This window comes from Amycolatopsis sp. NPDC003865, from assembly GCF_053605345.1.
Genome location: NZ_JBSGJA010000010.1, coordinates 109,524 through 222,308, shown reverse-complemented (window position 1 = coordinate 222,308; position 112,785 = coordinate 109,524). Strand labels below are relative to the sequence as shown.

110 protein-coding genes and 1 pseudogene (2 of these 111 running past the window's edge) are annotated in these 112,785 nt (G+C 72.1%); 80 read left to right on the top strand and 31 right to left on the bottom strand.

The features are described 5' to 3' along the window. Positions 1 to 919 carry the 5' portion of a ferritin-like domain-containing protein gene (locus ACWEVP_RS24575; protein ID WP_452064897.1) on the bottom strand. Its footprint begins 14 nt before the window's first position, so only the first 919 of its 933 coding nucleotides appear in the window; the start codon lies at positions 917 to 919; its stop codon lies beyond the left edge, outside the window. 121 nt (positions 920 to 1,040) lie between these two features. Here ACWEVP_RS24575 and rimP point away from each other — a divergent pair, with 121 nt between their 5' ends. The 7 genes from rimP (at position 1,041) to ACWEVP_RS24540 (ending at position 7,746) form a co-directional block, all read left to right on the top strand. Further along, positions 1,041 to 1,574, top strand: a complete 534-nt coding sequence (gene rimP, locus ACWEVP_RS24570; protein ID WP_452064896.1) for a ribosome maturation factor RimP — start codon at positions 1,041 to 1,043, stop codon at positions 1,572 to 1,574. Then, positions 1,571 to 2,617, top strand: coding sequence for a transcription termination factor NusA (nusA, locus tag ACWEVP_RS24565; RefSeq protein WP_452064895.1), 1,047 nt, complete (start codon positions 1,571 to 1,573; stop codon positions 2,615 to 2,617). Before rimP ends, nusA begins: the two co-directional genes overlap by 4 nt. Before the next feature lie 77 nt (positions 2,618 to 2,694). Further along, complete coding sequence (locus ACWEVP_RS24560) at positions 2,695 to 3,012, top strand: YlxR family protein (protein WP_452064894.1); 318 nt, start codon at positions 2,695 to 2,697, stop codon at positions 3,010 to 3,012. Between the two features lie 78 nt (positions 3,013 to 3,090). Continuing rightward, entirely contained in the window at positions 3,091 to 6,057 is a 2,967-nt protein-coding gene (infB, locus tag ACWEVP_RS24555) for a translation initiation factor IF-2 (protein ID WP_452064893.1), read from the top strand. Positions 6,058 to 6,130: 73 nt separating this feature from the next. After that, on the top strand, positions 6,131 to 6,424 hold the full coding sequence (locus ACWEVP_RS24550; RefSeq protein WP_003083991.1) for a DUF503 domain-containing protein: 294 nt from the start codon (positions 6,131 to 6,133) through the stop codon (positions 6,422 to 6,424). A gap of 20 nt (positions 6,425 to 6,444) precedes the next feature. Then, positions 6,445 to 6,924, top strand: coding sequence for a 30S ribosome-binding factor RbfA (gene rbfA / locus ACWEVP_RS24545; protein WP_364461982.1), 480 nt, complete (start codon positions 6,445 to 6,447; stop codon positions 6,922 to 6,924). A gap of 3 nt (positions 6,925 to 6,927) precedes the next feature. Continuing rightward, entirely contained in the window at positions 6,928 to 7,746 is an 819-nt protein-coding gene (locus ACWEVP_RS24540; RefSeq protein ID WP_452064892.1) for an alpha/beta hydrolase, read from the top strand. Here the strand turns inward: ACWEVP_RS24540 and ACWEVP_RS24535 are convergent. Together ACWEVP_RS24535 and ACWEVP_RS24530 are read right to left on the bottom strand one after the other, a co-directional pair. After that, positions 7,738 to 8,361: a class I SAM-dependent methyltransferase gene (locus ACWEVP_RS24535; RefSeq protein WP_452064891.1), complete on the bottom strand. Its 624-nt coding sequence runs from the start codon at positions 8,359 to 8,361 to the stop codon at positions 7,738 to 7,740. The two genes, ACWEVP_RS24540 and ACWEVP_RS24535, sit on opposite strands and share 9 nt — an antisense overlap. Beyond that, entirely contained in the window at positions 8,358 to 8,900 is a 543-nt protein-coding gene (locus ACWEVP_RS24530; protein WP_452064890.1) for a TetR/AcrR family transcriptional regulator, read from the bottom strand. Before ACWEVP_RS24530 ends, ACWEVP_RS24535 begins: the two co-directional genes overlap by 4 nt. A 140-nt stretch (positions 8,901 to 9,040) precedes the next feature. Here ACWEVP_RS24530 and ACWEVP_RS24525 point away from each other — a divergent pair, with 140 nt between their 5' ends. Together ACWEVP_RS24525 and ACWEVP_RS24520 are read left to right on the top strand one after the other, a co-directional pair. Next, complete coding sequence (locus ACWEVP_RS24525; protein ID WP_452064889.1) at positions 9,041 to 9,268, top strand: hypothetical protein; 228 nt, start codon at positions 9,041 to 9,043, stop codon at positions 9,266 to 9,268. Positions 9,269 to 9,287: 19 nt separating this feature from the next. After that, positions 9,288 to 10,433: a flotillin family protein gene (locus ACWEVP_RS24520; protein ID WP_452064888.1), complete on the top strand. Its 1,146-nt coding sequence runs from the start codon at positions 9,288 to 9,290 to the stop codon at positions 10,431 to 10,433. Here the strand turns inward: ACWEVP_RS24520 and ACWEVP_RS24515 are convergent. Beyond that, a complete protein-coding gene (locus ACWEVP_RS24515) occupies positions 10,430 to 11,461 on the bottom strand; it encodes a TRM11 family SAM-dependent methyltransferase (RefSeq protein ID WP_452064887.1) in 1,032 nt (343 codons plus the stop codon). The two genes, ACWEVP_RS24520 and ACWEVP_RS24515, sit on opposite strands and share 4 nt — an antisense overlap. 25 nt (positions 11,462 to 11,486) lie before the next feature. Here ACWEVP_RS24515 and ACWEVP_RS24510 point away from each other — a divergent pair, with 25 nt between their 5' ends. Both ACWEVP_RS24510 and ACWEVP_RS24505 read left to right on the top strand, forming a co-directional pair. Next, entirely contained in the window at positions 11,487 to 12,476 is a 990-nt protein-coding gene (locus tag ACWEVP_RS24510; RefSeq protein ID WP_452064886.1) for a DHH family phosphoesterase, read from the top strand. A gap of 657 nt (positions 12,477 to 13,133) precedes the next feature. Further along, positions 13,134 to 14,453 carry an MATE family efflux transporter gene (locus tag ACWEVP_RS24505; RefSeq protein WP_452064981.1) on the top strand — a complete coding sequence of 440 codons (1,320 nt, stop codon included), beginning with the start codon at positions 13,134 to 13,136 and terminating at the stop codon, positions 14,451 to 14,453. 9 nt (positions 14,454 to 14,462) lie between these two features. Here ACWEVP_RS24505 and ACWEVP_RS24500 read toward each other — a convergent pair whose 3' ends face one another. Further along, positions 14,463 to 15,266 carry an SDR family oxidoreductase gene (locus tag ACWEVP_RS24500; protein WP_452064885.1) on the bottom strand — a complete coding sequence of 268 codons (804 nt, stop codon included), beginning with the start codon at positions 15,264 to 15,266 and terminating at the stop codon, positions 14,463 to 14,465. A gap of 156 nt (positions 15,267 to 15,422) precedes the next feature. On the opposite strand from ACWEVP_RS24500, the gene ACWEVP_RS24495 reads away from it, so the two are divergent. Beyond that, positions 15,423 to 16,748 (top strand): MFS transporter, encoded by a 1,326-nt coding sequence (locus ACWEVP_RS24495; protein ID WP_452064884.1) that lies wholly within the window; start codon positions 15,423 to 15,425, stop codon positions 16,746 to 16,748. Here ACWEVP_RS24495 and ACWEVP_RS24490 read toward each other — a convergent pair. Further along, positions 16,693 to 17,202, bottom strand: coding sequence for a GNAT family N-acetyltransferase (locus tag ACWEVP_RS24490; protein WP_452064883.1), 510 nt, complete (start codon positions 17,200 to 17,202; stop codon positions 16,693 to 16,695). The genes ACWEVP_RS24495 and ACWEVP_RS24490 overlap by 56 nt on opposite strands. A gap of 66 nt (positions 17,203 to 17,268) precedes the next feature. Here ACWEVP_RS24490 and truB point away from each other — a divergent pair, with 66 nt between their 5' ends. From truB to ACWEVP_RS24435, 11 genes are all read left to right on the top strand, one after another. Next, positions 17,269 to 18,174, top strand: a complete 906-nt coding sequence (gene truB, locus ACWEVP_RS24485; protein ID WP_452064882.1) for a tRNA pseudouridine(55) synthase TruB — start codon at positions 17,269 to 17,271, stop codon at positions 18,172 to 18,174. A gap of 28 nt (positions 18,175 to 18,202) precedes the next feature. Next, a complete protein-coding gene (locus ACWEVP_RS24480) occupies positions 18,203 to 19,186 on the top strand; it encodes a bifunctional riboflavin kinase/FAD synthetase (RefSeq protein ID WP_452064881.1) in 984 nt (327 codons plus the stop codon). Positions 19,187 to 19,269: 83 nt separating this feature from the next. Next, the gene (locus ACWEVP_RS24475) at positions 19,270 to 19,743 is read left to right on the top strand and encodes a helix-turn-helix domain-containing protein (RefSeq protein WP_086683272.1); all 474 of its coding nucleotides are present in this window, start codon (positions 19,270 to 19,272) and stop codon (positions 19,741 to 19,743) included. Continuing rightward, entirely contained in the window at positions 19,743 to 20,246 is a 504-nt protein-coding gene (gene thpR / locus ACWEVP_RS24470; protein WP_452064880.1) for an RNA 2',3'-cyclic phosphodiesterase, read from the top strand. Before ACWEVP_RS24475 ends, thpR begins: the two co-directional genes overlap by 1 nt. Positions 20,247 to 20,377: 131 nt before the next feature. Then, positions 20,378 to 20,647 carry a 30S ribosomal protein S15 gene (gene rpsO / locus ACWEVP_RS24465; RefSeq protein WP_003084034.1) on the top strand — a complete coding sequence of 90 codons (270 nt, stop codon included), beginning with the start codon at positions 20,378 to 20,380 and terminating at the stop codon, positions 20,645 to 20,647. Positions 20,648 to 20,869: 222 nt separating this feature from the next. Further along, a complete protein-coding gene (locus tag ACWEVP_RS24460) occupies positions 20,870 to 23,116 on the top strand; it encodes a polyribonucleotide nucleotidyltransferase (protein ID WP_452064879.1) in 2,247 nt (748 codons plus the stop codon). 92 nt (positions 23,117 to 23,208) lie between these two features. After that, complete coding sequence (locus ACWEVP_RS24455; RefSeq protein ID WP_452064878.1) at positions 23,209 to 24,573, top strand: M16 family metallopeptidase; 1,365 nt, start codon at positions 23,209 to 23,211, stop codon at positions 24,571 to 24,573. Continuing rightward, positions 24,570 to 25,310, top strand: a complete 741-nt coding sequence (gene dapB / locus ACWEVP_RS24450; RefSeq protein WP_452064877.1) for a 4-hydroxy-tetrahydrodipicolinate reductase — start codon at positions 24,570 to 24,572, stop codon at positions 25,308 to 25,310. Before ACWEVP_RS24455 ends, dapB begins: the two co-directional genes overlap by 4 nt. A 10-nt stretch (positions 25,311 to 25,320) precedes the next feature. Further along, the gene (locus ACWEVP_RS24445; protein ID WP_452064876.1) at positions 25,321 to 25,767 is read left to right on the top strand and encodes a tetratricopeptide repeat protein; all 447 of its coding nucleotides are present in this window, start codon (positions 25,321 to 25,323) and stop codon (positions 25,765 to 25,767) included. Between the two features lie 72 nt (positions 25,768 to 25,839). Continuing rightward, entirely contained in the window at positions 25,840 to 26,673 is an 834-nt protein-coding gene (locus ACWEVP_RS24440) for a Scr1 family TA system antitoxin-like transcriptional regulator (RefSeq protein ID WP_452064875.1), read from the top strand. Positions 26,674 to 26,681: 8 nt separating this feature from the next. Further along, a complete protein-coding gene (locus tag ACWEVP_RS24435) occupies positions 26,682 to 26,918 on the top strand; it encodes a DUF397 domain-containing protein (protein ID WP_452064874.1) in 237 nt (78 codons plus the stop codon). On the opposite strand, the gene ACWEVP_RS24430 is transcribed toward ACWEVP_RS24435, so the two are convergent. Further along, entirely contained in the window at positions 26,883 to 27,401 is a 519-nt protein-coding gene (locus ACWEVP_RS24430; RefSeq protein ID WP_452064873.1) for a hypothetical protein, read from the bottom strand. The two genes, ACWEVP_RS24435 and ACWEVP_RS24430, sit on opposite strands and share 36 nt — an antisense overlap. 86 nt (positions 27,402 to 27,487) lie before the next feature. Here ACWEVP_RS24430 and ACWEVP_RS24425 point away from each other — a divergent pair. Further along, positions 27,488 to 27,949: pseudogene (locus tag ACWEVP_RS24425) on the top strand (GtrA family protein); the annotation flags it as partial. A 66-nt stretch (positions 27,950 to 28,015) separates the two neighbouring features. Here ACWEVP_RS24425 and ACWEVP_RS24420 read toward each other — a convergent pair. After that, entirely contained in the window at positions 28,016 to 28,573 is a 558-nt protein-coding gene (locus ACWEVP_RS24420; protein ID WP_452064872.1) for an N-acetyltransferase family protein, read from the bottom strand. Between the two features lie 58 nt (positions 28,574 to 28,631). On the opposite strand from ACWEVP_RS24420, the gene ACWEVP_RS24415 reads away from it, so the two are divergent. The 3 genes from ACWEVP_RS24415 to ACWEVP_RS24405 all read left to right on the top strand — a co-directional run bounded on the left by ACWEVP_RS24415 (position 28,632) and on the right by ACWEVP_RS24405 (position 33,811). Then, the gene (locus ACWEVP_RS24415) at positions 28,632 to 29,846 is read left to right on the top strand and encodes a winged helix-turn-helix domain-containing protein (RefSeq protein ID WP_452064871.1); all 1,215 of its coding nucleotides are present in this window, start codon (positions 28,632 to 28,634) and stop codon (positions 29,844 to 29,846) included. A gap of 98 nt (positions 29,847 to 29,944) precedes the next feature. After that, the gene (locus ACWEVP_RS24410) at positions 29,945 to 31,837 is read left to right on the top strand and encodes a trypsin-like peptidase domain-containing protein (protein ID WP_452064870.1); all 1,893 of its coding nucleotides are present in this window, start codon (positions 29,945 to 29,947) and stop codon (positions 31,835 to 31,837) included. Between the two features lie 21 nt (positions 31,838 to 31,858). Further along, the gene (locus tag ACWEVP_RS24405; protein WP_452064869.1) at positions 31,859 to 33,811 is read left to right on the top strand and encodes a hypothetical protein; all 1,953 of its coding nucleotides are present in this window, start codon (positions 31,859 to 31,861) and stop codon (positions 33,809 to 33,811) included. 3 nt (positions 33,812 to 33,814) lie between these two features. Here ACWEVP_RS24405 and ACWEVP_RS24400 read toward each other — a convergent pair whose 3' ends face one another. From ACWEVP_RS24400 to ACWEVP_RS24390, 3 genes are all read right to left on the bottom strand, one after another. Continuing rightward, complete coding sequence (locus tag ACWEVP_RS24400) at positions 33,815 to 34,165, bottom strand: CU044_2847 family protein (RefSeq protein WP_452064868.1); 351 nt, start codon at positions 34,163 to 34,165, stop codon at positions 33,815 to 33,817. A 199-nt stretch (positions 34,166 to 34,364) separates the two neighbouring features. Next, a complete protein-coding gene (locus ACWEVP_RS24395) occupies positions 34,365 to 35,279 on the bottom strand; it encodes a DUF4097 family beta strand repeat-containing protein (protein WP_452064867.1) in 915 nt (304 codons plus the stop codon). A 12-nt stretch (positions 35,280 to 35,291) separates the two neighbouring features. Further along, entirely contained in the window at positions 35,292 to 35,807 is a 516-nt protein-coding gene (locus ACWEVP_RS24390; RefSeq protein ID WP_452064866.1) for a toxin-antitoxin system HicB family antitoxin, read from the bottom strand. 87 nt (positions 35,808 to 35,894) lie between these two features. Here ACWEVP_RS24390 and thyX point away from each other — a divergent pair, with 87 nt between their 5' ends. From thyX to ACWEVP_RS24350, 8 genes are all read left to right on the top strand, one after another. Beyond that, positions 35,895 to 36,635, top strand: coding sequence for an FAD-dependent thymidylate synthase (thyX, locus tag ACWEVP_RS24385; protein WP_452064980.1), 741 nt, complete (start codon positions 35,895 to 35,897; stop codon positions 36,633 to 36,635). Further along, positions 36,635 to 37,030 (top strand): ACT domain-containing protein, encoded by a 396-nt coding sequence (locus ACWEVP_RS24380; RefSeq protein ID WP_452064865.1) that lies wholly within the window; start codon positions 36,635 to 36,637, stop codon positions 37,028 to 37,030. Before thyX ends, ACWEVP_RS24380 begins: the two co-directional genes overlap by 1 nt. Before the next feature lie 129 nt (positions 37,031 to 37,159). Further along, positions 37,160 to 38,401, top strand: a complete 1,242-nt coding sequence (locus ACWEVP_RS24375) for an Nramp family divalent metal transporter (protein ID WP_452064864.1) — start codon at positions 37,160 to 37,162, stop codon at positions 38,399 to 38,401. 2 nt (positions 38,402 to 38,403) lie between these two features. Further along, positions 38,404 to 38,817 carry a hypothetical protein gene (locus ACWEVP_RS24370; RefSeq protein ID WP_452064863.1) on the top strand — a complete coding sequence of 138 codons (414 nt, stop codon included), beginning with the start codon at positions 38,404 to 38,406 and terminating at the stop codon, positions 38,815 to 38,817. A gap of 77 nt (positions 38,818 to 38,894) precedes the next feature. Then, the gene (locus tag ACWEVP_RS24365) at positions 38,895 to 40,388 is read left to right on the top strand and encodes a serine/threonine-protein kinase (RefSeq protein WP_452064862.1); all 1,494 of its coding nucleotides are present in this window, start codon (positions 38,895 to 38,897) and stop codon (positions 40,386 to 40,388) included. Between the two features lie 101 nt (positions 40,389 to 40,489). After that, positions 40,490 to 41,503, top strand: a complete 1,014-nt coding sequence (dapA, locus tag ACWEVP_RS24360; protein WP_452064861.1) for a 4-hydroxy-tetrahydrodipicolinate synthase — start codon at positions 40,490 to 40,492, stop codon at positions 41,501 to 41,503. Next, positions 41,500 to 43,197, top strand: a complete 1,698-nt coding sequence (locus tag ACWEVP_RS24355; protein ID WP_452064860.1) for a ribonuclease J — start codon at positions 41,500 to 41,502, stop codon at positions 43,195 to 43,197. Before dapA ends, ACWEVP_RS24355 begins: the two co-directional genes overlap by 4 nt. Before the next feature lie 344 nt (positions 43,198 to 43,541). Then, positions 43,542 to 45,185: a substrate-binding domain-containing protein gene (locus ACWEVP_RS24350; RefSeq protein ID WP_452064859.1), complete on the top strand. Its 1,644-nt coding sequence runs from the start codon at positions 43,542 to 43,544 to the stop codon at positions 45,183 to 45,185. Here ACWEVP_RS24350 and ACWEVP_RS24345 read toward each other — a convergent pair. The 4 genes from ACWEVP_RS24345 to ACWEVP_RS24330 are packed head-to-tail and all read right to left on the bottom strand — an operon-like array spanning position 45,139 to position 49,011. Then, positions 45,139 to 46,509 (bottom strand): amino acid permease, encoded by a 1,371-nt coding sequence (locus tag ACWEVP_RS24345; protein WP_452064858.1) that lies wholly within the window; start codon positions 46,507 to 46,509, stop codon positions 45,139 to 45,141. The genes ACWEVP_RS24350 and ACWEVP_RS24345 overlap by 47 nt on opposite strands. 41 nt (positions 46,510 to 46,550) lie before the next feature. Beyond that, a complete protein-coding gene (locus tag ACWEVP_RS24340) occupies positions 46,551 to 47,498 on the bottom strand; it encodes an EamA family transporter (protein WP_452064857.1) in 948 nt (315 codons plus the stop codon). A gap of 49 nt (positions 47,499 to 47,547) precedes the next feature. After that, positions 47,548 to 48,162 carry an NAD(P)H:quinone oxidoreductase gene (gene wrbA / locus ACWEVP_RS24335; protein ID WP_452064856.1) on the bottom strand — a complete coding sequence of 205 codons (615 nt, stop codon included), beginning with the start codon at positions 48,160 to 48,162 and terminating at the stop codon, positions 47,548 to 47,550. A 33-nt stretch (positions 48,163 to 48,195) separates the two neighbouring features. After that, positions 48,196 to 49,011: a lysophospholipid acyltransferase family protein gene (locus ACWEVP_RS24330; protein ID WP_452064855.1), complete on the bottom strand. Its 816-nt coding sequence runs from the start codon at positions 49,009 to 49,011 to the stop codon at positions 48,196 to 48,198. Between the two features lie 220 nt (positions 49,012 to 49,231). On the opposite strand from ACWEVP_RS24330, the gene ACWEVP_RS24325 reads away from it, so the two are divergent. Both ACWEVP_RS24325 and ACWEVP_RS24320 read left to right on the top strand, forming a co-directional pair. Then, on the top strand, positions 49,232 to 51,715 hold the full coding sequence (locus ACWEVP_RS24325) for a DNA translocase FtsK (protein WP_452064854.1): 2,484 nt from the start codon (positions 49,232 to 49,234) through the stop codon (positions 51,713 to 51,715). A 36-nt stretch (positions 51,716 to 51,751) separates the two neighbouring features. After that, positions 51,752 to 52,180 carry a hypothetical protein gene (locus tag ACWEVP_RS24320; RefSeq protein ID WP_452064853.1) on the top strand — a complete coding sequence of 143 codons (429 nt, stop codon included), beginning with the start codon at positions 51,752 to 51,754 and terminating at the stop codon, positions 52,178 to 52,180. A gap of 3 nt (positions 52,181 to 52,183) precedes the next feature. Here the strand turns inward: ACWEVP_RS24320 and ACWEVP_RS24315 are convergent, their stop codons facing one another. Both ACWEVP_RS24315 and ACWEVP_RS24310 read right to left on the bottom strand, forming a co-directional pair. Beyond that, positions 52,184 to 52,618: a phospholipase gene (locus ACWEVP_RS24315; protein ID WP_155545991.1), complete on the bottom strand. Its 435-nt coding sequence runs from the start codon at positions 52,616 to 52,618 to the stop codon at positions 52,184 to 52,186. Positions 52,619 to 52,724: 106 nt separating this feature from the next. Next, the gene (locus tag ACWEVP_RS24310) at positions 52,725 to 53,237 is read right to left on the bottom strand and encodes an amino-acid N-acetyltransferase (protein WP_452064979.1); all 513 of its coding nucleotides are present in this window, start codon (positions 53,235 to 53,237) and stop codon (positions 52,725 to 52,727) included. A 74-nt stretch (positions 53,238 to 53,311) separates the two neighbouring features. On the opposite strand from ACWEVP_RS24310, the gene rimO reads away from it, so the two are divergent. From rimO to ACWEVP_RS24275, 7 genes are all read left to right on the top strand, one after another. Continuing rightward, a complete protein-coding gene (gene rimO, locus ACWEVP_RS24305) occupies positions 53,312 to 54,748 on the top strand; it encodes a 30S ribosomal protein S12 methylthiotransferase RimO (protein ID WP_452064852.1) in 1,437 nt (478 codons plus the stop codon). Further along, a complete protein-coding gene (gene pgsA / locus ACWEVP_RS24300) occupies positions 54,745 to 55,386 on the top strand; it encodes a CDP-diacylglycerol--glycerol-3-phosphate 3-phosphatidyltransferase (RefSeq protein ID WP_452064851.1) in 642 nt (213 codons plus the stop codon). The genes rimO and pgsA overlap by 4 nt, the downstream gene beginning before the upstream one ends. A gap of 4 nt (positions 55,387 to 55,390) precedes the next feature. Then, positions 55,391 to 55,852, top strand: a complete 462-nt coding sequence (locus ACWEVP_RS24295) for a CinA family protein (protein ID WP_452064850.1) — start codon at positions 55,391 to 55,393, stop codon at positions 55,850 to 55,852. A 99-nt stretch (positions 55,853 to 55,951) separates the two neighbouring features. Beyond that, positions 55,952 to 56,410: a helix-turn-helix domain-containing protein gene (locus tag ACWEVP_RS24290; RefSeq protein WP_043785204.1), complete on the top strand. Its 459-nt coding sequence runs from the start codon at positions 55,952 to 55,954 to the stop codon at positions 56,408 to 56,410. A gap of 278 nt (positions 56,411 to 56,688) precedes the next feature. Next, positions 56,689 to 57,534: a PspA/IM30 family protein gene (locus ACWEVP_RS24285; protein ID WP_452064849.1), complete on the top strand. Its 846-nt coding sequence runs from the start codon at positions 56,689 to 56,691 to the stop codon at positions 57,532 to 57,534. A 25-nt stretch (positions 57,535 to 57,559) separates the two neighbouring features. Next, positions 57,560 to 58,552: a phage shock envelope stress response protein PspM gene (pspM, locus tag ACWEVP_RS24280; RefSeq protein ID WP_452064848.1), complete on the top strand. Its 993-nt coding sequence runs from the start codon at positions 57,560 to 57,562 to the stop codon at positions 58,550 to 58,552. Between the two features lie 342 nt (positions 58,553 to 58,894). Further along, complete coding sequence (locus tag ACWEVP_RS24275) at positions 58,895 to 60,325, top strand: allophanate hydrolase-related protein (RefSeq protein ID WP_452064847.1); 1,431 nt, start codon at positions 58,895 to 58,897, stop codon at positions 60,323 to 60,325. Here the strand turns inward: ACWEVP_RS24275 and ACWEVP_RS24270 are convergent. From ACWEVP_RS24270 to ACWEVP_RS24250, 5 genes are all read right to left on the bottom strand, one after another. Next, complete coding sequence (locus ACWEVP_RS24270; protein WP_452064846.1) at positions 60,291 to 61,334, bottom strand: quinone-dependent dihydroorotate dehydrogenase; 1,044 nt, start codon at positions 61,332 to 61,334, stop codon at positions 60,291 to 60,293. The genes ACWEVP_RS24275 and ACWEVP_RS24270 overlap by 35 nt on opposite strands. A gap of 65 nt (positions 61,335 to 61,399) precedes the next feature. Next, positions 61,400 to 61,960 carry a GNAT family N-acetyltransferase gene (locus ACWEVP_RS24265; protein ID WP_452064845.1) on the bottom strand — a complete coding sequence of 187 codons (561 nt, stop codon included), beginning with the start codon at positions 61,958 to 61,960 and terminating at the stop codon, positions 61,400 to 61,402. A 386-nt stretch (positions 61,961 to 62,346) separates the two neighbouring features. Next, positions 62,347 to 63,393, bottom strand: a complete 1,047-nt coding sequence (gene add / locus ACWEVP_RS24260) for an adenosine deaminase (RefSeq protein WP_452064844.1) — start codon at positions 63,391 to 63,393, stop codon at positions 62,347 to 62,349. A gap of 49 nt (positions 63,394 to 63,442) precedes the next feature. Then, positions 63,443 to 64,324: a DNA-formamidopyrimidine glycosylase family protein gene (locus tag ACWEVP_RS24255; RefSeq protein WP_452064843.1), complete on the bottom strand. Its 882-nt coding sequence runs from the start codon at positions 64,322 to 64,324 to the stop codon at positions 63,443 to 63,445. A 3-nt stretch (positions 64,325 to 64,327) separates the two neighbouring features. Then, the gene (locus tag ACWEVP_RS24250) at positions 64,328 to 65,221 is read right to left on the bottom strand and encodes a ParA family protein (protein WP_452064842.1); all 894 of its coding nucleotides are present in this window, start codon (positions 65,219 to 65,221) and stop codon (positions 64,328 to 64,330) included. A 106-nt stretch (positions 65,222 to 65,327) separates the two neighbouring features. Between ACWEVP_RS24250 and ACWEVP_RS24245 the strand changes: the two genes are divergently transcribed. The 3 genes from ACWEVP_RS24245 (at position 65,328) to ACWEVP_RS24235 (ending at position 68,378) form a co-directional block, all read left to right on the top strand. After that, positions 65,328 to 66,053: a methyltransferase domain-containing protein gene (locus tag ACWEVP_RS24245; protein ID WP_452064841.1), complete on the top strand. Its 726-nt coding sequence runs from the start codon at positions 65,328 to 65,330 to the stop codon at positions 66,051 to 66,053. Positions 66,054 to 66,137: 84 nt separating this feature from the next. Then, positions 66,138 to 67,352 carry a DNA polymerase IV gene (gene dinB, locus ACWEVP_RS24240; RefSeq protein WP_452064978.1) on the top strand — a complete coding sequence of 405 codons (1,215 nt, stop codon included), beginning with the start codon at positions 66,138 to 66,140 and terminating at the stop codon, positions 67,350 to 67,352. Positions 67,353 to 67,973: 621 nt separating this feature from the next. Beyond that, entirely contained in the window at positions 67,974 to 68,378 is a 405-nt protein-coding gene (locus ACWEVP_RS24235) for a DUF3040 domain-containing protein (protein WP_452064840.1), read from the top strand. Between the two features lie 171 nt (positions 68,379 to 68,549). Here ACWEVP_RS24235 and ACWEVP_RS24230 read toward each other — a convergent pair whose 3' ends face one another. From ACWEVP_RS24230 to ACWEVP_RS24220, 3 genes are all read right to left on the bottom strand, one after another. Beyond that, positions 68,550 to 71,048, bottom strand: coding sequence for a transglutaminase family protein (locus ACWEVP_RS24230; RefSeq protein ID WP_452064839.1), 2,499 nt, complete (start codon positions 71,046 to 71,048; stop codon positions 68,550 to 68,552). A gap of 316 nt (positions 71,049 to 71,364) precedes the next feature. Next, complete coding sequence (locus ACWEVP_RS24225; RefSeq protein WP_452064838.1) at positions 71,365 to 72,639, bottom strand: DUF58 domain-containing protein; 1,275 nt, start codon at positions 72,637 to 72,639, stop codon at positions 71,365 to 71,367. A gap of 28 nt (positions 72,640 to 72,667) precedes the next feature. After that, entirely contained in the window at positions 72,668 to 73,738 is a 1,071-nt protein-coding gene (locus ACWEVP_RS24220) for an AAA family ATPase (RefSeq protein WP_364459146.1), read from the bottom strand. Between the two features lie 306 nt (positions 73,739 to 74,044). Here ACWEVP_RS24220 and ACWEVP_RS24215 point away from each other — a divergent pair, with 306 nt between their 5' ends. The 17 genes from ACWEVP_RS24215 (at position 74,045) to ACWEVP_RS24135 (ending at position 92,371) form a co-directional block, all read left to right on the top strand. Then, on the top strand, positions 74,045 to 74,392 hold the full coding sequence (locus ACWEVP_RS24215; RefSeq protein WP_452064837.1) for a hypothetical protein: 348 nt from the start codon (positions 74,045 to 74,047) through the stop codon (positions 74,390 to 74,392). Further along, positions 74,385 to 74,972 carry a DUF3558 domain-containing protein gene (locus ACWEVP_RS24210; protein ID WP_452064836.1) on the top strand — a complete coding sequence of 196 codons (588 nt, stop codon included), beginning with the start codon at positions 74,385 to 74,387 and terminating at the stop codon, positions 74,970 to 74,972. Before ACWEVP_RS24215 ends, ACWEVP_RS24210 begins: the two co-directional genes overlap by 8 nt. 12 nt (positions 74,973 to 74,984) lie before the next feature. Beyond that, positions 74,985 to 75,542, top strand: a complete 558-nt coding sequence (locus ACWEVP_RS24205) for a PPE domain-containing protein (RefSeq protein WP_452064835.1) — start codon at positions 74,985 to 74,987, stop codon at positions 75,540 to 75,542. Beyond that, entirely contained in the window at positions 75,539 to 76,267 is a 729-nt protein-coding gene (locus ACWEVP_RS24200; protein WP_452064834.1) for an ESX secretion-associated protein EspG, read from the top strand. The genes ACWEVP_RS24205 and ACWEVP_RS24200 overlap by 4 nt, the downstream gene beginning before the upstream one ends. A gap of 372 nt (positions 76,268 to 76,639) precedes the next feature. Continuing rightward, complete coding sequence (gene mraZ, locus ACWEVP_RS24195; protein WP_086670270.1) at positions 76,640 to 77,071, top strand: division/cell wall cluster transcriptional repressor MraZ; 432 nt, start codon at positions 76,640 to 76,642, stop codon at positions 77,069 to 77,071. A gap of 213 nt (positions 77,072 to 77,284) precedes the next feature. Further along, positions 77,285 to 78,238: a 16S rRNA (cytosine(1402)-N(4))-methyltransferase RsmH gene (rsmH, locus tag ACWEVP_RS24190; RefSeq protein ID WP_452064833.1), complete on the top strand. Its 954-nt coding sequence runs from the start codon at positions 77,285 to 77,287 to the stop codon at positions 78,236 to 78,238. Then, entirely contained in the window at positions 78,235 to 78,957 is a 723-nt protein-coding gene (locus ACWEVP_RS24185) for a hypothetical protein (RefSeq protein ID WP_452064832.1), read from the top strand. Before rsmH ends, ACWEVP_RS24185 begins: the two co-directional genes overlap by 4 nt. Then, entirely contained in the window at positions 78,957 to 80,876 is a 1,920-nt protein-coding gene (locus ACWEVP_RS24180; RefSeq protein WP_452064831.1) for a peptidoglycan D,D-transpeptidase FtsI family protein, read from the top strand. Before ACWEVP_RS24185 ends, ACWEVP_RS24180 begins: the two co-directional genes overlap by 1 nt. Positions 80,877 to 81,102: 226 nt before the next feature. Then, a complete protein-coding gene (locus ACWEVP_RS24175; RefSeq protein WP_452064977.1) occupies positions 81,103 to 82,647 on the top strand; it encodes a UDP-N-acetylmuramoyl-L-alanyl-D-glutamate--2,6-diaminopimelate ligase in 1,545 nt (514 codons plus the stop codon). Beyond that, positions 82,644 to 84,146, top strand: coding sequence for a UDP-N-acetylmuramoyl-tripeptide--D-alanyl-D-alanine ligase (locus ACWEVP_RS24170; RefSeq protein ID WP_452064830.1), 1,503 nt, complete (start codon positions 82,644 to 82,646; stop codon positions 84,144 to 84,146). The genes ACWEVP_RS24175 and ACWEVP_RS24170 overlap by 4 nt, the downstream gene beginning before the upstream one ends. After that, the gene (gene mraY / locus ACWEVP_RS24165) at positions 84,143 to 85,225 is read left to right on the top strand and encodes a phospho-N-acetylmuramoyl-pentapeptide-transferase (protein WP_372666955.1); all 1,083 of its coding nucleotides are present in this window, start codon (positions 84,143 to 84,145) and stop codon (positions 85,223 to 85,225) included. Before ACWEVP_RS24170 ends, mraY begins: the two co-directional genes overlap by 4 nt. A 1-nt stretch (position 85,226) precedes the next feature. Then, a complete protein-coding gene (gene murD, locus ACWEVP_RS24160; protein ID WP_452064829.1) occupies positions 85,227 to 86,633 on the top strand; it encodes a UDP-N-acetylmuramoyl-L-alanine--D-glutamate ligase in 1,407 nt (468 codons plus the stop codon). Further along, positions 86,620 to 88,131, top strand: a complete 1,512-nt coding sequence (ftsW, locus tag ACWEVP_RS24155; protein ID WP_452064828.1) for a putative lipid II flippase FtsW — start codon at positions 86,620 to 86,622, stop codon at positions 88,129 to 88,131. The genes murD and ftsW overlap by 14 nt, the downstream gene beginning before the upstream one ends. Next, positions 88,128 to 89,252: an undecaprenyldiphospho-muramoylpentapeptide beta-N-acetylglucosaminyltransferase gene (murG, locus tag ACWEVP_RS24150; RefSeq protein WP_452064827.1), complete on the top strand. Its 1,125-nt coding sequence runs from the start codon at positions 88,128 to 88,130 to the stop codon at positions 89,250 to 89,252. The genes ftsW and murG overlap by 4 nt, the downstream gene beginning before the upstream one ends. Continuing rightward, positions 89,245 to 90,633: a UDP-N-acetylmuramate--L-alanine ligase gene (gene murC, locus ACWEVP_RS24145; protein WP_452064826.1), complete on the top strand. Its 1,389-nt coding sequence runs from the start codon at positions 89,245 to 89,247 to the stop codon at positions 90,631 to 90,633. Before murG ends, murC begins: the two co-directional genes overlap by 8 nt. Positions 90,634 to 90,637: 4 nt before the next feature. Then, complete coding sequence (locus ACWEVP_RS24140; RefSeq protein WP_452064825.1) at positions 90,638 to 91,471, top strand: cell division protein FtsQ/DivIB; 834 nt, start codon at positions 90,638 to 90,640, stop codon at positions 91,469 to 91,471. Positions 91,472 to 91,546: 75 nt separating this feature from the next. Continuing rightward, positions 91,547 to 92,371 carry an NAD(P)H-binding protein gene (locus ACWEVP_RS24135; protein WP_452064824.1) on the top strand — a complete coding sequence of 275 codons (825 nt, stop codon included), beginning with the start codon at positions 91,547 to 91,549 and terminating at the stop codon, positions 92,369 to 92,371. Here ACWEVP_RS24135 and ACWEVP_RS24130 read toward each other — a convergent pair. Then, complete coding sequence (locus ACWEVP_RS24130) at positions 92,368 to 93,537, bottom strand: MFS transporter (RefSeq protein ID WP_452064823.1); 1,170 nt, start codon at positions 93,535 to 93,537, stop codon at positions 92,368 to 92,370. The two genes, ACWEVP_RS24135 and ACWEVP_RS24130, sit on opposite strands and share 4 nt — an antisense overlap. An 80-nt stretch (positions 93,538 to 93,617) precedes the next feature. On the opposite strand from ACWEVP_RS24130, the gene ACWEVP_RS24125 reads away from it, so the two are divergent. Continuing rightward, positions 93,618 to 94,154 carry a CGNR zinc finger domain-containing protein gene (locus ACWEVP_RS24125; RefSeq protein WP_452064822.1) on the top strand — a complete coding sequence of 179 codons (537 nt, stop codon included), beginning with the start codon at positions 93,618 to 93,620 and terminating at the stop codon, positions 94,152 to 94,154. 50 nt (positions 94,155 to 94,204) lie between these two features. Here ACWEVP_RS24125 and ACWEVP_RS24120 read toward each other — a convergent pair whose 3' ends face one another. After that, positions 94,205 to 94,639 carry an OsmC family peroxiredoxin gene (locus tag ACWEVP_RS24120; RefSeq protein ID WP_247024743.1) on the bottom strand — a complete coding sequence of 145 codons (435 nt, stop codon included), beginning with the start codon at positions 94,637 to 94,639 and terminating at the stop codon, positions 94,205 to 94,207. Next, positions 94,626 to 95,090, bottom strand: coding sequence for a MarR family winged helix-turn-helix transcriptional regulator (locus ACWEVP_RS24115; protein ID WP_452064821.1), 465 nt, complete (start codon positions 95,088 to 95,090; stop codon positions 94,626 to 94,628). Before ACWEVP_RS24115 ends, ACWEVP_RS24120 begins: the two co-directional genes overlap by 14 nt. Positions 95,091 to 95,161: 71 nt before the next feature. On the opposite strand from ACWEVP_RS24115, the gene ACWEVP_RS24110 reads away from it, so the two are divergent. Beyond that, positions 95,162 to 95,665: a DinB family protein gene (locus ACWEVP_RS24110; RefSeq protein WP_452064820.1), complete on the top strand. Its 504-nt coding sequence runs from the start codon at positions 95,162 to 95,164 to the stop codon at positions 95,663 to 95,665. On the opposite strand, the gene ACWEVP_RS24105 is transcribed toward ACWEVP_RS24110, so the two are convergent. Both ACWEVP_RS24105 and ACWEVP_RS24100 read right to left on the bottom strand, forming a co-directional pair. Next, positions 95,652 to 96,413, bottom strand: coding sequence for a DUF1295 domain-containing protein (locus tag ACWEVP_RS24105; RefSeq protein WP_452064819.1), 762 nt, complete (start codon positions 96,411 to 96,413; stop codon positions 95,652 to 95,654). The two genes, ACWEVP_RS24110 and ACWEVP_RS24105, sit on opposite strands and share 14 nt — an antisense overlap. Beyond that, positions 96,413 to 97,678 carry a class I SAM-dependent methyltransferase gene (locus ACWEVP_RS24100; protein WP_452064818.1) on the bottom strand — a complete coding sequence of 422 codons (1,266 nt, stop codon included), beginning with the start codon at positions 97,676 to 97,678 and terminating at the stop codon, positions 96,413 to 96,415. The genes ACWEVP_RS24105 and ACWEVP_RS24100 overlap by 1 nt, the downstream gene beginning before the upstream one ends. Positions 97,679 to 97,760: 82 nt before the next feature. Between ACWEVP_RS24100 and ACWEVP_RS24095 the strand changes: the two genes are divergently transcribed. The 11 genes from ACWEVP_RS24095 (at position 97,761) to ACWEVP_RS24045 (ending at position 106,883) form a co-directional block, all read left to right on the top strand. Further along, complete coding sequence (locus ACWEVP_RS24095; protein ID WP_452064817.1) at positions 97,761 to 99,029, top strand: NAD(P)/FAD-dependent oxidoreductase; 1,269 nt, start codon at positions 97,761 to 97,763, stop codon at positions 99,027 to 99,029. Then, entirely contained in the window at positions 99,023 to 99,757 is a 735-nt protein-coding gene (locus tag ACWEVP_RS24090; protein ID WP_452064976.1) for a DUF1365 domain-containing protein, read from the top strand. The genes ACWEVP_RS24095 and ACWEVP_RS24090 overlap by 7 nt, the downstream gene beginning before the upstream one ends. Next, positions 99,750 to 100,355, top strand: coding sequence for an ECF RNA polymerase sigma factor SigK (sigK, locus tag ACWEVP_RS24085; RefSeq protein ID WP_452064816.1), 606 nt, complete (start codon positions 99,750 to 99,752; stop codon positions 100,353 to 100,355). Before ACWEVP_RS24090 ends, sigK begins: the two co-directional genes overlap by 8 nt. Beyond that, entirely contained in the window at positions 100,352 to 101,122 is a 771-nt protein-coding gene (locus ACWEVP_RS24080) for an anti-sigma factor (RefSeq protein WP_452064815.1), read from the top strand. Before sigK ends, ACWEVP_RS24080 begins: the two co-directional genes overlap by 4 nt. A gap of 244 nt (positions 101,123 to 101,366) precedes the next feature. Further along, positions 101,367 to 102,668, top strand: coding sequence for a cell division protein FtsZ (ftsZ, locus tag ACWEVP_RS24075; protein WP_452064814.1), 1,302 nt, complete (start codon positions 101,367 to 101,369; stop codon positions 102,666 to 102,668). A gap of 74 nt (positions 102,669 to 102,742) precedes the next feature. Further along, positions 102,743 to 103,447 carry a peptidoglycan editing factor PgeF gene (gene pgeF, locus ACWEVP_RS24070; RefSeq protein ID WP_452064813.1) on the top strand — a complete coding sequence of 235 codons (705 nt, stop codon included), beginning with the start codon at positions 102,743 to 102,745 and terminating at the stop codon, positions 103,445 to 103,447. Then, on the top strand, positions 103,444 to 104,154 hold the full coding sequence (locus tag ACWEVP_RS24065; RefSeq protein ID WP_452064812.1) for a YggS family pyridoxal phosphate-dependent enzyme: 711 nt from the start codon (positions 103,444 to 103,446) through the stop codon (positions 104,152 to 104,154). Before pgeF ends, ACWEVP_RS24065 begins: the two co-directional genes overlap by 4 nt. A gap of 98 nt (positions 104,155 to 104,252) precedes the next feature. Continuing rightward, a complete protein-coding gene (locus ACWEVP_RS24060) occupies positions 104,253 to 104,849 on the top strand; it encodes a cell division protein SepF (protein WP_452064811.1) in 597 nt (198 codons plus the stop codon). 116 nt (positions 104,850 to 104,965) lie between these two features. Beyond that, positions 104,966 to 105,241, top strand: a complete 276-nt coding sequence (locus ACWEVP_RS24055) for a YggT family protein (protein ID WP_072477845.1) — start codon at positions 104,966 to 104,968, stop codon at positions 105,239 to 105,241. 53 nt (positions 105,242 to 105,294) lie between these two features. After that, positions 105,295 to 106,149, top strand: coding sequence for a DivIVA-like cell division protein Wag31 (wag31, locus tag ACWEVP_RS24050; RefSeq protein WP_372666975.1), 855 nt, complete (start codon positions 105,295 to 105,297; stop codon positions 106,147 to 106,149). Positions 106,150 to 106,271: 122 nt separating this feature from the next. Beyond that, positions 106,272 to 106,883, top strand: coding sequence for a hypothetical protein (locus ACWEVP_RS24045; protein ID WP_452064810.1), 612 nt, complete (start codon positions 106,272 to 106,274; stop codon positions 106,881 to 106,883). Here the strand turns inward: ACWEVP_RS24045 and ACWEVP_RS24040 are convergent. After that, a complete protein-coding gene (locus tag ACWEVP_RS24040; protein WP_452064809.1) occupies positions 106,880 to 107,626 on the bottom strand; it encodes an ArsR/SmtB family transcription factor in 747 nt (248 codons plus the stop codon). The genes ACWEVP_RS24045 and ACWEVP_RS24040 overlap by 4 nt on opposite strands. A gap of 64 nt (positions 107,627 to 107,690) precedes the next feature. Between ACWEVP_RS24040 and ACWEVP_RS24035 the strand changes: the two genes are divergently transcribed. From ACWEVP_RS24035 to ACWEVP_RS24025, 3 genes are all read left to right on the top strand, one after another. Beyond that, a complete protein-coding gene (locus tag ACWEVP_RS24035) occupies positions 107,691 to 108,980 on the top strand; it encodes an MFS transporter (RefSeq protein ID WP_452064808.1) in 1,290 nt (429 codons plus the stop codon). Between the two features lie 233 nt (positions 108,981 to 109,213). Beyond that, positions 109,214 to 112,381 carry an isoleucine--tRNA ligase gene (gene ileS, locus ACWEVP_RS24030; protein ID WP_452064807.1) on the top strand — a complete coding sequence of 1,056 codons (3,168 nt, stop codon included), beginning with the start codon at positions 109,214 to 109,216 and terminating at the stop codon, positions 112,379 to 112,381. Positions 112,382 to 112,468: 87 nt separating this feature from the next. Further along, positions 112,469 to 112,785: the 5' portion of a penicillin-binding transpeptidase domain-containing protein gene (locus tag ACWEVP_RS24025; RefSeq protein ID WP_452064806.1), read on the top strand. It continues 1,300 nt past the right edge of the window; the window shows 317 of its 1,617 coding nt (coding positions 1–317); the start codon lies at positions 112,469 to 112,471; its stop codon lies off the right edge, out of view.

The window sequence follows — 112,785 nt, the reverse complement described above, 5'->3', positions numbered from 1 at the left end:
CGGGCATGGCGATCGCCGTCGGCTTCTCGCCCGCTTCCGAACGCCACGGCGTCCCGCGCCGCGAAGCCGCCACCAGCGCGTGCAACGCCGTGGTCCGCAGACCGGCGTCGTCGGTGTGGTTGACCACCGCCAGCCACGCGTTCGCGCAGTCGGCCTCGGCCGTCGCGACCACCAGCGACGCCGACTTCGCGTCCGTCACCGGCTTCTTCGGCACGTACGCCGCTTCGGGCGACACCGGGGTCGCCCCGGACGCCGAAAGCATCGTCTGCAGCAGGTCGCGGCGCACCGCGTGCTCCGCGGCGCCGGCCTTCTCGGCGTCGCCGAAGTCGCCCGGCAGGAACGCGCTGACCAGTCCGTACACCCAGACGGCGGCGTGCTCGGCGGCGAGCGCGGTCTGCAGCGGGTCCACCGCCTCCGCGGGCACGGCGCCGCCCGACGGCGCGGGTGCCGGCGCGTCTTCGCCGGGGCCCAGCGCCGGGGCCGTGCGCTGCAGCGCCGCGCAGCCCGCCGCCACCGCCGCGACCAGCCCGGCCCGGTAGCGCGGCAGCCCGCCGACGAGGTCTTCGGCCTGCTTGCGCGCGGTCGCCAGCCGCTCCTTCAGGTCACTCAGCGCGGCCGGGGCCGGTGGTGTCGCGGACGGCGACGGTTTCGGCCGGTTGAGCCGGTCCACTTCGGACTTCAGCGCGGCCGCGTGCGCCGCGCGCGCGTCGGCGAGCTGGCCGGCGGCGTCGGCGTCCTCGCCCTTGGCCAGCGCCCGCGCGGCGGCGGCGTCGGCCTCGGCGGCGGCCAGCAGGGGCTGCAGCGGGTCGGGGCTCTCGTCGTAGCCGGGCCCGCAGGCGGCCAGGGGAACGGCCAGCGCGGCCAGCGCCCCCGCGCGGAGGGCGGCACGACGGGTCAGGTCGGTCGGTCTTCCGGTCACGTCGGCCCATCCTGCCAGGCCCCGGGGCGGGCCCGCCGCTCGCGCGGAGGGAACGGGGGACCGGATAAGCTGGTCCACCACCGACCCGCGCAACTCCAGCCCGAAACAAGGAGAGCCCCACGTGCCAGGAGAACTCGCCAGCCGGCTTCAGCCGATAGTGGCCGAAGCCGTCACCGCCGCGGGTTTCGACCTCGACTCGTTCGAGGTGCAGCAGGCCGGCCGGCGGCAGCTGGTCAAGGTCGTCGTCGACGCCGACGACGGGGTCGGGCTGGACGAGGTCGCCGAGGTCAGCCGCAAGGTCTCGGCGGCGCTCGACGAGAACGAGCACGTGCTCGCGAGCGCCTACACGCTGGAGGTCACCTCGCCGGGCCTCGACCGCCCGCTCACCCAGCCGCGGCACTGGCGGCGCGCGCGGTTCCGCCTGGTGAAGATCACCCCGGCCGAGGGCGCGGCCTTCGTCGGCCGGGTCGGTCACGCGGGCGAACACGCCGCCCGCGTCCTCGAAGGCGGCAAGGTCCGCGACGTCCGCTACGCCGACGTGGCGAAGGCGGTCGTGGAGATCGAGTTCAAGCAGCCGCCCGCCGAGGACCTGAAACTGCTCGAAGACGACGCGTCCGGCATGATCGCGGCCGAGACGGAGAAGGGGTCGAAGTGAACGTCGACATCGCCGCGCTGCGGGCGATCGAACGGGACAAGGACATCCCCTTCGAAACGGTGATCGAGGCCATCGAGACGGCCTTGCTCACCGCGTACAAGCACACCGAGGGCCACCAGCCGCACGCCCGCATCGACATCGACCGCAAGACGGGCCTGGTGCGCGTGCTCGCGCACACGCTGACCCACGACGGCCAGGTCGACGAGGAGTGGGACGACACCCCCGAGGGTTTCGGCCGGATCGCCGCCACCACCGCCCGCCAGGTCATCCTGCAGCGGCTGCGCGACGCCGAGCACGAGAAGACCTTCGGCGAGTTCTCCACCAAGGAGGGCGAGATCGTCGCCGGCGTGATCCAGCGCGACGCGCGCGCGAACGCCCGCGGCATGGTCGTGGTCCAGGTGGGTGACACCGAGGGCGTGCTGCCGTCCGGCGAACAGGTGGCCGGGGAGTCCTACGAGCACGGCAGCCGGATCAAGGCGTACGTGCTGACGGTGTCGCGCAGCAACCGCGGCCCGCAGATCACGCTCTCGCGCTCGCACCCGAACCTGGTGCGCAAGCTGTTCGCGCTCGAGGTGCCGGAGATCGCCGACGGGACGGTCGAAATCGCCGCCGTCGCGCGCGAGCCGGGGCACCGCACGAAGATCGCCGTGAAGTCCACCGTGCCGGGCGTCAACGCCAAGGGCGCCTGCATCGGCCCGGTCGGCGCGCGCGTGCGCAACGTGATGAGCGAGCTGGCCGGCGAGAAGATCGACATCATCGACTACTCCGACGACCCGGCCCGCTTCGTCGGGAATGCGCTGTCGCCCGCGAAGGTTGTTTCGGTACGAGTCGTGGACGAGCGGGCGAAGACCGCCCGCGTCGTGGTGCCGGACTTCCAGCTGTCGCTGGCGATCGGCAAGGAGGGCCAGAACGCCCGCCTCGCCGCCCGCCTGACCGGCTGGCGGATCGACATCCGCAGCGACGCCGCGCCCGCGGACGACGAGGGTGATCAAGACCACGCCAGTCCGTCGCGGCCCGCCGCGACAACCGGTTCGGCTGAGTGAAGGTCGAAGCGCTAGACTCAGGAGTGGTTCAACGCCCGCGGCGGGTAGCCGAGCACCAGCCCCACCGGAATCTTCCGGTGCGGACTTGTGTCGGCTGCAAGCGGCGGGCATTGATCGGTGAGCTGCTGCGCGTGGTCGCGGTGGCCGGGCGGGTGGTCGTCGACGAGCGTCGGCGGCTGCCGGGCCGGGGGGCTTGGCTGCACCCCGACCCGGACTGCCTGGCCAAGGCCGAACGGCGGCGGGCCTTCCCCAGAGCCCTGCGGGCTCCGGGGGCGCTCGACGCCCGGGAGGTCCGCGAGCACGTCGAGCGCACCGCCCCGCACCACGACCCCGGGACGTCCCCGGGGCCGCGAGGAATCAAGGAAGCAGGTCGACCCGTCATGAGTCAGCCGTGAAGCTGAAGCCATGAGCGTCAGACAATAAGGACGAGGTCAGCGGGTTTTCCGCCTGGCCTCCCCTAGATGAGGAGAGTTGTGCCAGGCAAGGCCCGCGTACACGAGCTCGCGAAGGAGCTCGGCATCACCAGCAAGGACGTTCTCGCGAAGTTGAAGGAACAGGGCGAGTTCGTCAAGTCCGCGTCGTCCACGGTCGAGGCGCCCGTCGCCCGCCGTCTCCGCGACGCGTATGCGCCCAAGGGCGCCAAGAAGCCCACCCCCGGCCCGTCGGCGCGCCCCGGCCCGCCGGCCGCCAAGCCCGCCGCCCCGAAGCCCCCCGCGCCCGCTCAGCAGGCGCCGGCGGCCAAGGCGGCTCCCGCGCCGGCTCCGGCCGCGCCCCAGCAGCAGGCGCCCGCGGCGGCGAAGCCGGCCACCCCGGGGCAGCGCCCCGGCCCCCGGCCCGGCCCGCGTCCCGCGACGCCCGCACCCCAGCAGCAGGTCCCGGCCGCCAAAGCCGAGGCTCCGGCCGCGCCCAAGCAGGACACCCCGGCCGCGCCCGCCCAGGGCGGCACCGGCTCGGTCGTCCCGCCGAAGCCGCAGGGTCCCAAGCCCGGCGGTCCCAAGCCCGGTCCGCGCACCCCGCGGGTCGGCAACAACCCGTTCGGCGTCGGTTCCGGCGCCCCGGCTCCGCGTCCGCAGGCCCCGCGCCCCGGTGGCGGTCAGGGCGGCGACAACCGCCCGCCGCGTCCCGGTGGCGGTCAGGGCGGCGGTGACCGCCCGGCCCCGCGGCCCGGCGGCGGCGCCGGTGGCAACCGGCCGAGCCCGGGCAACATGCCCCCGCGGCCGAACCCCGGCATGATGCCGGGCCGCACGCAGCGTCCCGCCGGTCCCGGTGGCGGCGCCCGCGGTGGTCCCGGCGGCGGCGCCCGTGGCGGCCCCGGTGGCGGTGGCCGTCCCGGTGGCGGCGGCGGTTTCCGCGGCGGTCCCGGTGGCGGTGGCGGCGGCGGTGGCTTCCGCGGCGGTCCCGGTGGCGGTGGCGGTGGCGGCGGTTTCCGCCCGGGTGGCGGCACCGGTGCCCCGGCCGGCGGTGGCGGCTTCCGCGGTGGCGGCGGCGGTCGTGGCGGCCCCGGTGGCCGTGGCGGCACGGCGGGTGCCTTCGGGCGCCCGGGTGGTCCCTCGCGCAAGGGCCGCAAGTCGAAGCGGCAGAAGCGCCAGGAGTACATGGACAACATGCAGGCGCCCAGCGTCGGCGGCGTCCGCCTGCCCAAGGGGCAGGGCGAGACGATCCGGCTGCCGCGGGGTGCTTCGCTGACCGACTTCGCCGAGAAGATCGACGCCAACCCGGCTTCGCTGGTGCAGGTGCTCTTCCACCTCGGCGAGATGGTCACCGCGACGCAGTCCGTGTCGGACGACATCCTCGAGCTGCTCGGCGGCGAAATGAACTACACGGTTCAGGTCGTCAGCCCCGAGGAAGAAGACCGTGAGCTGCTGGAGACCTTCGACATCACCTACGGCGAAGACGCGGGTGAGGAAGAGGACCTCCAGGTCCGGCCGCCGGTCGTGACCATCATGGGTCACGTCGACCACGGTAAGACCCGCCTGCTCGACACGATCCGGAAGACGAAGGTCCGCGAGAGCGAGGCCGGCGGCATCACGCAGCACATCGGTGCGTACCAGATCGAGACCGAGCTCGAGGGCAACCCGCGCCTGATCACCTTCATCGACACCCCGGGTCACGAGGCGTTCACCGCCATGCGTGCCCGTGGTGCGAACTCGACCGACATCGCGGTGATCGTGGTGGCGGCCGACGACGGTGTGATGCCGCAGACGGTCGAGGCGATCAACCACGCGCAGGCCGCCAAGGCCCCGATCGTGGTCGCGATCAACAAGATCGACAAGGAAGGCGCGAACCCGGACAAGATCCGGCAGCAGCTGACCGAGTACGGCCTGGTCGCCGAGGAGTACGGCGGCGACACGATGTTCGTCGAGATCTCCGCGCGGCAGAACATCAACATCGACGGCCTGCTCGAAGCGATCCTGCTGACCGCCGACGCCGCTCTGGACCTCCGGGCCAACCCGGACATGGAGGCCCAGGGTGTCGCGATCGAGGCGCACCTCGACCGCGGCCGCGGCCCGGTGGCCACCGTCCTGGTCCAGCGCGGCACGCTGCGCGTCGGTGACTCGGTCGTGGCGGGTGACGCCTACGGCCGCGTCCGCCGGATGGTCGACGAGCACAACGTCGACGTCACCGAGGCGCTGCCGTCGCGGCCCGTCCAGGTCATCGGCTTCACGTCGGTGCCGGGTGCGGGTGACACCTTCCTGGTGGTCGACGAGGACCGCGTCGCCCGGCAGATCGCCGAGCGCCGGTCGGCTCGCACGCGCAACGCGCTCAACGCGTCGCGCCGCAAGCGGGTCAGCCTCGAGGACCTCGACTCCGCCTTGAAGGAGACGAACAGCCTCAACCTGATCATCAAGGGTGACAACTCGGGTACGGTCGAGGCCCTCGAAGCCTCGCTGCTCCAGCTGGACGTCGGCGACGAGGTCGAGCTGAACGTGGTCCACCGCGGTGTCGGTGGCGTGACCGAGTCGGACATCGACCTGGCGACCGCGTCCGACGCGATCGTCCTCGGGTTCAACGTCCGCGCCCAGGGCAAGGCGACCGAGCGGGCCACCCGCGAGGGCGTCGACGTCCGGTACTACACGGTCATCTATCAGGCGATCGACGAGATCGAGCAGGCCCTCAAGGGCATGCTCAAGCCGGAGTACGAAGAGGTCGAGCTGGGCCGCGCGGAGGTCCGCGAGGTCTTCAAGTCCTCCAAGATCGGCACGATCGCGGGTTGCCTGGTCATGTCCGGCGAGATCCGGCGCAACGCCCGGGCGCGTCTGCTGCGCGACGGCACCGTCGTGGCGGAGAACCTGCCGATCAGCTCGCTGCGGCGGTTCAAGGACGACGTGGTCGAGGTCCGCGAGGGCTACGAGTGCGGTCTGACGCTCGGTTCGTACGGCGACATCAAGGTCGACGACGTGATCGAGACGTACGAGCAGCGCGAGAAGCCGCGTTCCTGATGTTCGGGGCCGGGTGCGTGCGGGAAGTCCCGCACGCACCCGGCGCTTCCCTACTACACCACCACAACTGCCTATGTTCGTCGGAGCTCTCGAGCTCGACATCCTGCTCGGCGACGTCCATTCGCTGAAGCAGAAGCGATCCGTGGTCCGTCCCGTGCTGGCCGAGGTGCGCAAGCGCTTCGCCGTGTCGGTGGCCGAAGCCGGGCACACCGACCTGCACCGCCGGACCCTCATCGGGGTGGCCGTGGTCGCCGAAGGTGGCGAGCACGTCCGGGACGTGCTCGACTCGTGTGAGCGCTACGTGGCGAGCCGGCCGGAGTTCGAACTGCTCTCCGCCCGTCGCCGGCTACTCGGTCCAGACGATTAGACCTTTTCTAGGAGCAAGACATGGCTGATCCGGCTCGGGCTCGCAAGCTCGCGAAGCGGATCTCGCAGATCGTGGCGTCCGCGATCGAGCACGAGGTCAAGGACCCCCGGCTGAACTACGTGACGATCACGGACACGAAGGTCACCGGCGACCTGCACGACGCCACGGTGTACTACACGGTGCTCGGCGAGAAGCTGGACTCCGTCCCGGACTTCGCCGGTGCCGCGGCCGCGCTCGAGTCGGCGCGCGGCGTGCTGCGCACGAAGGTCGGCCAGGGCACCGGGGTCCGCTACACGCCGACGCTGACGTTCGTCGCGGACACCATCCCCGAGGAGTCGAAGCGGATCGAGGACCTCCTCGCCAAGGCCCGCGAGGCCGACGCGGAGGTCGCGCGCCGCGCGACCGGCGCCCAGCACGCGGGCGACGTCGACCCGTACAAGGCGCCGCGCGAAGACACCGAAGACGACGACGAGTTCGCGGAGGAGGAGAGCCGGGGCTGACCCGTGCTCTCCCGCCGCGGCCTGCTCGCCGGCGGCGCACTCGCGCTGCTGGCGGGCTGCTCGTCGCCCGAACCGGCTCCCGGCCCGCCCCCCGTGCCGGCGCCGGCCCGTCCGTCGGCGCCGCGTGACCCGGTGACGGTCCAGCGCATGCGCTCGGCCGCCCGCGGCACGGACGTCGACCTGGTTCTCATCACGCCCGAAGGCGTCCCGGCCTCGGGCCTGCCGGTGTGCCTGGCCCTGCACGGCCGCGGCGCCCGCGCGCGGACGTTCCTCGACCTGGGCGTCCCCGCGGCGTTGACGCAAGCCGTGCGCGCGGGCGTCCCGCCGTTCGCGGTGGCCGCGCTCGACGGCGACCACTACTGGGTCGACGTCGGCGGGGACGACGACCCGCAGCGCATGCTCAGCGACGAAGTCCCGGGCTGGCTGACGGCCCGCGACCTGCGTCCGGCCTCGGCGGTGTTCGGCATTTCCATGGGCGGCTTCGGCGCGTTGCGCTTCGCCCGCGCGCACCCGGACCTGAAGGCGGTCGCGACGGCGAGCGCGGCCCTGTTCGTCAGCTGGCCGGCTGCCCGCGGCCGCGAGGTGTTCTCCGGCGAAGCCGACTGGCGGGCCGAGGAACCGTTGCTGCACACGGGAGAACTGCGCCCGGACGCCCTCGGCGTCTGGTGCGGCGAGTCGGACCCGTTCCTGGCCGCGGACCGCAAGCTGGTGAAGGCGGTTTCGCCTGCCGTGTCGGTGTTTTCCCCGGGTGGCCACCAGGACGAGTACTGGCGCGGGATCCTGCCGGACGTCCTGAAGTTCGTGGGACAGCGGCTACGCTGACGCGCGCGCGAACAGGATTGCCTGCGACACTTCGTTCCCCGGGTCGAGCGCCCACTCCGCCTCGATCGTGAACCCGGCCGCGCGCACCCGTTTGGCCAGCCACCACGGCTGCCGCAGGTGGACGTTCACCCGCATCGGGTGCCCGCCGTAGCCCTGGGTCTTCAGGCGTGTTCCCACGCCGACGTGGTAGCCGATCACCAGCAGGCCGTCCGGCCGCAGCACGCGCCGGAAGTGGGCCAGCGCGACCGGCACCGACTCGTCCGGGATGTGGATCAGCGACCAGAACGCCAGCACCCCCGCCATCGACGCGTCCGGCAACGCCAGGTCCGTCATCGAACCCACGTCGAACCGCAGGTGCGGGTACTGCCGCCGGGCCACGTCGATCATCGCCGGGGAGAGGTCGATGCCGGAGGCGTCGACGCCGAGCGAAGCCAGGTACGCCGTGAACTGCCCGGGGCCGCACCCGATGTCGACCGCCGGGCCGTCGACCTCCGCCGCGAACAACGTCAGCGCCGCGCGCATGTGCGCGTGCTTCTCCAGGGCGTCGGAAACGAACTCGGCGTAGCTCGACGCCACCGTGTCGTACGACGTGCGGGTGTCCGCGAGCCAGGTCATCGCGCCCGCAGCCCGTCGAGGACCATGCCGAGCGCGCGCCGCCAGTCGGGGGTCGCCGTCGCCGCGGCGAACACGATCGCCAGGTCTTCCGCGCGGAAGTCCTTCCGCAACGCGCCGGCCTCCTGGGCCCGTGTGATGATCCGGTTCATCCGGGAAGCGTTGGCGTGCTTGGCTTTCTCCAGTCCCGACGCGGGATCGAAGGCCCGCGCGCACACCTCGGTGAAGCCGCGGTCGGAGACCTGCATCAGCACCGAACGTTCGAGGAAGTGCACGAAACCGGCCCAGGGGTCGGCCACGGCGAGGGCTTCTTCGGTGACGGCCTTGGCTTCTTCCAGCGTCGGCAGGAACGCGGCCTCGACCAGGTCGGCCCGGGTGGGGAACCGGTTGTAGAGCGTCCCGATCGCGACTTCGGCGCGGCGCGCGACCTCGTCCAGCGGCGCGTCGACACCCTTGGTGCCGAACACCTCCCGCGCGGCCGCCACCAGCGCTTCCCGGTTGCGGCGGGCGTCCGCGCGCAGAGGGCGTTGCTCGACAGTCACGGTCTGCGAGTATAGCCGCGGAGGTTGCCTTCTGATCGGAACCTCACAGTGCCCGCCGCCCGCGTCCGCCGGGAGCACAATGGGGGACAGCGGGGGTCATCCCCGCGTCGAGGCGGCCACCGAGGGAGGTCAGCGCCATCGTGCACTCCGATCTCTCCCCGGCCGGGCGCACCGGAGTCCTCCTGGTCGGCACCCGCGGGGAGCGGGGCCCCGGGGAGGTGCTGATCAGGATCAGGGGCGGTCTGGAAACCTTCCTTGCCTGGTCCGACGCGGAGCTGCCGAAGGGCACGACCGTCCTGGTCGTCGAAGCCCGGGGACGGCGCGCGGTCGACGTCGTGGCGTGGGACGCCTCGGAACCCGCTTCCTAGTGTGTGAAGAAGGACAGCCATGTTCGGGTACCGCGTTCCCGCGCCCAACGAGGCGATGCTGATCTCGGGGGGAAAGAACAGCAAAGGCACGTCACCGTTCCGGGTCGTCACCGGCCATGGCGCGTTCGTCATGCCGGTCTTCCGGAAGGTCCGGTTCCTCACGCTTTCCATGTGCGAGGCCGAAGTGACCGAAGTGTGCGTCACGAAACAGGCCATCGCCCTGACGGTCCGGGCGGTGATCGCGTTCAAGGTCGGCAACGACACCGAGAGCATCGTCAACGCCGGCCAGCGGTTCCTCTCCGACCAGGACCAGATGTCCGTGCTGACCGGCCGCATCTTCGCCGGGCACCTGCGGTCGATCATCGGGTCGATGACCGTCGAGGAGATCATCACCGAGCGGCAGAAGCTCGCGACCGAGGTGCTGGACGGTTCGGCGGTCGAGATGGCGAAGATCGGGCTCACCGTCGACGCGCTGCAGATCCAGTCGATCGACGACATGAAGCTCGGCTACATCGCCGCGATGGCCGCGCCGCACAACGCCGCCATCCAGCGGGACGCCCAGATCGCGCAGGCCGTGGCGAACCAGACCGCGGCCGAAGCCGAGCAGAAGTCCCAGCGGACGCAGGCCGAGTACGCCCGGCAGACCTCGATCGTGCAGGCGCAGTACCGCGCCGAGGTCGAGGCGGCGCAGGCCGAAGCCGCCCAGGCCGGGCCGCTCGCGCAGGCCAAGGCGCAGCAGGAGGTCATCGACGCGCGCACCGAGCTGGCCCAGCGCGAGGCCGAGCTGCGGCAGCAGCAGCTGGTGGCCGAGGTGATCAAACCGGCGGACGCGGAGGCCGAGCGGATCCGCATCCTCGCGCTGGCCGAGGCGGAGCGGATGCGCGTGCAGGCCGAGGCCGCCGCGTCGAACAACCGGGTGGCGCTCGACCGGATGCTGATCGACCAGCTGCCGCAGATCGTCAAGGAGGCCGGGCGCGGCCTGTCCGGGGCGAACGTGAACATCCTCAACGGCGCCGACGGCCTCGGTGAGATGGCCGCGGGGCTCGTGGGGCAGGGATTGTCCATTTTGGACTCGGTGAAGCGCGGCCTGAGCACGCCGCCCGCTGCCGCCTCCGCGCCGGAGGAGAACGGGCAGGTGACCAAGCCCGAGCTGACGCAGTCCTAGGACGCCGGCTTCACCGCGACGACCAGGTCACGCAGGATGGCCTGGTCGACCCGGTGGGTGAACTCCTCCCACGGCCCGCCTTCGCGGACGTCGAGCCCGGCCTTGCGCAGCACCTCGACGAGTTCTTCGCGCGGCAGCACGGTCGTGTTCCACGAGATGCCGAGCGCCCCGCCGGGCCGCAGCACCCGCGTCCACACCGGGACGGCCGCCGCGAGCAGGTCGCGGGGGCTCCGCTGCAGGCCCGCCTCGCGGTGGCTGCCGTGCTGGACGCCGTACGGCGCGTCGGTGACGATCACGTCGGTGGAGTTCGCCCGCAGCACCTCGTCGGTGGTCAGCGTGTCGGCCTGGAAGTAGGTGAGCTTGCGGGTGTCGCCCGCTTTGTAGGCTTCCTTGTCCAGCGCGTACTCGATGTCGAGGCGCCGGCCGAGCCGGACCTTGTTGCGCCGCAGCTGCCCCGAGTCGGCCGTGTGCTTGACGCGCTTGTTCCGCAGCCACGTCTTGATGAACGCCTCGTAGGCCTCGAAGTCCTTGGCGTCGACGTCGAGGCCGGTGGCGTGCAGGCCGTACATCATCGCCTGGTTCAGCGTCGTGCCGCGGCCGCACAGCGGGTCGAGCAGGTACTTCGGCCGGTCGGAGAACGGGTCCGCGGTGGCCAGCAGCGTGACGTTCAGCAGCAGCTTCGTGAACGACTCGTTCGTCTTGCCGGGGTACTTCTGGATGGTCAGCAGGTCCGAGTCCGCCTTCGCCAGCGGCGTCACGGTGACCGGGCGCAGAACGCCGTCGCCCAGTTCGAACAGCGCGTAGAGCGACGAAAGGTTCGACAGCAGCGCGAGATCGCGCTCGCCGAGGGGCGCCGAGCTGGTGAAGCGCACGTACCCGACGCCGCCGAGCTCGACCTCCTCGATCCCGGACAGCTCGGCCGGCAGCGCCGCGCCGAACACCGCCAGCTCGGCGCGCAGCAGCGCGGGGGAGGAGGCGGCGTAGACCCGGTTGGCTGACGGGTGGACCAGGATCACGTACTCAGGCATCCCGCAGAGCGTAGCGTGACGCACCGTGACCCCTACTTTGGCGCAGGACATCCGGGACGCGGCCGCGCTGCTCTCCTCGGCCACCGACGTGACGGTGCTCGGCCACGTCCGCCCGGACGCGGACGCCCTCGGCAGCGCGCTCGCCCTCGGCCGGGCGCTGGTGCAGCGCGGCGCCCGCGTCCGCGTCTCGTTCGGCGAGCCCGACGAGGCCCCGGAGACGCTGCGGTGGCTGGACGAGGACGGCCTGCTCACCCACCCGGACGACCTGCCGGAGAGCGAGGCGCTGCTGGTCTGCGTCGACACGCCGGTGCCGAAGCGGCTGGGCCGCCTCGCCGGGCGCGTCGGGCTCGCCGGCTCGGTGCTGGTGATCGACCACCACGCGACCAACACCTTCTACGGCAGTTGCCACGTCGTCGACGAGACCGCCGAGGCCAGCGCGATCCTCGTGTTCCGGATCCTGGACGCGATGGGTGTCGAGCTCGACGAGCCGATCGCGCGGGGGATCTACGCCGGGATCGTCACCGACACGAGCGGGTTCCGCCGGGCGAGCCCGGAGACGCACCGGATGGCCGCGCGGCTGCTGGAGGCGGGCGTCGACCCGGAGAAGGTGGTGCGGCGGATCGTCGACGAGCGGCCGTTCACGTGGCTGCCGATGCTGTCTTCGGTGCTGCGCGAGGCTTCGCTGGAGCCGGATGCGGCGCAGGGGCGGGGTTTCGTGCACGCGGTGGTGCGCATCGACGAGGCGCTGACGGTCCGCGGCGAAGAGGTCGAGTCGGTGATCGACGTCGTCCGGTCGGTGCGCGAGGCGGCCGTGGCGGCGGTGCTCAAGCAGGACGTGACGAACCCGGCCCAGTGGCAGATTTCGCTGCGGTCGGTGGGAATCGACGTTTCGGCGGTGGCGGCGGAGTTCGGCGGCGGCGGGCACCGGCAGGCCGCGGGCTGCACGATCGCCGGGACCGCGCCGGAGGTCCTCGCGGGGCTGCGGGCGGCGCTGGAGCGGGCGCCGCTGCTGTAGACACCCGGAGCGGCTCGAGCCGGCTGGCGGTTCCGCGCGGTTCAGCGCAGCCCGGCTCGCCTGGCCCGGCCCCGGCCTGGTGCGGCGCCGCGCGCGCGGCCCGGCCCACCCCGGCGCTGCTCGGTCCAGCGCAGCCCAGCGCGGCGAGGCGCGGCCCGGCCCACCCCGGCGCTCTCGGTCCAGCACGGCCCAGCGCGGCGGGGCCCACCCCGGCCCAGTGCAGCCCAGCGCGGCGGGGCGCGGCCCGGCCCACCCCGGCGCTGCCCAGCCCAGCACAGCCCAGCACGGCCCGGCCCACCCCGGCCCAGCGCAGCCCAGCGCGGTCCACCCCGGCCAGCGCAGCCCAGCGCGGCGCGCCCGGCCCAGCGCGGCCCGCCCGGCCCAGCGCGGCGGGGGCGGGGCGCGGCCCGGCCCACTCCGTCGCTGCTCGGTCCAGCGCGGCCCGGCGCGGCGGGGCCCACCCCTGCCCCGCCCCGGCGCTGCCCGGCCCGGCCCACCCCACCCCGCCCCAGCCCGGCGCGACCCGCGCTGCCCGGCTTGCCTCACCCCGCCGCCCGCGCCGGCCCACCCGCCCCCGCGTCGGACGGCGGGCCCGGAAAGTTCCCGCGTTCCCGCCGGTCAGAACTGTCGGTGGGGCCGGTTAGAGTCCGGTTCGTGGTGAACGTGGAGGAGACGGAGCGGATCCCGGCGAAGCGCGTGCTCGGCCTGGCCGTGCCCGCGCTGGGGGTGCTGGCCGCCGAGCCGTTGTACGTGCTGGTCGACACCGCTGTCGTCGGCCACCTGGGCGCGCTGCCGCTGGCCGGCCTCGCGCTCGGTGGCGTCGTGCTGGCCCAGGTGTCGAGCCAGCTGACGTTCCTGTCCTACGGCACGACGTCCCGCACGGCCCGGCTGCACGGGGCGGGCCGCCGGGCCGACGCGGTCCGCGAAGGCGTCCAAGCGACGTGGCTCGCGGTGCTCGTCGGGCTCGTGGTGCTGGTGGCCGGGCAGCTGCTGGCGTGGCCGATCGCGCGGGCGCTGTCGGGCAGCGACGAGGTCGCCGGCGCGGCCGTGTCGTGGGTGCGGATCGCGCTGTTCGGGGCGCCGCTGATCCTCGTCACGATGGCGGGCAACGGCTGGATGCGCGGGGTGCAGGACGCGGCGAAGCCGTTGCGGTACGTGCTTGCGGGCAACGGGATTTCGGCGGTGCTGTGCCCGGTGCTCGTCTACGGCGCGGACCTCGGGCTGGAGGGCTCGGCGATCGCGAACGTCGTGGCGCAGGTGATCTCGGCGGCGCTGTTCATCGTGGCGCTGGTGCGCGAGAAGGCGGGGCTGCGTCCGGACTTCAAGGTGATGCGCGCGCAGCTCGGCCTCGGCCGCGACCTGGTGCTGCGCAGCCTGGCGTTCCAGGCGTGCTTCATCTCGGCGGCGGCGGTGGCGGCCCGGACGTCGACGGAGGCGGTGGGCGCGCACCAGGTGGTGCTTCAGCTGTGGACGTTCCTGGCGCTGGTGCTGGACTCGGTGGCGATCGCGGCGCAGTCCCTGGTGGGGGCGGCGCTGGGCGCGAACTCGGCGCGGCAGGCGCGGGGAGTGGCGGCGCAGATCACCGGGTACGGGCTGCTGTTGGGGTGTTTCCTGTGCGTGCTGTTCGCGGCGCTGTCGTGGGTGCTGCCGCACGCGTTCACCTCCGACCCGGGGGTGCTGGCCGAGATCCCGCACGCATGGTGGTTCTTCGTGGCCCTGCAGCCGATCGCGGGCGTGGTGTTCGCGCTGGACGGCGTGCTGCTCGGCGCGGGAGACGCGGCCTTCCTGCGCAACGCGACCTTGGGGAGCGCCGCGCTGGGGTTCCTGCCGTTGATCTGGGCTTCGCTGGGGTTCGGGTGGGGGCTGACCGGGATCTGGACGGGGCTGTCGCTGTTCATGGTGCTGCGGCTGGTCTTCGTGGTGGTCCGCTGGCGGGGCGGCAACTGGGCGGTGACGGGCGCGATCCGCCCGGCCTGACCGGACCTCTCAAGCCCGGGCCCGCCGGATCCGCCGGTCCACCAGCCGCCTCAAGAACGGCGCCGCCAGCGGGCCCAGCGCCGCCAGCAGGGCCACCGACCGGTCCGGGTACACGGCGTACCGTTCCCGCTCGACGGCCCGCACGATCGCCGACGCCACCGCCTCGGCCGCCATCGGCCGGATCGTCCCGCTGATCGCCGCCGTCTCGACCGGCTTCCACCGGTTCTCCTCCGCCAGCTGCGGCGTGTCGACGTCCGGCGGGTACACGCAGGCCACGTGCACCCCCGCCGGGTTCAGCTCGTCGCGCAACGCCTCCATCAGCCCCCGCACGGCGAACTTCGCCGGCGCGTACGCCGTGTACCCGTAGATCCCCAGCACCGCGGCCGCCGACGAGATCGCCACGATCGACCCGCTCCGCCGCCGGACCATCGACGGCGCCACCTCCCGGACCGCGTGCAGCGTCCCGAAGTAGTCGACCTCGACCATCCGCCGGAACACCTCGTCGTCCAGCGCCAGGAACTCTCCCGGCCGCGCCTGGCCCGCGCACGTCACCAGCACGTCGCACGGCCCGGCCGTTTCCACCAACGAAGCGAACGCCGCCGCCACTTCCCCCTGCGAAGAGACGTCGGCCACCGCCGTCCGCACCGCGTACCCGCGTGACTTCAACGACACGGACGCCTTCCGCAGCCGGGATTCGTCCCGCGCCACCAGCGAGACCGCGGCGCCGCGCGCACCCAGCGCCGCCGCCGTCGCCAGGCCGATCCCGCTGGACCCGCCCGTGATCACCGCGTGTGCCCCGTGCAGCCCGGTCACCACACCACCCCCGAACATGAAGGAGATTCACATAAAACCATGTGGTGAACGCCACCGGGATAACAGCTATGTTTCGTCGTTGCTTAGGCGCTACAAGTAGTAAGGACGGCAGCGCAGGCGTCCGTGCCCTGAACCGCCGATTCCCTGGAGGACCTTGTGCCGCCCGCCGCCGGCCGCGCCACCGCCCGGTCCTGGCTCATCTGGCTCGCCGCCGTCACCGTCTACCTCCTCGCGGTCTTCCACCGCACCTCCTTCGGCGTCGCCGGGCTGCAGGCGGCCGAGCGCTTCGGCGTCGGCGCGGCCGCGCTCGGGACGTTCACCGTCCTGCAGGTCGGCGTCTACGCCGCGATGCAGATCCCGACCGGCGTCCTGGTCGACCGCTACGGTCCCCGCCGCGTCCTCACCGCCGCCGTGCTGATCCTCGGCGCCGGCCAGCTGCTCCTGGGCGTCGCCCACTCCTACGGCCTCGGCCTGCTCGCGCGCGGCGTCCTCGGCCTCGGCGACGCGCTCACCTTCGTCAGCGTCCTGCGCCTGGTCGCCGCCCACTTCCCGGGCCGCCAGTACGCGCTGCTGACGTCGTTCACCGCGGCCGTCGGCTACATCGGCAACCTCGCCGCCACCGTCCCGCTCTCGCTGGTGCTCGACGGCGCCGGCTGGACCCCGACCTTCCTCGCGGTCGGCGCCATCACCGTCCTCTACACGCTGGTCGTGGCCCTGCGCGTGCGCGACGTGCCGGCCGGCGAACAGCCGCCCGTCCGCGAAGAAGTCCGCCCGCGCCAGCTCGCCCACCAGGTCGCCGAGGCCTGGCGGACGCCGGGCACGCGGCTGGGCTTCTGGGTCCACTTCAGCACGATGTTCGCCCCCAACGCCCTCACGCTGCTGTGGGGCGTCCCGTGGCTGGTCCAGGGCCAAGGGCAGTCGAAGGCAACGGCCAGCGCGCTGCTCACCGTGTTCGTCTTCGGCTCGATGGCCGGCGGTCCGCTGCTCGGCGGCGTGATCGGCAGGCACCCGTCGCTGCGGATGCCGCTGGTCGGCGGCTACATCGGCGGCGCCGCGCTGATCTGGGCGGTGCTGCTGGGCTGGCCGGGCGCGGTGCCGGTGCCGGTGCTGGTGCCCGCGTTCGCCTTCCTCGCCCTCGGCGGGCCCGCGTCGATGATCGGCTTCGCGCTCGCCCGCGACTACAACCCGCTCAGCCGCGTCGGCACGGCGACCGGCGTGGTGAACGTCGGCGGTTTCGTGGCGACGACCCTCGCCGCCCTGCTCGTCGGCGTGCTGCTGCAGTGGACCGGCGGCAGCTTCCGGCTCTCGCTGCTGGCCATCGTCGCGATCCTGGCGCTGGGCACCTTCCGGATGCTCGTGTGGTGGCGCCGCACCCGGGCCCACCTGTTCCTGGCCGAGGCCCGCGGCGAGGAGCTGCCGGTCCGGATCACCCGCCGCCGCTGGGACGCCGCCCTGCCGGAGACACCGATCGTGGCCGCGTGACCGAAGCCTGCAGGAGCTTCGGCGCGACCGCGAACCCGCGCCGCTGGTAGGCCGGCACGGCCTGCCCGGAGGAGTGCACGGTGACGCGCTCCAGCCCCAGCTCCCCGGCCAGCCGCAGGACGGCCTCGATCAGCAGGCCACCGAGCCCTTCGCGGCGGGCTTCCGGCACGACGTAGACACTCTGCACGTCCCCGGCGGCCCGCGTGAACGCCGCCGGGGTCGGGACGCGCGGGGTGACCGCCAGGAACGCCATCCCCAGCACCCGCCCGTCGCGCACCACGACGAGGCAGTGGTGGGTGGCCGCGTTGTCCCGCACCCACCGGGCGAACTCGCGCACGAACTCCGCGCGGCCGCCGGCGGGCAGACGCTCCTGCCCGGCCACCCAGCGCCACCGCAGGCCGGCGACGGCGGCCAGCTCGCCGGGCCGGGCGGCCCGGACCTCGATCTCCGTCACGCCCCCATCCTGGCGGGTCCGAGCGGCCTGATCGACCCACTATCGGCGGCCGCTAGGGTTTGCCGCGTGTCGAGCCCCAAACCGCCCCGCCGTCCCGCCCCGCCGCCCGGTCTGCTGATCGTCGACAAGCCCGCCGGCATGACGTCGCACGACGTCGTCGCCCGCGCCCGCCGGATCATGGGCACCCGCAAGGTCGGGCACGCCGGCACGCTCGACCCGATGGCGACCGGCGTGCTGGTGCTCGGCATCGAGCGCGCCACCAAGCTGCTCGGTCACCTGGCGCTGGACCGCAAGACCTACCTCGCCACGCTCAGCCTCGGCAGCGCCACCACGACCGACGACGCCGAGGGCGAAGTCCTCACGACCGCGGACACGAAGGCCACCACGGACGACGACATCGCGAGCGGCGTCGAAAAGCTGACCGGCGACATCCAGCAGGTCCCCAGCGCGGTGAGCGCGGTCAAGATCGACGGCAAGCGCGCGTACGCCCGCGTCCGCGCCGGCGAGGACGTCGTGATCCCGGCCCGTCCGGTGACCGTGTACCGCTTCGACGTCCTGGGCGTCCGCCACGAGGAAGACCACATCGAGGTCGACGCCGTCGTCGAGTGCTCGTCCGGCACCTACGTCCGCGCGCTGGCCCGCGACCTCGGCGCGGACCTCGGCGTCGGCGGGCACCTGAAGGCGCTGCGGCGCACCACGGTCGGCCCGTTCACCCTGGCCAGGGCGCGCACCCTCGACCAGCTCGAGGAGCAGCCGGAACTGAGCCTGGACCTCGACGCCGCGGTCGCCGCGGCCTTCCCGCGCCGCGACCTCGACGCCGCCACGGCGAAGGCGGTCCGGCACGGCCAGCGCATCCCGGCCGCCGGGGTCGAAGGCACCTACGGGCTCTTCGGACCCGACGGCCGCGTGCTCGCGCTGGCCACCGACGAAGAAGGCGTGTCCCGGGCAGTGGTCGTGCTGCTGCCCGCCTAGGGTGGCCCTTGAGAGACGGGAGTCTGACGTGCTGCGGTGGCGTGGGCTGGGGGACCTCCCCGGCGGCTGGGGCCGGTGCGTGGTCACCATCGGCGTGTTCGACGGTGTGCACCGCGGGCACCAGGAGCTGGTCAACCGGACCGTCGCCGCGGCGGCCGAACGCGGCCTGCCGAGCGTCATGCTGACGTTCGACCCGCACCCGTCGGAGGTCCTGCGCCCGGGCAGCCACCCGGCGCAGCTGACCACGTTGCGGCGCAAGGCGGAGATCGTCGAAGGCCTCGGCATCGACGTCTTCTGCGTGCTGCCCTTCACCCTCGAGCTGTCCCGGCTGCTGCCGGAGGAGTTCGTGCACGAGGTGCTCGTCGACCGGCTGCACGCGGCCGCGGTGATCGTCGGCGACAACTTCACCTTCGGCGCCAAGGCCGCCGGTGACGTCGCGATGCTGCGCACCCTCGGCCGGCGCTTCGGGTTCGCCGCCTACGGCGCCGAACTCCAGGGCAAGGAACTGTCCGAAGAGGACCAGTCGGCGATCACCTTCTCCAGCACCTACGTCCGGTCGTGCATCGACGCCGGCGACGTCGTCGCCGCGGCCGAGGCGCTCGGCCGCCCGCACCGCCTGGAAGGCATCGTCGTGCGCGGCGACGGCCGCGGCCACGAGCTCGGCTACCCGACGGCGAACCTGTCGACGCCGCGCTTCGCCGCAGTCCCGGCCGACGGCGTCTACAGCGCCTGGTTCACCCGCTCGGCCGACCCGTCGCGCCGGCTGCGCGCCGCGGTCTCGGTCGGCACCAACCCGACGTTCTCCGGCCGCGAGCGGACCGTCGAGGCGTTCGTCCTCGACGTCGACGAGGACTTCTACGGCCAGCACGTGGCGATCGACTTCGTGACGCGGCTGCGCGACCAGGTCCGGTTCGCGGACTCGGCCGGGCTGGTGACGCAGATCGACGACGACGTGATCGAGACGAGAAAGGCACTGGAAGTGCCCCCGGACACCCCTACCGGGGGCGAATAGGGGATTTCGCGTTCACGCACGTGACAGCGATGGCAAAATGCTCACGGACGGTGTGCGCGAGCGGGGACAGGGGAGCGGAACTGGTGGAGGACCACAAGATCGTCCAGCGGAACATCGCGCTGCAGCGCGAGTGGTACGGGGAGCCGCTCGGCGACCGCGTGCGCCGGCTCGTGGTCGCGTTCGACGTTTCGCAGGCGTTCCTGGCCGAGGTCCTCGGGATCAGCGCCCCCATGCTCAGCCAGGTGATGAGCGGCCGGCGGGCCAAGATCGGCAACCCCGTCGTGCTGGCCAGGATGATCATGCTCGAGCGCAAGATCCTCGTGCCGGAGGTCGCCGCCGGCAACCGCGACGCGATGCTGGCCGCGATGGAGGACGTCCGCGACTCCCGCCCGACCGTCGGCCGCGACAACATCCCGGTGATCAACGAAGACCGCCGCGTGCTCGCCTACCTGCGTGACGTGGCCGAGGACGAGGACCTCGGCGAGGCCGCCAAGCGCCTCGACGACGACTTCCCGGCCATCGCCGACCTGCTGCGCCGGGCGGGCAACGGCTCCTGATGCCGGTCCTGTTCAGCGCGCTGCTCCCGCCGGACGACGTCGTCGAGCAGGTCGCCGCGGCGCTCGGGGAAACCGGCGGCGGCCTGCGGTGGGAGCCGCCGGAGCGCTGGCACGTCACCCTCGCCTACTACGGGCCCGACGACGTCGGGACCCGGGCGGCCTGGCTCGAAGACCGGCTGGCCGGGCGGCGTGCCGTCGACGTCCGGCTGGAAAAGGCCGCGACGTTCCCGGGGGTGCTGTGGTTGACTGCCGCCGGAGCGGAGCTGACGCCCCTCGCGCACGCCGCGGGTGCCGACGCCGAGGCGAGGCCGTACACGGCCCACCTGACGCTCGCGCGGTTCCCCCGGGAAGAACCCGGGCTCGACGCGCGTTGGACCGAAAAGTTGGCCCGTTTCACCAGCCGTCGCTGGACGGCGGGCGAGGTGGCGCTCATGACCAGCGAGCGCGAACGGGGTGGTCCCCGCTACCGGGTGGCCCGCGCGTTCGAGCTGGACCGCGCCTGAAGACGCTGTTCAGCGGGCTGGTAACCTCACGAGCGGGTCCGGCTGCAGTCCGTGGCGGCCGTGACCGTCTTCCCGGCGTGCATCCGGCGTCCGGGGCCGCACGGCACTGATTATTTCGAGGAGCAACACAAGTGGCGTTGTCCACCGAAGAGAAGAAGTCGATCCTGGCCGAGTACGGCGTGCACGACTCGGACACGGGATCCCCCGAGGCCCAGGTCGCGCTGCTGACCAAGCGCATCGTCGGCCTCACCGAGCACCTCAAGGCTCACAAGCACGACCACCACTCGCGTCGCGGGCTCCTGCTGCTGGTCGGCCGTCGCCGCCGGCTGCTGAACTACGTGATGAAGGTGGACATCGAGCGTTACCGTGCGCTGATCCAGCGCCTCGGCCTGCGCCGATAGCTTTACCCGAGGGGGAGTGACCACGCGGTCGCTCCCCCTCGCCACAAAAGACGGCGCGAGCGCGCACGAGGGTCCGTCCGCCGGTCCTCGGTAGTGGTTCCCGGGAAGAGTCCCGGGGGCTTCGATCGAAGACCGGCCTCATTCCTCGAGCGTCCTCAGGCGAAACGGGTCCCAGGGTGGGAGACTCGCGCCAGTAGAAGGAACCAAAGAGGAGAAACATCTATGACCGACTCCACCGGAGTCACCGTGCACGAGACCGAAGCCGTCATCGACAACGGCCGGTTCGGCACCCGCACCGTCCGCTTCGAGACGGGCCGGCTGGCCCGCCAGGCCGCCGGCGCCGTGGTCGCGTACCTCGACGAAGAGACCATGCTGCTCTCGGCGACGACCGCGTCGAAGCACCCGAAGGAGCACTTCGACTTCTTCCCGCTGACCGTCGACGTCGAAGAGCGCATGTACGCCGCGGGCCGCATCCCCGGCGCGTTCTTCCGCCGCGAGGGCCGCCCGTCGACCGACGCGATCCTCACCGCCCGCCTCATCGACCGCCCGCTGCGCCCGTCGTTCGCCGACGGTCTCCGCAACGAGATCCAGGTCGTCATCACCGTCCAGAGCCTCAACCCGGACGACCCGTACGACGTGCTGGCCATCAACGCCGCTTCGGCGTCGACCCAGATCGCCGGCCTGCCGTTCTCCGGCCCCGTTGGCGGCGTGCGCGTCGCGCTGATCGAGGACCAGTGGGTCGCGTTCCCGACCTGGTCGCAGCTGGAGAAGGCGACCTTCAACATGGTCGTCGCCGGCCGCATCGTGGGCGATGACGTCGCGATCATGATGGTCGAGGCCGAGGGCACCGAGCACACGCTCGACCTGATCGCCGCGGGCGGCAAGGCGCCGGACGAGACCTCGGTCGCCGAGGGCCTCGAGGCCGCCAAGCCGTTCATCAAGGTCCTGTGCGAGGCGCAGCAGCGCCTGGCCGCCGAGGCCGCCAAGCCGACCGGCGAGTTCCCGGTCTACCCGGCCTACCAGCAGGACGTCTACGAGGCCGTCGCCGCGATCGCGACCGACGACCTGGCCCGCGCGCTGCAGATCGCCGGCAAGCAGGACCGCGACGCCGCGACCGACGAGGTCAAGGCCGCCGTCATCGAGAAGGTCGGCCTGGGCGAGGGCGAAGCCTTCGAAGGCCGTGACAAGGAGATCGGCGGGGCGTTCAAGGCCCTGACGAAGAAGATCATGCGCCAGCGCGTCCTGACGGAGAAGATCCGGATGGACGGCCGTGGCCTCACCGACATCCGGTCGCTCTCGGCCGAGGTCGCCGTGATCCCGCGGGCGCACGGTTCGGCGCTGTTCGAGCGCGGCGAAACCCAGATCCTGGGCGTCACCACGCTGAACATGCTGCGCATGGAGCAGCAGATCGACTCGCTCTCCCCGGAGACGACGAAGCGCTACCTGCACCACTACAACTTCCCGCCCTTCTCCACCGGTGAGACCGGCCGCGTCGGTTCGCCGAAGCGCCGCGAAATCGGCCACGGCATGCTCGCCGAGCGCGCCCTGGTGCCGGTGCTGCCGAAGCGGGACGAGTTCCCGTACGCGATCCGCCAGGTCTCCGAGGCGCTGGGCTCCAACGGCTCGACGTCGATGGGCTCGGTCTGCGCGTCCACCATGGCGCTGTACAACGCCGGCGTGCCGCTGAAGGCGCCGGTCGCGGGCATCGCGATGGGCCTGGTGTCCGATGAAGTGGACGGGGAGACGCGGTACGTCGCGCTGACCGACATCCTCGGCGCCGAGGACGCCCTCGGTGACATGGACTTCAAGGTCGCCGGCACCAAGGACATCATCACCGCGCTGCAGCTCGACACGAAGCTCGACGGCATCCCGTCGGAGGTCCTCGCGGCCGCGCTGAAGCAGGCGAAGGACGCCCGCAGCACCATCCTCGAGGTCATCGCCGAGGCGATCGACGGCCCGGACGAGATGAGCCCGTTCGCGCCGCGCGTCACCTCCGTGAAGATCCCGGTCGACAAGATCGGCGAGGTCATCGGCCCGAAGGGCAAGATGATCAACTCGATCACCGAGGAGACCGGCGCCGACATCTCCATCGAGGACGACGGCACGATCTACGTGGGCGCGGCCGACGGCCCGTCGGCGGAGGCGGCGATCGACAAGATCAACGCCATCGCCAACCCGCAGCTGCCGAAGGTCGGCGAGCGCTTCCTCGGCACCGTGGTGAAGACGGCCGCGTTCGGCGCGTTCGTCTCGCTGCTGCCGGGCAAGGACGGCCTGGTGCACATCTCGAAGCTGGGCAACGGCAAGCGGATCGCCAAGGTCGAGGACGTGGTCAACGTGGGCGACAAGCTCCGCGTCGAGATCGCCGACATCGACAACCGCGGCAAGATCAGCCTGATCGTCGTCAAGGAGGACGAGGCCCCCGCCGCCGACGCGCCCGCCGCCGACGCCGAGAAGGCCGACGCCAAGTAAGACCCGGCTCGTCCGGTTCGAGACAGTTCCGTCGAAGGCCTCCTCGCCGATTCCGGTGGGGAGGCCTTCGCGGCATCGTGAGTAAGGACCCCATGGCACGGCAGGTTTCCGGGCACGAGCAGCCCGTCGGCACCACCCGCACGCTCGAGTCCACCCCGGACGGTGCGGTCGTCAAGCGCAGCGTCCTCCCCGGCGGCCTGCGCGTGATCACCGAGCACGTCCCCGCGTCCCGCTCGGCCACGGTCGGGCTGTGGGTCGGCATCGGCTCCCGCGACGAGCCGGTCGCCGTCGCCGGCGCCGCGCACTACCTCGAGCACCTGCTGTTCAAGGGCACGAAGCACCGCGACGCCACGCAGATCGCCGAGGAGATCGACGCCGTCGGCGGCGAGTTCAACGCCTTCACGGCGAAGGAGCACACCTGCTACTACGCGCAGGTGCTCGACGCCGACCTCCCGCTCGCCGTGGACCTGGTCACCGACGTCGTGTTCGAGGCGCTCTGCACCGACCGCGACATGGACATGGAACGCAGCGTCGTCCTCGAAGAGATTTCGATGCGTGACGACGACCCCGAGGACCTCCTGCACGAGACGTTCGTGACGGCGATCCTCGGCGACCACCCCCTCGGCCGCCCGGTGCTGGGCACCGAGAAGTCCATCATCGGGATGTCGCCCGCGGCGCTGCGGAACTTCTACAAGCGCCGCTACACGCTGCCGCGGATGGTGCTGTCCGTGGCCGGCAACATCGATCACAACCAGGTGCTCCGGCTGGTCCGCAAGGCCCTTCGCGAGAAGCTGACCGGGTCCGCGACGCCGATCGCGCCGCGCGAGGGCCGCGCGCGGATCAAGACCCTGCCCAAGCTCGCCCTGCACACCGACGACACCGAGCAGGCGCACGTCATGCTGGGCCTGCGGTCGCTGTCGCGCCACGACGACCGCCGCTTCGCGCTGTCGGTCCTGAACGCGGCGCTCGGCGGCGGCATGTCGTCGCGGCTGTTCCAGGAGATCCGGGAGCAGCGCGGGCTGGCCTACCAGGTGTACTCGTCGGTCGCGAGCTACGCCGACACCGGCCACCTGGCCGTGTACGCGGGCTGCCAGCCGGAGAAGCTCGGCGACGTCGCCGGCGTCATCCGCGAGGTGCTCGACAAGGTCGGCGTCGACGGCCTGACCGACGCCGAGGTGGCCCGCGCCAAGGGCCAGCTGCGCGGCGGGATCGTGCTGGGCCTGGAGGACACGTCGTCGCGGATGTCGCGGATCGGCAAGAACGAGCTCAACTACGGCCGGTACCTGGGCGTGGACGACACGATCGCCCGCATCGACGCCGTCACCACCGAAGACGTGTGTGCCCTCGCTCGCACTTTGTTCGCGCGGCCGGGCGGGGTCTCGGCGGCGGCGGTCGTGGGGCCGTACGCTCACGCCGACGACCTTCCTGACGACCTGCACGAGGTGATCGCTTCATGACCGTCAACGTCGGTGTGCTCGGTGCGCGCGGCCGGATGGGCGCGACGGTGGTGAACGCCGTCGAAGGCGCTTCCGACCTGAAGCTGGTGGCTGCCCTGGACGCGGGTGACGACTTCTCGGCGCTGGCCGATGCCCAGGTGGTCGTCGACTTCACCCACCCCGACGCCGTCATGGGCAACCTCGAGTACCTGGTCGAGCACGACATCCACGCGGTCGTCGGCACGACGGGCTTCAGCGAAGAGCGGTTGTCGTCGCTGCGCGCGTTGCTGGAGCCGAAGCCCTCGCTGGGCGTGCTGATCGCGCCGAACTTCGCGCTTGGCGCGGTGCTGGCGATGCGGTTCGCGGCCCAGGCGGCGAAGTTCTACGCCTCGGCGGAGATCATCGAGCTGCACCACAACCGCAAGGCCGACGCGCCTTCGGGCACCGCCGCGCACACGGCCCGGATGATCGCCGCGGCGCGCGCGGAGGCGGGCGTGACGCCGGGTCCGGACGCGACGACGGCCGAGCTGGACGGCGCCCGCGGAGCGACGGTCGAGCAGGTCCGCGTGCACTCGGTCCGCCTGCCGGGGCTGGTGGCGCACGAGGAGATCCTGTTCGGCGGCGAGGGGGAGACCCTGACGATCCGCCACGACTCCCTCGACCGGACGTCGTTCATGCCGGGCGTGCTGCTCGGCGTGCGTGAAGTGCTGAAGCGTCCCGGCCTGACGGTCGGCCTGGAGAACGTGCTCGACCTGTGAAGGCCCGCCCATGAAAGCGCGTAATGTGGCGCTGCTGCTGACGGTGGCGCTGGTCGTCTACCTGTTCCTGCTGGCCGATCGTGCGTTCGCCCTGTTCAAGACGGGCACGGGCGTCGGTATCGCGCTGGGCGTGGGTGTGTTCCTGCTGCCGCTGCTCGGCGTGTGGATCATCGTGATGACCTGGCGCAACGGAGTGCAGATCCAGCGCCTCTCGCGGCGCTTGGAGGCGGAGGGCGCGCTCCCGGACGTCTCGGACCTCCCGCGCCGGCCGTCGGGCCGCGTGGACCGCGACGCGGCCGACGCGTGGTTCGCCGAGCGCCGCGCGGAGGTCGAGGCCGACCAGGAGAACTGGCGGACGTGGTACAAGCTGGCGTACGCGTACGACATCGCGGGTGATCGTCGCCGGGCCCGCGAGACGATGAAGAAAGCTGTGGAGCTGGAGGCCGCCGACCGCTGACCCGGCGGTGTGGCATTTCGCTGACAGTTGTCGTTCATTCGGGAAATGGGCGGCGTTCGTACTATTCCCGGCATGAAACCGACTTCATCGTCACCGGGGTTGCGCGCGTTGTCCGCTTCGCTGCGCGAAGTGCGCGAGGGACGCAGATTCGGCTTGCGCGAGCTGGCGCGGGCGCTGGAGATCGACCCGAGGTTGTTGTCCCAGTGGGAACTGGGGATGCGGGTGCCGCCGGTGGAGGAGGTGGCCCGGATCCTCGGGTACCTGCGCGTGGATCGCGCGACGACCGAGCGAATCCTTTTCCTGGCAACGCATGCCAAGGAGCCCAACTGGCTGGACTCCAACCCGTCGGATCTCCCCGCGGCCCTCACGGCGGTCATGCAGTGCGAGCGCACGGCGAGCCAGATCACCAACTGGTCGCCGCTCGTGATCCCGGGCCTGCTCCAGACGCCCGACTACGCCCGCGCATTGCTGACCGCCTCCGAGATCACGCCAGCCGATGCGGATGCGCGGCTGGTGATTCGCTTGGAACGGCAGGGGATTCTTTCCCGGCGCGACCCCGTTCGCCTCCAGGCGATCATTTCCGAGTTGGCGATCCGCGAGGTGGTCGGCAACGAGGACATCATGTCCGACCAGATCGACCACCTGCTTGCCTTAGCTGTTACATCTAACATTTCAGTTCGTGTGGTGCCGGTCAATGTGGGCTACCACCACGGCAAGCTGGGCATGTTCACCCTCTATGACTTCCCGGCCGATCCATCCATCGTGCTGCTTGAGCACGTGCACGCCAGCGCCTTCCTCAACGAGTTGGAGGCTATCTCGGGCTACCGAAAGCTGGTAAAGCTCTTACAAGGCAAGGCATTGACCGAAGACGCCTCCCACACCCTGCTTCGGGAGGCGGCGAGATAGGGGGCAGCGTGTTCACCTGGCGGAAGTCGAGCTACAGCGCAACCGAAGGCGAGTGCGTGGAGGTGGGCTTCACCTGGCAGAAGTCGAGCTACAGCGTGCAGACAGAGTGCGTCGAGGTACTCCTCGCCGAAACCGTCGGCGTCCGGGACACGAAAGCCCGCCACCTGGGCCAGCTCACCGTCTCCCGCGCCGCCTGGACCGCCCTGACCTCAGTGGTGCAGCCACCCGGCGAACACCGCGGGTGAAGCCGCTATCAAACTGAAGCGGATCCACCTTCCGGCCAGCCCGGTCGTCAAGAACGTCGCCAGCCGCATGCGCACCACCCCGGCCAGCACGCTCGTCGCCATGAACGGCGGCAGCCCCACCAGGGAACTCACCCCGTAGGTGCCCGCCATCCAGTGCGGGTGCCGGTGGCAGCGCTCGCGCAGCGCCTCGACCCAGCCGCGCAGGCGCTTGGTGCGCAGCTGCCAGCGGACGCGTCGCTCGGTCAGCGGCCGTTCGCGGTGCAGACGGTCGTGCAATGCCTTGGGCAGCTTGATCGTCCCGCGCGCGGCCAGGAAGTACAGCGACTTGCCGGCGATCTGCCCGACGGCCACCGCCGCCCCGAGCCACAGCCAGTGCAGCCCCGGCTGGCTCGCGCACAGCCCGAGCAGGAACACCTCGGCGTTGATCAGCGGCACGATGGCCGAACCGAACGCGACGCCCAGCGTCAGCAGGATCCAACTCATCGTGTCACCTCCTCAAATTCGCTCGTGCACTCCAAGTTATCAGTCTGAAATCTCCGCGCACTGGGGTTAACCCCCCTCTTCGGCAGGTGGTTCGCACCAGAAGATCACCTGCGCGACGTGTTCCGGCCACCTCCCGCTGGAACGCTGACGGCGTGGCCGCCGAGCAACCCCGAACGCCCGCCGACCGATTCGGCGCCCTCTGCCAGGCGATCGTGCGCGTCCTTCCGCTGGGTCTGTCGCGGATCGTCGCGCCGACGTTTCTCGGCTTCTGCCTCATCAACGGTCTGACGTTCGGCGTCGACCTCGGGTTGCTGACGATCTTCCACGGCGTGCTCGGCTGGCCGGTGTGGCTTTCGATCACGCTGGCGTACTGCTGCGCGTTCGGGCTGAGCTTCGTGCTGAACCGGACGTTCAACTTCCATTCCCACGCGGCCGTGGGAATCCAGCTGGTGCTTTACATCGGTGCGATTGCTGTCAATTACGCGGCGTTTTTGCTGGGTGTGGGCGCGGGGTTGACGGCGCTGGGCGTCGAATACCACGTCTCGCGTCTGCTCGCGGGGGCGTGCGAGGGCGTGTTCATGTACGCCGTGATGCGGTGGGTGATCTTCCGGGACTCAGGCGAGGGCGAGGTCGAGGGTGCCGGTGAGCCGGACCTCGCGGACCATGCGGTCGCCGGTGTCGAGGGTGCGGACCGTGCCGTCGGGGTTCCAGCCGGCGCGGCGGTAGAAGCCGAGGGACGCGTGGTCGCCCTGGGCGACCCAGGCGATGCCGCGGGTGGCGCCGTCTGCCCGGAGGCCCGCGGCGGCCGTCGCGAGTAGCCGTCCGGCGTGGCCGCGCCGGCCCCACCGCGGCTCGACGAGCAGGGTGGCGACGAGGCCGGTGGTTCCTGCGTCTTCGGGCAGGCTGCCGTCGGCGGCGGCGACCTCGCCCTCGGGAGCCCGGCCGACGACGCAGAACCCGACCGTGAAGTCACCCTCGGTCGCGATGTAGACCTGGCTGCCGGGGTACTCGATGGTCTCGGTCCAGGTGCCGGCGAGGTCGGCGGCGTCCAGCTCGGCCAGGGCGTTCTTGCCCAGCAGGTCCTCGTAGGCGGCATGCCAGGTGTCGCGCTGGATGCGGGCGATCTCCGCGGCGTCGGACAGGTCTGCGGGGCGGACGGCGGCGTCGCTCATGCCTGAGAACTTAGTGGGCCGCGTTTTTGTCGGTGGTGGGTGGCACCATGCCGGCACCATGCAAACGATCAGCGTCTCGACGGCCCGGAAGACGTTCCTGGCCGCACAGGGCTTCGCCGACCCCCGTCCGTCCGGCCCGGTGTCCCGGCGGCACCTGAAACGGGTGCTCTCCCGGGTCCAGCTGCTGCAGCTGGACTCGGTGAACGTGGCGGTCCGGGCGCACTACATGCCGGTGTTCTCGCGCCTGGGCGCGTACGACCCGGCGGTGCTGGACGGCGCGGCGTGGGCGCACTCGGCGCGTCAGCCGCGGCTGCTGGTGGAGACGTGGGCGCACGAGGCGAGCCTGCTCCCGGTCGAAGACTGGCCGCTGATCCGGTCGGGCGCGAAGCGCGACGGCTGGTGGAAGCACTACGGGCCGCTGATCGAGAAGTCACCGGGCCTGGTCGACGAGATCCTGTCGGTGGTGAAGGAGCTGGGCCCGATCGGCGCGGGCGGCATCGAGCGCGAGGTGGAGGCGGACGCGCAACGCCGCGGCCCGGGTTCGTGGTGGGAGCGCTCGGAGGTCAAGCGCGTCTGCGAGTACCTGTTCGGCATCGGCCAGCTCACCACGGGCACGCGCCGGTCGTTCGAGCGGCTCTACGACCTGACGGAGCGCGTGGTGCCGCCGGAGATCCTGTCGGTTTCCGTGTCGCCGGAGGAGGGCGCGCGGGGCCTGATCGAGCGTTCGGCCCGTGCTCTGGGCGTCGCAACGGAGACGGACCTGCGCGACTACTACCGCCTGGGCCCGGCCCGGGCCCGCCAGGCGGTGGCGGAGCTGGTGGAGTCGGGAATCCTGGAGCCGGTGGCGGTCCGCGGCTGGAAAGCGGTGGCCTACCGCCACGTCGACGCCCGCACACCCCGGGCGGTACCGGGGCGGGCACTGCTGTGCCCGTTCGACCCGCTGATCTGGGAGCGGGCCCGCACGGAGCGGCTGTTCGGCTTCCACTACCGCATCGAGATCTACGTCCCGGAACCGAAGAGGGTGTACGGGTACTACGTGTTCCCGTTCCTCCTGGACGGTTCGCTGGTCGCGCGCGTAGACCTGAAATCCGATAGGACGGCGGGGGTCCTGCGAGTCCAGGGAGCGTTCGCGGAGGAGGGCGCCGACGTGGCCCGGGTGCTGCCAGAGCTGGCGGCGGAGCTGAAGCACATGGCGGAGTGGCTGGGCCTGTCCGGCGTGGCGGTGGGTGCGCGAGGTGACCTGGCCCGCCCATTGGCGAAGCTGGTGCGCTGAGCACCAAGATCCTTTGCGAGGGCGGAAAAAAAGCCCGTTCCGAAGCCGCCGGGAAGCTGCCAAGATAGTGGGTCGCCGAGCGTCGAGCGGGGGGTGGGATGGAGGCAGGGCGCGCGAAGCTGGCGGACGCTCTGCGTGCCGCCACCGTGCCACTGGTCGCGCCGTCCGGAGCACAGGGCACCGGCTTCTTCGTCGCCCCAGGTGTCCTGCTGACCTGCGCGCACGTCGTCACCGACGAGTCGGTCGGCGTCGCCGAGGTCGTCCACTCCACCGAGACGGCGCAGCTGCCCGCCACCGAGTTCCGCGTCATCCCAGGTACCTATCGCGCCAACGGCCCCGGCGGCTTGGACGTCGTGCTGCTGCAAGCCCAAGCCGACGTCGCCGACGCGCACGTACTGCTGCACCCGGCAGCCGAGCCCGATGACCGGCTCTGGGCGTACGGGTACCCGCAGGGCCGGTACCGCTCAGGCGATTCGGCGACGTTGACCTTGGCCGGACCGTCTCAGCGCACCGAAGGCGCGGAGCTGCTGAAGACCGTCCAGGGGCCCGTCGGGCCGGGCTACAGCGGCGGCCCGGTGCTCAACTGGCGGACCGGCGCCGTCTGCGGAGTGGTGCGCTACCGCGACACCGAGCACAGCGACACCGCACGCCTGGTTCCGGTCCACTCGCTCTTCGCCACCTACGCCGGGCTCGAGCCGATCCACCGCTCGGTGTCGCCGGGCAACCGCGGCTGGCTCGAACTGCTCGACGACGACCAGCTTTCCGCGTCCGGCATCCGGTTTCCCGGACCGCGGCTGCGCGCGTACCTCGAAGCGGCGCAGGTGGCCGACGACCGGCACCCGCACGCCGAGCTCGCCGGAACGGAGGTGACTCCGCCGCTGTGGAAGGTGTACCTGCGCCAGCAGACCAGCCGCTACGGAGCCCCGGCCGACGCCGAGCCTGCCCGGGTCGACGCCGACAGCCTGCTGTGGGCGTACCCGGGCGTGCAGATCCTCGGCGGTCCGGGTGCCGGGAAGTCGAGCCTCGTCCGGCACCTGACCGCCGAGATCGCCAAGCAGTGGCTGCGCGGCGAAGGCGGCGAATTCGTCCCGGTTCCGGTGCCCGCCGACGCGCTGCGCGGCCGGAAGGACATCGCGGAGCTGCTGGCCGAGGGGGCCCGCAGCTTCGACGTGGACCTCGACCGGGGCCGGCTGGAAGAGCTGTTCGCCGGCGAACCGGCACCGGGCGCGCGATGGCTCGTGCTGGCCGACGGCCTCGACGAGATCGTCGACCCGTCCGACCGCCGCGTCGTCGCCAAGCTGGTGCGACGGCTGCGCGACCGCGGCCGGTTCGGCTTCCTGCTCACGACCCGGCCGACCGGAGTCGACTACCACACCGAACTCGCCGAGGGCGACCGCTACCCGACGTTCGTGATCGAGCCCTTCGCCCGGCAGCAGCTCGGCGATTTCGCCAAGGCGTGGTTCGAAGCCCTCGACGTCCCGGACGCCGAAGCGGAGGCAGCGCGCTTCGTCGAGCGCGCCGACGAAGCCGAGCTGCGGGACCTCGGCACCATCCCGTTGATCGCCACGATGATGTGTGTGCTGTACGCGCAGGAGCCGGGGCGGCGGCTGCCGTCGAACCGCGTCGACCTGTACCGGCAGTTCGTCGAGCTGCTGCGCGAAAAGCGCCGGGCCACCACGCGCAAGCGGCTGCGGGAGTGGGCCGGGCGCAGCGGCGTGACGGCCGAGCGGGCCGTCGACGAGCTCTTCGACAACGCCCTCCCGGTGCTGCGCGAATGGGCACACGCGCACCACGAGGCCCCGGCCGTCCGGTTCCCGGGAGATTGTCCGGTACCCACCTTGGTCGAGGTCGCTTCGCGGCACGTGCCGAGGCCGGCCGACACGGTGTCGGAAGCGGAATGGACGAAGATCGTGCACGAGGTGCTCCTCGCGACCAGCCTGCTCATCAGCCGGCGCGGGGGTCCCGAATTCCTGCACCAGACCATCCTCTAGTTCCTCGCGGCGGAACACCTTGTGCGGAAGTACCCCAGGCCGGGACGGCGGCGGCTGCGACCTCGGCTGGAAGCCTGGAAGAACTGGGAAGTCGAGCTGTTCCTGGTCGGCTTGTGGGCGGCCGACGGCAAGGACGTCACGCGTGTGCTCACCCGGTTCCTCCGGCGGCGGCACTGGAAGCACAACCACGGGTTCGTCGTCGATGTGATCCGCCAAGGTCTCCAGGTGCCGGACAAGGTGCGCGACCGGCTCCGCCGCGGGCTGGTCGAGCAGGTCACCAACCCGCAGACCCTCGACGACTGGCGTGAGGCGGCCACCGCGCTGGTGCACGTCGATCCCGACGCCGCCGTGGAAAAGCTCGAAGCCGTCCTCCGCGACGACACCGGAAAGGTCGTGCGCATCGAGGCCCTGCGGCTGCTGCTCACACTGGACCGGCGCCGGGGGATCACCGCCGCGAACTACCTCATCTTCGCCGATCGCGCCGACCCCGAGGCGCGGCTGCGCGCGGCCAAGGTCGTCTTCGAGGCCGACCGGTCGCACGGGTTGCGCACCCTGGTCAGGTTGACGGCCACCGCCGAGCTGCGCGAACTCCGCGTCGACGCCGCGCAGCTGGTCTTCGGCGAAGACGCCGCGCGCGGCCGGGAAATCCTCCGCCGCCTGGTCGAAGACCCCCGCTGCCCGGACCAGGCCCGGCTGGTCGCCGCGGAGACGTTGTGCGCGCACGATCCCGACCAGATCTCCGCCCTGGCCCTGCTGAGCCGGGATCACGCCGCCGGCTTCGAGACGCGGCTCGCCGCGGCCGTGGCCGCAGTGGTCCACCGGCGCGCGACCGGCGCCGAGCTGCTGGCGGAACTCGCGCAGGATCTCCGGAATCCCGCTGGAGTCCGCCGCCGGGCGGCCCGCGCGCTGGGTGATGCCGACGTCCGGGCGATACCGCTGCTGCGCGAGCTGGCCATGGCCGGGCGGGACGAACCGGAGGACCGGTTCGACGCGGCGCTCGCTCTCGCGGAGGTCGATCCCGAAGCGGGCCTCGACGCGTTGCTCACCCTCGCCGACGACGAGCGGCTCGGACAGTGGCGGATAGACTCCGCGAAGGCCGCCGGCCAGTATCCCGCGGGCCGCGACCGGGCACTCGACCGGCTGACGGAGCTCGCCGGGCACACCGGTGTCGAATTCGCGGTCCGCCGGTTCGCCGCGCACTCGCTCCACGAGCTCGACCCGGACCGGGGGATCGGTGCGCTGACCAGGCTGGTCACCGGACCGGGAAACCCGTCCGACCGGCTGGACGTCATCGAGGACCTCGCCGATTTAAGCTCCGAAAACCGAGCCGTCGATCTTCTTCGGACGATCGTGGACACTGACGGGGAGACGGTGTCGATGCGGGGCAAGGCGGCGGCCCGGTTGAAATCGATGCGGCCGGCTGTCGGCGCGCGGGCCTATCGCGCGCTCGCCAAGGATGGCCGAATACCCGCTCACCAGCGCGCCGAGTTCGCGACCCAGGTGGGCGACAAGGCCGAGGCCGTCGCGCTCCTCGGTCAGATCGCGGCGGGTCTGCCGAGTGATCAAGCGGTCGCGGTGATCAAGCAGATGGAGTCGCTCGACCCGGCCGGCGCGGCGGCCGCGTACCGGCGCGTCGCCGGCCGGGCCGGCGTCGGGTACCGGACCCGGACGAGCGCGATGAGCAGGGCCATGAGGCTGGACCCGCCCGCCCAGAACCGTTCGGAAACCTCTGGGCGCCAGGAGCCGAAGGAAAACGAGGCTCCACGGCTCACCAAGAAGCAGCAGCTGCGCGCGCAGGTCGAGCAGGCCGGGAACAAGAAGCTCAAGCCGGAGGAGCGGTTCACCGCCGCCGAAGCGGTGGCGAAGCGCGATCCTCGGCAGGGCAAGGAAGTCCTGCAGGCTCTGGTCGACGATCGCAAGATCCCGAAAGCCGTCCGCGTCAAAGCTGAAAAGGCGATGAAAAGGTTTCGCTGACCGTCAGTCGCCGCCGCCGGGTTTCCACTCCATCGTCACCTTGAGGTTGGCTTTCGCGGTGCCCTTCACCAGGATCGCGGTCAGCTGGCCGCTTTCCATGCCGACCTCGCACCCGAACTCGACGGTCACCTTGGCGGGCTTGACCTTCGTCAGCCCGGCCTGCACGGCGTCGGTCACCGTGTTCGCGACCTTGCTCAGTGTCTCGGTGAACCCGTCGAACTTGAGCAGCCGTCCCGCGACCTCTTCGTCGCCGCCGCCCACCGGGCGGGCCTCGACGTAGAGCGTGCGGTCGTCCAGCTGCACCGGAATGACGTGCGTCGCGGCCGGATGCGGGGTCCCCAGGTAGTCGTCCACGCGATCATCCTGGTGGGTCGGCGGCCCGGGACACCAGCGTCCGGCGCCACTTTCGCCGGGACGGCGGCAGCGAAGAACGGGCCGTCCCCGGAGATCCCCGCCGGGAACGGCCCGTCACCCCCTTGACCGGACGGCCGCGGGAAGCCCCGTCCGGTCGTGCGGGTCGCTCCCGGCCCCCGCCGGGAACGACCCGCTTCCCTCAGCCGGCCGCGCGGGTCACGACCGCGTTGCCGGAGCCCGTCCGGGCGCGCACCTTCAACTGCACGCCGCCCTCGGGGGCGCTGTCGGCGATGTCCAGCTCGCTGGACACCCGGCCGCCGCTCGACGTCAGCTCGACCTCCGCCGCCGTGCCGCCGCGGATGCCCACCCGGACCTCGCCCGAGCCCGTGATCAGGTCCAGCGACCCCGAACCCGCGTCGGCCACCGACAGGTCGCCGCTGCCCGTGCGGGCCATCACCTCGCCCGACACCGCTCCGAGCCACACGTCGCCCGTTCCCGTCGCCAGCGTCGCCGACCCCGCGATCGAGGACGCCTCGACGTGGCCGCTGCCGCTGCGCAGCTGCAACCCGCCCAGCGTCGGGCCGAGCTTGATCGCGCCGCTGCCCGTGCGGATCGTCGCCGAGCCGTCGGCGCGGTCGAGCTTGACCTCGCCGGAGCCCGTCAGGAGGTCGACGCGCCCGGCCGAGCCGGTCACCGTCACGTCCGCCGCGCCCGCCCGCACGTCCACGTGGGAACCGGCCGGAGCGCGGACGACCACCGACAGCGCCACGTTCCGCAGCTGCCACGCCTTCGGCGCCTGCACGACCAGGCGGTTGCCCAGCTTCTCGATCCGGCTCTGCCGCACCGCCTCGGCGGGGTTGGCCCCCGACGGGTCGACGCCCAGCTGGTCGCCGAACCGCTCGCCCACCCAGGACAGCAGGCTGTTGACCCCGGCCACCCACGGCTGCTGCTCGCCCTGGTCGTGCCGCAGCTCGACGCGGGCACCCGACTCGCCCTCCAGGACGATCTCCACGCGGCCGATCGTCACGCCGACGTCCAGGTCCAGCGGGCCGTCCGTCTCGAACTCGTCGATGCGGACCAGTTCGTCGTTCGGAACAGTCTCTTCGTCACTCATCGCAAAATCCCCTCAGCCCTCGACCCAGCCGTGCAGGTGCGACCCGGGCCGGTCGCCCTTGCCGTGGTGCTTGGGGCCCCCGCCGAGCGAGCCGTGCCCCAGCGCCCCCTGCACCGCCTGGGAGACGAATGTGTTCAGCGAGACGCCCTGTGCCGCCGCCGCGCGCTCGGCCTGGCCCTTGATCTGCTCGACCAGGCGCAGCGTGATGCGCGAGATGTCGCCGCCGTCGATCGGCGGTGGTGGCGGAGTGGTGTCACGTGGTGTCGCTCGTGACGTCGGCTCCTCGGCGGCGCCGGTGACGACCACGCGGACGTCCCGGCCGTCCAGCCGCACGTCGACCACCTGGCCCGGCAATGCGGCCGTGACCTCGGCGGCGAGGTCGGCGAGGGCGTTCATCAGCGTCAGGCGGACGGCGGGTTCGAGCGCGGAAGACAGCAGCGCGGCCGCCCGCCGGGTGTGCTCGTCCCCGGCGGCAGCCGTGTTCGCGAGGTCCTCGCGAAGGTTGGCGATGTACGGCGTCAGGTCCATGACACCACTATGACGTCACTCGTGGTGTCAGTCAAGCGAGCGGTTAGGCTCACGGGGGAGCCCGCGGAAGGGAGTGCGAACGTGGCCGTGTCACCCCGGGTGCAGCTGATCGCGAAGACCGAGTTCTTCCCGCCGGAGGACGTGCCCTGGTCGACCGACGCCGAAGGCGGCGAAGCGCTCGCCGAGTTCGCCGGCCGCGCCTGCTACCAGGCGTGGGACAAGCCGAACCCGGCCACCGCGACCAACGCCGGCTACGTCGAGCACGTCATCGACGTCGGTCACCTCGCGGTGCTCGAGCACGGTTCGGTGACCTTCTACATCACCGGGATCTCGCGCTCGCTGACCCACGAACTGGTCCGGCACCGCCACTTTTCCTACTCGCAGCTTTCCCGCCGGTACGCGCCGGAGCGCGACGCCGCCTTCGTCGAGCCCGACGTCATCGCGAACGACCCCGTGCTGCACGAGAAGTTCCTCGCCGCGACCCAGGCGAGCGTCGACGCTTACAGCGAGCTGCTGGCCGGTCTCGAAGAAAAGTTCGCCGACGTCCCGAGCGCGACCCTGCGCCGCAAGCAGGCGCGCCAGGCCGCCCGCGCGGTGCTGCCGAACGCGACCGAGACCCGCATCGTCGTCACCGGGAACTACCGGGCCTGGCGCCACTTCATCGCGATGCGCGCGACCGAGCACGCCGACGTCGAAATCCGGCAACTGGCCGTGGAGTGCCTCCGGCACCTGCAGAAGGCCGCGGCGAACGTGTTCGCCGACTTCACCATCTCGACGCTGCCGGACGGCACCGAGATCGCGACGAGCCCGAAGGTGTTCGAAGGCTGATGAAACGACTGGCGATCGACGTCCGGCCCGGCGACTACGCCGTGGTCCGGCTGCCCGCGGACGCCCCGGTGCCCGCCGAGCTCCTCGCACCCGGCGAACCCGCGTTCGTCTCGGTGACGCGGACGCCCGAAGAACTGTCCGTCATCTGCCCGGCCGGGCGGCAACCGGCGGGCGGCACGGCGGAGGACGGCTGGCGGCTGCTCTCGGTCCGCGGGCCGCTGGAGTTCACGCTCACCGGCATCATCGCCGCGCTGGCCTCGGAGCTGGCCGCGGCCGGGGTCGCGCTGTTCTCCATGTCCACCTTCGACACCGACCACATCCTGGTCCGCGGCGCCGATCTCGGGCACGCCGTGAAGGCGCTGCGCGAGTCCGGGCACGAAGTCGCCGGCGCCTGACGCTTTTCGGCGGGTGATTCACGGGTACTCGCTCCCGCGAGGGTGGGAGCCGTCACCCTTGAAATCGAAAGTTCGGCATGCCTAAACTTCGGTTTGGGATCCCCGACACCCGGTTGAGAGGCAGGCGACATGGCGGTCACCGAGGCTGTCCGGCCGAGACTCGCGGCGCGGCTGCGCACCGGGTCGGCCCTGCTCGGCCCGGCGTTCGTCGCCGCGATCGCCTACGTCGACCCGGGCAACGTCGCCTCCAACATCAGCGCCGGCGCGCGCTACGGCTACCTGCTGGTCTGGGTGATCGTCGCGGCGAACCTGATGGCCGTGCTCGTGCAGTACCTGTCCGCGAAACTCGGCCTGGTCAGCGGGATGTCGCTGCCGGAGGCCCTGCGCGCCCGGCTGTCCCGGCCCGCGCGGCTGGCCTACTGGCTGCAGGCTGAAGTCGTCGCCATCGCCACCGACCTCGCCGAGGTCGTCGGCGGCGCGATCGCGCTGTACCTGCTGTTCGACCTGCCGCTGATCGTCGGCGGCCTGATCACCGGCGCGGTCTCGCTGACGCTGCTCGCGGTCCAGGACCGCGGCGGCCAGCGGACGTTCGAGCGCGTCGTCACCGGCCTGCTGCTGGTCATCGCGGTCGGCTTCCTGGCGAGCCTGTTCGTCGAACCGCCGTCCGCGGCGGACACGCTCGGCGGGCTGGTGCCGAAGTTCGACGGCGCGGGCAGCATCCTCATCGCCGCCGCGATGCTGGGCGCGACCGTCATGCCGCACGCGGTCTACCTGCACTCCGGTCTGGTCCGCGACCGCCACGGCCGCGTCGAGGGCGCCGGCAAGCGCCGGCTGCTGCGCGCCACCCGCGCCGACGTCGGCCTGGCGATGCTGCTCGCGGGCGCGGTGAACCTCGGCATGCTGCTGCTCGCCGCGACGAACCTGCAGGGCCAGGCCGGCGTCGACAGCATCGAAGGCGCGCACCACGCGGTCTCGCTGGCGCTCGGCCCCGGCATCGCGCTGATGTTCGCCATCGGCCTGCTGGCCTCCGGTCTCGCGTCGACGTCGGTCGGCGCGTACGCCGGCGCGATGATCATGCAGGGGTTGCTGCACAAGCGGATCCCGCTCGTCCTGCGCCGGCTCGTCACCCTCACCCCGGCGATCGCGGTGCTCGCACTGGGCGCCGACCCGAGCGCGGCCCTGGTCGTCTCGCAGGTGGTGCTGTCGTTCGGGATTCCGTTCGCGCTGGTGCCGCTGATCCGGTTGACGGCGGACCGGCAGCTGATGGGCGAAGACGCCAACCGGCGGCTGACGACGGTCGCGGCGTCGGTCGTCGCGGGCGTTATCATCGCGTTGAACCTCGTCCTGATCTACCTGACTGTCACCGGCTGACTATGGCTTGGCGCTACGGCTTGAACGCCGAATGCGGAGATCGCGAGAACCACGCCCGGGATCTCGCGCAGCACTTCGGCGGGTGGCCGTCGCGCGTCTTCACCGACGGCTCGGGCTGGTGGTGCGGCGTGGCGCCCGAAGCGGTGTCGGCCGACCCGGTGGCCATGACCGAGGCCGGCCGCCGGCTGTACTGGCTGCTGCGGACCGCCCCGCCCGTCTACCGCTACGCGCTCGCCGGCGTCGAGACCGACGAGTTCCGCACGTACGCCGAGCTGATGGCCGAGAAGGACCTGACGGTGTTCCCGGGGCTGGTCGTCAGCGAGGACATCTGGGCCGCCACCGGCGAACGCGCCGAGTTCAGCGACTTCGCGCCGGGCTACCGGTGGATCCCGTACCGCGGCGAAACACACCGCTGAGTCACAATTCCGCGGAACCCCGAACGCTCCGAAGCGGTCCGACTAGCATCTGCGCGACCGCCGCCAAAAGGAGCACCGTGACCGACGAACAGACCCGGCCGTATCCACCGCAGGCGCCCGCCACGCCTGGTCAGCGGGTGGTCGCGGGCCGTTACGCGCTGCTCGGCGAGCTCGGCCGGGGTGGCATGGGCGTCGTGTGGCGGGCGCAGGACCAGGTCATCGGCCGTCAGGTCGCCGTCAAGGAGCTGCGGCTGCCCGACGCCGAGTCGGCCGCCGTCTTCTCCGAGCGCGCGCTGCGCGAGGTGCGCACCGGCGGGCGGCTCAACGACCCCGCCGTCGTCACGGTCTACGACGTCGTCACCGACGGCGGCACCACGTTCATCGTCATGGAGCTCGTCGAAGCGCCGTCGCTGGCCGACCTCGTACGCCAGCGGGGCCCGATGCCCGCCGCGCAGGCCGCGCAGCTGGGGGAGCGGGTGCTGGCCGCGCTGCAGGCCGCCCACGCCGCCGGGATCGTGCACCGGGACGTCAAGCCGGCGAACATCCTCGTCGCGCCGGACGGCCGCGTGAAGCTCACCGACTTCGGCATCGCCCACGCCGTCGACGACCCGCGCCTGACCACCAGCGGCATGATCGTCGGCTCGCCCGCGTTCATGGCGCCGGAGCGCGTCGAAGGCCGCGAAGCGCTGCCCGCGTCCGACCTGTGGTCCCTCGGCGCGACGCTGTTCTTCGCCGTCGAAGGCACGATCCCGTTCGAGCGCGCGACCACGGCCGCGACACTGCACGCGATCATGACCGAGATCCCGTACCTGACCCGCGGCCAGGGCCCGCTCGCCGCGGCCATCCTCGGCCTGCTCGTCGCCAACCCCGACGCGCGGCTCACCGCGGCCCAGGCGCAGAACCTGCTGACCACGGCGCAGGGCATGCGGCCGACCCCGCCGAACGGCACCGCCATGCTGCAGCAGGGCGGCCCGATGACGCGGGTCGCGCCCCAGCCGCCGAAGAAGAACCTGCGCGCGTTGTGGGTTTCGCTGGCCGCGGTGCTCGTCGTCGGCGCGCTGGTCGGCGGGTTCTTCGCCGGCAAGGCGTTCGAGGCCCCCGCTGTCGACGAGCAGAAGCTGCCGACGATGACCTTCGGCCTCGGCGGGCAGATGCGCGTGGACGCCACCTCCAGCTACCCCTGCTACAACGCGCCCGTCCAGGACGGCGGCGAGATCAGCAACGCCAACGACGGCGACTGCAAGGAGAGTCACACGCTCGAGATCTACGACGCCGGGGACGTCATCGGCACCACGAACTGGTCCGACAGCGACGCCACGATCGCCGACTACCCGGGCCTGGGCGCCGTCACCGCGGCCGCCGAAGCCCGCTGCGCGGCCTCGTTCCGCTCGTCGCTCGTGCCCGAGGCCAAGCGCGACGGGCTGAAGTACCGGGCGCTCGTGCCGACCCAGGCGCAGTGGCAGAGCGTGCCGACCGAGAGCGGCGAATACCCGACGCGCGAGTTCTACTGCGTGCTGGCCAAGGCCGACGGCGGCCCGATCTCCGCGCCGATCGTGACCAAGGTCAAGTAGAAGTTCCGCGACGAACGGCCGGGGCCCGGAAATCCTACGCACTTCGCCGCTGGTGACCAGGTCGGCGCGGTTTTGTCGGTGCGACGGGGTACCGTCTGGGCATGTCCAACCCACCTACCGCAGCGCCCGGACGGCCGTTCGGGCGCGTGCTCACCGCGATGGTCACCCCCTTCGACGCCGACGGCGCGCTGGACCTGAAGCGGGCGCAGGAGCTGGCCGAGCACCTCGTGGAGCTGGGGAACGACGGCCTCGTGGTCAACGGCACCACCGGCGAGAGCCCGACCACGAGCGACACGGAGAAGCAGGAGCTCGTCCGCGCCGTGGTCGAGGCCGTCGGCGACCGCGCGACCGTCGTGGCCGGCGCGGGCACCAACAACACCGCGCACAGCATCGAGCAGGCGAAGCAGGCCGAAGCGGCCGGCGCGCACGGCCTGCTCGTCGTCACCCCGTACTACTCGCGGCCCAGCCAGGCCGGCCTGCACGCGCACTTCACGGCCGTCGCCGACAGCACCGGGCTGCCGGTGATGCTCTACGACATCCCGCCGCGCTCGGTCGTGCCGATCGAGGTCGACACGCTGCTGCGGCTGGCCGAGCACCCGCGGATCGTCGCGGTCAAGGACGCCAAGGGCGACCTGATCGCCGGCTCCGAGGTCATCGCCAACACCCACCTCGCCTACTACTCCGGCGACGACGGCCTGAACCTGCCGTGGATCTCCGTCGGCGGCACCGGCGTGGTGAGTGTGATCGGTCACGTCGTCGCGGGCCGGATCCGCGCCATGATCGACGCCTACGAGAACGGCGACACGTCCACCGCGCGCACCAACCACCGCGGCATGCTGCCGGTGCTGCGCGCGATGTCGCGGGTCGGCGGGGTCGCGTTCAGCAAGACGGCGCTGCGGCTGCGCGGCTTCGACGTCGGCGAACCGCGGCTGCCGATCGTCGCCCCGACCGCCGAGCAGACGGCCCTGATCGCCGCCGATCTCGGCCAGGGCGGCGTGCCGCTGGGCGACACGGCGGCCCAGGACTGGCATGGTGAGCGGGTGGCACAAGCAGACTCGAGGGCCGCCTACGTGGCGCCGACCTCGCACACCAGCGTTGGGACCCTGCCTCGGTGAGCTCACTTCCCCCAGGTCCAGGCCCCACCAACGCCCCGCCCAAGCTTCCCGAGGGAGCCCTGCGAGTAGTCGCGCTGGGCGGCATCGGCGAGGTCGGGCGCAACATGACCGTCTTCGAGTTCGGCGGCCGGCTGCTCATCGTCGACTGCGGGGTGCTCTTCCCCGAGGACGACCAGCCCGGCGTCGACCTGATCCTGCCCGACTTCCGCGCGATCGAGGACCGCCTCGACGAGATCGACGGACTGGTGCTCACCCACGGGCACGAGGACCACATCGGTGCCGTCCCGTTCCTCCTGCGCCTGCGGCCGGACCTGCCGATCTACGGCTCGAAGTTCACCAACGCGCTGCTCGCGGCGAAGGCCAAGGAGCACCGGCAGCGGCCGAACCTGATCACGGTCCGCGAGGGCGAGCGCCGCGACGTCGGCGCGTTCAACCTCGAGTTCTTCGCGGTCAACCACTCGATCCCGGACGCGCTCGCGGTCGCGATCCGCACCCCGGCGGGCGTCGTCCTGCACACCGGCGACATCAAGCTCGACCAGCTCCCGCTGGACGGGCGCCTCACCGACCTGGCCGGCTTCTCCCGGCTGGGCGACGAGGGGGTCGACCTGTTCTGCGTCGACTCGACCAACGCCGAGGTGCCCGGGTTCGTCATGCCCGAGCGCGACATCGGCCCGGTCCTCGACGACGTCATCCGCCGCGTCGACCAGCGCGTGATCGTGGCGTGCTTCGCCAGCCACGTCCACCGCGTCCAGCAGGTCCTCGACGCCGCCGAGCGGCACGGCCGCCGGATCGCGTTCGTCGGCCGGTCGATGGTCCGCAACATGGGGATCGCGGCCGAGCTGGGCCTGCTGAACGTGCCGGACGGCCTGCTCGTCGACCTCGACCAGGCCAGCACCCTGCCGGAGAGCAAGGTCCTGTTCGTCTCGACGGGGTCGCAGGGCGAGCCGCTCTCGGCGCTGTCGCGGATGGCGCGCGGCGAGCACCGGCAGATCTCGATCCGCGCGGGCGACACGGTCGTGCTGGCCAGCTCGATGATCCCGGGCAACGAGACCGCGGTGTTCGGCGTGGTCAACGGCCTGACCCGGCTGGGCGCGAACGTCGTCCACCAGGGCAACGCGAAGGTGCACGTGTCCGGCCACGCGTCGGCGGGGGAGCTGCTGTACCTGTACAACGCGGTGCGCCCGAGCAACGTGATGCCGGTCCACGGCGAGTGGAAGCACCTGCGCGCGAACGGCGAGCTGGCGATCCGCACGGGTGTCGCGCCGGAGAACGTGGTCATCGCCGAAGACGGCGTGGTGGTGGACCTCGTGGACGGCAAGGCGTCCCGCACCGGCCGCGTCGAGGTGGGCCACGTGTACGTCGACGGCCTGTCGGTCGGTGACGTCGGCGAGTCGACGCTGTCGGACCGGCTCGTCCTCGGCGAGGGCGGGTTCATCGCGATCAACGTCGCGGTGGACTCGAACACCGGCCGCGCGGTCAGCAGCCCGACGGTCGCGGGCCGCGGCTTCTCCGACGACCCGAAGGCGCTCGACGCCGTCGTGCCGCTGGTGGAGATGGAGCTGGCGCGCACGGAAGCCGAGGGCATCACGGACACGCACCGGATCGCCCAGGCGGTCCGCCGGGTGGTGGGCCGCTGGGTGGCCGACACCTACCGCCGCCGCCCGATGATCGTCCCGACGGTCATCCCGGTCTAGCGCCCCAAGGCGGCCTTGGTTGCGTCTCGCGCACCCGAGGCCGCCTTCGGTGCTCCCTCTTAGCGCGCCACCTTCGCCAGTCCCAACGCGAAGGCGAGCGTGGCGATCTGGCGCAGGAGCGCCCGTCTCGCATGCCGCTGTTCGGTCCTCGTCGGCTTCATGTTTTACCCCCAAGCGGTAGGCATCCAGTGTCGCGCGTGCCCGGGCCCTGGACATCCCGCTGCGGGACGACGGTCGCCTCCCTCCCCGGTATGAGGCGTTGTTACGCCGTCCGGACCACGAACCGGTGCTTTGCCCGGCGCTAACCTTGGTCCCAGCCCGCCTCCCCCGAAGAGAGGCCGCCGATGGGACGTCACTCCGACGGAAGACGCCGGTTGCTGGTGCCCGTCCTCGCGACCGGCCTCGTGGTCGTCCTCGGGGCCGCCGCCTGGGTGACCGTTTCGGCGGTGCGGTCCCGGCCCACCTGCGTGCAGCCGGCGAAGGTCCTGGTCACCGCGTCCCCCGATGTGGCGCCGGCGCTCACGCTCGTCGCCAGGGGGCTCGACCTGCGGTGCGGCTCCATCGAGGTCCAGGCCAGGGAGGCGGCGTCGGCCGCCGAGCGGCTCGCGATGTCCGACGGCAGCCCGCGGTCACAAGTGTGGGTGCCGGACTCGACCCTCGCGCTGCGGCGCGCTCACCGGCTCGGCGCCGGCGACGTCCCCGAGTCCGGCGCGTCGGTGGCCAGCTCGCCGATCGTGCTGGCCACCGCGGAGGATGTCGTCAAGGGCATCGGCTGGCCCGAGCGCAGCCCCACGTGGGCCGACGTGCTGGGCGCGCCGGGCGCCGTCCCGGGGATGTCCGACCCGGCCCGCGACGCGGTCGGCGCGCTGGCCCTGCTCGGGCTGAAGGAGAGCGTCCGCGCGGCCCCCGAGCCCGCGGGGGCGTACGTGGCGCTGCTGCGGCGGGTCTCGGCGAACACGCTCGGCGCGGAGACGGACCTGATCGCGCGGCTGCCGGGGTCGAGCGGCAGCGGCGGGACGGCGGCTTCGGTGACGGTGTTCCCCGCGTCGGAGAACTCGGTGCTGCGCCACAACATCGAGGACCGGACGTCCCCGCTCGTCGCCGTCTACGCGACGGCAGTGCCCACATTGGACTACCCGTTCGCGGAGCTGGGCGGGATCACACCGCAGCAGCGCCCGATCGTCGACGCGCTGCGCGACGCGGTCCTCGGCGACGCGGGCTCGGACGCGATCGCGAAGACGGGCTTGCGCGCGGCGGGCGGCCAGGCGCTGCGCGACCACGCCGACGACCCGCGGGTGTCGCCGCCGGGCATCCGCACGGCGAACCTCCCGGCCGCGGGGGCGGTCGACGAGCTGCTCAACCAGTGGGCCGGGGTCAACCTGAGCGCGCGGGTGCAGGTGCTCGTCGACGTGTCGGGGTCGATGAACGCGCAGGTGCCGGGGACGGGACTGAACCGCATGCAGGTGACCGTGCAGGCCACGGAGAAGGCACTGCACCTGTTCAAGCCGGCGACCCAGCTGCGCATGCTGGCGTTTTCGACCCGCCTGGGCGGCGACAAGGACTACCGCGAGCTGCTGCCGATGGCCCCGGTGGCCCAGCACCTGACGAGCGGCGCGCTGGAGCGGCTGGCCCAGCTGAAGGCGAGCCCGGACGGCGGAACGGGGTTGTACGACAGCGTGGTGGACACGTACCGGACGGCCCGCCGGGAGTGGGAGCCCGGCCGCCTCAACCTGGTGATCGTCCTGACGGACGGCCGCAACGAGGACGCGCACAGCATGTCCCGCGCGGAAGCGCTGGCGCAGCTGGCCGAGCTGCAGGACCCCCACCGCCCGATCCCCCTGATCGGAGTGGGCATAGGCCCGGACGCGGACAAGGCGGAACTGGACCAGCTGACGGCGGCGACCGGCGGCCAGGCGTTCGTGGCCCCGGACCCGGCGAAGATCACGGACGTGTTTTTCGCGGCACTGAGCCGGATCGCCGGTGGATGAGGGCGTACACCCCCAAGATCACCGCCAAGCTGATCAAACTCAAGTACAGCTGGGAACGCGCGTCCTCGTCCACGAACAGCATCGACGCCACCACCACCAACGTCAGCACCAGCGTCAGCCAGCTCAACCACGGATACCCCCACATCCGCAGCTTCAACGACTCGGGCGACGACGCCTCCAGCCGCCGCCGCATCCGCAACTGTGATCCGCAAATGATCGCGTACACGAACAGCGCCACCGCGCCCGCCGAATTGATGATGAAGTAGAAGATCTTGTCCGGGGACACGTAGCTCATCACCACCGCCACGTAGCCGACCGAAGTGGACACCAGGATCGCCTTCCACGGCACCCCGCGCGCGTTCGTGTCCGCTACCCACGCCGGTGCCCACCCGTGGCGGCGCAGCGCGAACAGCATGCGGGAGGCCGTGTACAGTCCCGAATTCAGCACCGACAGCGCCGCCGTCAGGACGACCGCACTGACCACTGTGGACGCCGCCGGGACGCCGAAGCGGCCGAACGCCGCCGCGAACGGGCTTGTCTCGCTCGGGATCCCGCGCCACGGTGTGATCATCACCAGCAGTGCCACCGATCCCACGTAGAACACGATCACGCGCCACACGATCGTCGACGTCGCCTTGCGGACCGCCGTCTCCGGCTGGTCGGACTCCGCCGCCGCGATCGTCACGATTTCCGCGCCGAAATAGGAAAAGATCACGATCACCACGCCGTGGACGACCGAAAAACCGCCGTTCGGCACGAAGCCGTCGAGGCCGATGTTGCCCACCGAGAAGTGCGCGCCCGGCCAGAGCCCGAGCACGAACAGCAAGCCCAGCGCCAGGAACACCACGATGGTCGCGACCTTGATCGACGCCAGCCAGAACTCCGTCTCGCCGAACGACCGCGCCGACGCCAGGTTCGTCGCCGTCAGCAGCAGCATCAGCGCCAGCGAGAACACCCACTGCGGCACGCCGGGAATCCAGCCCTGGAGGATCTTCGCGCCGGCCACGGCCTCGAATGCCACCACGCCGACCCAGAAGTACCAGTACAGCCAGCCGATCGTGAAACCCGCCCAGCCGCCGAGCGAGTCCCGCGCGTACTCCATGAACGAGCCGAGCGCCGGCGCGGCCGTCGCCATCTCGCCCAGCATCCGCATGACGAGCACGACCAGCAGCCCGCCCAGCGCGTAGGACAGCACGGCCGCCGGGCCGACGGTGTGGATCACCGCGCCGCTGCCGATGAACAGGCTCGCGCCGATGATGCCGCCGAGGGCGATCATCCGGACGTGCCGCTGCCGCAGTTCGGGTCGCAGCCCCGTCGTCGTCATGGTGGGGGATTCTCGCACCTCGGCGACACCCCGTGAAGAACTCAGCTCGTCAGGATCTCGGACTTCCGCTGCACCAGGTACGCACCGGCCAGCAGGATCGCCGAGCCGAGCAGCTGCAGCCGGGTGAGCTCCTCGCCGAGCAGCGCCCACGCCGTGACGGTGACGATCACCGGCTCGACCAGACCCACCACGCTCGCGACCGACGCCGGCAGGTGCCGCAGCGACGAAATCCCGAAGACGTAGGCGAACACGGTCGCCACCAGCACCAGCAGGACCAGCAGCAGCCACACCGGCGGGCGCCACGCGCCGAACGCGACGTCGGTGCCGAGCAGCCCGACCGGCCACGTCCACGGCGGCGAGACGACGCCGACCAGCACCGCGCCGATCACCATGCCCCAGGTGACCAGGCCCAGCGGGTCGATGTCGGCGACCGCGCGCTCGCCGAGCAGGAAGTACCCGGCCGAACACAGCGCCGCGCCGAAGCCGGCGAGCAGCCCGAGGCCGTTCAACGTGACGCCCTGCCACACCTGGGCGACCAGCGACAACCCGAGCATGGCCAGCGCGATGCCGCCCCACACCGACCGCGGCAGCCGGTGGCGCCGCACGAACCGGACCCAGAGCGCGATGAGCACCGGCGAGACGAACTCGAGCAGGATCGCGATGCCGACCGGGATCCGGCCCGCCGCGACGAAGTAGAGCAGCTGCACCCCGGCCACGCCGAGCAGGCCGTAGCCGGCCAGCACCGGCAGTTCGGCCCGGCGCACCCGCAGCTTCCGCGGCGCGACCAGCGCCACCCCGGCGAGCAGCACGAGCCCGGCGACGCCGATCCGCATCGCGGCCACCTGCTCCGGGCTGAACCCGGCGGCCATCGCGGACTTGCCCAGCGTGCCCGACGTGCTGAAGAACAGCGCGGCGAGCAGGACGAGGGTGGTCCCGCGGCCGCGGTGGGCCACCCGGGGCGGGGCGAGGACGGGCAGCTCGGTGGTCACCACCGCGACTGTAGGGCCCGCCGCGTCACTGCCAAAGCGCTTTTCCCGGTTACTCGGCCCGCTTGAGGCCGGTGGCGACGTGCGTCGTGATCGTCGCGAGCCGGCGCCCCTGGACGCGCAGCGCACCGAGCGCGAGGTCGTCCGGCGCCGCCGACTTCCGGGACACGAACGAGCCGCCGTACGGGTTGCCGGACTCCATCAGGTGCGGGTCGGTGTAGCCGAGCGGGACGACGATCGCGCCCCAGTGGTAGAAGACGTTGTTGATCGCCAGCAGCGTCGACTCCAGGCCGCCGTGCCGGGTGGACGCCGTCGTGAACGACGTCGCGACCTTGTCGGCGAGCTTCCCCTGCGCCCACAAGCCGCCCGTGCTGTCCAAATAGGACTTGAGCTGGGCCGCGGGGCCGCCGAAGCGGGTCGGGCTGCCGAACGCGAGCCCGTCCGCCCATTCGAGGTCGGCGAGGGTGGCGAGCTCGTGGTGCGGTCCCGCGTCGACCCACGCCTGCCAGCGCGGGTTCTTGGCGATGGCCTCGGCGGGGACGGTCTCCGGCACGGTCCGCACGCGCACTTCGGCCCCGGTTTCGCGGGCTCCCGCGGCGAGCGATTCGGCGAGGGCGGCGGTGTTCCCGGTCGAGCTGTAGTAGACGACGAGTATCCGTGTGCTCACGTGTCCCGACTCTAGGCGAACCGGGCGTGCGTCTCAGGATCCGGGCTTCGGCTTCCAGGGACTGACCGTGTCGGTGGGGCGCGTCGGGTCGTGGAAGCGCGGCCGGTCCGGTTCGCTCGCGCGCAGCGGGACGAGACCGTCGGTGATCGCCTGCATGATCTTCGCGTGCGCGCGCACGCCGGCGCCGGGGCGCTCCGGCTCGACGTCCGACAGGTCGACGGGGTCGCCGAAGTGCACCCGGAACTTGGGCCGGCGCAGGGGAGCGCTGAGCCCGGAGCGGGCGAGGGGGACCAGGTCGGCCGGGCCGTTGACGGTCTCGGTGCCCCAGTAGACGGCCTCGTGCGCGCCCCACTGGCTGATCGGGATCACCGGCACGCCCGAGGCCAGCGCCAGCCGGGCCGCGCCCGTCTTGCCGCGCTCCGGCCACAGGCCCGGGTCGTGGCTGATCCGGCCCTCGGGGTAGACGATGATCGGCTCGCGCGTGGTCTTCAGCGCTTCGACGGCCTCGGCGAACTGCCCGACGGCCGTGCCCGCGTGCTTGCGGTCGACGCGCAGGTGGCCGCTGACCCGCAGCGCCGGGCCGATGACCGGGGCGTCCAGGATGCCGCCCGCCAGCATGAACCGCGGGTTGATGCCGATCCGCTTGCACGCCGCCATCAGCACGAACGCGTCGAACACGCCGATGTGGTTCGCCGTCATCAGCAGCGGCTTGCCGCGCAGCTGGGCGGGGATCCGCCCGGTCACGGTCAGCTTGCCGACGAGGTTCACCAGCCCGCGGTCGATGTTCAGCATGGTCCGCCAGATGGCGGGGGCCCGGCGGGAGGTGTTGTCCGAGTGCAGCGCGACCATGGGGCAGAGCATGGCAGACGCCGTTTTTCACCCGAATGCGCCGTCGGTGGGCCGGGGCGACTGGTCGTTCCCAAGGCAGAATGACCGGTCTTTCGCCCGCCCAGCCGCCCGCCCCGCCATTCACCCGGACGGCCGCTCAAGCTCGCTGTGAGGCAGAAGTTCACCCTGAGCCGAGAGTGGCGCATGGGACGAACGCCGACGGCCGGTTACCGTAAAAGGCATGGCTGGGTCGGCGACGAGAAAGCGAAGCACGAGTAGCGGCGCGAAGGGAGCAGCGGCGCGTAAGCCGCGTACACCCGCGAAGTCCCGCCCGGCAGCCCGCAAGCCGGCCCCCCGAGCCCGCCGCAAGACGCCCGGGATCTTCGGCAAGGGCGTCCGCGGCACCTGGAACCTCCTGGCCAAGGGCATCGGCACCCTGGCCCGCACGGTCGGCCGCACCCGCGAACTGGAACCCGAACACCGCCGCGACGGCGTCGCGCTGGGCCTGATCGCCCTGGCCATCGTCGCGGCCGTCGGCGTCTGGTGGCGGGCCGCCGGGCCGATCGGGGCCGGGGTCGAGATCGCCACCCGGACCGTCCTCGGCGCCGGGGCCGTCACGCTGCCCCTGGTCCTCGTGGTCGTCGCCGTCGCGCTCATGCGGTCCGAGCCACACCCGGAAACCCGGCCGCGGATGGTCATCGGGACGATCATGGTCGTCCTGTCCGTGCTCGGGATGCTGCACATCTTCACCGCGCTCCCGGAAACCAACGACGGCCGCATGTATGCCGGCGGCATCATCGGCGCCTTCTCCGGCGGCCTGCTCACCATGGGTGTCACGACCTGGGTCGCCGTCCCGCTCCTGATCCTCGCGCTCGTCTTCGGCGTGCTCGTCTTCACCGGCACCCCCGTCCGCGAGATCCCGACGCGGCTGCGCAACTGGGGCCTCGACGAAGACGAGCTCGCCGAAGCCGAGCAGCAGAAGTCCGGCTTCGCCACCGACGAGGACAAGGTCACCGAGGCCGACCCGAAGTCCGCCCGCCTGCGCAAGCCGTCGCGCCGCCGCCAGGCCGCCGACGCCGAGGCCGAGCAGCTCGACCTCGACGCGATGCTGGCCGAGGCGCCGACGCCGATCAAGCCGCCGAAGGCCGTGCCCAAGCCGGCCGAAGTGCCTGAAAAGAAGCCGAAGAAGGCGCCGGAGCCGCCGCTGGCCGTCACGCGGACCGTCGAGGGCGACTACCAGCTCCCGCCGCCCGACCTGCTGAAGCTCGGCGACGCGCCGAAGTCCCGCAGCAAGGCCAACGACGCCATGATCGAGGCGATCACCGGCGTGCTGGAGCAGTTCAACGTCGACGCGCAGGTCACCGGCTTCACCCGCGGCCCGACCGTCACCCGCTACGAGGTCGAGCTCGGCCCGGGCGTGAAGGTCGAGAAGATCACCGCGCTGACCAAGAACATCGCCTACGCCGTCGCGACCGACAACGTCCGGCTGCTGGCGCCGATCCCCGGCAAGTCCGCGGTCGGCATCGAGGTGCCGAACTCCGACCGCGAGATGGTCCGCCTCGGCGACGTCCTGCGGGCGCCGTCCACGGTCAAGGACAACCACCCGATGGTGATCGGCCTCGGGAAGGACATCGAGGGCCACTTCGTCACCGCGAACCTGACGAAGATGCCGCACCTGCTGGTCGCCGGTTCCACCGGTTCCGGTAAGTCGAGCTTCGTCAACTCGATGCTGGTGTCGCTGCTCGCGCGCTCGACGCCGGACGAGTGCCGGATGATCCTCATCGACCCGAAGATGGTCGAGCTGACGCCGTACGAAGGCATCCCGCACCTGATCACGCCCATCATCACCCAGCCGAAGAAGGCCGCCGCCGCGCTGGCCTGGCTGGTGGAGGAGATGGAGCAGCGCTACCAGGACATGCAGGTCAACAAGGTCCGGCACATCGACGACTACAACAAGAAGGTCAAGTCGGGCGAGATCACCGCGCCGCCGGGCTCGGAGCGCGAGTACCGGCCGTACCCGTACATCATGGCGATCGTCGACGAGCTCGCCGACCTGATGATGACCGCCCCGCGCGACGTCGAGGACGCGATCGTCCGGATCACCCAGAAGGCCCGTGCCGCCGGGATCCACCTGGTGCTGGCCACGCAGCGGCCGTCGGTCGACGTCGTGACCGGCCTGATCAAGACCAACGTGCCCTCGCGGCTGGCGTTCGCGACGTCGTCGCTGACCGACTCGCGGGTCATCCTCGACCAGCCGGGCGCGGAGAAGCTGATCGGCATGGGCGACGCGCTCTACCTGCCGATGGGCGCCGGGAAGCCGGTCCGCATCCAGGGCGCGTTCGTCGGCGACGAAGAGATCGCCGCCGTCGTCAACTACGCCAAGGAACAGGCACAGCCGGACTACCAGGACGGCGTCACCGCGCAGAAGGCAGGCGAGAAGAAGGAGATCGACCCGGACATCGGCGACGACCTCGACGTCCTGCTGCAGGCGGCGGAGCTGATCGTGACGTCCCAGTTCGGCTCGACGTCGATGCTGCAGCGCAAGCTGCGGGTCGGGTTCGCGAAGGCGGGCCGCCTGATGGACCTGCTGGAGAGCCGCGGGATCGTCGGCCCGTCCGAGGGTTCGAAGGCCCGTGACGTGCTGATCAAGCCGGAGGAGCTGGACTCGGTGCTGTACCTGATCCGCGGCGGCGACCCGTCGCCGTCGGACTCCGACGACGAGTAGTGCAACCCGCCGCCGGGGCCGTTCCGTCCTGAGCGCATGGACCCGCAGCGCATCGCAGCCGGACTGTTCGCCTTCGTCGTCGTCGCGGTGGGCGCCGGGAGCACGGCGGCCGCCCAGCAGGCCGCCCCCGTGCGGCCCTCGGCGCCGTCGACCGTCAGCACCGCTCCGCGGGGTGACGTCACGCTGCGCACCGGTCAGGAGGCCGCGATCCAGGGCAAGGACCTGGTGGTCCGCTACCTGCGCGTCGTCTCGGACTCGCGCTGCCGCCCGAACATGACGTGCATCTGGCAGGGCGAGGCGACGCTGGCGTTCCTGCTGAGCGAGCCCGGCCGCGGCGAGAGCACGACGGCCGAGCTGCACAGCGGGCCCCGGACCGGGCCCCAGGCGACCTCGTTCGCCGCCAGCCGGGTCGAGCTGGTCTCGGTGAGCGAGGACGGCCAGGAGGCCACGATCCGGGTCGGCTGAGGCTCAGCCGCCGAACTTGCGGACCGCCTGGTAGTACGTCCAGGCCGCGCCCTTGCAGGCGATGTTCGAGCCGCAGACGCTCTTGAGGTCCGAGTACAGGTTGTCGTCGATCTTCAGCCGGTTCGCTTCGGTGAACCGGCCCTGCTTCTTGTAGTTGCGGTACCCGAAGTCGTGCCGGTGGCAGCCGGGGAGGAACTTCCAGCCGAACGGGTTGTCCGGGGCCCACGAGCAGCCGTCGGACGACCAGTCGAGCTGGCCGTTGTACGGCGCCTGGCCCCGGATCGTCTCGAAGTTCGAGAGCGAGGTGCTGAAGAGGTACTGGTCGGTCACGGTCGGGATGTCGACCGCCGCCGCCGTGCCGGCGCCCAGCAGGGCACCTCCGCCGACAGTCGCGGCCACCGCGATGGTGGCCCCCAGGTTCCGCAGAGTCGTGCGCATCTTGTGCGTTCCTTGCTGATCAGGTGAGGAATTGACCTGATCATCCTGGGACACCCGGGTGGCGTGCGTCACCGCCCGGAAGGAGGTTAAGGGGAAATCTTCAGACTTAGGGGTCCCGGAGTTCCAGCAGCATTCGCGAATTGCCCAGGGTGTTCGGCTTGACGTAGGGGAGGTCGAGGAACTCGGCGACGCCGGTGTCGTGGGAGCGCCGCATCTCCTCGTAGACCTCGTGCGACACCGGGGTGCCCTGGATCTCCACGAAGCCGTGGCCCTGGAAGAAGCTCGTCTCGAACGTCAGCACGAACAGCCGCTTGAGACCCAGCTCACGGGCCTCGTCGACCAGCCGGGCGACGAGCACCCGCCCGACGCCCTGCCCGCGGACGGCCTTGTCGACCACGACGGTCCGCAGCTCGGCGATGTCCTCCCAGAGCACGTGCAGCGCGGCCGCGCCGACGACCTCGCCGCCCACCTCGGCGACCCAGAACTCCTGGACCGCTTCGTACAGCGTGACCAGGTCCTTCTCGAGCAGGACGCGGCCGGCGTCGGAATCGACGAGGGCCTTGATCTTGCGGACGTCGGCGATCCGCGCGCGGCGGACGGCGGGGGAGGCGGACGGCACGATCGTCAACACTGCCACACCACCGGGCCACGCCGTCGTCAACCTGCCCGGGACCGGCGGCTACCCTGAACGTCGTGCCTTCTCCTGCCGTTGACCCTGCCGCCACCCGACGCGTCTCCCTGCTGACCCTGGGCTGCGCCCGCAACGAGGTCGACTCGGAGGAGCTGGCGGGCCGGCTGGCGGCCGGCGGCTGGGAGCTGGCGGCCGATCCGGAGGACTCCGACGTCGTGGTGGTCAACACCTGCGGCTTCGTCGAGTCGGCCAAGAAGGACTCCGTCGACACGCTGCTGGCGGCCTCGGACACGGGCAAGAAGGTCGTCGCCGTCGGGTGCATGGCCGAGCGCTACGGCCACGAGCTCGCCGACAGCCTGCCCGAGGCCGACGCCGTGCTGGGCTTCGACCACTACGCCGACCTCTCCGACCGGCTCGACGACGTCGTCGCGGGCCGCAAGGTCGCCTCGCACACCCCCGGCGACCGCCGCAAGCTGCTGCCGATCAGCCCGGTCCAGCGGCCCGCCGCCGCGGAGAACGTCGAGGTCCCGGGCCACGCGCAGCACGGCTGGGGCCCGCGGGTGCTGCGCACGCGCCTCGACGACTCGCCGGTGGCCGCGCTGAAGATCGCCTCCGGGTGCGACCGGCGCTGCTCGTTCTGCGCGATCCCGTCGTTCCGCGGCTCGTTCGTCTCGCGGCAGCCCGACGAGGTCGTGGCCGAGGCCATGTGGCTGGCCGAGCACGGCGTCAAGGAGCTGTTCCTGGTCAGCGAGAACTCGACGTCCTACGGCAAGGACTTCGGCCGCGACGGCGCCACCGCGCTGGAGCGGCTGCTGCCGCGGCTGGCGGAGATCGACGGGATCGAGCGCGTCCGCGTCTCCTACCTGCAGCCGGCCGAGACGCGCCCGCAGCTGGTCAAGGCCATCGCGACCACGCCGGGTGTCGCCGAGTACTTCGACCTGTCCTTCCAGCACTCCAGCGAGCAGGTGCTGCGCCGGATGCGCCGGTTCGGCTCGACCGACTCGTTCCTCGCGCTGTGCGAGCAGATCCGCGAGTACGCGCCCGAGGCGGGCATCCGCACCAACGTCATCGTCGGCTTCCCCGGCGAGACCGAGCACGACCTGAGCGAGCTGGAACGGTTCCTGACCGGCGCGCGCCTCGACGCGGTCGGCGTCTTCGGCTACTCCGACGAGGACGGCACCGAGGCCGAGGGCTTCGACGGCAAGCTGGACGCCGAAGAGGTGGCCAAGCGCGTCACCCGGATTTCGGCGCTGGTCGAGGAGCTGACCGCGCAGCGCGCCGAGGACCGCATCGGCACGTTCGTCGACGTCCTGGTCGAGCTGGACGACGACGGCGAGCTCACCGGCCGCGCCGCGCACCAGGCGCCGGAGGTCGACGGCGAGTGCGTCATTCTCGACGCGCCGGAGAAGGCCCAGGTGGGTGACTTCCTGCGCTGCGAGGTCGTGGACTCGGCGGGCGTGGACCTGATCGTCCGCGCGGTACCGGACGCCGACCGGTGAGTGCGCTCCCCAGCGACGCCGCCGACGAGGGCACGGCCCACGACGGCCCCGCCCAGGTCCCGGTGGCGACCCCGGTCCCGACGCTCAACGTCGCCAACCTGCTGACGCTCTCGCGGCTGGTCCTGGTCCCGCTGTTCGTGGTCGCGCTGTTCGTCGGCGACGGCCACGACACGACCTGGCGGGCCCTCGCGACCGGGCTGTTCGCGATCGCCTCGGCGACCGACCAGCTCGACGGCTGGGTGGCCCGCAAGTACGGCCTGATCACCGACTTCGGCAAGATCGCCGACCCGATCGCGGACAAGGCGCTGACCGGCGCCGCGCTGGTCGGGCTCAGCGTCCTCGGCGAGCTGGGCTGGTGGGTGACGATCGTCATCGCCGTCCGTGAGATCGGGGTCACGCTGCTGCGGTTCTGGGTGATCCGCCACGGCGTGATCCCGGCCAGCCGGGGCGGCAAGGCCAAGACGATGGCCCAGATCGCCGCGATCGTGGCTTATCTGCTGCCGCTGCCGGCCGGTGCCGACCCGGTGCGGTGGGCGCTGATGGGGCTGGCCCTGGTGCTGACGGTCGTGACGGGCGTCGACTACCTGGTGCGGGCGGTGCGGCTGCGGGCCGCCGGGCGCCGGGTCACCGGGAGCTGACGGCTTGGACGCACGGGAGCTGGTCGCGGCCCTGACCGCGCGCGGCGAGACCGTCGCCGCCGCCGAGTCGCTGACCGCCGGGCTGGTCTGCGCGACCCTCGCGACGGTGCCGGGGGCGAGCGCGGTCCTGCGCGGTGGCCTGGTCGTCTACGCCACGGAGCTGAAGACGGCGCTGGCCGGGGTCGACGCGGACCTGCTGGCCGAGCACGGCGCCGTCCACCCCGAGGTCGCCGCGCAGCTGGCGACGGGCGCGCGCGACCGGTGCGGGGCGACGTGGGGTCTCGGCCTCACCGGCGTGGCCGGGCCGTCGGCCCAGGACGGCGTGGCGCCCGGCACGGTGCACCTCGGGCTCGCGGGGCTGGGAATACGTACAGTCCGTACGCTGGCCTTGACAGGCGATCGGGACTTGATCAGGACCGAGTCGGTCTTGGCCGCGTTTGCCCTGCTCGGGGAACATCTGGGGTGAAACGGGCGTTCGCCCTTGGCGTACGGGCACACCAACTCCTGCGCCCGGGGCGCCGCTCTGGGTAACGTAGGGGGTACTTGTTCGGAAGGGAGGCGCGTGATGACCGTGCTGTTGCGTGAGGCGATCGGTGATCGGCTCCGTCATGCCCGCACCAACCAGCGTCGTACGCTGCGCGACATCTCCCGCGCCGCCAGGGTCAGCCTCGGCTACCTCTCGGAGGTCGAGCGGGGCCAGAAGGAGGCGTCGAGCGAGCTGCTCGCGTCCATCTGCCAGGCCCTGGACCTTCCGCTCGGCGAGCTGCTGCACAACGTGGCGGCGGACGTTTCGGCCCTCGACAACGTCGAGGTCGCACCGGTCGACGAGCGGATCGTGGAAGGCGCGCCCCGGGAGAAGCGGGGCGCCGAGGCCTCGGCGGCCGGCATCGAAGGCGGTCGCCTGATGTCCGAGCTGATCGGGAACGACCTCGCCGACCTGCGGGTTTCCCCGGCACCGAGGATGAACACGACGTTGCGCACGACGATCGGGCAGCCCAAGCTGGCCTCGACGATCGCTGCGTAGTTCGGATCGCGAAGCGAACGGCCCCGGGCGACGCGCCCGGGGCCGTTCGCGTCCGGCCCTGACTCCCGGCCCCGGGGCAACCTCCCCGGTTCCGGCCGCGTGGTCTACGGGTGGTGATCGGGGCGATCCCTGAATTCCGCCGGGTCGCCTGGAACGGACGTGGCCGACCTGACACGATGGAACCCAACGCCGGGGTCGGTGCGTTGCACATGCAGGGGAGCGACGCCCCACACCCCGAGTACCTAGGCCCGTGGGACGCAAGAAGGCAGGCGGAGGAGATGGCCAACCCGTTCGTGAAGTTCTGGAAGTACATGATGGCGGCGTTCTCGTCGAAGATCGACGAGCACGCCGACCCGAAGGTACAGATCCAGCAGGCCATCGAGGAGGCGCAGCGCAACCACCAGGCGCTGACGCAGCAGGCCGCCTCCGTGATCGGCAACCAGCGGCAGCTGGAGATGAAGCTCAACCGGCAGCTCGGCGACGTCGAGAAGCTGCAGGCCTCGACCCGGCAGGCGCTCGTCCTCGCGGACGAAGCCCGGTCGAAGGGTGACGAGCAGAAGGCGACCGAGTTCGAGAACGCCGCGGAGAGCTTCGCGACGCAGCTCGTCACGGCCGAGCAGAACATCGAGGACCTGAAGACGCTGCACGACCAGTCGCTGCAGGCCGCGGCGCAGGCCAAGCAGGCCGTCGAGCGCAACTCGCAGATGCTGCAGCAGAAGCTCGCCGAGCGCACCAAGCTGCTGTCGCAGCTGGAGCAGGCGAAGATGCAGGAGCAGGTCTCCGCTTCGCTGAACCAGATGAGCCAGCTGGCCGCGCCGGGCAACACGCCGTCGCTGGAAGAGGTCCGCGACAAGATCGAGAAGCGCTACACCACGGCTCTCGGCCAGGCGGAGCTCGCCCAGAACTCGGTCCAGGGCCGGATGATGGAGGTCCAGGCCTCCACGACGCAGCTGGCCGGCCACTCGCGGCTGGAGCAGATCCGCTCGTCGATGCGCGGTGAGTCGGTCGCCCAGGTGACCGACGGCGGCAAGACGGCGGCCCAGAAGCCGGCCAGCAGCTCGGCCGACATCCAGCGCGAGATCCAGGCGCGCGTGCAGGCCGAGCAGGGCAAGAACCCGGCCTGACGCCGGCAGTCCGAAGGGGGCGAGCATGGGGCAGCAGGGCAGGCGACGCGACTTCAGCGAGTTCGGTGCGAAGCTGGAGAAGCACATCGAGAAGCTGCCCGACTACGCCGTGCGCGCCCAGGAGAAGCTCCAGAAGGTGCAGAGGTACTTCCCGCCGGCCGATCAGGCCGGCGGGAAGCCCGCGCCCCAGCGGCCCCGGCCGAACCCGCTGCAGCGGCCGCCGGTGCGCCGGCCCGACGTGGCGGCGACGTTCTCGACGATGGCGAACCAGGTGCCCGCCTTCGCCGAGGCCCGCGCGAAGTGGGACCGCTGGAACCACCCGGCCGCGAAGCTGGAGCGCCGCAAGCGCCGGGCGTCGCGGGCGATGACCCTGTGGATCATGCTGACGATCCTGTGCGGTGTCCTCACCGTGGCGGCCGGCATGGGCTGGATGAGCGCCACCGGCGCCGCGATGATGCCGCAGGCGATCACGGCGTTCGCCGGCGCCGTCGTCTTCGGCACGTTCGGCGTCCGAAGCGGACTCAAGCTCCGCGAACTCAAGAACACCCCGCTGCCGTCCGCGCCGGCGGGTCCGCCGCCGCTGCCGCCCGCCGGCTCCGCCGCGCGCGAGCCGATGGAACGGCTGGCGGAGTGCGAAGCGTCGCTGGCCGAACTGCTGCGCCAGCTCTCGGTACCGTCCTCGGTGGGCACGACACCGGTGTCCGAAGTGTCCGTCGCGGATGCCCGGCAGACCGCGACCGAAGCCGCGGCCGCCCTGCGCGGTCTCGCCGGCCGGATCCAGGCGATCGAACGCGGCCGCAACTCCGCGCCGGCCCGCGAACAGGCGGCTCTGGACGCGGCCGTCGGCAAGCTCCGCGAACAGCTCGACGACGGCCTCGAGGGCTACCGCGGCCTGGTCGCCGCGGCCGGCCACACGGTCGCCGCCTCGAGCGACGGCCTCGGCACGTCCAAACAGGCCCTCACCGACGCCACCGACCGCTTGGCCGGCCTCGCGATGGCGCTGCGCGAGCTTTCCTGACCCGCTGAACCCTCGAAACGCCGCCCGATCACGCGAATCGGGCCTTCGTTGCGCCGCCCGGATTTCAAACTCGGCCGTTCGGGTGCCGCCGACCGGCCCGATCCGGGCTTCGTCACCCGGCGTGCGTGATCGTGCGTTTCACGCGGGCGTCGCGCCCTGTTCACCTCCTGGCTCCGAAACACTCGCGTAATCGGAAACTGATCGCGACGGAAACGTAAGCCAGCTAACGTTTCCGCTATGCAGGTAGAGGTGTCACTAGCCGGAAGGACCGCCGTGGGCTGAAGTTCGGCGGCGCCGACCGTACACAGTGGACTTTCTCGACCGCCGAGGAAAGGACGCCCCGTGAACACGCTCCCGCCGGATCCGGACCCCGTCCCCACCACCCCGCCCACCGCCTCCCAGCGCGTCATCGCGGCCTTCGAGCGCATCACCGAAGCCGACCGCCCCGATCTCTGGTCCACCCTGCGCGCCGTCGAAGACGTCCTCGTCGACGCCAAGGCCGTCGACGAGCGCGTCAAGGCGGGGGAGGACCTGCCGCTCGCGGGCACCGTCTTCGCCGTGCCGGAGCTGATCGACGTCGCCGGGCAGCCCTCCGGCCGCTCGGTCCCCGAAACGAGCGCCACGGTCGTCTCGCGGCTCACCGCGGCCGGCGCCGTCGTGCTCGGCAAGACCGGCGCGGGCACCGTGGCCTCGGCCTGGGACCGCACCAAGACCGGCGGCCGCGGCGCGGCGGTGGCCGTCGCGCTCGGGATCGTCGACCTCGCCCTGAGCACGGCGGGCGCGGTCCCGGCCGCGTTGAACGCCGTCGTCGCGCTGAAGCCGACCCGCGGCCTGCTGCCGATGACCGGCGTCCGCTCGTCCGACGCCGTCTCGGTGTACGCGACGGGCCTGGTCGCCGCTCGCCGCGCGCTCGCCCTGATGACGGGCCCGGACGGCGTCTCCCCGACCCGCACCTGGCCCGCCGACGTCCGCCTCGGCGCCGGCGAGCACCCGCGCATCGCCTACCCGAAGAACCTGCCCCTGAGCGCCGCCGCGGCGATGGCCTTCGACGGCGTCGTGAAGCGGCTGACGGCGGCCGGCGCCGTCCTGGAACCGGTCGTGCTCGGCGAGCGGGACTTCGAGGACGCGCTCCTGCTGCCCACCGTGCCCGACCACCCGGACCTGGTCGAAGCCCTGGCCGACCCGGCGGCCGTGCAGCACCGGCTGGCTTCCTGCACCGCGTTCGCCAACCTCCTCGACCTGGCGGCGGTCACCGTTCCGGTGCTGCCGGGGGACAAACGCCCCTTCGGCGTCACGTTCCTGACGCGGGCGTTCGAGGACCAGATCGGTCTGGACCTCGCGACCGTCTGCACCGACGAGCCCATGACGCCCTACCCGGAGCCGGGCGAGGACGTCGTCGTGTTCGGCGCGCACCTGCGGGGCCAGCCGCTCAACGCCGACCTCACCGCGCTCGGCGCCCGGTTCACCGGACCGGTCCGGACCACCGAGGGCTACCGGATGGTGCTGCTGGACACCGAACCGCCGCAGCCGGGTGTCCTCGAAGGCGCCACCACCCTCGACGGGGAACGCTGGCGCCTCTCCCCGGCGGCGTTCGAGCGGTTCGCCGCCACGCTGAAGGAGCCGTTCGTGCTCGACCGCGTCGTGCTGGACGACGGCAGCGCGCCGCTGGCCGTCCGGTGCCTGGCGGCCGAGGGGCCCGGTCTGGACCGCTACGAGTCCTGGCGCGGGTACGTCCGGTTCACCTCGACGGCCGGGCTGCGAGACCCCGGCTGACCCGGCGCACCAGGCCAGGGCCGTGCAGCGCGAAACCGGTGTAGAGCTGCACGAGCGACGCTCCGGCGTCCACCAGCCGGACGGCGTCGCCGGGTCCCATGATCCCGCCGACGCCGATGATCGGCAGGCTCCCGCCGGTGTGGTCGTGCACGAACCGCACGACCTGCGCCGCGCGGGCGGTCAGCGGCCGGCCGGACAGTCCTCCCGCCTGTCCGGCCAGGCTGCTCTCCGACGGCGCGATGCCGTCGCGCGACAGCGTGGTGTTGGTGGCGATGATCCCGGCGACGCCGTGCTCGAGCGCGACCTCCAGCAGCTCGGCGAGGGCGTCGTCGGTCAGGTCCGGCGCGACCTTCACCAGCACCGGCGTGGGGGCGGCGCCGCCGGCGAGTTCCGCGGACGTCGTGCGCAGCTCGCCGAGCAGCTCGGCGAGCGCGGCGCGGTCCTGCAGCTGCCGCAGTCCCGGCGTGTTCGGGGAGCTGACGTTGATCGCGAAGTAGTCGGCGTACGGGTGGAGCGCACGCAGCGAGAAGCGGTAGTCCTCGACGGCCTCGTCGAGGGGCGTCACCTTCGACTTGCCGATGCTGATCCCGAGCGGCACGCCGGGTTTCCCGTCGCGGGCGAGCCTGGCGGCGAGCGCCTCGGCGCCGTCGTTGTTGAAGCCCATGCGGTTGATGACGGCGTCACTGGCGGGGAGGCTGAACAGCCGCGGCTTCGGGTTGCCCGGCTGCGCCAGCCGGGTCACGGTGCCGACCTCGACGAACCCGAAGCCGAGCGCGGCCCACGCGGGCAGCGCGCGCCCGTTCTTGTCCATCCCGGCGGCCAGGCCGACGCGGTTGGGGAAGCGAAGGCCCAGCACGGTGACCGGATCGTCGACGCGGAGGGCACCCCCGAGGGCGGGCGCGACCTTCCCGAGCCCGGCCAGGACGCGGACCGTGCGCTCGTGCACCAGTTCGGGATCGTGGTAGGACAGCCGGTACAGCGCCGGGCGGACGATCTTGTCGAAGAACACGCCCCCATGCTGCCAAACCGCCCGGATACCGCTACCGGAGCGTCACCTCGGCGTGAAAGCGACCACTAGTCGCGGTCCTTCCACTCGTCTTCGAGCATCGCGTAGACGAGCTCGTCGGTCCACTCGCCCTTGACGATCTCGTTCTCCCTCAGGTGCGCTTCCCGGCGCATCCCGAGGCGTTCCATCAGCGCGGCGGAGGCTTCGTTGCGGCCGTCGCACCGGCCGATGATGCGGTGCAGCCCCAGGTCCTCGAAGCCGAGCCGCAGCAGCTCGGTCGCCGCCTCGGCGGCCAGGCCCTTGCCGTGGTGGTCCGGGTGGAAGACGAACCCGATCTCGCCCTGCCGGTGCTCGCTGCTGAGCCACTCGAGGTTCAGGTCGCCGATCAGCTGCCCGGTCGAAGCCAGCTCCACCGCGACGGCCAGGAACTGCCCTTCCTTCGTCAACGTCGAGCTGTGCACCCGTTTCGCGAGCGCAGCGGCCGATTCCGCGCGGCTGCGCGGGCCCCAGTAGAGGTAGCGGGCGACGTCGGCGCGGGACTGGAAGGAGTTCAGCGCGTCGAGGTCGTCGGGCGTGAACGGGCGCAGGAGCAGGCGTTCCGTGGTGATCGGGTAGTCGGGCCTGAGCATGGCTCCAGGCTAACGAGTGACAGTCGTCAGCGGGACGGAACAGCGCAACGGGTTCGTCGAATCCCGCGGTCGGATCGCCGGACGGTCGTTCGCCGCCGCTCGGCGGCCTGACCTGCACAAATGAGCGCATGAAGGAACCCCCGGGGTGCCTCTCGGACGCCGTCAAACGCCTGAGCCCGAGCCGGACTGGTGCTCGGGAACCCCGGGGGCACGGTGACTGCCTGGTATTCGCTATCAGGCACCACGTGAAGCAGGCGATGAGCCGAAGGTGGCTCAGTTGTATCGCTGCTCAAAGTCCTCCACGTGCCATCCGCTAGCGGACAGCCACCTCACGAGTCCTGTTGGAATACAACTTAGGACCACCTCCTTTCTCGTGTACTGCCACGCTAGGCGAAGATCCCGGTGTCCGGCAACGTCATTTCTGTGATTTCGGTCCGCAGGACGGCTTTCCGCCGCTCGTCGAGGAAGGACGCGTCGACGGCGTTCTCCGCCAGCCGCGCCAGTTCGGCCGCGGTCAGCCCGAGCGCCTCGGCGACGGCGACGTATTCGCCGGTCAGCGTGGTGCCGAACATCGGCGGGTCGTCGGTGTTGAGCGTGACGACGACGCCGTGGTCGAGCATCCGCCGCACGGGGTGCGCGGCGATGGTGGGCACCTGCCCGGTGCGCACGTTCGACGTCGGGCACACTTCGAGCGGGATCCGTTGCGCCGCAAGGTGTTCCAGCAGTGCCGGGTCGGCGGTGCAGCTGGTGCCGTGGCCGATCCGCTCGGCGCCGAGGTCGTGCAGCGCCGACCAGATCGTGGCCGGGCCGGTGGTTTCGCCGGCGTGCGGGACGCTGTGCAGCCCGGCTTCCCTGGCCCGCGTGAAGAACGGCTCGAACAGCGCGCGCCCGACGCCGAGCTCCGGGCCGCCCAAGCCGAACGACACCAGGCCTTCGGGACGTTCGCGCAACGCGAACACGAGCGTCTCGCGCCCGGCCGCGACGCCCTTTTCGCCGGGAATGTCGAAACACCACGCCAGTTCCACGCCCAGTTCGGCCGCGCGGGCGCGGCCGGTTTCCAGGCCGGTCAGGAGTTCGTCGCCGGGCACGCCGTCGAGCAGGTGGTTGTACGGCGTCACGGTGACTTCGGCGTAGCGGCAGTTCTGCGCGGCCAGCTCCGCGGCCAGGCCGGTCACCAGCGTGTGGATGTCGTGGCGGTCGCGCACGAGCGAGGTGACCGCGAGGTAGCCGGTGAGGAAGTGGTCGAAGTCGCGGAAGGTGAAGAACTCCGCGAGCTCGCGTTCGCCGGTGGGGACGCCGGCGGACGGGCGCCGCCGGGCCAGTTCGAGCACGGTCGACAGGCTCGCCGAGCCGACGAGGTGGACGTGCAGTTCGACCTTGGGCAGGGCGTGCGCGAAGGCGCGCAGGGCCTGCCCGGCCGGGATTCCGGGCATGACTGAGCTCCCTGGGGTGTTCGGAAGGGTGACGGGTGGCGCGGGCGGCTCAGGGAGCGAGGTCGCCGCGTTCGGTGTCGGCCCCGTAGAGCGGGAGCTTGAACGTCGTCACCGCGTCAGCATACTGCGGCGGGTACGGCCCGTGCTGGTCCTTCGGGCAGAACCACGTCGGCCGCCGCTGGACGTCGTGGCCCTGCGTGCGCACCAGGAGCTTGCCGCCGCAGCGGAAGCAGCCCTGGCGGGTGCGCTCGTAGACCCAGTTCTTGCGGTTGCGGTCGAGATGGCCGGTGGTGCTCTGGTCGAAGCGGCCGGAGAGGGCATTGGCCAGCAGCAGCTTCCGGGCGAGCGCGACCGTGCGGCCGGCGTCCACTTCGGACACCGGGGTCCACGGCGTGACGCCGAGCAGGAAGGCGATCTCGCACTTGTAGAGGTTGCCGACCCCGGCCATGACGCGCTGGTCGAGCAGTGCGAGGCCGAGCTCGCGCTCGGGCTTGTCCGCCAGGTTCGCGATCGCGCGGTCCGCGTGCGCTTCGGTCCACTGTGGATCGAGCAGGTCCGGGCCGAGGTGGGCGACGAGGTCGGTTTCCTTCGGCGTGGCCACGAGCTTGAGGTCGTGCACGCGGAAGCCGATCACCTGCGTGTCGGCCGCGGTGAGGATCACGCGGGCGTGGTGGCCGGGCCGGCGCCACTTCGCGCCGGCCGGGTAGACGTCCCACATCCCGTCCATCATCAGGTGCGAGTGCAGCGTCAGGTCGCCGGAGAAGCGGGTGAACAGGTGCTTGCCGACCGTCCCGACCCCGAGCACCGCGCGCCCGGCGAGGTCCACCGTGGCCAGTTGCGGCACGCGGAACTCGCCGCGCAGCAGCGTTTTGCCCGCCAGCGCCTTGTCGAAGCGCTTTCCGACGAGGTAGACGGTGTCACCCTCGGGCACGGCTCACCCCGCGGATTCGGACACCTCGGCGGGCGCCTCCGGGGTCTCCGGCGCCGGGCCTTCGGGCCAGTCCGGGCCCTCGGGCTCCTCGCCGGCGATGCGGTGGCGCCCCGCGCGGTTGGACCGCAGGATCTTCGCGAGCACCATGTTGAACGTCAGCGCGATCTCCTGCGCGCCGGGCGAGTGCCACTCGTGGATCGGGCTGCACGCGCCCTGGGCCTGCTGCACGGCGAGCCGGTCGGTGATCGCCGTCGGCATCACCAGCGAGCCGAAGTTCTCGCGCAGCTCGGCGATCCGGAACTGGTGCTCGTAGGACCGCACGCGCAGCTTGTTGACGAGCACGCCGATCGGGCGCAGGTCCGGGTTGAGCTCCTTGCGGATCTTCTCGATCGCTTCGAGGGCCCGGTGCGCGCCGGCGACGGCGTACATCGTCGGCTCGGTGACGATCAGCGCGCTGTCCGCGCCGACCAGCGCGGACTTCGTCAGCCGGCCCAGCGACGGCGGGCAGTCGAGGATCACCAGCTCGTACGGCGTTTCGCGCAGCGGCTCGCGGTGCAGCTCGTCGAGCGCGCGGGAGAAGTTCGCGAGGCGCTCGGGGTCGGCGTCGGGGTCGTTGAGCAGCTCGAGCTCTTCGGCGCCGACCAGGACGTCGACGTCCTCGCTCCAGACGCTCGGCGCGATCGCGCGTTCGAGCATCTCCCGGGTGGGGGTTTCGAGCACGTCGGCGAGGGTCGCGTCGGTGTACGGCGGGTCGAGCGAGGTCGTGGCGTTGCCCTGCGGGTCGAGGTCCACGACCAGCGTCCGCGTGCCCCTACGCAGGGCGGCGGACGCGATACCGAGAGCGACCGTCGTCTTGCCGACGCCTCCCTTGAGGCTGAGTACGGCGACCGTGTGCACGTTCACCAGCCTACGGGTGTGCGCGAGGGGCGCCGCCGGGCAAGGGCCGTTCACTCGAAGGGAGGAGCTCGGGAGCCCGCCCGGAGCGGGCACTACCCTGTGCGGCATGAAGACGGAGACCGTGGCGGCCCGGGGTGCGGGCGCCGTCCGCCGGGTGCTCGAGGCCGAGATCCAGGCGGCCCGCGCCCGGGGCGCCGAGCAGCCCCGCGTCGTCGACGTGGGCGGCGGCAGCGGCGGCTGGGCGGTGCCGTTCGCGGCGGCGGGCTGCCGGGTGACCGTCGTCGAGCCGAGCCCGAACGCCCTCGCGACGCTGCAGCGGCGCGCCGAGGAGGAGGGTGTCTCCGAGCTGATCACGGTCGTCGCGGACGACTCCGACGCGCTGGGCCGCCACGTCGAGGCCGGCTCGGCCGACCTGGTGCTGGCGCATGGGCTGCTGGAGATCGTCGACGACCCGGCCGCGGTGCTCACCGCGCTGGCCACGGCGGTCGCTCCGGGTGGCGCGGTGTCGGTGCTGGTCGCGAACCGGCACGCGGCGGTCCTGAACCGCGCGCTGGCGGGCCGCGTGGCGGAGGCGAAGCAGCTGCTCGAGAGCGCCGGCGGCGTCGTCCCGGGCGACACGGTCCTGCGCCGGTACTCCGCGGTCGGCCTGCACGCCGACCTCGAGGCCGCGGGCCTGGAGGTCACGCTGCTGCAGGGCGACCGGGTGATCGCCGACCTGGTGGGCGGCGACGTCCGCGACGACGAGCTGGCGGAGTTCGAGCGGGTGGCGGCGGGGTCGCCGGCGCTGCGGGACATCGCGGCCCGGCTGCACGCCGTCGCGCGGCCCGCCTGACCCCTTCCGGCGCTCGCTCCGAAACTGTCGGTGGTGGCCGGTAGCGTCCTCGGGGTGGGGCGAAATGCTGAGCTGCCGGGCGGGATGGCCCGGTTCCGGGTCCGGCCGGGAGAACCGCCGCCGGACGACACCGGGTGCGGAATGCTGCACGTCGACATGGACGCGTTCTTCGTGTCGGTCGAGCTGCGGACCCGGCCCGAGCTGGCGGACCGGCCGGTCGTCGTGTCCGGCGGCGGGCCGCGCGCGGTCGTGGCGGCGGCCAACTACCCGGCGCGAAAGTTCGGCGTGCGCTCGGCGATGCCGTTCTCGACGGCGAAGCGGCTGTGCCCGCACCTGATCAACATCCCGCCGACCGGCGGGCTCTACAGCGAGGTCTCCCGCGGGGTGATGGGGATCTTCCGCGAGCTGACGCCGCTGGTCGAGCCGTTGAGCCTGGACGAGGCGTTCCTGGACGTCAGCGGGGCGTTGCGGCGCCTGGGCGCGACGCCGGCGTCGCTGGGCGCGGAGATCCGTTCCCGGGTAGCGGCGGAGCACGGGATCACGTGCTCGGTCGGCGTGGCGAAGGTCAAGTTCGTGGCGAAGCTGGCGTCGGGGATGGCGAAGCCGGACGGCATGGTCGTGGTGCCGGCGGCGGAGACGCTGGCGTTCCTGCACCCGCTGCCGGTGTCGGCGCTGTGGGGCGTGGGCGCGCGCACGGAGGAAAGCCTGCGCAGGCTGGGGCTGGCGACGATCGCCGACGTGGCGGCGTTCCCGCCGCAGCGGCTGAAGAAGTCGCTGGGGGTGGCGGTGGGCGAGCACCTGCACCGGCTCGCGCACGGCGTCGACGAGCGCGCGGTGGTGGTCGACTCCCCGGAGAAGTCGATCGGCGCGGAGCACACGTTCGACGTCGACCGCCATTCCCGCGCGGAGCTGGGCGTGGAACTGCTCCGCCTGTCTTCCCGCGTGGCGGCGACGTTGCGGGCGCGCGGGGTGCGCGGGCGGACGGTCTCGATCAAGGTGCGGTTCGCGGACTTCCGCACGATCACGCGAGCCCGCACGCTGGTGTCGGCAACGGACGTGGCGCGCGAGATCCACGCGGTGGCGGTGTCGTTGCTCACGGAGCACGCCCCGACGGGAGCGGTCCGCCTGATCGGGGTGCGCGTGGAGGGGCTGGACACGGGGGAGGCGGGGGAGCAGCTGGTGTTCGAGTCCCCGGCACCGCGCTGGCGGGACGCGGAGGTGGCGGCGGACGTGGCGAGGTCGAAGTTCGGGTCGGCGGCCGTGCGGCCGGCTTCGCTGCTCGGGCCGCGGGAGGGGTGAGGGTTTTCGATCGAGGGGATTTCCTCGGGGCAGGGATGTGTGGCCGGGAGGCCGGGCCCGCGGGTTCTCTTGGCTGGCCGGTCCTGCGGCTGGCTTGTGCTTTGCTGGGGCGAGGCCTGGATTGGCTTGGGCTGGCCTGGCCGGGGCAGGCTGGCGCTTTGCTGCGCCGAGGGCCCGATTCTCTTGGCCGGGCGGTCCTGCGGCTGGTTGGCGCTTTGCTGCGCCGAGGCCCGGATTCCCTTGGCCGGCCGGGCCGGCGACAAACCCCGCGCCCTCCCACTCGAGCCAGACACGCGAGCCGGAACCCCGCCCCTTCCGCTCCCGCGCCGCCCCTCACCGAGGCTCGTCCTCAGCCGCGCACAGCGGGTGATCTTCGCCCCCGGCAGCCGTCCCCCACATTGCCGCTGACCTCGTCAACCGGTCACAACCCGCGACGGTGACCGTCCGCAACCCCGATCCGGAAGGATTTAGCCCAATTCGATCCCTTCTGGATGCGGGATCGGGTAGTCGTCCGGGCGCGGGCCTCGTATCCTGGACAGTGCCACCCCGCCTGGGGTTGGCTGTTGGGTCCAGGACGTTGCGCGGCCCGGCGCCCGCGACAGCTGTGCCGGAGGAGGAAAGATGCCACTCTCCGAGCATGAGCAGCGGCTGCTCGATCAAATCGAGCGCGAGCTCTATGCCGAGGACCCCAAGTTCGCATCCACGGTGCGTGGCACCCGGTTGCGTCGCCCCGCTCGCCGACGGCGTATCCAGGGCATCGCCCTGTTCGTAGTGGGCGTGGCCCTGCTGGTGCTGGGCGTGGTGGTGCCGCAGTTCCGGGTGGCCGACATCCCGCTGATCAGCGTGCTCGGGTTCCTCGTGATGTTCTTCGGGGTCATGATGGCCGTCACATCGATTCGGCACGGCGCCGACGGGGACGGCAAGGGCGGTGGATCGGGATCTCGCGGGGCCAAGCAATCGGGCCGCCGGAGCTCGTTCACCCAGCGGATGGAAGAGCGCTTCCGCCAGCGCTTCGAGGAGCAGTAGCGCCGCAAGACCACAAGATCCGCGTCCCGGGTGCGGGACGCGGATCTTCTTGTGTGCTCAAGTGACGAGCCCCACCCGCGGTGACAGCGGGTGACGCCCGACCGGGTGACCCCGGCCCCAGCCCAGACGTCGTGAATGAGTCGTTCACGACACCGGGACGGGCGGCCGGCCTCAGTCCCGGCTGCGGAACAGGGACCTCGGGAACAGCCGGCCCTTCCAGGACAGCGGCGCGTTCCGGTGCAGGCTCCGCCTCAGGTGATCGAACGCCGAGGGCAGCGTCGGGTCCGGGTGACCGTCTTCGCCGTACCAGGACTTCTCGACCACGCCGATCACCGTGCGGAGACCGTCGCGGCCCTCGTCGTCCAGGTGGTGCTTCGCCGCCAGCTTCTGGCCCGCCACGCGGACCGTGTCGCTCGGCGGGATCGGCAGCCCGCGGTCCGCGCACTCGGCCCGCAGCTCGGACCACGCCGCGTCCGCCGCGCCCGGGCGCTGCGCCACGATCTCCTGCAGCCGGCGGCGCCGTCCGACGTCGCGCGCCGCCGACGGGCCCAGCAGGCCCGCCAGCAGCAGCACCACGATCAGGCTGAACCACCAGGCCACGAGCCAGGTCAGCACGCCCAGCACCGCCACCCACAACGCGGCCGCGATCAGTGGCAGCCAGTTCTTGAGCACCGCGCCGAGCCCGGTCGCCGCGGGTTCGCGGTCCGGCCTTCTGCGGCGCCCGCCGACGACCACCAGCACCGTCGCCAGCACCGCGAGCGCCACCAGCACTCCCACGAGCACCCACACGAAGGCCGGCGTGCCCTCGTCGGTGGTCTGCGGGCCCTGCGCCTGCTGGTTCTGCTCGGTGTCGCGGGGCGCCCCGGTCGGCGCCGCGCTCGACTGGACCGTGCTCGGCGCCACCTGCGTGTCGTCGGGCTGGTTGCCGTCCTGGGTACCGGCCTGCAGGTACGACGGGGTGATGCCGCGGCCGTCGGACAGCGGCGTCGGGTCGAACGTCACCCAGCCCTTGCCGCCGAAGTACGCCTCGACCCACGCGTGCGCGTCCTGGGTGGTGATCGACAGGTAGTCGTTGACCTGCACGCCCGGGGTGAACCCGATGGCCACCCGAGACGGGATGCCCGCCACCCGCAGCATCACGGCCATCGCCGAGGCGAACTGCTCGCAGAAGCCGCGCTTGCCGTTGAGGATGAAGTCGGCCAGCGCGTCGGCGTCGTTCGCCGGCGCGGTCTTCGTGTCGTACACGAACCCGTTCTGCGCCGTGAAGTACCGCCAGATCGCCGACGCCCGGTCGAAGTCGTTGGACTCGCCGGCGATGAGCTGCTCGGTCTTCGCGCGGACGCGCTCGTCGACGCGGTCGAGCTGCGTGTACCGCGGCGGCAGGTCGTCGACGCGTGGCGTCGCGCGCAGTTCCGGTGCCGTGGGCTCCTTCAGCGACGCGTACTCGGTGTAGGCCGGCGGAGCTTCGCTGCGCGTGGTGAAGACCGTGCCGCTGACCTGGTCGTAGAGGTAGCCGTTGGCGGCGCCGTCGATCACCCGCGGCGCGCCGTACACCGGCAGCCAGTTGTCGCGCCAGCTCGCCGGTTCGACGTCGATGCGGCGCGCGGCTCCGGTGCCGTCGTCGCCCGGCGCGGGCGGCAGTTGCGGACCGACCGGGACGCCCTGCTGCGAACGGCCTTCGTCGTGCAGGCCCCAGCCCTTGTTGGGGTAGTAGGTGTCCAGCGTCATCGCGCGCAGCAGCCGCCGGTCGGTGCCGAGGCCGCGGACCTTGAACAGCTCGCGGTTGGCGCCCTGGTCGAGCATGCCGCGCAGCTCGGTGAACGGCTGGATGCCGAACCCGCCGGAGCCGGCGCCGGGGCCGTCGCCGCCGTTGCCGAACGGGATCCGCCCGACCGTGCCGACCCACGTGATCGCGCCGCCGAACAGGCCGAGCACGATCGCCGCGGCCACGACCGCGACGGGTGCGGACAGCACGCCCTGCTTGCCGCTGCGCCCGGGCGCTTCGCGGGTCCGCCAGCGCCGGTGCCGGTGGTTGCCGTCGACCGCGAGCAGGCCGGCGAACGCCGCCCCGCCGAGCAGGAACGTCCACCACGGCAGCATTTCCTCGGAGAGCGCGGCCGGCACGGCGTAAACGCAGAGCAGGACGAGCCCGGTGGCGGCGGGCGCCGCGGCGGCGACGGTCAGCGTGTCGACCAGGACGGCGACCAGGCCGATCAGGATCGTGACGAGGCAGAGGATCGGCTGGCTGCCCTCGACCGGTGGCAGGCCGACGCGGATCTGCTCGGCGGCGGCCGAAAGCGTGTTCCCGATCTCGCCGAACGCTTCGGGGCCGGGGATGACCTGCAGGATCCCGTGCGTGGTGAAGGCGCCGGTGATGAGGAAGAGCAGGACCACGAGCTGGCCGAGGCCGACGAGCACGGTCGGCACCTGCAGCGAGCGCAGCGCGAGCCCGGTGGCGGCGATCAGGAGCACGGCGACGAAGAGGTAGCCGAACCAGGCGAGGCCGGAGACGACGCTGGTCACGGAGGTGGCGGCGCAGAGGGTGGCGATCCCGGCGGCGGCGGGCGCGAGCAGGCTGCCGCGCCAGGCGGAGAGGGGGTGCTGCGACGCGGGCCGCCGGGGCGGGGTCGCGGCGGAACCGGACGGCCGGGGCGGTGCGGTGGTGCTCATCGCGGACCGCCGATCGGGGAGGAGGGAGTGGCTGGGCGGCGGGCCCCCGGCTTGATGGCGCTCATCGCCGACCGCGGGTCGCCGAGCGGGTTGCGGTGGCGAGGCGGTCGGGGGTGGGCGGTGGTGGCTTCGGTGGACCGCGGGTTGCGGTGGCGAGGTGGTCGGGGCTGGGTGGCGGTGGCTTCGGTGGAGCGCGGGTTGCCGTGGCGAGCGTCGAGGGGTTGCCTCACCAGGCGGGGCTGGGCGGTGGTGGCTTCGGCGGACCGCGGGTCGCCGAGCGGGCTGCGGTGGCAAGGGCGTGGCTCCACAGCGGTGCTCATCGCGGGCCGCCGATCAGCGTGCCGCGGCGGGCGCCGCTGCGGCACAGCTCGGCCCACACCTGCGGCATCGGCGATCCCGGTCCGGCGATCACCACACCCCAGCCCGCCGCGCGCAGCAACGCCGCCGAGTCCTCGGTCGCCGCGGCGCGCTGCTCCGGTGCGGTCACCCCCGCCGACCACGTCGGCGTGTCGAGCAGGACCGCGAGGCTCCTGATCCCGCGCGGCCGGAACTGCGCCAGCTCGTGCACCGCTTCCGTGCTGACCGTGCCGAGCACGGCGATCAGCTCCTGCCCCTCGCCGGGGTCGCCGGCCAGCGTGATGTCCCGCTGGTGCGCCGGCTGCAACGCGGCCAGCGCGTCGAGCACCACGTTGTCGTAGTGGTCGCCGCCCTCGCCCGGGGTGTCGGCGAGCGTCACGCCGTGCTCGCTGACCAGCCGGACGCGGTGCCCGGACCGGCGCAGGTGCACCGCCGCCGACGCCGCGAACGACACCGCCCACTCCAGGCTGGCGGCCGGGCCGCTGCCGTGGTGGGCGGCCGCGCGGTGGTCGAGCAGCACCGTCGTGCCGCCGCGCCACGGCCGTTCCTCGACGCGGACCATGATCTCGTCGCGGCGGGCGGTCGAGCGCCAGTGGACCTTGCGCAGGTCGTCGCCTTGGCGGTACTGGCGGACGATGACGTCGGCCTCGCCCTGGCCGGCGTGCAGCCGGACCGTGCCGTCGTCGCCGACGCCGATGCCCGCGCCGCTCGGCAGGCCCCACAGCGGGACCACGCGCGGCACGACGACCAGCCGCGAGTGCCCGATCAGCTCGCGCTCGAACTCGCACAGCCCGAACGGGTCGGTGATGGTCGCGCGCAGCGGCCCGACCTGCTGGATCCCGCGCAGCACGGGCTGCAGCGGGTAGCGCAGGGCGACGCGCCGGTCGTGCGGGAGCCGTTCGACGACGAACCGCGGCCGCGAGCCCAGCGCGTACGGCACCCCGTCTTCCAGCAGGATTTCGCCGGCCGGCAGGCGTCCGCTGCGCCACAGCTCCAGCTGCACCTCGCCGGCGCCGCCGACCGCGACGCGCTGCGGGTGCAGCGCGCGGGTCGCGTCGATGCGCAGCCGGGTCGCCGAGATGAACACGGCGACCAGCAGCGGCAGCGCCACCACGAAGACGGCGACCCGCAGCAGGTCGCGTTCGTTGAGCACGAACGAGCACACCGCGGCCGCCAGCCCCGCGGCCAGCAGGCAGCGGCCGCGGGTGGTCAGGCCGGACAGGGCACGCAGCACGTCGTTGTTCTCCCCTTCGCCGGTGCGTCTACTGGGGCCGGGAGCCCTGCGGCACCGGCACCCGGTGCAGCACCGCCCGCACGACGTCGGTCGCCGACCGGCGCGCCGCGTGGGCCTCGGTGGTCAGCACCAGGCGGTGCGCGAGCACCGGCACCGCGACCGTGTGCAGGTCGTCCGGCACCACGTAGTCGCGCCCGGACAGCGCCGCCTGCGCCCGCGCCGCGCGGACGAGGTGCAGCGTCGCGCGCGGGGACGCGCCGAGCCGGATCTCCGGGACCTGGCGGGTGGCCGCGACGAGGTCGACGGCGTACCGGCGGACCTCCGGGGCGATGTGGACGCCGCGGACGGTCTCGATCAGCCGGTGCACGGTCTGGCCGTCGGACACCGGCTGCAGCTCTTCGAGCGGGTTGTGGCCGGCGTGCTCGTCGACCATGGCCAGCTCGGCCTGCTGGTCGGGGTAGCCGATGGAGACGCGCGCGGTGAACCGGTCGCGCTGGGCCTCAGGAAGGGCGTAGGTGCCTTCCATCTCGATCGGGTTCTGCGTGGCGATCACCATGAACGGCTGCTCGAGCCGGTACGTCGAGGTGTCGACGGTGACCTGGTGCTCTTCCATGCACTCCAGCAGCGCCGACTGCGTCTTCGGCGAAGCGCGGTTGATCTCGTCGCCCACCACGATGTTCGCGAACACCGGGCCGGGGCGGAAGTCGAACTCGCCGGACTGGCGGTTGTAGATGGAGACGCCGGTGACGTCGCTCGGCAGCAGGTCCGGGGTGAACTGGATGCGGCTGACCGTGCAGTCGATCGACCGGGCCAGCGCCTTGGCCAGCGAGGTCTTCCCGACGCCGGGCACGTCCTCGACCAGGAGGTGGCCTTCGGCGAGCAGTGTGACCAGCGCGATCCGGATGACGTCGGGCTTGCCGACCAGGACCCGTTCGACGTTGGCGGCGATGCGCCGCGCGGTTTCGTGCAGTTCGTCCAGCGACACTCTGGCGGGGCGGCCGTGCGCCCGGCCGTTGCCCGTGGACTCCGCCGGATAAGGCGGCCGTCCGGATGCCTGCTCGCCCGATCCGGGCGCCGCAGACTGGATTCTCGACGTCACTCGACCTCCTGGTGGCGCATGGCCGCGCGCACTGTGCGCACCGCCGGGCCGAACGGCCCCCATCGCTGCTGTCCGCGCGCAGCGACCAGCCTTCCATCCAGTGTGTCAAACCCGGGCGAACCTGGGGGCGGAACCCCGGGAAGCCCCGGCGAGCACGCCCGGCACGACTGTTGATGACACTGCGCAAGCAGGGACGATACCCCGAACGGGTGTGTTGTCACCCGATTCTGGGCGCTCCCGCTGACAGCCCGCGCTGTTCTATGCTCCGATACGAGTTCGCCCGGCTACGGAGAGGCGTAACCGCTCATGAGCGAGGTGCGGGGGCAAACGTACGACGTCCGCGGGTTCGCGGTCGCGCCCGAGCTGGCCACGGACGCCTACGCGAAGCTCGGCGCGCTGCAGGACCTCGTCGGCGAGATGGTGCGCGAGGCCAAGGTCCTCGGCCGGACGGTGCCGCTCGGCGGCGGCTACGCGGGGGAGATCGGCAAGTTCATGGCCGAGTACGGCATCGGCGGGCAGGGCTCGGCCGTCCAGCAGCTGACCGCGTTCGGCAAGGAGCTCGAGACGCTGAAGCACCGGATCGGCCAGGCGCTGGCGAAGTACCAGCACGCCGACGAGCAGGCCGCGGACGGAGTGGACTGCACGGGTGGCTGAGCGGGTGCGCGAGAAACCGGGGGTGCGCCGGCGGCGGACGGTCCGGTGCCTCACGCCTGTCCTCCTCCTCTTCCTCTTGCTCGGCGGTTGCGGGCAGCAGCCCGCGGCCGAGCCCGCCACCGCGGGGCACACGTCGGCTTCCGCTTCCGCCACCGCCGCGCCCCCGCCGGTGGCCTGGACCGGTCTCGCCGCGATGGACCCGTGCGCGCTGCTCACCCCGCAGGACCGGTCGAGCGCCGGGATCAGCGTCCTCGGCAAGCCCAAGGACATCGCCGGTGCCCGCGCGTGCGACTGGAGCGTGCCCGGCACCTTCGGCGTCACCGTGACCCTCAGCGACACCGACGGGCTGGCCGACCTCGAGGTCGCGAAGAAGACGGCCACGAAGACCAAGGTCGGCGCCCACCCGGCGCTGCAGGTGGCGGACAAGAAGGCCGCCGACGGCACCTGCGCCGTCCTGCTCGCGGTGGGCGACGCGGCCAGCGTCCAGATCGACGTCAGCAACACCGGCTTCTCGGACACCCCGCTCGCCTGCCGCCGCGCGGGCACGGTGGCCGGGCTGGTCGAACCGAAGCTGCCCTGAGAGAGGTGCACCGTGCCCGAACCCCCCGTTCCGACCGCGCGGTACGAGTCCTACAGCCACGAGGCCATGGCCGCGGAGGTCGAGCGGGACAACGACCCGGTCGCCGCGGGCGAGGCGGGCGCGCGCTGGGACGGGCTGGCGAAACGGCTGCACGAGTCGACCGCCGACCTCGCCGCGCTGGTCTCGTCCTCGGAGGAGAACTGGCGCGGGCAGGCGGGGGACGCGGCGCGGGCGGCGCTGGGCCGGGCTGCGCGGTGGCTCTCGCACTCGGCCGCCGTCTCGGCGTCGGTGGGCAGCGCGGTCGGCGCGCAGGCGGACGCGGCCGCGCGGGCCCGCGCCGACATGCCGCCGCCGGTGGACTACGACCCGGCGGCGATGATCCGGGACGCCGCCTCGTCCGGGAACGTGCTCGTCCTGGCCGGGCTGGCCGACGAGATGGCGGCCCGCCGCGCCGAGGCGGAAGCGGCGCGCCAGAAGGCGATCGACGTGCTCCGCACCCGCGACGCGGCCCTGCGCGGCCACGTCCCGGCCCAGTCGTTCGAGGCGCCGCCGACGCTGGGGCCGGCTTGATCCGCGTTTCCGCGTCGGCGTTCGACATCCTCTGGACCGACCTGGGCCACGACCGCCCGCCGGAGCCGCTGACGGTGCGCAGCGTCGGCGGCACGGAGGAGGAGCGCGCCGAGGTGCGGAAGGCGGTGTACGAGAACCTCGCCGGCCGCGGCCTGTACGACGGGTCCCGCATCGAGCCGGCGCTGGCCGCGCGGCTGGAGATCCTCGCCGGCGGCGAGGTGTACGTGGCGTGCGAAGCACTGGCGGACATGACGGCGCTCTCGCCGTTCCGCGCGGTGACGGCGGTTCGCGGGCGCCGTGGCGTGCTGGCGACCCAGCCGGAGCAGACGATCGCGCTGGATTCGATCGGCCCGGGCGAGCTGTGCACGGCGATCGTGGACGTCCTGCCGGAGCTGACGGCCGGCCCGGGGTACGGCATCAACCTGTCGGCTTCGGCACTGGCGGACCCGTCGGCCGCTTCGGGGGCGGCGTCCGCCCAGCTGCAGGAAGTGCTGGCGATCCAGGCACGGCCGGTTTACGCGGCGGGACAGTTCAGCGTGTCCCGGCGGGAGGCGTCGGGGCGGGTCGTGCGGGTGGGCGGGCTGACGTGGTTCGACACCGACGTGGGCGCGTACTGCGCGACCAAGACGCCGGGGCGTGGTGGGGCGGAGTGGGTCAGCGTGAGCCCGGTCGACAGCGCGCGGTTGACGTCGCGCATCGCGGCCTTGGTGACTCCGGAGGACTGACGTCCGAGCCGGGCCGCCGGTATCCCCACCGGCCCCCACCCGAGGCCCCCACCAAGCCCCACCCGCGGCCCCCACTCGACCCCACAACCCTGCCCCCGGGTTCTTTCGCGGCCGTTATGCGGACGCATGAGAAACAGCTGAGGTTGCTCCGGCCCCCGGCATGGGGGATCTTGGCCACCGTCCCCCACGCCACCCCCCACCTGCCCCCACCCTGCTGACCTGCGCAAACGGACCACACGACGGAGTGAGCCGCCGGTTTCCCGCGTTGACTGTGGTGAAAAGTGGGGTACGGTGGTGGCCAGTGGGGCGGAAGGGAGGCCCCGGAGCCGTAGCCGGTGGTTCGCCGCCGGATGCGGTAGGGAGGTGGAGGCCGTGTTCCTCGGCACCCACACCCCGAAGCTGGACGACAAGGGGCGGCTCGCGCTGCCCGCGAAGTTCCGTGACGCCTTGGCGGGTGGGCTGATGCTTACCAAGGGGCAGGACCACTGCCTCTTCGTCTTCCCCCGCGCCGAGTTCGAGCAGATGGCGCGCAAGGTCGCCGAGGCCCCGTTCACCAACGAGGCCGTCCGGGCCTACCAGCGCTACCTGTTCGCGGGCACGGACGAGCAACGGCCGGACGGCCAGGGGCGCATCAGCATCGCGCCCGAGCTCCGCCGCTACGCGGGGCTCAGCAAGGAGTGCGTGGTGATCGGGGCGATCACCAGGCTGGAGATCTGGGACGCCCAAGCGTGGCAGGGCTACCTGGAGGAACACGAAGACAGCTACGCGAAGGCTCGAGAGGAAGTACTGCCGGGCGTCTTCTAGACGCGCGGACGCGGTGCACCGTCGTCGTCGGGGGACGAGGGGTTCGCCGCCCGCGCGAGGAGGAGAAGCCCACCCGGATGCCGTGAGGCCTCTGTCCGCTCAACAGCCCTGGTGCACCTTCCCCGGTACCAGGTCCGCAGCGGGCGGACAGGGACCTGACGGCATCCGCCATATTTCCCCCGGGCCGCCCAGGCGAGAAAGGGGGAGGGGAACATGACGGCACCCGAGCACGTCCCGGTGCTGCTCGACCGGATCGTCGAGCTGTTCACTCCCGTGTTCGCCGACCGCGACGGCGTCCTCGTGGACGCGACCGTCGGCCTCGGCGGCCACTCCGACGCCCTCCTCGACGCCTTCCCGCGGCTGCGTCTTGTCGCGCTCGACCGCGACCCCGCCGCGCTCGAGAAGTCGGCGGAGCGCCTCGCCCGCCACGGCGACCGCGTCGACTTCGTGCACACCGTCTACGACGGACTCCCGGAAGCCCTCGAAAGCGTCGGCATCGAGAAGGCCGACGGCATCCTGTTCGACCTCGGCGTCTCGTCGATGCAGCTGGACCGCGCCGAGCGCGGGTTCGCCTACGCCAAGGACTCGCCGCTGGACATGCGGATGGACCCGACCACCGGGTTCACCGCCGCCGACGTGCTCAACACCTACGCACCGGGCGAGCTGGTCCGCATCCTGCGCGACTACGGCGAAGAACGCTTCGCGCAGCGGATCGTCAAGGCGGTCGTGAAAGCCCGCGAACAGGAGCCGTTCACGACCAGCGGGCGCCTGGTCGAGCTGCTCTACGACGCCGTCCCGGCCGCCACCCGCCGCACCGGCGGGCACCCGGCCAAGCGCACCTTCCAGGCGCTGCGGATCGAGGTCAACGGCGAGCTGGAGGTGCTGCGCCGCGCCCTGCCCGCCGCGCTCGGGGCCCTGCCGGTCGGCGGGCGGATCGTCGTCGAGTCCTACCAGTCACTGGAAGACCGGCTCGTCAAGCAGGCGCTGACCGAGCTCGCGAAGTCCCGCACCCCGGAGGGGCTCCCGGTCGAGCTGCCGGGACACGGACCGGAGCTGAAGCTCCTGACCCGGGGCGCCGAAAAGGCCGGCGAAGAGGAGATCGAACGGAACCCGCGCGCCGCCTCGGTGCGGCTGCGGGCCGCAGAGAGGATCGGAGAGCCGCGATGACCGCTCCCGCGAAGTCCCGCCGCCCGGCCGCGCCGGCGACGCGAGGCCGCAGCGAGGCCGCCCGCACCTCGACCACCGTCGAGCCGGACCCGCGGACCACCCAGCCGGGCAAGGCCGCGCCGCGCCGCGCGTCGCGGGGCCGCACGTCCGCGGCCGAGCGCGCCTACGCACGCCGCGCCCAGCGGGCCGACCTGCTCAAGGAGCGCGAGCCGCGGCCGCGGCCGAAGGCCGAGCCGGTGGAGCCGAAGCCGAAGTTCAAGCTGCGGCTGCCGAAGTCGCGCGCGTCGTTCGTGCTGATGATGATGGCGCTGCTGGCCGCCGGCGTGGCGACCACGCTGTGGCTGACCACCCAGGCGATCGCCGACTCCTACCGGCTCGAGCAGCTGCGCACCACGAACGCGAGCCTGGCCGAGACGAAGGAGCAGCTGCAGCGCGACGTCGCCAAGGCGGAGTCGCCCGCGTCGCTGGCCCCCGCGGCCCAGCAGCTGGGCATGGTGCCGGGTGGCGACCCGGCGCGCATCGTCGTCGGCCCGGACGGGAAGACCTCACTCGTCGGCGAGCCCAAGAAGGCCAAGGCGGACACGCCGGCGGCGCCGGTCGCGCCGCCCGCCGCGCCCGCCGCGGGCACGCAGTCGCAGCAGGGCGCGCCGATCGAGGGCGACCAGCCCGCCGTGCCGGCCGACGCGCAGCCGCCCGCCCAGCCGGGGGCCGGCCAGTGATGGCTTCCGGCCGGGGACAGGCCCGGGCGCGCACCAGGGGCAGCGCGCGACGGACCTATGCCGCCGGGACGCGCAGCGCGGCCGCGCGGCGGGGCAACGGCGGCCACCGCGGCCGGTTCTCCGCCGTGCGCCTGATCCTGGTCGCCATCCTGCTCGTCGCGGGCGTGAAGCTGGTGCAGGTGCAGTGGTTCGACGCCGCGGCGCTGTCGGCCGCGGCCGAGCGGCAGCGCACCCAGACCATCGACATCCCGGCCCAGCGCGGGTCCATTGTGGACCGCAACGGCGCCAAGCTGGCGTTCAGCGTCGAGGTGCGCTCGCTGTCGGTGAACCTCAAGGCGTTCCACAAGAGCATGGACGACTTCGCCGCGAAGAACCCCGGCACGAAGAAGACGTTCGACAACGAAACCGCGGCGGCCGCGAAGTACATCGCCGCCAAGGTGCCGACGCTCACCGAGCAGCAGCTGCTCGACCTCTTCCACAAGCCGGTGTCGTTCACCTACCTGGAACACAACGTCGAGCCGTCGGTCGCCGCCGACATCGTCAAGAACTACCCGTGGATCGGGATCGAGAAGCGCGCGCTGCGCGAATACCCGGGCGGCAGCCTGGCGTCCAACATCGTCGGCGCCGCGAACTGGCGCTCCGACGACCCGGACGTGTCCAAGCACAACCTGCACGGCCTGGTCGGGCTGGAACTCGTGCGCGACAACGACCTGGCGGGCACGCCGGGCCGGATGCTGGTCAACACGAAGAACGGCAGCGACAACGTCGTCATCCCGGGCACCGAGCGCGACCTGCAGGCCGCCGTGCCGGGGTCGGACCTCGAGCTGACCATCGACTCCGACCTGCAGTACGAGGTCCAGCGGCAGCTGTCGGACTACGTCCAGCAGTCGCACGCCAAGGGCGGGCAGGCGGTCGTCCTCGACGCCAAGACCGGCGAGGTCTACGCGCTGGCCAACGACACCACGTTCGACCCCAACGACCAGAGCACGTGGACCCCCGACGACCTCAACAACCCGGCGGTCACCACGCCGTTCGAGCCGGGGTCGGTCAACAAGGTCGTCACCGCCACCGGGGCGATCGACTACGGCATCGCGACGCCGGAGTCGACGATCCAGGTGCCCGGCGCGCTGCAGGTGGCCGACAAGACCGTGCACGACGCCTGGACCCACGGCACGCAGAACTTCACCACCGCCGGGATCTTCGCCAAGTCGTCCAACATCGGGACGCTGCTGCTGGCGCAGAAGATCGGCGAGGAGCGCTACTCGGACCTGCTCAAGAAGTTCGGGCTCGGCCAGCGCACCGGCGTCGGCCTGCCCGGCGAGAGCGCCGGGGTCGTGCCGGCGCGCAGCCAGTGGTCGGCGACGACGTTCGGCAACCTGCCCATCGGGCAGGGCCTGTCGATGACCGTGCTGCAGATGGCCGGGATGTACCAGGCGATCGCGAACGACGGCCTGCGCGTCGAACCCCGGATCGTCAAGGCGAAGGTGAACTCCGACGGCACGACCGTGCCGGAGCCGGCGCCGAAGCAGGTCCAGGTGGTCAGCCCGCAGACGGCGAAGACGGTGCGCGACATGATGCGCGCCGTCGCGCAGAACGGCAAGGGCCTGCAGAAGGGCACCGCGCCGTCGGCGGCCGTCGAGGGCTACCAGATCTCCGGCAAGACGGGCACCGGCCAGCAGGTCGACCCGCGGACCAAGGCCTACAGCGACCACCTCTACAACATCACCTTCGCCGGCATCCTGCCCGCCGACCACCCGCGGTTCGTGGTCGGGATCCGGCTGGACGCGCCCGACACGACGCTGCCGGTCGGGCACTCCGCCGCGCCGCTGTTCCACACGATCGCGTCGTACCTGACGCAGCGGTACCAGATCCCGCTGTCGGACGGCCCGTCGCCGGAAGTCCCGCTGATCATCCCGTAAGCACAGTCTGTGAAGGCCCCCTCACCTGCGTGAGGGGGCTTCTTCGCGTCCACAGTGCACAACGGGAGGGAAAGCGTTGCGGTGCAACGGAGTGCGGGCCGCCGTCTAGCACATGTGCCTCAGCCGCGCGCAATCGCCGTACCGCGTGACGGGCCTCCGGACGGCCGCCGGTAGCCTCTTGGCCGTGTCCGTGTCCTCGTCCAGTTCCCAGGTGCCGGAAAGCCCGGTGAAAGCGGTGCCCGCGCCGCCCCGCCCGGCGCGCATCGACCCGGTCCCGCTGGCGACGCTGCTCGCCAGGGCGGACGCGCGGCTGATCGCCGACAGTCCCGACGCCGCCGACCTCACCGTCACCGGCACCACCCTGCGGGCCCAGCACGTGCTGCCCGGCGACCTGTTCGCCGCCCTGCCCGGCGCCCGCGCGCACGGCGCCGACTTCAGCGACCAGGCGGTCGCGGCCGGGGCCGTCGCGGTGCTCACCGACGCCGAAGGCGCCGAGCGCCCCGCCCTGCGCGACGCCGGCGTCCCGATCCTCGTGCACGCCGACCCGCGCGCCGCCCTCGGCGAGATCGCCGCCTGGATCTACGGCGAGCCCTCGCTGCGGCTGGCCGTCCTCGGCGTCACCGGCACGTCCGGCAAGACCACGACGTCCTACCTGGTCGACGCCGGCCTGCAGGCCGCGGGCCTGACCACCGGCCTGATCGGCACGGTCGAGACCCGGATCGCCGGCGAACGGCTGGTCAGCGGGTTCACCACCCCCGAAGCGCCGGACCTGCAGGCGCTGCTCGCGGTGATGCTCGAACGCGGCGTCACGCACGTGCCGATGGAGGTCTCCAGCCACGCGCTCGCGCTCGGCCGGGTCAACGGCACCCGGTTCGCGGTCGGCGCGTTCACCAACCTCTCCCAGGACCACCTGGACTTCCACAAGGACATGCAGGAGTACTTCGCCGCGAAGTCGCTGCTGTTCGACGGCCGCTCGACCACCGAGGTCGTCGTGGTCGACAGCGCCTGGGGCCAGGCCCTGCTCACGCCGCGGACGATCACCGTCACCACGGACCCGGGCACCGACGCCGCGTGGAAGGCCACCGACATCGAGGCCACCCCGCACGGCGAGCAGACGTTCACGCTGCACGGCCCGGACGGCGTCAGCGCGGCCGCCCGGATCCCGCTGCCCGGCGAGTTCAACGTCGCCAACGCCGTGCTCGCCGCCGCCATCCTCGGCAGCGCGGGCATCGCGCTGGAGCACATCGTCACCGGGCTCGCCGAGGTGCAGGTGCCGGGCCGGATGGAGCGGGTCTACGTCGGCCAGGAGTTCACCGCCGTCGTCGACTACGCCCACAAGCCGGCCGCGGTCGCCCAGGGCCTGGACGCGCTGCGGGCCCGTGCCGAGGGCCGGATCATCACCGTCCTGGGCTGCGGCGGGGACCGCGACACCGCCAAGCGCCCGATGATGGGCGAGGCGGCGGCCCGGCGCAGCGAGGTCCTGATCGTCACCGACGACAACCCGCGCTCCGAAGACCCCGCGGCGATCCGCGCCGCGATGCTCGCCGGCGCCCGCGCCGTCGGGCCCGCCGAAGGCGGCGAAGTCATCGAAATCGGCGACCGCCGCGAAGCCATCGAGCACGCCGTCGCGCTGGCCGGGCCGGGCGACATCGTCTTCCTCGCCGGCAAGGGGCACGAGTCCGGCCAGGAGGCCGGCGGTGTCGTGCACCCGTTCTCCGACCGCGACGAGCTGGCCGCGGCCATCCGCAACAAACTCGAGGTGAGTGTGTGATCGTGCTCAGCCTGGCCGAGATCGCCGACGTCGTCGGCGGCCGGCTGCACCGCGCCGACCCGGGCGCGCAGGTGACCGGCACCGTGGAGTTCGACACCCGGAAGCTCACGCCCGGCGGCCTGTTCGTCGCTCTGCCGGGGGAGAAGGTCGACGGCCACGACTTCGCCGCGCAGGCGGTCGAGGCCGGCGCGGTGGCCGTGCTGGCCGCCCGCGAGGTCGACGCTCCCGCGATCGTCGTCCCGCCGATCGGCGCGGGCGAGGCCCACGAGCGGTCGGTCGCGCTGACCGGCGACAAGGACGGCTCCGGCGCCGCCGTGCTGGCCGCGCTGGCCAAGCTCGCCCGGTTCGTCGTCCAGCGCCTGGCCGAGGGCACCCTGACGGTCGTGGGCGTCACCGGCTCGTCCGGCAAGACCTCGACGAAGGACCTGATCGCGCAGCTGCTGGAGCCGCTGGGCCCGACGGTCGCGCCGCCCGGGTCGTTCAACAACGAGCTGGGCCACCCGTGGACGGCGTTGCGCGCCGACGCCGAGACCCGCCACCTGGTGCTGGAGCTGTCCGCGCGCGGGCCCGGCCACATCGCCCACCTCGCCGAGATCGCCCCGCCGCGGATCGGCGCGGTGCTCAACGTCGGCAGCGCGCACGTCGGCGAGTTCGGCTCCCGCGAGGGCATCGCGAAGACCAAGGGCGAGCTGGTCGAGGCCCTGCCCGAGGACGGCGTCGCGGTGCTCAACCTCGACGACCCGCTGGTCGCGGCCATGGCGAGCCGCACGAAGGCCCGCGTGGTGTTCTTCGGCGAGAGCGCGTCCGCGCAGGTCCGCGCCGAGAACATCACGCTCGACGAGCAGGCCCGCGCGTCCTTCCGGCTGGTCACCCCGGCCGGGGCGGCGGACGTGGCGCTGCCGCTGCACGGCGAGCACCACGTGAGCAACGCCCTCGCGGCCGCCGCGATCGCCCTGGAGCTGGGGTCCTCGCCGGACGAGGTCGCCGCGCGGCTGTCGGCCGTGCAGCGGCGCTCGGCGCGGCGGATGGAGGTCGTCACCCGCGAAGACGGCGTCACGATCCTCAACGACTCCTTCAACGCCAACCCCGAGTCGATGCGGGCCGGCCTGAAGGCCCTCGCGGCGATGACGCGGGACTCCGGCCGCCGGTCCTGGGCCGTGCTCGGCGTGATGGGCGAGCTCGGCGCGGACGCGGTCACCGCGCACGACGAGATCGGGCGCCTGGTCGTCCGGCTCAACATCGCCAAGCTCGTCGTGATCGGCCCCGAGGCGGCGGCCATGCACCAGGGCGCGCACCAGGAGGGTTCCTGGGGCGAGGAGTCGGCACTGGTACCCGACGTCGAGGCCGCGATCGCCCTGCTGCATGATCAGCTCCGCCCGGGGGACGTGGTGCTGGTGAAGGCCTCCAAGGCCGCCGGCCTCTGGCGGGTCGCCGAGGCCCTCCTCGAACCCCGGGAAACCGACAACTCCGAGAATCGCTCGAACGGTGGTGACGCGTGATCAGCATCCTGATCGCGGCCGCGGCGGGCCTGCTGATCTCCATCCTGCTCACGCCCTACCTGATCCGGGTGTTCTCCCGGCAGGGCTTCGGCCAGGAGATCCGCGAGGAAGGCCCGCAGGGACACAAGTCCAAGCGCGGTACCCCGACCATGGGCGGGGTCGCGATCATCGTCGCGATGGTCGTCGGGTACTTCGCCGCGCACTTGATCAACTGGATGTTCAACTCCCGCAGCGGCGCGCCGACGGCCTCCGGGCTGCTGGTCCTGATGCTCGCGGTGGGCCTGGGGATCGTCGGGTTCCTCGACGACTTCATCAAGATCCGCAAGCAGCGCAACCTGGGGCTGAACAAGACCGCGAAGCTGGTCGGCCAGCTGGTCGTCACGGTCGCGTTCGCGGTGCTGGCGCTGAACTTCGCGGACTCGCGCGGCATCACGCCGGCGTCGGAGAGCCTCTCCTACGTCCGCGACCTGGCGCTGATCACGTTCCCCGCGGTGTTCTTCGTGATCTTCTGCTACATCGTGATCTCCGGCTGGTCGAACGCGGTGAACTTCACCGACGGCCTCGACGGCCTGGCCGGCGGCTCGGCGGCGATGGTGCTGGCCACCTACGTCGTCATCGCGTTCTGGCAGGAGCGGCTGAACTGCGCGAACGGCCCGGCGCCCGCCTGCTACGACGTCCGCGACCCGCTGGACCTGGCCGTGGTCGCCGCGGCGGCCACCGGCGCCTGCGTCGGGTTCCTCTGGTGGAACGCGGCCCCGGCGAAGATCTTCATGGGCGACACCGGCTCGCTGGCCCTCGGCGGCCTGGTCGCCGGCCTGTCCATGACGACCCGCACCGAGCTGCTCGCCATCGTCATCGGCGGCCTGTTCATGGTCGAGATGATCTCGGTGGTCGCGCAGATCGCGGTGTTCCGGACGACCCGGCGAAGGCTCTTCCGGATGGCCCCGTTCCACCACCACTTCGAACTCGCCGGGTGGGCGGAAACCACGGTCATCATCCGGTTCTGGCTGCTCTCGGCGATCTGCTGCATGTTCGGCCTGGGCCTGTTCTACAGCGAGCAGCTCGGCTTCGGCGGCTGACGTGGAGATCTCCGGTCGTCACGTGCTCGTCGCCGGTGCGGGGGTCACCGGCAAGTCGATCGTGCCCGTGCTGGTCGACCTCGGCGCGCGCGTCACGGTCACCGACGGCAACGCCGAACGCCTGGCCGAGCTGGAGGGCCTGGGCGCCGAGCTGGTGCCGGGCCTGACCGAGCCGCCGTCCGACGTCGTCCTCGTCGTCACCAGCCCCGGCTGGCGGCCGACGTCGCCGCTGCTGGTGGCCGCGGCCGAGGCCGGCGTCGAGGTGATCGGCGACGTCGAGCTGGCCTGGCGGGTCGGGCAGCTGCGCGAGCACCCGCCGGCGTGGCTGGTGGTCACCGGCACGAACGGCAAGACGACCACCGCCGGCATGCTGGAGTCGATCCTCAAGGCGGCCGGCAGCAACGCCGTGGCCTGCGGGAACATCGGCTACGCGGCGCTCGACGCGGTCCGGGCGGGCTACGACGTGCTGGCCGTCGAGCTGTCGAGCTTCCAGCTGCACTGGTCCTCGACGCTGGCCCCGGACGCGGCCGTGGTGCTCAACCTGGCCGAGGACCACATCGACTGGCACGGCTCGATGGAGGAGTACGCGGCCGCGAAGGGACGCGTCTACACCCGGGCCAAGGTCGCGGTGCACAACGCCGACGACGAGTGGTCCACCCGGATCGCCGAAGCGCACGCGGCCGAAGGCGCCCGCCGGATCGGCTTCCGGCTGGACACCCCGCGCGCCGGCGAGCTGGGCCTGGTCGAAGACCTGCTGGTCGACCGCGCCTTCGTCGCCGACCCGGCGACCAGCGCCGAGGAGCTGGCCACGCTGTCGGACGTCCGCCCGGCCGGCCCGCACAACGTCTCGAACGCCCTGGCCGCGGCCGCGCTGGCCCGCGCCCACGGCGTCTCGCCGGAGGCCGTGCTGAAGGGCCTGCGCGAGTACCAGCCGGCCCCGCACCGGGCCGTCGAGGTGGCCGAGGTCGGCGGCGTTCGGTACGTCAACGACTCGAAGGCGACCAACCCCCACGCGGCCGCCGGGTCGCTGCGGGCGCACGAGTCGATCGTGTGGATCGCCGGGGGCCAGCTCAAGGGCGCTTCGGTCGACGAACTGGTGAGCAGCATCGCCGGCCGCCTGCGCGGGGTTGTGCTACTCGGTGTCGATTCACCCGTGATCGCCGCCGCGGTCGCGCGACACGCGCCGGATGTCCCGGTGAACAGCCTCCGTCCGGGTGACCATGAACCCATGACTGCGGCGGTGAGTGCGGCCAGCGCGATGGCCCGGCCAGGTGACGTGGTGCTGCTGGCACCCGCCGCGGCGTCGTTGGACATGTTCTCGAGCTACGGCGAGCGCGGCGACGCGTTCACCGCGGCCGTGCACGTCCTTCGCGACGACGCAGCGGGGGAGCCGAGTGACGGTCACTGAGCCCAAGACGCCCCGGCCCCGGGAGACGCCGAAGCGGCCGCGCCGCGAGCGCAAGGAAAGCGGGTTCGTCGCCTTCCGCACCGCGCTGACCGCATGGCTCTCGCGCCCGCTGGCGTCGTTCCACCTCGTGCTCGCCCTCACCGGCGTGCTCACCGTGATCGGCGCCGTCATGGTGCTCTCGGCGTCGTCGGTCGCCTCCTACAACCCGAAGACCGGCAGCGGCGTGTACTCGCTGTTCGTCAAGCACCTGGTGTTCGTGGCCATCGGCTCGGTCGTGTTCTGGCTGGGCCTGCGGGTCAAGCTGGAGCGGATCCGCGCGATGTCGGCCACCGCGACGGTGATCTGCCTCGGCCTGCTGGTGCTGGTGCTGACCCCGCTCGGCTCGACGGTCAACGGCTCGCAGGGCTGGTTCAAGCTCGGCGACTTCACCTTCCAGCCGGTCGAGGCCGCGAAGGTCGCGCTCGCCTTCTGGGGCGCCCACATCCTGGTGATCAAGTACAACGTGATCCACCAGTGGCGGCACCTGCTGGTGCCCGTGGTGCCGATCGCGCTGCTGATGTTCGCCCTGGTCATGCTGCAGCCGGACCTCGGCGGCACGGTCACCCTCGCCGTCGTGCTGCTCGCGCTGCTGTGGTTCGCCGGCGCCCCGAAACGGCTGTTCGGCGTCATCCTCGCGGGCGGCCTGGCCGGCGTGCTCGTGCTCGCCCTCATCGCGCCCTACCGGCTCGCCCGGGTCATGTCGTTCCTCTCGCCGGACGCCGACACGACCGCCGAGGGCTTCCAGGCCAACCAGGCCAAGCTGGCGCTGGCCGACGGCGGGTTCCTCGGCAAGGGCCTCGGCCAGGGCGCGTCCAACTGGGGCTACCTGCCGAACGTGCAGAACGACTTCATCTTCGCCCTGATCGGCGAGGAACTCGGGCTGATCGGCTGCGTCGTCGTGCTCGCGCTGTTCGCCGGGGTCGCGATCGTCGGCCTGCGGATCGCCACCCGCAACATCGACCCGTGGATCCGGATCGTCTCCGGCACGCTGACGGTGTTCCTGGTGGCCCAGGCCGGCATCAACATCGGCTACGTCGTCGGCCTGCTGCCGGTCACCGGCGTCACGCTGCCGCTGATCTCCTACGGCGGGACGTCGCTGGTGATCACCATGCTCATCATGGGGGTGCTCGCGAACGCCGCCCGGCACGAACCGGAGGCGGTGGCCGCGCTGCGCACACAGGGGCCGGGTAAATTCGGACGCCTGCTGCGGCTGCCCGCGCCCGATCCGTACCGCCCGCCCGCCACCCGCAAGGGGGCGGCGCGCGCCGGGGCGAAGGCGGCCAGGCCCGCGCCCCGTGCGGCGCGGCCCGCCCCGGCGCAGGAACGACGCAGGTCGGTCCGCGAACCGGTGCGCCGCAGCGCGGCACGGACGAGCACGGCCACGTCTCGCGGCGGGGCCGCGCGGTCAACAGCGAGCCGTGGTACCCGGAGTACCGCGAACCGGAGAGGTCATTGGTGAGTAAGCCCGTCAAGGGAACCGAGCGAGCCGCCGCGGGCAAGGCGCCCGTGGTCGTGGTCGCCGGTGGTGGCACCGCAGGACACATCGAACCCGCCCTCGCCCTGGCCGACGCCGTCAAGCGGCTGCGCCCGGACGCGACGGTGATCGCCCTCGGCACCGAGCGCGGCCTGGAGAACAAGCTCGTCCCGGCCCGCGGGTACGACCTCGAGCTGATCCCGCCGGTGCCGCTCCCGCGCAAGCCGACCCCGGAGCTGCTGCGGCTGCCGCTGAAGGTCCGCGACTCGGTCCGCAGGACCCGTGAGGTGCTGGACCGGGTCGGCGCGGACGTCGTCGTCGGCTTCGGCGGCTACGTCGCCCTGCCCGCCTACCTCGCCGCGCGCGGGCGCGTCCCGATCGTCGTGCACGAGGCCAACAAGTCGGCCGGCCTGGCGAACAAGGTCGGCGCCCGGTTCGCGAAGCGCGTCGCCGTGGCGGTGGCGGGCACCCCGCTGCCGAACGCCGAGGTCGTCGGGATCCCGCTGCGGCGGTCGATCACGTCGCTGGACCGCGCCGCGTTGCGCGCCGAGGCCCGCGCGCACTTCGGGCTGGACCCGGACGCGCCGACGCTGCTAGTGTTCGGCGGTTCCCAGGGGGCCCAGTCGATCAACGCCGCGGTGTCCGGCGCGGCGAAGGACCTGGCCGACGCCGGCGTCGGCGTGCTGCACGCGCACGGCCCGAAGAACACGCTGGTCGTGCAGGAGTTCCCGGGCAAGCCGGCCTACGTGCCGGTGCCGTACCTGGAGCGGATGGACCTGGCCTACGCGGCCGCCGACGTCGCGATCTGCCGCTCGGGCGCGATGACGGTCGCCGAGGTGACCTCGGTCGGGCTGCCCGCGGTGTTCGTCCCGCTGCCGATCGGCAACGGCGAGCAGGCGTCCAACGGCCGGCCCGCCGTCGACGCCGGCGCGGCGCTGATGGTCGAAGACGCCGACTTGAGCCCGGCCAAGGTCGCCGAGCTGGTCGTCCCGCTGGTCACCGACGCCGACCGCGTCGCGAAGATGGGCGCGGCCGCGGTCGGCATGGGTCACCGCGAGGCCGACGAGACCCTCGCCCGCATGGTTTTGGAGGCCGCCGGTGCCTGAGTTGCCTGAAGAACTGCGCCGGGCGCACCTGATCGGGATCGGCGGGGCCGGCATGTCCGGCATCGCGCGGATCCTGCTGGCCCGCGGGGCATTCGTGTCGGGCTCGGACGCCAAGGAGTCGCGCGCGCTGCTGTCGCTGCGGGCCCAGGGTGCCGAGCTCTTCGTCGGCCAGAGCGCGTCGAACATTTCGGCGCTGGCGCAGCCGCCGTCCGCGGTGGTCGTCTCGACGGCGATCAAGGAGACCAACCCGGAGCTGGCCGCGGCCCGCGCCGCGGGGATCCCGGTGCTGCACCGGGCGCAGGCGCTGGCCGGGCTGATGGAAGGCCACCGCGTCGCCTGCATCGCGGGCACGCACGGCAAGACGTCGACGACGTCGATGCTGACCGTGGCGCTGCAGCACTGCCGGCTCGACCCGTCGTTCGCCATCGGCGGCGACCTCAACGAGTCCGGTGCCAACGCCCACCACGGCGAGGGCGGCATCTTCGTCGCGGAGGCCGACGAGAGCGACGGCTCGTTCCTGACGTATTCGCCGTCGGTCGCGGTCGTGACGAACGTCGAGCCGGACCACCTGGACCACCACGGCACCGCCGAGGCGTACACGAAGGTGTTCACCGAGTTCGTCGGCCGGATCGTGCCGGGCGGGCTGCTCATCGTCTGCGGTGACGACGCCGCGGCGGACGAGCTGGGGTCGCAGGCCGAGGAGATGGGCGTGCGCGTGCGCCGGTACGGCCGCACGGCGACGGACGCCCGGGTCCTGGACTACACCCCGGCGCCGGACGGCGGCGTCGTGCGGCTGCTGCTGGACGGCTCGGAGCTGTCGGTGCGGGTCGCCGTGCCGGGTGAGCACATGGCGTTGAACGCGGTCGCGGCGCTGCTGGCCGGAATCGAGCTGGGCGCGCCCGCTGCCGAGCTGGCGGACGGGCTCGCGGCGTTCGGCGGCGTCCGGCGGCGCTTCGAATTCAAGGGGCGGGCGGGCGACGTCCGCGTGTACGACGACTACGCCCACCACCCGACCGAGGTGGCCGCGCAGCTGCGCGCGGTCCGGACGGCGGCCGGGTCCGGCCGGGTCGTCGTCGTGTTCCAGCCGCACCTGTACTCGCGGACCAAGCTGTTCTCGGCGGAGTTCGCGGCGGCGTTGTCGCTGGCGGACGAGGTCGTCGTGCTGGACGTCTACGGGGCTCGTGAGGAGCCCGAGCCGGGCGTCACCGGCGCGCTGATCGCGGACCGGGTGACGGTGCCGGTGCACTACGAGCCGGCCTTCGACGTGGCTGCTCCGCTGGTGGCGGGCCTCGCTCGCGCGGGCGACCTCGTGGTCACCATGGGCGCGGGGGACGTGACGCAGCTGGGTCCGGAGATCCTCGCCGAGCTGGACAAGCGCTGAGCCGATGAGTCCGACCAGGGAACGCCGCCGTCCGCCCTCCGCCGAGGAGGAGACCCCGGATCGCGCCGCCCTGGCCCGGCAACGGCGCGGGCGGCGTTCCGAGGAGGAGCGCCGCCGCACCCGGGTCGCGCGTTCGTCGCCGCGCAACCGGCCGAACCGGCGGGTCGAGATCCGCCGCCGGTGGGTGGCGCTGCTGTCGGTGCTGACCGTGATCGCCTTGGTGTACCTGCTGTTCTTCAGCTCGATGCTGGGTGCGCAGGAGGTCTCGGTCAGCGGCTCGCGGACGGTGTCCGCCGACGCGATCCGCGGGGTCGCGGCGGTGCCGATGGACAAGCCGCTGCTGCGGCTGAGCACGGACGAGATCCGCGACCGGGTGGCGGCGATGCCGGGCATCGCGACGGTCGAGGTGTCGCGCTCGTGGCCGAACACGGTCGAGATCACGGTGACCGAGCGGACGGCGATCGCGTTCTTCGACAGCGGCCCGGGCGGCGACGGAGTCCACCTGGTCGACGGCGGCGGCGTGGTGTTCAAGACGGTGCCCGCGCGACCTTCGGGCTTGCCGGAGCTCAAGTTGCCGAAGGTGTCGGCCGACGACCCGGTGACCCGAGCGGTGACGGCGGTGCTGGGCGTGATCCCGGAGCAGCTGCTGAAGCAGGTCACGACGGCGACGGCCAAGACCCCGGCGAGTGTCGAGTTCACGTTGTCGAGCGGGAAGATCGTCCGCTGGGGAACGGCGGAGCAGACGGACCGCAAGGCCAAGGTCCTCGCGGCGCTGCTGACCCAGGAGGGCAAGATCTACGACGTCGCGGCGCCCGAGCTGCCGACCATCACTTCCTGAGAACTTATTCGCGTGCACCGTGGTTGTCGTATGCCGTACGATCTCGTACGGCATACGAGAACGAGGAGGGTGTTCATGACGATCCTGGTGACGGGAGCGACCGGCAGCGTCGGCCGCCTGGTGGTCGACGAGCTGCTGGCCGCGGGCGCCTCGGTGCGGGCGTTGACCGTGGATCCCGAGCGCGCGAAGCTGCCACCCGAGGCCGAGGTGGTCGTCGGGTCGCTCGCGCGGCCGTCGACCCTGCCGCTGGACGGCGTCGACGCGGTCTACCTCGCGCCCATGGCGCGGACCGTCCGGCGGTTCTGCGAGCTGGCCACCGACGCGGGGATCAAGCGGGTCGTCGCCTTGTCGGGGAGCAGCGTCGGCGACGACCACGAAGGCTCCAGTGGCAACGAGTACGGCGCCGTCGAGGCCGCCGTCCGGGAGGCCGGGTTCGCCTGGACGTTCCTGCGGCCCGGCGCGTTCATGAACAACACGCTCGACTGGGCGGACATGGTGCGCGCGGGCGAGGTCGCGGCGGCCTTCGGCGACGCGACGCAGACCCCGATCGACCTCGGCGACGTCGCCGCGGTCGCCGCCCGGGTGCTGACGACCGAAGGCCACATCGGCGGGACGTACGTCCTCAGTGGACCCGAGGCGATCAGCCTGCGCGGCCAGGTCGGAACGCTGAGTGCGGTGCTGGGCAAGGAAATCCGCTTCCGCGAGCTGACCAGGGACGAGCAGCGCGCGCAGTGGGTCGGCTTCGGCGTCCCGGAGCAGGCCGTCGACTGGATCCTCGAGGGCTTCGAGGAAACGCTGCGGCACCCGCAGGTGTCGACCGGCGTCGTCGAAGAGCTGCTGGGCCGCCCCGGCACGACATACGCGGAGTGGGTCGACGCGAACCGGGAGGTGTTCGCCTAGACCTCGGTGCGCGTCATCCCGGCCAGCCCGAGCAGCGGCAGCGCGCCCGCGAAGACGACCACCGCCGTCCACCCGCCCAGGTGGTAGGCGATCGAGCCCGCCTGCGAACCGATCGCGCCGCCGATGAAGAACGTTCCCAGGTACACGCTGTTCACGCGGGCCCTGGCCGACGGGTCCAGCTGGTAGATCACGTGCTGGCCGGTCACCAGCGTCGCCTGGACCGCCATGTCCACCGCGATCGCCGCGAGCGCCAGCAGGACGACGCTGTGCGCGCCGAACCCGGCCAGCGCGAAGGCCGCCGCGCACAGCGCGAACGCGCCCGCCGTGAGGCGGCGGCCGTGGCCGTGGTCGGACCAGCGGCCGGCCAGCGGGGCCACCAGCGCGCCGGCCGCGCCCGCCAGCGCGAACAGGCCGACGCCCAGCTGGCTGTAGCCGAACGGCGGTGCCGTCAGCACGAACGCGATCGTCGTCCAGAACGCGCTGAACGCCCCGAACATCGCCGACTGGTACAGCGCCCGGTGGCGCAGCGCGGGGTGCTTCTTCCACATGGCGAACGTCGAGCGCAACAGCTGTCCGTAGCGGACGTCCGTCTTGGGCGCCCGCGGCGGCAGGATGAACCGCAGCACGACGGCGAGCGCGGCCATCGCGGCCGCCGAGATCAGGAACACCACGCGCCAGCCGGTCACCTCGGCCAGCAGGCTCGCGACCACCCGGGACAGCAGGATGCCGAACAACAGCCCGCTCACCACGCGCCCGACGATGCGGCCGCGGATGGCGTCGGGGGAGATGTCGGCGGCGAACGGGATGAGGATCTGCACGACGACCGACGCCGCCCCGACGACCAGCGAAGCGATCAGCAGCACGGCGAACCCGGGCGCGACACCGGTGACGACGAGGGCGGCGCAGGCGACCGCGAGCAGCGTCGCGACGAGCCCGCGGTTCTCGAGCCGGTCACCGAGCGGGACGAGCAGCAGCATCCCGGCGGCGTAGCCGAGCTGGGTGGCGGTGACGACCCCGCCGGCGGCGGCCTCGCCGACGCCGAAGGTCTGCCGCAGCTCCGCGAGCAGCGGCTGGGCATAGTAGAGGTTCGCGACGGTCAGTCCACAGGAGACGGCCAGCAGCAGCACGAGCCACCCGGGCGGGGCCTTCTGCTCGGTCTCGGTCATGCGCGCCCCCCGAATGTGGAACCGGTTTGATCGGTTCCCGACGGTACCAGTCAAACCGGTTCCGGAGTACTGTGACCCCTATGACGGACCGATTCCGCGAAGGGGCGGGCAGGTTGTGCCTCGACTTCGTCCGCACGCTGCGCTACCGGGGGATGCCGTCGGAGTCGGAGGAGCTTCCGGACGCCGAGGCGTGGGGAGCGTGGATCGACCAGCTGGGCCCGTTCGCGACACCGGTCCGCCCGGCTTCGAGCGCGGACGCGCGGGCGTTGCGGGAGGCGATCCACGAGCTGCTCACCGGTGAAGTGCGCGAGGCGGCGCGCCGCCGGGTGAACCGGTTCGCGGCGCTGCCGGTACCCGCGCCTTCCCTGACGACGGCGGGCGAACTCCGCTGGCAGGCGGGGGATCCCGCGCAGGCGATGCTGGCTCTGCTGGCCCGGGACGCGCTGGACCTGGTGACGTCCCGGGAGTTCGGCCGGGTCCGGCGGTGCGCGGGGGAGAAGTGCGGCGCGCTGTTCCTGGACACGTCGAGACCGGGCACGCGCCGGTGGTGCTCGATGGAAATCTGCGGCAACCAGGCGAAGAAGTCGACTTATCGAGCCAAGGCGGCGGCCTCCTGACGTGCGACGGCCCCCTCGGAAACCCGAGGGGGCCGCCCGTGAACCGGACCTCAGTTGAGCGCCGCGTCCAGGGTGATCGTCGTGCCGGCCAACGCCTTCGACACCGGGCACGTCTTCTCGGCCGTTTCCGCGTACTCCGCGAACTGCTCCGCCGTCACGCCCTCGATGGACGCCCGCAACGTGATCGCGATGCCGCTGATCTCGAAGCCGCCGCCGGCGGCCGGGCCCAGCGTCACCTCCGCGCTCACGTCGATCGAGTCCGCTGTGAGCTTCTGGGCCTCCAGCACGCCCGACAGGTTCATCGCCAGGCACGACGAGTGCGCCGCCGCGATGAGCTCCTCGGGGCTCGTCTGGCCGTCCGGGTTGCCCGCCCGGGTCGGGAACGACACGCTGAACGTGCCGGCGTTGGACGAGTCCAGCGTGACCTCGCCCTTCCCGTTCTGCAGTCCGCCGACCCAGTGGGTGGTCGCGTCACGGCTGGGCATCAGGGCCTCCATGTGTGTAGGCGGTGGCCGACGCCGTCAGCCGCCGCAGGGTCGCTATCAGTTCCCGCCGGGAAGCGTCGTCGAGGCCCAGTGCGCAGCCGATCGCCGACGGGACGCCCGCCGCGCGGGTGCGCGTGGACCGGCCCTCCTCGGTCAGGCTGACCACCACGGTGCGTTCGTCCTCGGGCAGCCGCGCCCGGGTGACCAGCCCGTTGGCCTCGAGCCGCTTGAGCAGCGGGGAAAGCGTGCCGTAGTCCAGGTGCAGCGCCTCGCCGATCTCCTTGACCGGCCGGGCGTCGGACTCCCACAGCACCAGCAGCACGAGGTACTGCGGGTAGGTGAGCCCCAGTTCGCCGAGCAGGGGACGGTAGGTGTCCGTCACCGCGCGCGACGCCGCGTACAGCGCGAAGCAGGCTTGCTCGTCCAAGAGGAACTCATCCGGCACGCCCATTAACCTAGCCCACGATTACATCGTGCGCAAGGTATTCGGAACTGTCGGACCCCTCTGGCACAGTCCCGGGCATGACCAGACCCGACCGCCCGCAGGTCCCGCTCACCGGCGGCGAGCGCGAAATCCTGACCACCCTGCTCGACTACCACCGCGCCACGGTCGCCTGGAAGGCCGGCGGGCTCACCGGAGAGCAAGCCCGCCGGTCACACCTGCCGAGCGAACTGACGACCGTCGCCGGCCTGGTCGCCCACCTCACCCTCGACGAGTGGTTCTGGTTCGCCGTGGTCATCGCGGGCGAAGAGGACACCTGGGAGGAGAAGCTCGAGCGGGACCCGGACGCGGAGTTCCGGGTCCCGCCCGGGACCACGGTCGAGCAGCTCCTCGACGGCTACGCGAAGCAGTGCGCCCGTAGCCGCGAAATCGTGGCGGAGCACGGCTTCGACGACCGGGTGACGCACAAGGACGAGACCTTCACCGTCCGGTGGGTCCTCACGCACATGATCGAGGAGACCGCGCGGCACGTCGGCCACCTCGACGTGCTGCGCGAGCTCACCGACGGTCTCACCGGGGAGTGACCTTCTTGGGCGGCAACGGGAAGAACCCGCTGGTGCGCTCGACGTAGTGCGCGTACGCCGGGCGCGTGCGGGCCATTCCCTTCTCCAGCATGGGTTTGCCCGTCCCGCGGGCCAGCGTGAACGTCATCGCCACGGGGGAGAGGATCGTCGCCGCGCCCGGCCACGTCGAGCACGCCAGCAGGTAGAGGCCCCACCACACGCACGCGTCGCCGAAGTAGTTCGGGTGCCGCGTGTAGCGCCACAACCCCGTGTCGAGCACCTTGCCCTTGTTCCCCGGGTCGGCCTTGAACCGGCGCAGCTGGTCGTCGCCGATCGTCTCGAACGCGAAGCCGACCGCCCACACGGCCACCCCGAGCCAGCCCAGGACGCCGATCCCGGTGCCGTCCACCGCGAACTGCACCGGAAGGGAGACGAAGTACAGCACCACGGCCTGGAACAGGTAGATGCGCACGAACATCTTGAGCGGCCCGTAGCCCATCCGCGCGTACCGGGGGTCCTCGGGCAGGTTGTGGTTGCGCAGGTGCAGGTGCACCGAGAGCCGCACACCCCAGACGACGGTCAGGAGCACCACGACGAGCCGCAGGTACAGCGGGCCGTCGCCGAACGGGAACGCCGCGACCGCGACGATCGCGAACCCGAGCCCCCAGAACGTGTCGATCGTGTCGTAGCGCTTGCGCGCCCGCGCGATCCCGAAGGTCACGACGACCGCCACGAGCGTGACGGCGGCGGTGACGAGCAGCTGCGGCATCAGCACCACTCCCGCGTCGCCGGCATCCCGCTGCGGCCGTGCTCGTCCGGCCGCACGGAAAGGATCTGGTCCACGCCCATCCGGTTCTCCTCGAACGCCAGTGCCCCGCCCACCAGGTACAGCCGCCAGACCCGCGCGCCGGTCTCGCCGATCAGCGCGACGACGTCGGCCCAGTTCTCCTCCAGCGTGGCGGCCCAGGCGCGGACCGTCCAGACGTAGTGCTCGCGCATCGCGTGCACGTCCCGCACCTCGAGGCCCGCGGTCTCCAGGTGGTCGATGGTCCGGCCCACCGGCCGCATCGTCATGTCCGGGGCGATGTACCGCTCGATGAACGCGCCGCCGCCGGGGGCGACGTTCCCGCGCGACATCTGCTGGATGAGCACCCGGCCGCCGGGCTGCACCATGCGATGCAGCGTCGCGGCGTACGTCGGGTAGTTGATCTCGCCGACGTGCTCGCCCATCTCGATGGACGCGACCGCGTCGAACGGCGCGTCCGGCAGCTCGCGGTAGTCCTGGCGCCGCACATCGACGCGGTCTTCGAGGTCGTGCTGGGCGAGCCGGCCGCGGATGTGCTGCAGCTGCTCGGCCGAGAGCGTGATGCCGACGGCGTGCACGCCGTGGTGCTTGGCCGCGTGGACCAGCAGCGAGCCCCAGCCGCAGCCGATGTCCAGCAGCCGCATGCCCGGCCGCAGGCCCAGCTTGCGGCAGATCATCTCCAGCTTGTCGTGCTGGGCCTGTTCGAGGCTCTGGGACTCCGAGGTGAAGTACGCGCTCGAGTAGGCCATCGACTCGTCCATGAGCAGCTGGTAGAAGGCGTTGCTCAGGTCGTAGTGGTGGGCGATGGCGGACTTGTCCCGCAGCAGGCTGTGCAGCTTGCCGGTGAGCCGGGCCTCCTCGGCGGGCGGCTTCGGCGGCGGTCCGACCACCCCCAGCGCGGCGGCGAGCCGGACGGCTTCGGCCCATTCGCGCGGGCCGAGTTTCGCCCGCTTCAGCTCCCCCGAGCGGGTGAGGGCCCAGATCCGGCGGAAGCCGTCCGCCAGATCCCCTTCGACGTCGAGGTCACCGGTGACGTAGGCGCGGGCGAGCCCCAGCTCGCCCGGCGCGTAGAGGAGGCGGCGCAGGGCACGGCGGTTGCGCAGGACGACGGTGGGCGCGTCCACTGGGCCCACGCGGGTTCCGTCCCAGGTCCGCAGGCCGACGGGGAGCTGCCCGCCGAGGAGCTTTTCGGCGAACGAGGCGAGGCGGTGCGCGGTGCTGTTCGGCATGTCCGGGATTCGCTCTCCGTGGCGACGTGGATTGGTCCGGTCCCGATCCAATCCGAACCCGGACCGGCCGCGAAGGACCGGTGTGGAGATCACGGGAGAACGCATCGCCGTCATCGGCAGCGGGGTGGCCGGGCTGACGGCGGCATACCTGCTGCAACGCAAGTACGAGGTGCTGCTCTTCGAGGCGGACGACCGCCTCGGCGGGCACGCGCACACGCACGACGTGCCGAGCTCGCACGGGGGCACGATCGGCGTGGACTCCGGCTTCATCGTCCACAACGAGCGCACCTACCCGACGCTGTTGCGGCTGTTCGCCGAGCTCGGGGTGCGCACGCGCGACACCGAGATGTCGATGAGCATCCGGTGCGACGGCTGCGGCCTGCAGTACGCCGGCGCGAAGGGGCTGTCCGGGCTGTTCGCCCAGCGCGGCAACCTCGCGCGGCCCCGCTACCTGCGGATGCTCGCGGAGGTCAAGCGGTTCCACCGGCACGCCAAACGGCTGCTGGCGGCGAACGACGCCGGCGACGTCACGCTCGGCGCGTTCCTGGCCATCGGCGGCTACACCCGCTACTTCGTCGACCACTTCATGCTGCCGCTGGTGTCGACGGTCTGGTCGGCCGACCGCAGCGACACCCTCCGCTACCCGGCGCGCTACCTGTTCGAGTTCCTGCGCAACCACGGCATGCTGAGCGTCAAGAACTCGCCGACGTGGCGGACGGTCGCCGGTGGCTCGCGCGAATACGTCGAACGCGCGGCGAAGCAGCTCACCGCCGTCCACCTGTCGACGCCGGTGCGCTCGGTGCTGCGGACCGCGGGCGGTGCCGAGGTCCGCGACGACGCCGACACCCCCCACCGCGTCGACAAGGTCGTCATCGCCACCCACGCCGACCAGGCCCTGTCCCTGCTGGCCAACCCGACCGAGGCCGAGCGCGAGGTGCTCGGCGCGTTCCGCTACTCGGCCAACGAAGCCTGGCTGCACACCGACACGAGCGTCCTGCCCTCACTGGCCGACGCGCGCGCGGGGTGGAACTACCGCGCGCCCGTCTGCGGCGCGCCGACCGGGGCGGTCCAGGTCAGCTACGACATGAACCGCCTGATGCGCCTCGACGAGCCGACCGGGTACGTCGTCACGCTCAACCCCGGCGACGGCCCCGAAAAGGAGCACCTCGTCGCGCGGATGGAGTACGAGCACCCGGTCTACACGCCGGAATCCGTTGCGGCGCAACGACGGCTGCCCGAGCTCAACGACGGCGTGCTCGCCTACGCCGGCGCCTACCACGGCTGGGGCTTCCACGAAGACGGCTGCTCGTCGGGGGCCCGCGCCGCCGAAAGCCTGGGAGTCACCTGGTGACGAACGCGCTCTACGACGCCACGGTCGCGCACGTGCGGCGGATCGACCCGCCGCACGCCTTCGCGCACCGCGTGTATCTGTGGCGGGTCGACCTGGACGACCTGCCGCGGCTGCCGCGGTGGCTGCGCCCGTTCGCCCGGTTCGACGCCCGCGACCACTTCGTCGCGGGCGATCCGCGCGGGATCCGGGAGAAGCTGGACGCGTGGCTCGCCGAACGCGGGGTCGACCTGCGCGGCGGGCGGGTCGTCATGCTCGCCGCCGCGCGCGTGCTCGGGTACGTGTTCAACCCGATCAGCGTCTACTGGTGCCACGACCCGGACGGCCGCCTCGAGTGCGTCGTCGCCGAGGTCCACAATACCTACGGCGGCCGGCACGCCTACCTGCTGCGCCCGGACGAAGCCGGGCTCGCCCGCGCGGCCAAGGAGTTCTACGTCTCGCCGTTCCAGGAGATGGACGGCGAGTACCGGATGCGGCTGCCCCGCCCGGAAGCGCTGCTCGACCTCACCGTGGCGTTGCGCCGCGGGACCTCGACCCCGTTGGTCGCTACGCTGCGGGGAGTTCGCCGCCCGGTGAACCCGCGGTGGCTGGCCCGGCTCGTCCTGGCCCGGCCGCTGCTCCCGCAGCGGGTGTCCGCGCTGATCCGCCGCCACGGCGTCGCGTTGTGGCTGCGGAAGGCCGCGGTCGTGCCGCGCACCCCGCAGACCGCCGGAGGACAGCTGCATGGATGAGCAGGCCCGCCCGCGCCCCCTGGCGCCGGTGCCCGCCGAAGTCCCGGCCGGCCCGACGGCGGAGGAGCTGATGGTCCGCGTCGCGAAGGGCGACGAGCGGGCCTTCGAGCTGCTCTACGACCAGCTCGCCGGGCCGATCTTCGGGCTCGTCCGGCGGATCGTGCGCGACGCGGCGCAGTCCGAAGAGGTCGCCCAGGAGGTGCTCGTCGAACTGTGGCGCACCGCGACGCGGTACGCCCCCGACAAGGGCTCGGCGCTGAACTGGGCGATGACCCTGGCGCACCGCCGCGCGGTCGACCGCGTCCGCTCGGCGCGCGCCAGCACCGAGCGCGAGCAGAAGGCGACCTTCGAGGCCGCCCGCGGCCGCCCGTTCGACGAGGTCGCCGAGTCCGTCACGGCGCGGCTCGAACGCTCCCAGGTGCGCCGGTGCCTGTCCTTCCTGACCGATCTGCAGCGCGAGTCCGTGCTGCTCGCCTACTACCAGGGCTATACGTATCGCGAGGTGGCCGAAGTGCTGTCGACGCCGCAGGGAACCATCAAGACGCGGCTGCGGGACGGGCTGATCCGCCTGCGGGACTGCCTGGGGGTGACCGCTTGAGCACGCCCGAAATGCACACCCTGGCCGGCGCCTTCGCCCTCGACGCGGTCAACGACGTCGAGCGCGCGGAGTTCGCCCGCCACCTCGAGCAGTGCGACTCCTGCGCGCAGGAGGTCGCCGAGCTGCGCGCGACCGCGGCCCGGCTCGGCGCGGCGATGGCCGAGGAGCCGCCGCCGGAGTTCAAGGACCGCGTGCTGGCGGCCATGCACGCCACCCGCCAGCTGCCGCCGCGGACCCGGCCCGGCCCCCACGAGCGGTCGCGCCGCTCGGCGCGGGCGCCGCGCTGGGCGGTCGTCGTGGCGGCCGCGGCCGCCGTCGTCGGGCTCGCCGCGGGCGGGGTCTTCGGCGGCATCGCGCTCACGCAGCAGCAGGAGCTGCAGTCCGCGCAGAGCCGGCTCGACCAGGCGAAGCAGCGCTACGAGCCGGTGGCGGCACTGCTGTCGGCCCCCGACGCGAAGACCGTGCACGGCGAGGCACCCATCGGCGGCGGGGTCACCGTCATCGCCTCGAAGTCGCTGGACCGCGTCATGGTGATGGACACCGGGCTGCCGTCCCAGCCGGGCGGCAAGGTCTACGAGGCCTGGCTGATCACCGGTGGGAACGCGCCGCGCTCGGCCGGGGTGATCGCCGCGTCCGACGACGGCGGCCTGGTCGTGGCCGACGGCGTCGGGCCGGTGGACCGGCTCGCGGTGAGCGTCGAGCAGGCCGGCGGTTCGCCCACCGGCGCGCCCACCGAGGTGCTCATGAGCATGCCCGCACCGGCCTGAGCGGCGCGCCATAGCAGATCGGGCCGGAGCGGTGTTCCCGGCTCCTCGCTCTTGCGCGCTCGAACGTGTTGTGGCAAAACACCTTTGCGACACACGGCGTGCCTACTGGATTAGAGCCTGCCTGGTGCCTACCGTCCTGCCTAACGTCGGCGGTTGACATAACTCTCGATCTGGGGTTGAGGTCGAGGGTTTGATCTTCGGCCGGCGGGCTGTACGGGCACAACGATCAGGAAGGCGGACTTCGATGACGCCCCCGCACAACTACCTTGCGGTGATCAAGGTGGTCGGCATCGGCGGTGGCGGCGTGAACGCCGTGAACCGCATGATCGAGGTCGGCCTCAAGGGTGTCGAGTTCATCGCGGTGAACACCGACGCACAGGCACTGCTCATGTCCGACGCCGACGTCAAGCTCGACATCGGCCGGGAACTGACCCGCGGCCTCGGCGCGGGCGCCGCCCCCGAGGTCGGCCAGAAGGCCGCCGAAGACCACCGCGAAGAGATCGAAGAGGTCATCAAGGGCGCCGACATGGTGTTCGTGACGGCCGGCGAAGGCGGCGGCACCGGCACCGGTGGCGCCCCGGTCGTGGCGCAGATCGCCCGCAAGCTGGGCGCGTTGACCATCGGCGTCGTGACCCGCCCGTTCACCTTCGAGGGCAAGCGCCGCGGCAAGCAGGCCGAAGACGGCATCCAGCAGCTGCGCAACGAGTGCGACACGCTGATCGTGATCCCGAACGACCGGCTGCTGCAGCTCGGCGACATCGGCGTGTCGCTGATGGACGCGTTCCGCTCCGCGGACGAGGTGCTGCTGTCCGGTGTCCAGGGCATCACCGACCTGATCACCACGCCGGGCCTGATCAACCTCGACTTCGCCGACGTCAAGAGCGTCATGTCCGGCGCGGGCTCCGCGCTGATGGGCATCGGGTCGGCCAGGGGAGAGGGCCGGGCCATCCAGGCGGCGGAGAAGGCGATCAACTCGCCGCTGCTGGAGGCGTCGATGGACGGCGCCCACGGTGCGCTGCTGTCCATCGCGGGCGGCTCCGACCTGGGCCTGTTCGAGATCAACGAGGCCGCGTCGCTGGTGCAGGAGTCCGCGCACCCGGACGCCAACATCATCTTCGGCACGATCATCGACGACTCCCTCGGCGACGAGGTCCGCGTCACGGTGATCGCGGCCGGGTTCGACGCGGGCGCGCCGACCCACAAGAAGCTCGACCCGCCGGCGTTCGGCTCGCGGACGTCGGGGACCACCGCGTCGGCGTCGGCCGGCCAGGTCTCGAACCCGCCGACGCCGCCGTCGGGGGCGACCCCGGTGCCGCCGGCGGGCAGCTCCGGCTACCCGGTCGCGCCGCCGCGGTCACACTCGCCGCTGCCCTCGGCCACCGGTAACCCGCCGTCGGGCGGGCTCCCGCAGCCGGGCGGCGGCTCGCGCGGCTACTCGCCGCTCGGCTCGAACGCCACGCAGGGCAGCCTGCCGGGCCGCGCGATGCCGGTGCACGACGACCCGTCCGACGACGAGGTCGACGTCCCGCCGTTCATGCGGCGCTAGCCACACCTGCTGAAGGCCACCGCCCGCGAACTAGAGTCGTGGGTGGTGGCCTTCATCGATGTTCAGGAGGATTCGTGCGGGTTCGGCGAGTGGTCACGACCAGGGCGGGCGGCGCGTCACGGCCGCCGTACGACACCTTCAACCTGGGCGACCACGTCGGCGACGACGAGGGGAACGTCTTCGCCAACCGCAAGCGGCTGGCGGGCGAGCTGGGACTCGCCGAGGACAAGCTGGCCTGGATGGAGCAGGTCCACGGCCGCACCGCGACCTTGGTGGACGGCTCGGAGACGAAGGCCGCGGAAGCGACCGACGCCCTGGTGACCGCGACCCCGGGCGTGGCGCTCGTGGTGCTGGTCGCCGACTGCGTCCCGATCCTGCTGGCCGACGCCGAGGCCGGGGTGGTCTCGGCGGTGCACGCCGGGCGTGTCGGCGCACGCGTCGGCGTCGTCCCCGCGGCCGTCGAGGCGATGCGCGAGGCGGGCGCCGAGGTGGGCCGCATCGAAGCCCTGCTCGGCCCGGCCATCTGCGGCGACTGCTACGAGGTCCCGGCCGCGATGGCCGCCGACGTCGAGAAGCACGTCCCGGGCAGCGCCTGCAAGACCCGCAAGGGCACGCCCGGCCTCGACCTGCGCGCCGGGCTCTGGCAGCAGCTCGCGGACCTGGGCGTGGGCAAGATCGGCGTCGACCCGCGGTGCACGAACGAGGACAAGACGCTCTTCAGCTACCGCCGGGACGGGACCACCGGGCGGATCGCGGGCATCACCTGGGTCGAGGAATGACCGACCGCAAGGCCGAGCTGGCCGCGAACCTCGCCGAGGTCGAAGCCCGGATCGCCGCCGCCTGCCGGGCCGCCGGACGCACCCGCGACGAGGTCAAGCTGATCGCGATCACCAAGACGTTCCCTGCGTCCGACGTCGCGCTGCTGGCCGAGCTCGGGATCACGGACGTCGGCGAGAACCGCGACCAGGAGGCCGGCCCGAAGGCCGCCGAAGTCCCCGGGCTGCGCTGGCACATGGTCGGCCGGCTCCAGCGCAACAAGGCACGGTCCGTGGTCGGGTGGGCACACGAAGTGCAGTCCCTGGATTCGGCGCGGCTCGCCGACGCGCTGGCGAAGGCGGTGCGTGCGGCTCGGGACGCCCAGATACGTGACGAACCCCTCGACGTGCTGATCCAGGCGAGCCTCGACGACGACCCGGAACGCGGCGGCTGCCCGCTGGACGAGCTCGGCGCGCTCGCCGAGCACGTCACTCACACGGGTGAACTGCGGCTTCGCGGCCTGATGGCCGTCGCACCGCTCGGCGCCGACCCCGCCGCCGCCTTCGAACGGCTCGCCCGCGCCGGTGAGAGCCTCCGCAAAGATCACCCGAATGCCGCAGACGTCTCCGCCGGGATGAGCCATGATCTCGAGCAGGCGATCACGCACGGCTCGACCTGTGTGCGTGTCGGAACCGCGTTGCTCGGTGGACGCGGTTTAGCCTCGCCGTAGGGAGCTCGTCCGGTCGTCACGTTTAGTGGTCGCCCGGGCGGGGCACTGACGGCGTGGAACATGAGTCAGTGCGGGAGCGGCTAGGGCTAGGGAGAGGCATGAGCGCGCTGCAGAAGCTGAAGGCCTACTTCGGGATGGTGCCCGCGGACGACGACGGCTACGACGACGGGGACGACTACCGGCGCGGTTACGACGACGACTACGACTCCTACGAGGAGCCGGCGCCGCGGCCGTCCCGCTCACGGTACCGCGACGTCGACGACACGTACGACGAGCCCGTCAGCCGTAGCAGGTCACGCTCCGTGGCCACAGCCGAGCCCACCGTTCACGGCGCGCTCGCGGTCGACCGGCAGCCGGAGCCCGTGGCGCGCCTGCGCCCGGTCACCGAGCCCGTCCGGCCACCGCTGCGTGATCCGCTCAGCCGGATCACGACGCTGCACCCGACGAGCTACGTCGAGGCGCGGGCGATCGGCGAGCACTACCGCGAGGGCATCCCGGTGATCATCAACCTCACCGAGATGGAGAACGCGGACGCCAAGCGGCTCGTCGACTTCGCCGCCGGGCTCGCGTTCGCGCTCCGCGGGTCGATGGACAAGGTCACCAACAAGGTGTTCCTTCTCTCACCGCCCGATGTGGACGTGACGGCGGAAGACCGCCGGCGGATTGCCGAAGGCGGATTGTTCCTGCGCGGCTGAAGTCGCGGTTACCGCTGAGCGCAAGCAGACGTGATTTTGTCGACCCGATGCGGCGTCGACCCCCTCAGGCAGCGTCTTCTGCGGGGATGCATGGTTAGAGTAGGTGCGTGGAAGCTGTGTGGCTGGTCGTCTGGTACGTGCTGTTCGCCTTCTGGCTGCTGCTGACGGCGCGGATCGTGATCGAACTCGTCCGGACCTTCGCGCGTGAGTGGCATCCGGCCGGGGGGGTTGCGGTGACGCTCGAGACCATCTACACAGTGACGGACCCGCCGGTTCGGCTGTTCAGGCGAATCATTCCGATGGTTCGAATCGGCGGCGTCGGACTGGACTTGTCGATTATGGTTCTGCTGCTGGTTGTGTTCTTCGCGATGCAACTGGCGACTCCAAGTTGATCGGGGAAGAACTTGGATGGACCTGCAGGCCATGGAGTGCGTGAGGTGATCTGATGTCGTTGACCCCCGCTGACGTGCACAACGTCGCGTTCAGCAAGCCGCCCATCGGCAAGAGGGGCTACAACGAGGACGAGGTGGACGCGTTCCTCGACCTGGTGGAGACCGAGCTGGCCCGCTTGATCGAGGACAACAACGAGCTGCGCCAGCAGATGGAGCAGCTCGACGCCGAGCTCGAGTCGACTCGTTCCGAGCTCGAGAACGCCAAGGCGAACGTCGGCGCGCCCCCGATGCGCGAAGAGCCGTCCCGGCGCCTCGCGCCGGTGCCGCCGCCGCAGTCCGCCATGGAGCAGACCCAGGCGCACTCGATGGTCGGCGACAGCGCCGAGCCGAACGTGCAGGCCGCCAAGGTCCTGGGCCTGGCCCAGGAGATGGCCGACCGGCTGACCGCCGAGGCGAAGACCGAGTCCGACGGGATGCTGGCCGAGGCCCGCACCAAGTCCGAGCAGCTGCTCTCGGACGCCCGGGCGAAGTCCGACTCGATGGTCAACGAAGCCCGTACCCGCGTCGACACGATGCTGAACGACGCGCGGACCCGGGCCGAGACCCTGGAGCGCCAGGCGCGCGACAAGGCGACCACGCTGGAGCGCGAGTCCCAGCGGAAGTACACCGAGACGATGAACAGCCTCAACGCCGAGAAGGGCGGGCTGGGCAAGAAGATCGAAGAGCTGCGCACGATCGAGCGGGAGTACCGCACGCGGTTGCGCGGGTTCCTCGAGTCGCAGCTGCGCGAGCTCGACGACCGCGGCTCCGCGGCCCCGGCGTCGGCCTCGTCCGGCTCCGGCCAGTCGTCCGGTTCGTCCAGCGGCGGCCAGGGCTACTCGTTCGGCCCGCGGGCCGAAGCCGGCTGAGTTTCGTCCCGAACCTGCCCCGCCGACCCGGTCGGCGGGGCAGGCCACGGTTCGGAGTCGATCCGGTACCGCACGTGGGCGGGTCGGCCGACGATCTTGCCCTGTTCGTGCTGTAATTCAGCGTGCTTTACATCGTGCTGGTACTGGTACTGGCGGCTCTGGGGTTGCTCGTCACCGCGCTCATCACGGCGTCTTCGCTGTGGGCGTGGGTTTCCATCGGCCTCTCGGTGCTGGCGGGGCTGATCCTCGTCGCCGACTGGCTGCGCCGCCGTCGCCGGTCCACGGCGTCGACGCCGGCCGAACCCGAGCCGGCTCCCGCCGACGAACCCGAACCCGCCGCGGCCGAGCCCGCGGAGAAGCCGGCCGAGGAAGAGCAGACGGTCCTCATCCCGGCGGCCGGTGACCTGGGTGACCCGGCCGACACGCCCGAGCCCGAGCCCGAGCCCGAGGCCGAACCGGCTCCGGCGGAGGAACCGGCCGAGGCCGAAGCGGAGACCGGCGCCGAAGGCGAGCCGGGCGAAGAAGAGACACCGGCGGCCGACGTCGCCGTCCTGGACGACCTCGAGGACGAGGTCGTCGTGGTCGACGAACACCCCCGGTACCACCTGAGAACGTGCATCTGGCTGGGCAGCCGCGACACGATCCCGATCGGCGTCGGCGAAGCCCGCCAGCTCGGCTTCACCCCGTGCGACCGCTGCAGTCCCGACGCGACGCTGGTGGCCGCGCACCGCTAAACGGCAAGATCTCCCAGGCCGAGGTGGGCCGCCAGGGCCCGGGTTCCTTCCGGTGTCAGCCGGAGCGCCCGATGTGCTCGCCCGCGCCGTCGCACCCAGCCCGCGTCCACGAACCGCGTCGCGACCGCCGCGCCCAGCGCGCCCGCCAGGTGGTGGCGCTGCTCGCTCCAGTCCAGGCAGAACCTCAGCAGCGGACGACGTCCCGCCGCCACCGCGGCCAGGTCCACCCCCAGCTTGCCGAACACCGCCTCCGCCGCCGGGCCCAGCGTGTAGGGGTGTTCCCGCAGCGGAGCCGAAATCCGGTCACCCGGACGCCGTCGCGTGTCCGCGGCGCCGGACAGCGCCCGCCGGTCGAGCAACGCCGACGTCACCGCCACCCCGAGCCGGCCGGCCAGGTGGTCGTAGCACGTCCGGGCCGTCCGCAACGCCTCCGCGCGCGTCCCCTCGCGCAACGACGACACCGGTCGTGACGGCGAGAACCGCGCCAGCGTCTCCATCAGCTCCGCGGTGTCCGGGCCGGCCAGCCGGTAGAACCGGTGCCGCCCCGACTTCTCCGCGACGACCAGCCCGGCGTCCCGCAGCTTGGCCAGGTGCGCGCTGGCGCCCTGCGCGGACAGCCGGGCCTCGGCCGCCAGCACGGACGCCGCCAGCGCCCGGCCGTCGGCCAGCGCGAGCAGCACGCGGACCCGCGCCGGGTCCGCGAACAGCGCGGCGGTGCGGGCGATGTCGGCGTCGCCTTCCACCACCCCAGGATGCCCCCGGCACACTTCCACCGCGACGGAAGCGTCCGCGCGGTCTGCTGGGGACATGCTCCTGCTGACCATGTGCGCCGGGATGTTCCTGGTGCAGCTGGACGTCACGGTCGTCAACGTCGCCCTGCCCGCCATCGGCACCGGCCTCGGCGCGGACCTCGCCGCGCTGCAGTGGGTGGTCGACGGCTACGCGGTCGTCCTGGCCGCCCTGCTGCTCACCGGCGGCGCCCTCGGCGACGTCATCGGGCACCGCCGGGTCGTCGTGGCGGGCTTCGCGCTGTTCGGTGCGGCGTCGGCCGCGTGCGGGCTCGCCGGGTCGGCACCGTGGCTCGTCGCCGCGCGGGCCGGCCAGGGCCTGGGTGCCGCGCTGCTGCTGCCGGGCACACTGGCCGTGATCACGAACGCCCACCCGGGCCACGCCGAGCGCGCGCGAGCCTTCGGGATCTGGGCCGGGGTGTCGGCGCTGGCGCTGGCGGCGGGCCCGGTGCTCGGCGGCGCGATCGTCGCGGCGGCGGGCTGGCGGCCGGTGTTCTGGCTCAACGTCCCGATCGTGGCGGCGGCCGTCTTCGCGACCCGGCGGCTCGTGCCGCGCGGCGGCCGCGGGCCGGGGCGGGTCGACGTCGCGGGCATCGCGGCGGCGGCGCCCGCGCTCGGGGCCGGGGTCTACGCGGTCATCGGCGGGAGCGTGCTCGCCGGGGTGCTCGCGGTCGTCCTGCTGGGGGTGTTCCTGGTCGTCGAACGCCGGTCGGCGCACCCGATGCTGCCGCCGGCCGTCGCCCGGCGGACGGCGGCCGCCAACTTCGTCGCGGCGGCGATGAACTTCGTCGGCATCGGCACGATCCTCGTGCTGACGCTGTACCTGCAGGGCGCGCGGCACGCATCGCCGTTCGAAGCCTGCCTGGAAGTGCTGCCGCTGTTCCTCCCGCTGTCGCTGCTGGCCCCGGTCGCGGGCCGGCTGACCGGCCGGTTCGGCCCGCGGCCCCTGATGGTCGCCGGGCTGGCGCTGGGCGCGCTCGGGATGCTGAACCTGCTGCTGGTGAACGGAAACAGCGGCTACCCGGCGCTGGTGCCGACGTTGCTCGGGCTCGGCACCGGGATGGGCGTGCTGACGACGGCGGTCGTGACCGCCGCGCTCGCCGGGGTCCCGGCGGGGCGCGCGGGCGTCGCCAGTGGCATCAACAACACGGCCCGCCAAGCCGGTGGCGCGTTCGGGGTGGCCGTGCTCGGCGCGGGCGGGCCGCACCGGGCGGGCCTGATCGCCGCGGTGCTGTGGCTGGTCGCGATCGGCGTGACGCTGGCGTGGGTACGTGCCCCTCGTGACAACCCGGTTGCGCGGGCCGGTTAACCTGGTACCAGCAAGGCGTCGATCCGGCCATCACCGGGGAGCCTCCGGAAGAACCGAGCTTCACGGCTCTCAGTAGAACCGGACGGGTGCGGCCCGTGACAGCCGTTCAACGAGCGGCCCGCTCCGGCGGGCAAGCGGGGTGGTACCGCGGTGCGCCGCCAGGCGTTTCGTCCCCGTGTGGGTGACCGGGAGCCGGTCGTCCGTACGAGAGCGACGAACCGAGGAGCACCGGGATGTACCCCCAGGCCCAACTGGACGACGGCGAGGGCGTTCCGTCGCAGCCGTCCTTCCCCGCGCTGGAGAAGCAGGTCCTCGCCTACTGGGAGACGGACCGGACGTTCCAGGCGACCATCGACGCCCGCCCGGCCGGCGAGCACGGCGACAACGAGTACGTCTTCTACGACGGCCCGCCCTTCGCCAACGGCCTGCCGCACTACGGTCACCTGCTCACCGGGTACGTCAAGGACCTGGTGCCGCGGTACCAGACCATGAAGGGCCGCAAGGTCGAGCGCCGCTTCGGCTGGGACACCCACGGCCTGCCCGCCGAGCTCGAAGCCATGCGCCAGCTCGGGATCACGGAGAAGTCCGAGATCGAAGAGATGGGCATCGCGAAGTTCAACGAGGCTTCGCGCGAGTCCGTGCTGCGCTACACGAACGAGTGGCGCGAGTACGTCACCCGCCAGGCCCGCTGGGTCGACTTCGACAACGACTACAAGACGCTCGACGTCACGTACATGGAGTCGGTGCTCTGGGCGTTCAAGCGCCTGTGGGACAAGGGACTCGTCTACGAGGGCTACCGCGTCCTGCCCTACTGCTGGCGCGACGAGACGCCGCTGTCCAACCACGAGCTGCGGATGGACGACGACGTCTACCAGAACCGGCAGGACCCGGCCGTCACGGTCGGGTTCCGCTTGCAGGACAACGGGAACGACCTCGACGGGACCTACCTCCTGATCTGGACGACGACGCCGTGGACGCTGCCGTCGAACCTCGCCACGGCCGTCCACCCCGAGGTGGCCTACGTAGTCGTCGAGAGCGAGAACTTCCCGGGCAAGCGGTTCCTGCTCGCCGAAGCGCGCGTCGCCGCGTACGCGCGTGAACTCGGCGAAGAGCCGACGGTCGTCGCGCACTACACCGGCACCGAGCTGCTCGGAACCCGTTACGCGCCACCGTTCCCGTACTTCACCGGCACCGAGAACGCGCACCGCGTGCTGGCCGCGGACTACGTCACCACCGAAGACGGCACCGGCGTCGTGCACATCGCGCCCGCCTACGGTGAAGAGGACAAGGTCGTCACCGACGCCGCCGGCATCACGCCGGTGACGCCGGTCGACGCGCAGGGCAAGTTCGATGCCACCGTGCCGGACTACGCCGGGCAGCAGGTGTTCGACGCCAACCCGAACATCATCCGCGACCTCAAGAACGGCACGGGTTCCGCGGCCGAGCAGGGCGCGTTGCTGCTGCGCCACGAGACCTACGACCACCCGTACCCGCACTGCTGGCGCTGCCGCAACCCGCTGATCTACCGCGCGGTGTCGTCGTGGTTCGTCGCGGTGACGCAGTTCAAGGACCGGATGGTCGAGCTCAACCAGCAGATCACCTGGTACCCGGAGAACGTCAAGGACGGCCAGTTCGGCAAGTGGCTGGAGAACGCGCGCGACTGGTCGGTCTCGCGCAACCGCTACTTCGGCACGCCGATCCCGGTGTGGCAGTCGGACGACCCGGCGTACCCGCGCACCGACGTCTACGGCTCGCTCGACGAGCTGGAGGCGGACTTCGGCGTGCGGCTGGACAACCTGCACCGGCCGTTCATCGACGAGCTGACCCGGCCGAACCCGGACGACCCGACCGGGAAGTCGACGATGCGCCGCGTGCCGGACGTCCTGGACGTCTGGTTCGACTCCGGATCGATGCCCTACGCCCAGGTGCACTACCCGTTCGAGAACGCCGACTGGTTCGAGCACCACTACCCGAGCGACTTCATCGTCGAGTACATCGGGCAGACCCGCGGCTGGTTCTACCTGCTGCACGTGCTCGCGACGGCGCTGTTCGACCGGCCGGCGTTCCGCGCCTGCGTGTCGCACGGCATCGTGCTGGGCTCGGACGGCGCGAAGATGTCCAAGTCGCTGCGCAACTACCCGGACGTCAACGAGGTCTTCGAGCGCGACGGCTCCGACGCCATGCGCTGGTACCTGATGGCGAGCCCGATCCTGCGCGGCGGCAACCTGGTCGTCACCGACAAGGGCATCCGCGACGCCGTCCGCCAGGCCGTGCTGCCGCTGTGGAACTCGTACTACTTCCTCGCGCTGTACGCGAACGCCGAAGGCGTGGAAGGCAAGTGGCGCACGGATTCGCCGAACGTGCTCGACCGGTACGTCCTGGCGAAGACGCACGAGCTGGTCACCGACGTCGAGTACGCGATGGACCACTACGACGTCGCCGGCGCGTGCCAGACCGTCCGGGACTTCCTCGAGGTCCTGACGAACTGGTACGTGCGCCGCTCGCGGGACCGCTTCTGGGCCGGCGACCAGGACGCGATCGACACGCTGCACACCGTGCTGGAGGTGACTTCGCGGGTCGCGGCGCCGCTGCTGCCGCTGACCACCGAGGTCGTCTGGCGCGGCCTGACCGGCGGCCGCTCGGTGCACCTGACCGACTGGCCGAACGCGAACGACCTGCCCGCGGACGCGGCGCTGGTCACCGCGATGGACCGGGTGCGGCAGGTGGCGTCGTCGGCGCTGTCGCTGCGCAAGGCGAACAAGCTGCGCGTGCGGCTGCCGCTGTCGTCGCTGGTCGTGGCGGCCGAGGACGCCGAGTCGCTGGCGCCCTTCGCCGACATCCTGCGCGACGAGGTGAACGTCAAGGCGGTCGAGCTGACCACCGACGTCGCCGCGCACGGCGGGTTCGAGGTCGCGGTCAACGCCCGTGCGGCGGGCCCGCGGCTGGGCAAGGACGTCCAGACCGTGATCAAGGCCGTCAAGGCGGGCGACTGGTCGTTCCAGGGCGGCGCCGTGGTCGCGGCCGGCCTCACGCTGCGGGAAGGCGAGTTCGAGCGGCGGCTGGTCGCCAAGGGCGGCGGCGCGGCGGCCGAGCTGCCCGGCGGGTCCGGGCTGGTCCTCGTCGACACCGAGGTGACGCCGGAGCTGGCGGCCGAAGGCGTGGTCCGCGACCTGATCCGGGTCGTGCAGCAGGCCCGCCGCGACGCCGGGCTGGACGTCGCCGACCGGATCGCGCTCACCGTGGACGCGCCCGGCGACGTCGTCGAGGCGGCCCGGGTGCACGAGCAGTTCCTGGCTTCGGAGACCCTCTCCACGTCGGTGACCTACGGCTCGGTGGCCGACGGCTCCGCCGGGACGGTCGGCGACGGCACGAAGGTCACGGTCGCGGTCGAAAAGGCCTGACTTGTCGGGGGTGGCCGGTAAGGTGAGCGCCTGACCGGCCACCCCGACGCTTCGTGGGCGGCTTCCTTGGGGGAGGGGATCGCGGAAATGAGTCCTGCCAGAAGACGCGGCATCCTGATCGGCGGCGCGCTGCTCGTCGTGGTGGTGGTCGTCGCGGCGTTCTTCGTGCTGAACGGCGGGTCGGCGCCCGAGGCGGAAGCCGGCGCGACGAGCGTCGAGAGCCCGGGCGCGGCCGACCCGCACTCGGCGATCACGGAGTACCTGCAGGACGTGGCCGAGAACAACCCGGACGCCGCGGCCAGGCTGACCGACGCCGCGCCCGCGGCCGGGGTGGCGCTGCGGGACGCGCGGAACACGCTGAACCCGAGGTCGGTCGTGGCCAAGCTGACCGTGCTCCAGCCGAC

Bases quoted from the DNA above. Each gene is read 5' to 3' on its own strand.
- ACWEVP_RS24550 (WP_003083991.1), top strand. From the start codon at position 6,131: ATGTTCGTCGGAGCTCTCGAGCTCGACATCCTGCTCGGCGACGTCCAT.
- rbfA (WP_364461982.1), top strand. From the start codon at position 6,445: ATGGCTGATCCGGCTCGGGCTCGCAAGCTCGCGAAGCGGATCTCGCAG.
- ACWEVP_RS24535 (WP_452064891.1), bottom strand. From the start codon at position 8,361: ATGACCTGGCTCGCGGACACCCGCACGTCGTACGACACGGTGGCGTCG.
- ACWEVP_RS24520 (WP_452064888.1), top strand. From the start codon at position 9,288: ATGTTCGGGTACCGCGTTCCCGCGCCCAACGAGGCGATGCTGATCTCG.
- ACWEVP_RS24515 (WP_452064887.1), bottom strand. From the start codon at position 11,461: ATGCCTGAGTACGTGATCCTGGTCCACCCGTCAGCCAACCGGGTCTAC.
- thpR (WP_452064880.1), top strand. From the start codon at position 19,743: ATGCCGGTCCTGTTCAGCGCGCTGCTCCCGCCGGACGACGTCGTCGAG.
- ACWEVP_RS24460 (WP_452064879.1), top strand. From the start codon at position 20,870: ATGACCGACTCCACCGGAGTCACCGTGCACGAGACCGAAGCCGTCATC.
- ACWEVP_RS24455 (WP_452064878.1), top strand. From the start codon at position 23,209: ATGGCACGGCAGGTTTCCGGGCACGAGCAGCCCGTCGGCACCACCCGC.
- dapB (WP_452064877.1), top strand. From the start codon at position 24,570: ATGACCGTCAACGTCGGTGTGCTCGGTGCGCGCGGCCGGATGGGCGCG.
- ACWEVP_RS24445 (WP_452064876.1), top strand. From the start codon at position 25,321: ATGAAAGCGCGTAATGTGGCGCTGCTGCTGACGGTGGCGCTGGTCGTC.
- ACWEVP_RS24440 (WP_452064875.1), top strand. From the start codon at position 25,840: ATGAAACCGACTTCATCGTCACCGGGGTTGCGCGCGTTGTCCGCTTCG.
- ACWEVP_RS24430 (WP_452064873.1), bottom strand. From the start codon at position 27,401: ATGAGTTGGATCCTGCTGACGCTGGGCGTCGCGTTCGGTTCGGCCATC.
- ACWEVP_RS24420 (WP_452064872.1), bottom strand. From the start codon at position 28,573: ATGAGCGACGCCGCCGTCCGCCCCGCAGACCTGTCCGACGCCGCGGAG.
- ACWEVP_RS24415 (WP_452064871.1), top strand. From the start codon at position 28,632: ATGCAAACGATCAGCGTCTCGACGGCCCGGAAGACGTTCCTGGCCGCA.
- ACWEVP_RS24410 (WP_452064870.1), top strand. From the start codon at position 29,945: ATGGAGGCAGGGCGCGCGAAGCTGGCGGACGCTCTGCGTGCCGCCACC.
- ACWEVP_RS24395 (WP_452064867.1), bottom strand. From the start codon at position 35,279: ATGAGTGACGAAGAGACTGTTCCGAACGACGAACTGGTCCGCATCGAC.
- ACWEVP_RS24390 (WP_452064866.1), bottom strand. From the start codon at position 35,807: ATGGACCTGACGCCGTACATCGCCAACCTTCGCGAGGACCTCGCGAAC.
- ACWEVP_RS24380 (WP_452064865.1), top strand. From the start codon at position 36,635: ATGAAACGACTGGCGATCGACGTCCGGCCCGGCGACTACGCCGTGGTC.
- ACWEVP_RS24375 (WP_452064864.1), top strand. From the start codon at position 37,160: ATGGCGGTCACCGAGGCTGTCCGGCCGAGACTCGCGGCGCGGCTGCGC.
- ACWEVP_RS24370 (WP_452064863.1), top strand. From the start codon at position 38,404: ATGGCTTGGCGCTACGGCTTGAACGCCGAATGCGGAGATCGCGAGAAC.
- dapA (WP_452064861.1), top strand. From the start codon at position 40,490: ATGTCCAACCCACCTACCGCAGCGCCCGGACGGCCGTTCGGGCGCGTG.
- ACWEVP_RS24350 (WP_452064859.1), top strand. From the start codon at position 43,542: ATGGGACGTCACTCCGACGGAAGACGCCGGTTGCTGGTGCCCGTCCTC.
- ACWEVP_RS24345 (WP_452064858.1), bottom strand. From the start codon at position 46,509: ATGACGACGACGGGGCTGCGACCCGAACTGCGGCAGCGGCACGTCCGG.
- ACWEVP_RS24330 (WP_452064855.1), bottom strand. From the start codon at position 49,011: ATGGTCGCGCTGCACTCGGACAACACCTCCCGCCGGGCCCCCGCCATC.
- ACWEVP_RS24325 (WP_452064854.1), top strand. From the start codon at position 49,232: ATGGCTGGGTCGGCGACGAGAAAGCGAAGCACGAGTAGCGGCGCGAAG.
- ACWEVP_RS24320 (WP_452064853.1), top strand. From the start codon at position 51,752: ATGGACCCGCAGCGCATCGCAGCCGGACTGTTCGCCTTCGTCGTCGTC.
- ACWEVP_RS24315 (WP_155545991.1), bottom strand. From the start codon at position 52,618: ATGCGCACGACTCTGCGGAACCTGGGGGCCACCATCGCGGTGGCCGCG.
- ACWEVP_RS24290 (WP_043785204.1), top strand. From the start codon at position 55,952: ATGACCGTGCTGTTGCGTGAGGCGATCGGTGATCGGCTCCGTCATGCC.
- ACWEVP_RS24285 (WP_452064849.1), top strand. From the start codon at position 56,689: ATGGCCAACCCGTTCGTGAAGTTCTGGAAGTACATGATGGCGGCGTTC.
- pspM (WP_452064848.1), top strand. From the start codon at position 57,560: ATGGGGCAGCAGGGCAGGCGACGCGACTTCAGCGAGTTCGGTGCGAAG.
- ACWEVP_RS24265 (WP_452064845.1), bottom strand. From the start codon at position 61,960: ATGCTCAGGCCCGACTACCCGATCACCACGGAACGCCTGCTCCTGCGC.
- add (WP_452064844.1), bottom strand. From the start codon at position 63,393: ATGCCCGGAATCCCGGCCGGGCAGGCCCTGCGCGCCTTCGCGCACGCC.
- ACWEVP_RS24245 (WP_452064841.1), top strand. From the start codon at position 65,328: ATGAAGACGGAGACCGTGGCGGCCCGGGGTGCGGGCGCCGTCCGCCGG.
- dinB (WP_452064978.1), top strand. From the start codon at position 66,138: ATGGCCCGGTTCCGGGTCCGGCCGGGAGAACCGCCGCCGGACGACACC.
- ACWEVP_RS24235 (WP_452064840.1), top strand. From the start codon at position 67,974: ATGCCACTCTCCGAGCATGAGCAGCGGCTGCTCGATCAAATCGAGCGC.
- ACWEVP_RS24230 (WP_452064839.1), bottom strand. From the start codon at position 71,048: ATGAGCACCACCGCACCGCCCCGGCCGTCCGGTTCCGCCGCGACCCCG.
- ACWEVP_RS24215 (WP_452064837.1), top strand. From the start codon at position 74,045: ATGAGCGAGGTGCGGGGGCAAACGTACGACGTCCGCGGGTTCGCGGTC.
- rsmH (WP_452064833.1), top strand. From the start codon at position 77,285: ATGACGGCACCCGAGCACGTCCCGGTGCTGCTCGACCGGATCGTCGAG.
- ACWEVP_RS24185 (WP_452064832.1), top strand. From the start codon at position 78,235: ATGACCGCTCCCGCGAAGTCCCGCCGCCCGGCCGCGCCGGCGACGCGA.
- ACWEVP_RS24180 (WP_452064831.1), top strand. From the start codon at position 78,957: ATGGCTTCCGGCCGGGGACAGGCCCGGGCGCGCACCAGGGGCAGCGCG.
- ACWEVP_RS24140 (WP_452064825.1), top strand. From the start codon at position 90,638: ATGAGTCCGACCAGGGAACGCCGCCGTCCGCCCTCCGCCGAGGAGGAG.
- ACWEVP_RS24135 (WP_452064824.1), top strand. From the start codon at position 91,547: ATGACGATCCTGGTGACGGGAGCGACCGGCAGCGTCGGCCGCCTGGTG.
- ACWEVP_RS24130 (WP_452064823.1), bottom strand. From the start codon at position 93,537: ATGACCGAGACCGAGCAGAAGGCCCCGCCCGGGTGGCTCGTGCTGCTG.
- ACWEVP_RS24125 (WP_452064822.1), top strand. From the start codon at position 93,618: ATGACGGACCGATTCCGCGAAGGGGCGGGCAGGTTGTGCCTCGACTTC.
- ACWEVP_RS24120 (WP_247024743.1), bottom strand. From the start codon at position 94,639: ATGCCCAGCCGTGACGCGACCACCCACTGGGTCGGCGGACTGCAGAAC.
- ACWEVP_RS24115 (WP_452064821.1), bottom strand. From the start codon at position 95,090: ATGGGCGTGCCGGATGAGTTCCTCTTGGACGAGCAAGCCTGCTTCGCG.
- ACWEVP_RS24110 (WP_452064820.1), top strand. From the start codon at position 95,162: ATGACCAGACCCGACCGCCCGCAGGTCCCGCTCACCGGCGGCGAGCGC.
- ACWEVP_RS24105 (WP_452064819.1), bottom strand. From the start codon at position 96,413: ATGCCGCAGCTGCTCGTCACCGCCGCCGTCACGCTCGTGGCGGTCGTC.
- ACWEVP_RS24100 (WP_452064818.1), bottom strand. From the start codon at position 97,678: ATGCCGAACAGCACCGCGCACCGCCTCGCCTCGTTCGCCGAAAAGCTC.
- sigK (WP_452064816.1), top strand. From the start codon at position 99,750: ATGGATGAGCAGGCCCGCCCGCGCCCCCTGGCGCCGGTGCCCGCCGAA.
- ftsZ (WP_452064814.1), top strand. From the start codon at position 101,367: ATGACGCCCCCGCACAACTACCTTGCGGTGATCAAGGTGGTCGGCATC.
- ACWEVP_RS24065 (WP_452064812.1), top strand. From the start codon at position 103,444: ATGACCGACCGCAAGGCCGAGCTGGCCGCGAACCTCGCCGAGGTCGAA.
- ACWEVP_RS24060 (WP_452064811.1), top strand. From the start codon at position 104,253: ATGAGCGCGCTGCAGAAGCTGAAGGCCTACTTCGGGATGGTGCCCGCG.
- wag31 (WP_372666975.1), top strand. From the start codon at position 105,295: ATGTCGTTGACCCCCGCTGACGTGCACAACGTCGCGTTCAGCAAGCCG.
- ACWEVP_RS24035 (WP_452064808.1), top strand. From the start codon at position 107,691: ATGCTCCTGCTGACCATGTGCGCCGGGATGTTCCTGGTGCAGCTGGAC.
- ileS (WP_452064807.1), top strand. From the start codon at position 109,214: ATGTACCCCCAGGCCCAACTGGACGACGGCGAGGGCGTTCCGTCGCAG.